Source organism: Pseudomonas sp. TAA207 (genome assembly GCF_001529285.1).
In the GTDB taxonomy this organism is placed as follows: Bacteria; Pseudomonadota; Gammaproteobacteria; order Pseudomonadales; family Pseudomonadaceae; genus Aquipseudomonas; species Aquipseudomonas weihenstephanensis.
Genome location: NZ_LLWJ01000057.1, coordinates 1 through 115,343, shown reverse-complemented (window position 1 = coordinate 115,343; position 115,343 = coordinate 1). Strand labels below are relative to the sequence as shown.

The window sequence follows — 115,343 nt, the reverse complement described above, 5'->3', positions numbered from 1 at the left end:
CGGACAGCTGCATCTGTTGCAATCATTGCGCCGCTCGGCAGGCGCATCCCCTGCGGCGCTGGTCAGCGTGCCGAGTGCCAGCGGCTATGGCCTGATCGGCCAAAGCCCGGTCATGCGTCAGGCTTATTCGTTAATCAGCAAAGTGCTGCACAGCCCGTACACCGTGCTGCTATTGGGGGAAACCGGCAGCGGCAAGGAAGTCTTTGCCCGTGCCATTCATGACTATGGCCCGCGTCGTTCACGGGCCTTTATTGTGCAGAACTGCGCGGCGTTCCCGGAAAACCTGCTGGAAAGCGAGCTGTTTGGCTACCGCAAGGGCGCCTTCACCGGGGCGGATTGCGACCGCCCCGGCCTGTTCGATGCGGCCAACGGCGGTACTTTGTTACTGGATGAAATTGGTGACATGCCGCTGTCGCTGCAAGCCAAGCTGCTGCGCGTGTTGCAAGAAGGCGAGATCCGGCCGCTGGGGTCTAACGACACGCACAAAATTGATGTGCGCATCATTGCCGCGACGCATCGCGACCTCGCAGTACTGGTCAGTGAAGGCAAATTCCGTGAGGACTTGTATTACCGACTGGCGCAATTTCCCATTGAATTACCCCCGCTGCGCCAGCGCGAAGGCGACATTTTGGAGCTGGCCCGGCACTTCGCCGACAAGGCCTGCACCTTCTTGCAGCGCGACGCCGTGCATTGGTCGCAGGCGGCGCTGGACCATCTGCTGGCTTACACCTTTCCGGGTAACGTGCGTGAACTCAAAGGCCTGGTCGAACGTGCCGTGCTGCTGTGCGAGGGCGGGGAGTTACTGGCCGAGCATTTCTCGTTACGCCCCGACCTGGCACTGGAAGACAGCCCCCTGAGCCTGCGAGAGCGACTGGAGCAGGTCGAACGCAGCTGGTTGCTCGACAGCCTGCGCAAAAACGATGGCAACCAGACCCTGGCCGCCCGCGAATTGGGACTGCCGCGCCGCACCTTGCTGTACCGCATGGAGCGCCTGAATGTTCAGGTGGGTGAACGCGATGGTTAGTTAACGCCCTTGCGTGCATCTCATTCGATTGCGGCAGGCCGCGCGTCCAGCGCCTGCCTGTGAATTTTGTCTACCCAGGAGACCCTCCGATGCCTGTTCGTCACTGGCAAACCGTGCTGTTGGCCCTCGTTGTTGTCTGCGGCCTTGGCGGCTGTAACGGCAATTACAAATTTAATGACAACACCTATCGCCCATTGGGTGATCCGCAGGCGGTCAATCGCGGCAAGTGACCGCAAGGAGCAAGATCATGGAACTGGTTTTCGAAATGCTGAACACCAAGCAATTCGTGCCTACAGAGCTGTGCCAGAAAACCTTCACCCCCAGCGGTGGCGTGATCGGGCGCGGTGAGGATTGCGATTGGGTCATTCCTGACCGCAAGCGTCACTTGTCCAACCGCCACGCGTTGATCAGTTACCGCGACGGTGTGTTTTACCTGACCGACACCAGCAGCAACGGTATTCAGGACCGTGACACCGGTGCGCGCCTGCCCAAGGGTGAAGCGCTGCGCATCGAGAGTGGGACGGCCTATGTGCTGGGCGACTTTGAAATCCGCGCCCGGCTGATTCGTGACCCGGCCAGCCTTGACGTTGAAATCGGCCTGCCGCAAGCCGCGGGCAGCATCATTCCGGATGATGCGTTTTATGATCTTGACCCGCTCAATGCGCTCGGTCAGCACGAGCACGACGACGCGCACATTAATGAACTGATCAGCCCTAAAACCGCGGCCGAACCGCCGCGCCAGCGGGCTGATTACGCGCAGGTGGATCGCGAGCGCCTGATCGTACCGCAACTGATCAAAGCCCCTGTGGCAGAGCCTGCGGCGCCACCACCTGCGGTCGAGCGTCAAACTGAAGGGTTTTGGCAGCACTTTGGCGCAGCGCTCGGCGTTGACCTCAACGAGCTTGATCACGATGCCCGAGAAGCCTTGGCCTTGAAGGCTGCGCGGTTGCTTAAACAGAGTGTGGGAGGGTTGCAGCAGAGCCTGCGCACCCGCAGCGAGCTGAAAAACGAGTTGCGTCTGGCGCAAACCACTGTTCAAAGCACGCAAAAGAACCCGCTGAAAGTGGCCATCGACGCCAGCGAAGCGCTGGGCATCCTGCTTGCGCCGGGCCGCCCTGGACAGTTGTCGGCCGAGCAGTCTGTTGTGCGAGCCTTTCGTGATGTGCAGGCGCATCAGGTGGCATTGCTGAGCGCCAGCCGGGCGGCGTTGCGTAGCACCCTGGAGCACTTTTCGCCCGAGCGCCTGACCCTGCGATTTGAGCGTGACAACAAGCCTTTGTTGGCCACCTCCGGCAGCCGCTGGAGAGCGTTCGGTCGCTATCACCAGGCGTTGCAGCAGGACGATGACTGGAGCGAACGCCTGTTGGCCCGTGACTTCGCGCAAGCCTACGAAGAACAGGTGCGCTTGATTTCTTCCCTTCACAACGACTACCAAGGATGAAGCGCATGTCTTGCTGCTTGCCCCGTTTTTTTAACACGCTGCTGGCCTGCGCCGCCCTGGTGCTGATGGCGGGATGCTCAACCCTGTCACCGTATTCGACGCTGACCAAGGTCAATCTCAAGCTTCAAGCCAGTGATCAATTGAATCCTGACCTTAACGGGCGTCCTTCGCCTGTGGTGGTGAGCCTGTTTGAACTCAAGCACCCGGTGGCGTTTGAGAATGCGGACTTTTTCAGCCTGTACGAGCATGCCAAAGAGGCACTCAGCCCGGACATGGTCGCCAGCGAACAGCTTGAGTTGCGCCCAGGTGAAACCCTGGAATTGAAACTCAGCGTAGAGGAGGGCAGCCGTTATATCGGCATCCTCGCGGCGTACCGCGACCTGCCTGACAGTAAGTGGCGCTATACGGTTGAAGTCACCCCGCAAGAGACAACGGACGTGGCGTTGATCCTTGATCAAAGCGGCATTCTCAACGCTCAAAAAATGCTCGCCAAGGCGGATGACTGATCATGAATGCGCACAAAGTCATTTGGCAGGAAGGCATGCTGCTGCGTCCGCAGCATTTTCAACATAACGATCGTTATTACGATCATCAGATGAAAACCCGCACGCAGTTGCTGGGCAGTTACATCTGGGGGTTTCTGGGGCTGGAAATCGACTTGCAGTTCCTCAGCATGGGCAAGCTGGTGGTCAGCCAGGCGTCGGGGATCTTGCCGGACGGCAGCCTGTTTGAATTGGGTGGCAACACTGAACCGCTGGCCCTCGATGTGCCACCCAACACCGGCAATACGCCGATTTACCTGGCGTTGCCGCTGGTCACCGGCAACCACATTGAAGCCCGCCGCCCGGAGCAATCCGATGTGTTGGCGCGTTACACCGCCTACGAGTCCGAAGTCACTGACTCTAATGCAGGCGATGACTCGGCCAGCCAGGTGAGTTGCGCGCGGCCGGATTTTCGTTTGCTGCTGGGTGAGCAGCAGAGCGATCAGGCGTACGTCAAGCTCAAGCTGTGTGAGGTGCTCGACACCACGCCCGATGGGGTGATCAGCCTCAACCCGGACTTTGTGCCGACGTTTATCCAGGCGCACTCTTCGAGCTATTTGCTGTCGTGCCTCAAAGAAATCATCAGCATGCTCGGGCACCGTGGCGACACCATTGCCGAGCGTATTCGCTCCAACGGCAAGGTCGGCGGTGCTGAAGTCGGCGATTTCATGATGCTGCAACTGATCAACCGTACCGAGCTGTTGCTGCGCCACTACCTGGGACTTGAGCAGGTCCACCCCGAAGAGCTGTACCGCACGCTGCTGACCATGCTGGGCGAGCTGGCGACGTTTTCCAGCGACACCAAACGCCCGCGCCTGGACAGCCGTTATCAGCACAGCGATCAGGGCGCCAGCTTTCGCAAGTTAATGGACGCGATTCGCCAAGTGCTGTCGATGGTGCTGGAGCAGCATGCCATTGAGCTGGTGCTGCAAGCGCGTCAATACGGGATTCTGGTGTCGCCGTTGCACGACCACAAACTGCTGGCCTCGGCCTCGTTTGTGTTGGCCGCCAGCGCCAACTGCGACAGCGAAGAGCTGCGCCATCGCCTGCCTGCGCACCTGAAGGTCGGCCCCGTGGAGCAGATCCGCCAGTTGGTCAACCTGCACCTGCCCGGGATCAAGGTTAAACCGCTGCCGGTTGCGCCGCGCCAGATCGCTTTTCATTCCAATAAAACCTATTTCATTCTCGAACTCAGTCCTGATGACGTGGCACAGCTGGAGCGCTCCGGTGGGTTTGCATTCCATGTATCCGGGGAATTTGCCGAGCTTGAACTGAAATTCTGGGCCATCAGGAACTGACCGACATGATCAAGGACATGGAACATAGCCAGGACGAAAAAACCGTGCTGCTTGACCGCAAAGGCCAAGGGCCCGGCGCGGGTCCGCTGACTGACTTTGCCTCGCCGCCGCGCTTTGAACAGCTCGAAGAGCGGATGATTTACGCCGCTCGCCTGCGCCCGACGCAAACCTTCAGCATCAGCCTCAATTCATTGGTCGCTGCCGCTTCGCAGCTGTTAAGTGAGGTGGTTCGGCTCAAGCACAGCGAAAGTCGTGAGGATCTGCTCCCGCTCAACGAGCGGCTGACGGCGGCGCTCAAAGTGTTTGAGGTGCGCGCGTTGCACAACGGCGCGGAAAGCAGCCAAGTCATGGCGGCCCGCTACGTCCTGTGCACAGTCGTCGATGAAGCGGTGGTGACGACGACCTGGGGCAATGAAAGCGAATGGTCGCAGATGAGCCTGTTGAGCAGTTTTCACAACGAGACGTTCGGTGGCGAAAAGGTTTTTCAGTTGCTCGACCGACTGTCAAAAAACCCGGTCAAGCACCTGCCGATGCTGGAGTTGATGTACCTGTGCCTGTCGCTGGGCTTTGAGGGCAAATACCGGGTCCAGCCACGCGGCATGCTGGAACTGGAAGGTATCCGCGATGCGTTGTATCGCCAGATCCGCCAACTGCGCGGCGATGTTCCCCGCGAGCTGTCACCGCAGTGGGAAGGTTTGAACCAGCAGCGCCGCCATCTGGTGCGCATCGTACCGGCCTGGATGGTGGTGCTGTTTACCGCCGTGTGTCTGGTGGTGATGTATTGCGGTTTTGCCTGGGTGTTGGGTGAACAGCGCGAAACGGTATTGCAACCTTATCAGCAGCTTGATCCGGCGTTGGTTCAGCCTGATGCCGCTGCCGTTAACAAGGACGTGTGATGAAACAGTTTTTCAAAAAAATCGGCGCATTCTTGTGCAAGACCTGGGTCTGGACCCTGTTACTGCTGCTGTGCGTGGCGCTGCTGGTGTGGTTTGTCGGGCCGCTGTTAGCGGTCAATGACTACAAGTTCTGGGAAGGTTCGACTTCGCGGCTGTTGACCATCAGCGCACTGATATTGATGTGGGGCCTGTTTATGGTCTACGTCAATTGGCGCGCTGGAGTGCGCAAGCAAGTGTTGCTGGACAGCGAAGACGGGCAGGCCCGTTTGCAGCGCGAAGAGCAAATCGAGAGTGAACGCAAAGCGCTCAAAACGCGCTTCAAGGATGCCCTCAACACCCTCAAGACCTCCAGCGTGTATCGCGGTCGCAGCGAGCGCTGGCGCAATGATTTGCCGTGGTACTTGCTGATTGGCCCACAGGGCAGCGGCAAAACCAGTTTGCTGGACTTCTCGGGGCTGGAGTTCCCGATCAACAAGCTGGACCGCAAGTTGACCCGCGATACCCAGGGCACGGCTTATTGCGATTGGTACTTCGCCGATCATGGGGTGTTGATCGACACCGCGGGTCGCTACCTGACCCAACCGGATGCCGAAGTCGATGGCAGCGGCTGGCACACCTTGCTGAGTTTGCTGCGTCAACGGCGGCGCAACCGCCCCTTGAATGGCGTGCTGGTGACCATTCCCGTGGAAACCTTGCTGGACGGCACTGACGGGGAACTGGAAGCGCTGGCGCGTCAAGTCCGCGCGCGCTTGCAAGATGTGCATCAAAAGCTGCACGTCGATGTGCCGGTGTACCTGGTGCTGAGCAAGGCAGACCGTTTACTGGGGTTCGATGAGTTCTTTGAACAATTAAGCCGCGAAGAAAGCGATCAGGTATTGGGTACCACGTTGCGCAAGGAGCAAAGTGGCACCGATGTCGCGGTTTTACGGGCTGAGTTTGAAGAGCTGCTGCGCAGGCTTAATAGCCAGGTGATCATGCGCATGCATCAGGAACGTGACACTCAGCGCCGTGCGCGAATCCTCGATTTCCCGCATCAGTTGGGCCAGATTGGTGAGCGCATGTGCCTGTTTGTGGACATGGCCTTTACCGGCAATCGCTACCAGCGTGTCAGCCAGTTACGTGGTTTTTACCTGACCAGCGCGCCGCATGTGTCACACGTAACGGACAACAGCGAGGAGGGGGATGACCTCAACAGCCTGAGTGCTGGCGCCTTGCCTAACCTGCACCGGGGCCGTGCGTGTTTTATCCATCATTTGTTCAGCCGGGTGATTTTTCCCGAGGCTGATCTGGCAGGGCTGGACAAGCGCGAGCGCAGCCGTATCCATTGGGGCCAACGGGCCTTGTATGTGGGCGCGCTGGCCGCCTTGGCGCTGTTTGGCGTGTTGTGGGCCGGTGGCTTTTCGGCTAACTATGAACGCCTCGAAAACCTGCGCACATTGGCTCAGGACTGGGTGCAGCAGCGCGCGGCGTTGACCGCTCGTGACGACGCCCGTGCAGTGCTAAAACCGCTGGATACGTTGTATGCGGCGACGCAAGTGTTTCCCAAAACGGGGGATGTGTCGTACCTGGAACGTGGTGGTCTTTATCAGGGTGAGGCGGTCAATCCCGTGGTCACGCAAGCGTATGACCAAGCGCTTGAAGCCCAACTGTTGCCTCAAGTCGCGACCCTGCTTGAGGGGCAGATTCGTACCAACCTCAAGAATCGCGAGCGCCTGCTTAACAGTTTGCGTGCCTACTTGATGCTCAACCTCAAAGACCGGCGTGATGCGGCTTGGCTCAAAGACTGGGTTGCCACCGACTGGTCGGTGCGTTACGCCGGTAACACCGAGGTGCAAAACGGCTTGAATGCGCACTTTGAACGTTTGCTCAAGCAACCGTTCGTGTACCCGCTAAACGAACCGTTGGTGGCACAGGCGCGTCAGGTATTGCGCAGTGAGTCGTTGGCCAACGTGGTTTATCGGATGTTGCGTGAACAGGCGCGCAGCTTGCCGGAATACCGGTTGAGCCAGCACCTGGGGCCGCAGGGCGGATTGTTTATCGGCACCGACTATGTGATTCCGGGGTTCTATACCCAGAGCGGCTATCAGCAGTATTTCTCGGTGCAGAGCACCACGCTGGTCACCGATATCCTGCAAGACAACTGGGTGCTGGGCGAAGGCCCGGGCATGAGCGGGATGGATTTGCGCCGCCTGATGGTGGAGCTGGAGCAGTTGTATTTCCGCGACTACGCCAACTATTGGGGCGAAGCCGTGGGCCGAGTGGCGCTGCAACCGATCAATGATGCCGGTGAAGGTGCCGAGCAATTGGCGGGCTTGACCTCATCCAATTCGCCCGTGCTGCAACTGCTGGTTGAAGTGCGGGAAAACACGCGCTTCCAGGCCATCGCCGACAGCGTCGAAGAAGCCGGTGAGGCCACTGAAGCATTGGGCAAAAAGGCCGAAAAAGCAGGCAAGGCGGTTAAAGCGGTGGCAGGCAAGGCATCGCAAGTGTTGACCGCCAAACTGCCAGACACCGCCAAAAAGTCGTTGCAGCGCCGATTTGAACCCTTGCACCGTTTGCTGGATGACAACAACGGCCCGGCCGCTGATTTGACCCCGGCGCTGCAAGCGCTCAATGACTTGCAGTTGCAACTGACCAGCCTGGCCCGTGCCAGTGCGCCAGAGCAGGCGGCCTATGAAATGACCAAGGTGCGCATGAGCGGTCAGCGCGATGCGTTGAGCAGTCTGCGCAATGCCTCGGCGCGGTTGCCGCGCCCGGTGGGCACCTGGTTCAACGTATTGGCCGAAGACACCTGGCGTTTGCTGCTTGACGATACTTATCAGTATTTGAACCAGCGCTATCAGAGCGAGTTGTACAGCTACTACGGCAAAGCGATCAGCAAGCGCTATCCGTTCTATGCCCACAGCACCAGCGACGTCGCCATCAGCGACTTCCGCGAGTTCTTCAAGGCACAGGGCATTGCGGACAAGTTCTTCGACACCTACATGCGCGCCTTCGTCAGCGGTGATCCGGGTAACTACCGGTTGCGCAGCATTGATGGGCACAGCTTGCCCATCTCCAAGGCATACCTGGACCAGATGGGGTCGGCGCAGGTGATCCGTCAGAGTTTCTTTGCAGAGAATCCGGCCGAGCCGCAGGTGCAGTTCAAGCTTGAGCCGTACACGCTGGACGCGGCGGTCAGTCGGTCGCAGTTCACCTTCGGCGACAAGGTCATTGAATACCGCCACGGGCCGATTGTGCCGGTGGCGTTCAAATGGCCCACGGAGGCCGCGGACGGTCGAACCAGCCTGGTACTGGACAAAATGGTCGGGCGCCCGGTGGGCATCGAGAAAAATACCGGGCCGTGGTCACTGTTCCGTTTGTTCGACCTGATGCAAACCGAGTCGCTGACCGGCCGTGACGTGTTGGTGCTAAAAGCCGATCTGGGCGGCCTGCGCGCTAACTATTTGTTGACCAGCCCGCGCACACCGAACCCGTTTGACATGAGTGTGATCCGCACTTTCCGTATGCCGGTGCAACTCTGATGCCGGTGAGCGGTGCCTGGCGCAGCGCGGCGCGTACCGATGCGGGCAAGGTGCGGGCGCGCAACGAAGATGCCTTTCTGGAGTGCCCGCAACAGGGGTTGTGGGTGGTCGCGGACGGTATGGGCGGTCATCAGGGCGGTGATATTGCCAGCCAGTTGATCGTCGCGAGCCTGGCCGACTTGCCGCTGCAGGTGGATTTTGACGAGCGCCTCAAGGGCGTTCGTCAGTGCCTGCACTGGCTGAACCGGCGGTTGGGCCAAGAGCTGACGGTCACCGCCGGGCGCCACGACAGCATCATGGGCAGCACGGTGGTGGCGGTGCTGATGGAAGGCAACCGTGCGGCCTGTATCTGGGCCGGTGACAGTCGCTGTTATCTGTGGCGTGGGCAGCGTTTGTACCAGCTGTCCAAGGACCACTCCTTGCAACAACAACTGATTGATGAACAGCAGATGAGCGTCGAACAGGCCAAGGCGCACCCGTCAGCTCATGCTTTGACCCGTGCCGTGGGGGCCAGTGAGCAATTGACCCTCGATGTTCTGGAGTTGGAGACGTTACCCGGTGATGCTTTTTTGTTGTGCAGTGATGGTTTGTACCAAGGCTTGAGTACGGACGCGCTGGGTCATGCGTTGAACTTGCCCGCGCCTCAGTTGGCACTGGAGCGGCTGTTTAGCGGGGCGTTACGCGGCGCCGCACGGGATAACCTGACAGCGGTGGTCATACGCCAATGAGCCTGCCCGACACTTCGATCGACGATTTGCTGCTCAGCGCGGAGCACGCCAGTAACCTGACTTACTTTGCCTTTGCCAAGGAGGTGTGCGACACGCCAGCTGGCCCGCCCACCCGGGCCAGTGTCGGGCAATTACCGCAAGTGCTGGCGGCCCGTTACCAGCTCGAAGGCTTGCTGGGTGCGGGGGGGATGGGCGCGGTGTACCGTGCGCGGGACTTGCTGCATGAGCAGTACGGCGATCCGTCACCGTACATCGCCATCAAAGTGCTCAGCGAAGCCTTCGCACAAGCCCCTGATTGCAGCGCATTGCTGTACAGCGAATTCGCCCTCACGCGGCATGTGCGTCACGACAACGTATTGCGTCTGCATACGTTTGAGGTCGACCCCGACAGTCAGCAAGCCTTTATCACCATGGAGCTGATGCGCGGGTTAACGCTGGACAAGCTGCTGTGTGAGCGGCCCCAGGGCCTGGCGTGGGACGAATTGCGCGAGATCGCCTTGCCGTTAATGGATGCGCTGGCTTATGCCCACGGACGCGGGGTGCTGCACGGTGATCTCAAGCCCAGCAATGTGATGGTGAGCGAAGACGGTGTGCGCCTGTTTGATTTTGGCCTGGGGCAGGCCGAGGAGGGCGTCCTCAGTGGCCTGCCGCAGTTAAGTCGCAGCCGTTTTAATGCCTGGACGCCCGGCTATGCGGCCCCTGAACTGCTGGAAGGGCAACCGTTGTCGGCCCGTGCGGATATTTTTGCCCTGGCGTGCGTGCTGTATGAATTGGCCGAGGGTAAACATCCGTTTCAGCGGCTGCCCTCAAACACCGCACGTGAGCAGGGTTTGCACCTGCAACTGCGTGCGCCGCGCAACGTGCCCAGGCAGTGTTGGCCGGCGTTGCGGGCGGCGCTGAGTGTTGATCCGGCAGAGCGCACCATCACCGTGCAGCAACTGCGTGACGCCTGGGCCAGCACGTGGCGTGGCTGGCTGTGGGGGTTACCCGGTGTGCGCCGTATCAGGCGCATCAGGTTTTAAATCGACCGCTGTTGATGTGCCAGCCGCCATCCGCCTCGTTCTTGTCCTCCCAGATCATGGTTTGCACCCTGATCTGGGGATGGCGGGCCAAAGGCTCCGACTCATCGATGAACGCGAAGCCCTGCCATTGCGTTAATCGTATGTTCATGATCGTCCTGAAAGTGAACTCAACGGTGGGGCGTCGCGCTAAATGTCTTGGGCGCTTTTAACCGGGAAAGAGACAAAGGGTTTGATTTCTTTCAACACGAACATGCTCTGCATCTCTTTGATACCCGGCAGTCGCCTGACGACTGACATGGCGAAATCGGCAAAAGAGTCCAGGTCGCGAGCGACCACTTGCAGCAAGAAGTCGGCGTCGCCGCCGATGCTGTAGCAGGCGACAACGTCTTCGAGCAGCATGACTTGCTCCTCGAACTTCTTGGCTTCTGCTTCGCTGTGGTGACCAATGCTGATACGCACAAACACCATGACCCCTAAACCGATCTTGCGTCGGTCCAGTACCGCGCGGTACCCCTGAATGTAGCGGTGCTCTTCGAGTTGGCGCACGCGGCGCCAGCAGGGGGACGCAGACATGCCGATCTGATCGGCCAAGGTCTGGTTGGTGATGCGGCCGTCCTGTTGCAAAGCCGTAAGAATGCGCACATCTGTAGTGGTTAGCACCGGCGTGGTCATAAATTCCAACTCCCTGTCATCAGGCGCAAGATTCTACCTAAATCGATTCGCGCGGCAATCAAAATAGAAATAATTATTCTGCTCAAAGGTTTAGTATTTTTTAACGCTTTAATCATCAACCTGCACGCACGCCTTGAATAACTTTCGTGGTGAGGGTTAATCCTTGCTTATATAAAAATAACAGTAACGTGTGCCTTGAGGTGCATGTTCAGGGGACTGCATGATTCTTCATTTGGTGTTTTTCAAGTTTATTGAACCGTATCAATGGGGTGATGAAGAAGTGATGGACGCCGAAATAATCACCCGCCAACACCCTTTAAATATTGATGAGATTCGGGGTTGGGCCTGTGGGCGCAATATAAGTGAGCGCGCACAGGCGATGGATTTTGTGGTCATGGGCTTGTTTGAAGATCACGCAAAGTTGTCTGCCTACTTGATACACCAGGATCATATGCGTGGCGTGGAGAAGTGGCAGCGTATTGCGACGTGGTCGGTGGTGGATATTGAAGTGGACAGCCAAACCTCCAGTTTTGCCGGGTTGTTGGCCGGGGGCGTGGGTGGCCAGATAAAACAGTGGGATATTTTGAAAAGCCGGCAAGTCCAGGGAGAGACACATGAAGTTTGATGCGGCCATTCACAAGTGCGTCATTGTTGTCGACAAGGCTCTGGGGCTGGGGCATGCAGCCAATGCCATCAGTGTGATCGGGGTCAGTTTCGGGGGGGCGATCGAAGGCTTGGTAGGTCCGGATCTGCACAGCCGTGATGGTATTAACTACCCCGGTGTCATTTACGCACCGTTGCCTATTCTGGTGTCTGACAATGCGTTGTTGCACAGCCTGCAAGAAAAGGCCTTGGCGGAAGAAGGCGTGCATGTGATGCCGTTTAGTGCGTTGGCGCAGTCCTGCAAAACCTATGAAGAATATGAGTCGCGTATTGCCGAGGCTGACAGCCCGGCCATTGAGTTAGTCGCCATTGGTCTGGTGGGGCCGAAAAAGTTAATCAATAAGTTGACCGGCAATCTCGCACTCTTCAAATAACAAGGAGGTTATGTGTACGCATTATTCAAACCTGAACTTTTAGACCTGGCGCGCGCGGTGTATCAACAGCAGGCGGCTTTTGAGGCGGGTGATATTGACGAGTCTGCCCTGAAGGAACTGCAACTTGATCGTCTTAAAGAGGTGGTGCGCTATGTTAAAGCGGGCTCAGCTTTTTATAAGATTCATTTGTCCAGCGTGCCGGATAACAGCATTGATTCGCTGAGTTGGGAACATTTCAGCCGCCTGCCTTTTACCAGTAAAAATGACCTGCGCGAGGCCGGGCACGATTTGGCCGCAGCACCGCTCAATAAGGCCTGGGTCTATTACGAGACCACCGGCACCACCGGCGCCGCCACGCCATGCCCGCGCAATGAGCATGATTCGATTTTCAATAACACCCCACTGATCCAGCGCTACGGTGAGCTGTTTCGCGCGCACGGTGAGCGTCACATTGTGGGGGTGATGGGCCCGACTGAATTGCATTCAACCGGTGACACCTTTGAAGACGTGTGCCGCAGCCTTGGGCACACCGTGGTGAAAATGTGGCCGCGCTCGCCTGTGGTCGGGCTGGACCGTGCTGTGGCATTGATCCGCGAGTTGAAAATCACAGCACTGGTGTGTACGCCGGGCGTGGCGATCAGCCTGGCCAGGCATTTGATCAAGAAAGGCCAGCAGCCCGCTAACCTGGGGGTCAAGCTGATGCTGACACTGGGCGAGCTGACCACGCCCGCGTTGTTGCGCAATATCGGTGAAGTGTGGAATTGCACGCTGTACAACTGCATGTACGCCTCTCAGGAGTCGTCGATTCTGGCGGCGTGTGATGCCCGCGGCAACCTGTGTACGGTGCCGCTGAACGTGATCTATGAGGTGATCAACCCGGCGACGGGCCAGGTGCTGTCACCGGAACATCAGCGCATGACCGGCGAGTTGGTGATCACCCATTTGTATCAAGGGCAAAAACCGCTGATTCGCTATCGCACCGGCGACATGGTCAGGGTTCATGCCGTGGAGAACGGCAAGTGGCACCTCGTGCCGATTGGCCGTGTGCGCGACACGTTGGTCCTCAACGGCCACAACCATTGTGCCTACGACGTTGAAGCGGCGTTGTTCGAGCACTTGAAGGGCTGCCTTGATTACCACATTCAGGTGGAGTCGGTGGATGGCGTTGACCAGTTGCAGGTCACGCTGGAGGTGTATCCGGGCGCGGCCACGCAAAACGATCTGGTGGCCATCGCGGCCTTCATGCAGACGCGCCTGGGAGCGCTGACCCGCATTGCTGTCGGCCCGACCGATGCGGTCACCGGCACCGCTGCCATGGTCAGCTGGAAAGCCGCGCGCTTGCACGACAAGCGTCAGGGCAGCGATAACCGCGAACGCGATACCGCGTTGACCCTTGCTGCGCGGAGAGCCTGATCATGGCGCATACCCCCAATCAAGCGCCGGCTCTCCCACGCAAGCCGCACCTGCACGTTTACTTTGAAGGGCAGGTGGTGGAAGCCGCTCAAGCGCTGATCCCGGTGACGACGCAGGCGTTTAACTACGGCACCGCGGTGTTCGAAGGCATTCGTGCGTATGTGAGTGACGCTGGCGCGCTGAATGTGTTCCGCCTGGAGGATCACCTCAAGCGGCTGGAGAACTCCGCCAGGTTGTTGCAGTTGGATAACTTGCCTGACCGCGCCGAAATGAAAGCCATTATTGTTGACTTGCTAGGTCGCAACCTAGCCAGCACGGACAGCTACATCCGCCCTTTAGCCTATAAAAAGGCGCTGCTACCGGGCGTCGGGTTTGGGGTGAAACTGTCAGGTGTCAGCACCGGGCTGGTGATCAATACCCTGCCAATGGGCGCCTACATGCCCGCCACGGGTGTGCGTTGTGCGATTTCGACCTGGCGCCGTATCCCCGATGTGTCATTGCCTGCCCGCGCCAAGATCACTGGCAGTTACGCCAACTCCGCGCTGGCGATGGAGTCGGCGCAACGTCAGGGCTTTGATGATGCGCTGATGTTGAATGTGCACGGCAATCTCGCTGAGTCGACCACCTCCAATGTGTTTGTGGTCAAAGACGGTTGCCTGATTACCCCGCCGTTGAGTGCTCATATTCTTGAAGGGATTACCCGTGACACGGTGATGACGCTGGCCCGGGATGAGCTGGGACTTAAGGTCATTGAGCGCGATATTTCGTTTTCAGAACTGTTCAGCGTCGACGAATGCTTCCTTGCCGGTACGGGGGTAGAAATCGTGCCCGTGACCCAGATTGATCACTACTCGACCCAGGCGGGTCAGGTGGGGAGCATCACGGCGAAGGTCAGGGACCTTTATCTGAAAACCGTGAGGGGCCAGGTCCCGCAATACGCCCACTGGTTAAGCCCGGTCACTCATTGAGCACTTGGAGCGTCATGAACATGGACAGAAATTTCATGAATTTGGGTGTGGTTGATTGGCGTCAATTGGTGATCAACACGCTAGGGCCCAACGGGACCAGCAGCGAAGCCGCCGCCCATTTCTTCAGTCAGTGGTTTGGGCGCCAATACCCGGGGGCTCAGGTCCAGGTCAACCTGTGCGACTCGTATGAACAGGCGCGTTCAAGCCTGGTGGAACAGGTACCGGCGGTCATGATCGTGGCCAATGCCTATCAGCAGATCAATCATTTCTACATGGACCCCCGGTTGGCGCTGGTGGCGACGTTTGTCTTCGATACGCCACTTTATGGCTTGGCCAGCAAAGGGCCGTTGACGACCAAAAAACTGACAGTGGCCACTCACCCCGCGCCAATGATGCTGATTGAAGAACTGTTGCCAGAGGGACTTGAGGTGGACTCCGTGATTCTTGCGCTGTCCACCAGTGCCGCCGCTGGCGCCGCGGCCCGAGGTGAAGTGGACGTGGCGCTGACCACTGAAGTTGCCGCCGCCTTGCACGGTTTGAACTTTGTCTCCAGCACACGCCCCATCCGCATGCTGTGGTCAGTGTTCGCTTACACCCAGTGGAGCGCGTTGGGCATGGAAGGCAACGTGCATTGCAATTGAGCGCTGCGCTCACTCCCAAGAATAAAAGTAGAGGTTGTCATGACTGTATTGAAACGCCACACGCTTGATTCGACGCCGTATAAGAGCAAACCGTTGCTGCAAAGCTCTATCGATAACTTCGGCTGGATTCCTAATCAGAGCGCTTACATGTCTGAATCGCCGTCCTTACTCGCGGCTTATCAGAGCGCCCATGACCTGTTTATCGACAGCTCCTTGAGTGAGGAGCAAAAAGCGCTGGTGTGGATGACCACCGGGATTGAAAACAGCTGTGAGTACACAGTGCAGGCGCATGCATTCATCGCACTGTCCAACGGGGTTGACGCGGCAGTCGTGGATGCCATCGCCCATGACCCGAGCCGTTTGAGCCCGCAATTGAGCGCTCTGCGCCGCTTTACGCTTGAGGTGATTCATGCACGCGGGCATTTGGGCCAAGCCGCCATAGATGCGGTGTTGCGTGCCGGTTTCAGCCAGCAAAACATGCTGGATGTGGTGCTCGGGGTGTCACAGAAAAACATGTCGACGATTGTAAATGCCATTGCCGGCACCGAAATCGACACCGCGTTCCAATGGGCGGGGTTTAAAGGTTTCAAACAGGCGAGCGGAGGTTGATTGATGCTGTACCTGGACAGCCACTCGGTCACACAGCTGCTCAATGATGCGCTGAGCCTCAAACTGAGCGAAATCGCTTTCAAACTGCATGCGACAGGGCAGGTTGATCAGCCTTTGCGCACGATTGTCAGGGGCGCTGAACAGCAATTGATGGGCGTCATGCCTGCGTACATCAAGTCCGGTCCCTATCAGGGCTTCGGCCTGAAGTCCGTGGTGGTCAAGTTGGGCGAGGCTGCCAAAGGCCCGTCGCACAGTGGCAGTGTGTTGATCTATGACGAACCCGGTGCGCCACCCGTGGTGGCCGTGGATGCCGGTGCAATCACGCAGATTCGTACTGCGTCGGCTTCAGCCTATGCGACCGAGATGCTGGCACATCGCCAGGCTTCACGTCTCGCCATTCTCGGCACCGGGTTGCAAGCGCGTGCTCACGTGTTGGCCATGCAAAGCGTAAGGCCCATCAAGCACGTTTCAATTTGGGGCCGTAACCCGCGAGCCACCCGTGAATTGGGCCAATGGATTCAGAGCACCTGCGATCTGCCGGTGAGCGTATGTGCCAGCGCCGCAGAGGCGGTCCATGATCGCGATATTGTGTGCCTGACCACGGCCGCCAGGTCACCGATCATCAGGCGCAGTGATTTACCCAGGCACTGCCACGTCAACGCAATCGGCTCATCGGCGCTGGGGTTTCAGGAGCTGCATGAAGATGTGTACCAAGACAGCCTTCTGTTCACCGATTGCAATCAGTCGGTGTTGGCCGCCAGTGAGTGCGTGATCAAAGCGGTCAATCAAGGCGTTTTGAACCCGCAGGGCGTGGGCACTGAAATCGGTGCTGTGCCGACTGATCGACGTTGGCGGGAGGAAGGGGGCGTCACGCTCTTCAAGTCCGTAGGGTTGGCGGTGCAGGACCTGGTGTTTTCCCGTGAGGTAATCCGCCAGTGGCTCGCCTCATCGGTCTGACGACACAGACCGGTTTGAGCCCTGGCCCTACGTAAAATTTAAGTCCCGAGGGGGAACGCTATGCTCGATTTGACACAGGTACTCACCTACAGCGCGGCATTAGGTATTGCCGCAGCCATTCCGGGGCCAGGCATGGCTGCACTGGTGGCCAGAAGTGTCAGTGGCGGAGCACTGACCGGGTTTTGTTTGTTGTTTGGTTTGATTCTGGGGGATTTGACGTACCTGTCATTTGCCGTGTTTGGCCTGGCGATGATCGCTGAGCACTTTAACGAGCTGTTCCAATTGGTGCGTTGGGGGGCTGCGCTGTATCTGTTCTATCTGGCCTGGCAATTTTGGTTTGCCGATCATCAGGCGATTGAAGTCGGTAAGCCTGTGAAGCGTAAAGAACTGCTGTCAGCGGCGGTCTCAGGTTTGACCATCACCTTGGGCAATCCTAAAACCATTGCGTTTTACCTGGCCTTGCTGCCGTTGGTGATCAACCTTGAAACCGTATCACTGGCGACGTGGGGGTTGATGCTGGTGCCGTTAACGGTGCTGGTGCTACTGAGTGTCGGGGCACTGTTTGTTTTTGGTGCGGTGCGTATTCGTCACCTGCTGTCGAGCCTGCGCGCGCAACAGCGATTGTTTCGCGGTGCCGCCGCGATCATGGTGGCAGCCGGTGCGGCCATGCTGGTTCGCTGAGGGGTGTCACGCGTTACTGACTGGCCTGCTCATACGCTCGGCGCATGGTGTGCCACGTGTGCGGGTCAGCCGGTATCAGGTGCTCGATGCGCAAGGAGTTCACCGTGACATCCTGCGGCATGCCAAATGTTGTGAAGGTAGACAGGAAGTTCAGCTCGCCCTGTTGAGAGTTGACCCGCGTCATCACCAGCGGTGGCAGCTCATCGCTCAACACCTCCGGCATGGCGGGGGCGGGCAGTTGCTCCAGCAGGTGCGCCAATTCGCGATTGTCCAAGGCTTCACGCGCAGCCCTTTGCCAGGCAACACGCCTGATTTCACAGGCGTTGATCAGGTGGTCACCCAAGCCACCCGGTTGCAGCAGGGTCACAAGCAGGTTCAATCCTTGAGCGTTATCAGGCGTTAATCCCACCAGGTCAAACAACACTTGAGTGCTGGCGTTGGCGGCCAGGACCTGCCACTGACTGTCCAAAACAATAGCGGGGGCGGGATTGTTGGCGTGCAGCACATGCTGGATGGCTTCATGGATGGCCTGCATTGAAGGCGAAGCGAGCGGGGTTGCTTGGTAGCGTGGCGCGTATCCTGCGGCCAAAAAGACGTTGTTGCATTGCTCCAGTGGGGCCTGAAGCGCCATTAGCAGGTTGTGCAGCGTCCCCGTCCCCGGTGTGGCACGGCCCGTTTCTATACAACTCAGGTGACGCTGTGAAATGCCACTGATCAGGGCAAGGTCCAGTTGGCTCAGTCCAGCCTGTCGGCGAATCAGGCGCAGTTGTGTACCGGCGCTATCAGATGGCACTGCTCGTGGGAACGGTTGGCTGTTCATGGATGAACTCTTGTGGGCACAAGGCAAACGTCTATGACCTGACAGGTCATTGCTTGGCCGGTGACGTTATCACTAACGTAACGGCAGCTGACACCCCCTTTGCTCAAGGATGGCCATCATGAAAAAACCTTACCTCGCGCTCATCGCACTGCTGCTGTTCTCCTCGTATACGGCGTTCACCTTGTGGCAGGCCGACCAATCCCTGATTGATTTCGGCCTGCAACTTATGTCCAAGCCCGATACGGCCCAGGTGGTGATTGACTTGTATGTGTTGGGTGGCATGGCCTGTGTCTGGATGTATCGCGATGCTCGCTCGAAGGGGCGTCCGATCGTTACTGTATGGCCTTATTTTCTGCTGACGGCGGTGTTCGTCTCGATAGGTCCGCTGCTGTATATCGTGGTCAACGGCTTTCGGCATCCGCAATCAGGAAAGTAGCGGCAAGTTGTAGCAGACAGGTCAGTTTGGTATTGTCCGCGCGCTTTCTGAGCCCTCATGCGTGAAGAACTCAGCAAGACAGTACCTGGTCAGCCTTAAGCCTTGCGCCATATCCGTTTGTGCGCCCCTCTTAAAATGCCCCGATGTTCATTTGGCGCGCCGCGCGTTACACGCCCGCAATGGCCTGTGCCTGACGTGGGCAATCGTCGGCGAGATGGCAGCGTTCGGCAGTGCGAAATACCAGGTACCCCGTTTTCCTTAAAGGAGTATCCAGTGAAAACACTGTTCAAAACCCTGCTGACAAGCACCGCCGTGGTTGGCTTTTTTGCGCTGGCCGGTTGTGCCACTGAAAGCTCGCGCGCATTACCCATTGAGAAAGTCGCCAGTGCCAGCGTTGCGTACCACGGTGTGCGCGTGCCAATTGCGGTGGGCAAGTTCGATAACCGCTCCAGTTACATGCGCGGGATTTTTTCTGATGGTGTCGACCGCCTCGGCGGACAAGCCAAGACCATCTTGATCACCCACTTGCAGCAGACCAACCGCTTCAGCGTGCTGGACCGCGACAATATGGGCGAAATCGCCCAGGAAGCTGCGATCAAAGGCCAGGCCCAAAAGCTCAAAGGCGCGGATTACGTCGTGACAGGCGATGTGACCGAGTTCGGTCGCAAGGAAACCGGCGACCGTCAATTATTCGGTTTGCTGGGTCGTGGTAAAACGCAGGTGGCTTACGCCAAGGTCAACCTGAACATCGTCAACATCAGCACCTCAGAAGTGGTCTATTCGACTCAGGGTGCAGGTGAATATGCCTTGTCCAATCGTGAAATCGTGGGTTTTGGCGGCACTGCCAGCTATGACTCCACACTCAACGGCAAGGTGCTGGACCTGGCCATGCGTGAAGCGATCAATCATTTGGTAGACGGTATCAACGCTGGCGCCTGGAACCCGCGTTCAAACTGATCAGTGATGCATCAAGGAGCAGTACAAGGATGAGCAAGGCAGTCAAGTTGTCGCTGATGCTGGCAGGATTCATGATAGTGGCCGGTTGCCAAACCGCGCCCAAACCGCTGTATCAGTGGGAAAGCTATCAGCCGCAGGTGTACGAATACTTCAAGGGTGAACCCAAGGAGCAGCAGGTCGAGGCACTGGAGCGCGATCTACAAAAGATCAATGCCAGCGGTCGTTCAGCTCCGCCCGGTTATCACGCGCATTTGGGCATGTTGTACCTGTCGATGGGCAAGGATGATCAGATGGTGCAGCAGTTTCGCACTGAAAAAGCCTTGTTTCCCGAGTCCGGGCCTTACATGGACTTCTTGCTCAAGAACGCCAAGGCCGGAGATACCAAATGAGTGCGCGTTATTTAGCGGTGTTGTTGAGCCTGGCCTTGCTGGGCGGCTGCGCAGCCCCCAAAACCATCGACTACGCGGCGTTTAAACAAAGCCGTCCGAAAAGCATCCTGGTACTGCCACCGATCAACGAGTCTCCCGAAATTCAGGCCTCCTACAGCCTGGTGTCGCAGGTCACGTACCCGTTGGCCGAGGCGGGTTACTACGTGCTGCCGATTGCGTTGGTGGATGAAACTTTCCGCCAGAACGGGCTGACCACGGCCAATGATATTCAGGCTGTATCACCGGCCAAGTTGCAGGAAATCTTTGGCGCAGACGCTGGGCTTTACATCACCGTCACTGAGTACGGCACGCGCTACATGCTGATCGCCAGTGACACCGCTGTCACGGCCACGGCAAAACTGGTGGACCTGAAAACGGGCACCACGTTGTGGACCGGTGTGGCTCGGGCTTCCAGCGAAGAGGGCAACGGCAACGGGGGAGGCATTATCGGTATGTTGATCACGGCTGCCGTCAAGCAGGTGATTAACAGCTCCACCGATGCTGCACACCCTATTGCGGGTGTAGCCAGTGCCCGATTGCTGTCGGCTGGCCAGCGCACCGGGATCCTGTATGGGCCTCGATCGCCCAAATACGGTTCGGACTGATTGCGGCAGTGTCAGTGGCGCCCGCACCGGCCACTGACACACCGTGTCGGGTAAATTTTTTAAATGGACGTCCTTCAGAGCAGGCACGTTGAGTACTGAAATATGAATCGTCGCAAAAAAATAACGCAACTCTTGAAGGCTCACGCTAAAAAAGCCAGTGCCAAATTGGCACCGAAAAACAAGGTGAAGTACATCAGCAAAGCTGACCGCATGAAACTCGCGGCTGAACCCGAACCCGTTCGCGGCGAAGAAATGCCCGCTGAGGAGTGACGTGTTCCGGTCAGGTTCCAGGAGCAATCGTATGTTGAGTTTTGGTAAGTGGCAGGACGCCAGGGATGGGGCGAAAAGGATAATTGCGGAACTAAAAACAAAGGGCCTGCATGAAGAATCTCATGCAAGCCCTTGATTTGTTTGGTGCCCGAAGCCGGAATCGAACCGGCACGTCCTTTCGAACGGGGGATTTTAAGTCCCATGCGTCTACCAATTTCGCCATTCGGGCGGTAGCGCTGTGCAGCGCGTCAGGGAGGATGGGACTTTAATTGCTTAAAGTGCTCAAGAGCCTGCGTGACAGGTGGACGAATATATAGAGGCTTGTGCAATGAGGCAAGTTCGATAACGTCCATTTATGTACATTTTTTTACCCGAGTGCCTCATAAAAACGTCGAAAAATCATGAAGCTATGAACGCCCACTGTTGGTGGGCAAGGCGTTGGCTGTCTTAAGGCAGGCATCGGCCTGGTTTATCCGCCGCCTCCCCAAGCTGGTTTAGGCTAGGGTATTTGCAGGTTTGCAACTGTAGTAAGCGAAATGAATACGAGTGTGATTTATGCGCTGGTGGCTGCTGCGCTGTTTGGTGCAAGTACTCCGCTGGCCAAGCTGTTGGGCACCGATATTTCCCCTGTGTTGTTGGCCGGGTTGTTGTATGTGGGCAGTGGCGCGGGGGTGTTGCTGGTGCGTTGTGTCAGAGACCGTGGCTGGAAATCGTCAGGGTTAAGTGCTTGCCAATGGCCGTGGTTGCTGGGTGCCATTGCATTTGGTGGGGTCATGGGCCCCGTGGCGTTGATGTTTGGTTTGACGCGCACATCCGGCGCCACAGCGTCTTTGATGTTGAATCTGGAGCCTGTGTTGACGGCGTTGCTGGCGTGGGTGGTGTTTAAAGAAAACGCCGACCGCCGAATTGTCTTGGGTATGTTGGCGATTATTGCGGGCGGGGTTGTGTTGGCCTGGCCGTCAGTTGGGGTGGGCGTTGGGGGGCAGTCCCTGTCAGGGCCGTTAGCCGTGGCGTTTGCCTGCCTGTGTTGGGCCGTGGACAACAACTTGACCCGCAAGGTCTCGGCTTCTGATGCGCTGTATATCGCGGGCGCCAAAGGTGTGTTTGCCGGTGGCGTCAATTGCGCAATAGCCCTGTCGCTTGGCGCCCAGTTGCCCGCATTGGCGGTATTAACGCCGACTTTGCTGATCGGTTTTCTCGGCTATGGTGTGAGCCTGGTGCTGTTTGTGCTGGCACTGCGCGGCCTGGGGGCTGCACGCACCGGTGCGTATTTTTCCACAGCGCCTTTTTTAGGCGCTGCGCTCGCGATCCTGGTGTTGGGTGAGTCGGTGTCGCTCCCGTTCTGGTTGGCTGCTGCATTCATGTCTATGGGGGTGTGGTTGCATTTGACTGAGTTGCACACGCACGAGCATCACCATTGGTTGATAGAGCACGCCCACCGTCACCATCATGATGAACATCATCAACACGAACATGTCGAAGAGGTGGCGAGGGATAAGCCCCATAGCCATATGCATGTACATCTGCCGATCAATCATAGCCACCCGCACTTTCCGGATATTCATCATCGGCATCGGCACTGAGGTGCAAAATCGCTACCGTTTAACCCCTCAATGGAGTCATTGAACGCGCATGTTTGAACACTTGGATTTCAATTACCTGCTGGCAACCTATGGTTATCTGGTCATTTTTATTGGCTGTTTGCTGGAAGGCGAGACCATTCTGATTTTGGGCGGTATGGCGGCCCATCAGCATGTACTCAAGCTGCTGCCGGTGATTGGTTATGCCAGTTTGGCCGGGATGCTGGGTGATCAGTTGCTGTTTTGGACCGGCCGCTACTTTGGGGAACGCCTGTTACCCAGGCTGCACAAGCAACAGGCGGCCATAGACAAGGTGACGCACCTGGTGAATCAACACCCCACGGTGTCGATTTTTACCGTGAGGTTTCTCTACGGCATGCGTTTGATGGGGCCGATGGTGATTGGCGCGTGCAAGGTGTCGCCCCTCAAGTTTGCGTGTATCAATCTGTTAGGCGCGCTGGTATGGGCCACGCTGTTTGCCAGTGCCGGATATTGGGCCGGGGATTTCCTGCAACAGGTATTGGGCGATCTGAAACCGTACCGTTGGCCTATCATTTTGGGGGTGATGGCCTTGGTGGTGGTTGTGGCGCTTGTGCGGCATGTCAGGGCTAAGCGCAAAGCTGCGCAAGAGGGGTAAAGCGACTCGCACCTGTATGTAGTTGCAATGAATAAACCCCAAAGGCAAAGTTCGGGAGCGCTGGTGGCGTGATAAATCCCTTGGCCTAGACTCTTGGCAGGCAGACCGGGGAGAAGGTCTTCAACGTCTGCTCACGCCCCGGTTCGATGATGAAAAAGGAGGTCTGGATGCTTATTCGCGTGATGATTCTTGCTGGCGTATTGTTGTCTGGCGCCGCACAGGCTGCTGACATTGATAGCCCCTTGAAACAGGACATTGGAAAGTATCGCCCGCTGGTTATTTTTGCTCGTACGTCTGCTGACCCCACATTGAAAACGTTGAAAGAAAACCTCGAAGAACAGACCACGCAGCAACGGCTCAAAGACCGCAAGATGGTGTTGTATACGGTTGAAGGTTTGAGCGGTAAACGCGACGGCAAAAACCTGGAACAACCAGAAACCATGGCGCTGATTCGGGGGCTCAGTGTAGGTGTCATCAACAGCACCCAAGTCCTTGTTTTTGGCAAAGACGGCCAGCCTGTGCCATTACCTGCCGACACACACGACCTCAATATCATCTTCAGCGCAATTGATAACTTGCCTGCTCAAGAGAAAGAGTACTCAAGGCCTGAGGATCTGGTGACCCCACCCGATAGAGCTAAAAAAGGCAAAGGCGAGACCGCTGTAAAAGCGTCCCGGCCAGCGAAAGCCCCACAGCCTCTGGATGATTGAGGTTGAACAATCTGCGAGCAAAAAAAGGCCCGCTGGGGGAAGCGGGCCAAGAGGGATTCACTAAAGGAGTGGGTTCAATTTAGGCTCTGGAATGTGAACGGCGCGTGAAAAACATGTGCTCAAAACAGAAAACGCTGGCCAATGTGTGCGGTACAAATACGCCTCAGCTGTAACGCAAGTCTTGCCCGGTGATCCGTTAGGGTGTGTTCAACCACCCTTTAAACACCGGACGTAAACATGCCGTTCTCCCTCGAATTAATCTCAGCGTTTGTGTTGTTTGCGTTCGTCTCCTCCATCACCCCTGGTCCCAACAACACCATGTTGCTGGCCTCGGGCGTTAACTTTGGGTTTCGCCGAACTCTTCCTCACGCATTGGGTATCAGTTTTGGCTTTATGTTTTTGGTATTGGCGGTGGGATTGGGTCTGGGCGGGGTGTTCAAGGCCGTGCCGGTGGCTTACACCGTATTGCGCTACCTGGGCGCCGCCTACTTGTTGTATCTGGCATGGAAGGTCGCCACCAGCGGGCCAGTTTCAACTACGCAAAATGTACATGGCGCACCGTTGAGCTTTTGGGGTGCAGCCGCTTTTCAGTGGGTCAACCCCAAGGCCTGGGTGATGGCGGTCGGTGCAATTACCACGTACACCCCCTCGCAGGGATACATCGTCAATGTGTTCATCATTGCGCTGGTGTTCGCGGTGATCAATTTGCCCAGCGTCTGCGTGTGGGCAGGCTTTGGCAGTGCTTTGCGCTCCGTGCTGACCAAGCCCAAGTGGTTATTGGCATTCAATCTGAGCATGGCGCTGCTGTTGGTGCTGTCGTTGTACCCGATCCTGTTTGATCACTGAGCACCGCACTCGGCATCATTGAGCCACTCCTGACTCAGGGTGTCAGTGTCGCCGAGGTACTCCAGCAACCAGCTCATGGCCGGGGAATGGTTGTTTTGTACCCAGGCGATGCAGGAGGGGCTGGCGGGGAAGGGACGTTGCAGGTGCAGGGCCACCAACTGCCCTTGTGCGATCAGAGGTTGAGCCAGATGCGCAGGCACCATGCCAACACACAAGCCTTCGCACAGGCAGGCCAACGCCGTCGCCCAGTCAGGGACCATCATTCGGCGTTGGTTGTCGAGCGTCCAGGTGTCGCGTTTGGGCAGGTTGCGTGATGTGTCATCCATGCACAACGAGGGGTAGGGCCGCAGTTGTTCATCACTGAGCAAGCCTTGGCAGGAGGCCAGCGCATGATCAGGGCTGGCAACGCATAACCAGTGTAGAAACCCCATGTCGCGAAAGGCAAAACTGCCCGCTACCGGGATGGCACGCGTCGCGCCGATGACGATGTCGGTGCGGCCATCGACCAGGGCGTCCCACACGCCGTTGTACACCTCGTAGCGAATAATCAGTTCCACGTCGGGGAAGTGTCGGTAAAAGTCGATGGCCATTTGCTGGCAGCGCGGTTGCTTGGTGATGGAGTCCACCGCGACCCGTAACTGGCCGCTCCAGCCATTGGCCACTTGCTGGCACAGGCGACGCGTGCCGAGCATTTTTTTCAGCACGTCACGGGCTTCTTTGACAAATAGCTGACCGGCCGGGGTCAGCTCCACATCCCGGTGACGGCGCACAAACAACGGCACCGCCAACCACACTTCCAGTTGACGCACCGTATAACTGATGGCCGATGGCACCCGATGCAGCTCTTGGGCTGCGCCGCTGAAGCTGCCATGCCGGGCTACGGCATCAATGACATCCAGAGAATATTCAGACCACACAGTTTTGCCTTCGAAATAATTGATGCCAAAGTGAAATTATTATCGCTTCACAAGCGAATGCTCAGCCGGATAATGCACGCCAGTCAACAAATTGTTTGATGGGAAGCTTTTAGGTGCACATGAAGAACTCGTTTGGTTTCACCTGTTACCTCGCCGGCCTCAGCATGCTGGGCTATTTGGCGATGGATATGTATTTACCGGCATTTGGCACATTGCGCAGTGAGTTACAGCTGTCAGCCGGTGCGGTGGGGGCCAGTTTAAGCATCTTTCTGGCCGGTTTTGCGTTTGGCCAATTGCTCTGGGGACCGCTGTCGGATCGGCTTGGACGCAAGCCTGTGCTCTTGACGGGTTTGTCGATGTTTGCGTTGGGCTGCCTGGGCATGCTCTGGGTCGACAACGCGGTGTGGCTGTTGAGCCTGCGCTTTGTTCAGGCCATCGGCATTTGCGCCGCAGCGGTGACGTGGCAAGCCCTGGTGATTGACCGTTACCCGGCCGACAAAGCCAATCGGGTGTTTGCAGGCATTATGCCGCTGATGGGCTTATCGCCAGCCCTGGCGCCCCTGTTGGGGGCCGTGGTGCTCAACCATTTGGGGTGGCAGGCAATCTTCACGGTGTTGCTGGGGATTTCTCTGATGCTGTTGGTGCCCACGTTGCTGCTTAAAGACAAGCCGCGCGTACGTATTCAGACCGACCCTGCGCGCGTGAGTTACTTCCAGTTGCTGAGTTCGGCGACGTTCAGCGGCAATGTGATGATTTTTGCAGCGTGCTCAGCCAGTTTTTTCGCTTGGCTGACGGCTTCACCCTTCATCCTCGGCGACATGGGTTACAGCCCGAATGATATTGGCTTGAGCTATGCGTTTCCGACGCTGGCATTTTTGATTGGCGGCTACAGCTGCCGCAGTGCCTTGCAGCGCATCAAAGGCCGTACGTTATTGCCCTGGTTGTTGTTGGCTTATTGCGCAAGCATGGTGGGACTCTATGTCGTGGCCACACAGACTGAACCCACGCTGATCACTTTGTTGATTCCGTTTTGCCTGATGGCGTTGGTCAACGGTGCGAGTTACCCGATCGTGGTCGCCAACGCCTTGCTGCCATTTTCCAAAAACTCAGGCAAAGCTGCTGCACTGCAAAATACCCTACAGCTTGGTTTGTGCTTTCTGGGCAGTCTGCTGGTATCGGCCTACATCAGTAAGCCGCTAGAAATCACCGTCGAAGTCATGTTGGCTTCAGCACCTGTAGCACTGTTGGGGTACATGATTCAGCGGCGCAAAGTAGTGGCCGAAGGTCTGGCAACGCGCTGAACTTTGTCGTCATTGTGGGCATCAAAGCGTTTTCGAGTCACTGCGTGAGCGCTTTGGATGACCCAAATCATTACCCCGGACACCCCGCCACACGTTCACACCGAACATGACGCAAAAATGTTTGGTTCACCCAAGGACCGTCTGGACTTTTATCGCCGCGAAATCCAGTACGAAACCAGCATCTTGTCCCACCGCACGGACGCCTATCTGGCAGCCCAGTCTTTTTTGGTGATCGCATTTGCGTCGAGCATGGCCAACCTCAACCCGGAGTGGGGCAAGTTCTTCACGTTGACCGTGCCACCGATGTTGGCGGTGTTGGGGCTGATGATTTCGTTGAATGCCTGGCCGGGTATTCGGGCTGCGTACGACATCATCGATCATTGGCACTTCAAGCAGAGTGAGTTGCTAAGCAGCGAGCCACAGATGGGGCTTGCTTATGACGAGTCGCCGCTGTTTTGTGAGATGGAGTCGACGCACAAAGGCTACAAAAAATCGTTGATGTTCTCGGTACGGTCGCCTTGGCTGTTCGCCTGCTTCTGGTTGGTACTGGGTGCGTTTTCGCTGTACATCCAGATCGATAACCCAATGACTTAAGGGTGTTTCAAACCGTGAAAAAGCCGAGCCTCATTACAGGCCCGGCTTTTTCATTGGGCGTCATGCCACGTCGACCAGTACGATTTCGCTGTCCTCCAGTGCCTGTACGCGCAGCACGCTTTCATCAGCAATGGCCACCCCGTCACGGGCATTGGCTCGCAGGCCGTTGACCTCAATCACACCGGTCGCAGGCACCAGATACGCACGTCTGCCTTTATCCAAGACGTATTCGGCTGTCTCGCCCGCCTTCAGGTTGGCGGCCACCAGGCGAGCGTCGGCGCGGATACGCAGGCTCTCTTGATCACCATCCTTGCCGCTGGCCAATGTCACAAAGCCTTCACGCTGACCTTTAGGGAACGGTTTGGCGCCCCACGCAGGTGCATCACCGGCCTGATTGGGCAGGATCCAGATCTGGAAAATCTTGGTCGCGGTCGATTCCAGGTTGAACTCGCTGTGCGCAATGCCAGTGCCGGCACTCATGACTTGCACATCGCCTGCTTCAGTGCGGCCTTTGTTGCCCAGGTTATCTTCATGAGTGATGGCGCCTTCTCGCACATAGGTGATGATTTCCATGTCACGGTGCGGATGTTTTGGGAAACCGGTGCCGGGAGCGATGACGTCGTCGTTCCACACGCGCAGGTTGCCCCAGTTCATGCGTTGCGGGTCGTGGTACTCGGCGAACGAAAAGTGATGATGCGCGTCCAACCAGCCGTGATTCGCGCCGCCCAGTGTGTTGAAAGGTCTGAGTTCAAGCATGATGCTGCTCCTGTTCGGGTCAGTCGGGCGAAGGATGCTGCTACCCGATCGATGATGGGAGTGAGTGTCCAATAATGATTAATCGATAAAAAGCGTAAAAAATGCTTTAAACCAATCTACTTATTCGATGCTTATCCGTGGCAACAGATAATCCTTTGCCTTCAAAGCACAAGCTAAACTGCTGACATTCAAGCAATTAGCTAGAACTCTTCGCGCAATGGGGCGACCATAGTGCCCCCGGACAGCCTCACACCCTGGAGTCAGCGTGCCGCAACACAAATCCGATCAGCCTGATGAACTCGCTCCTATCACTCAACTGCCTTTGCTCAAGCGCCTGGCTGCACGGTTGTTTGGCAGCGGTTTAACCCGTTTGCGGGCTCAACACGCAGCATCGTGGTTGCATGGCCAGGCGGACGGGTTTCGCAGCGGGCACAGCGCGGGGGTGGATTACGGCTACAAAGAGGGCCACGCAGAGGGATTTGAAGACGGGCGTCAGGTGCTGCACATCAATGACACGCGATCCCGGGAACTGCGCGGGCCGGGGGTCGACGATGACTTGTTCGATGACTGGCGCCTGCCCCTGACGGCTGAGTTGAAAAAGCAGGTCAAGGCTGATGTGGCGGCGATGTTGCCGGCGCATGCGCAACCCAGTGCGGCGCAATGGAAGATGATCTTCAGTGACACCCCTTCAACCTCGGTAGTCGCGGGTGCAGGGGCAGGGAAATCGACCTCGCTGGTGTTGCGTATTTTGCTACTCAGCCACTACTTGGGTTTTGAGCTGAGTTCGATGACCGTCGTCACCTTTACCCGAGAGTCGCGTAAGGACTTTATTGCCAAGCTGCAAGAAGTGTTCGGTTTGTGGGGGCAAGCCCTGAGTTTCAAGCAGGCGCAGGACGTTGTACGCACCTTTCATTCGCGTATTTTGCCGATGGTGCGCAGCCTGCCGGGTTACGCCAAGTTAGAAGCCTTTGAAAACCTCAGTGCGCGCAGTGCCCAGGCGGATGAAGAGGTTGAGAGCAATCCTTTTGATTTGCGCATCAACGACACCCAGCGCCAACAACTGAATGCCTGTTATCACGCGCTGTACACCCGTGACGAACGCTTCAAGACGCTTATAGCGCCGCTGTGTCGGCATGCTCTACAGCTCAGGGCGCTGGAACGTGATCATCCTGATGTGCAAAAGCGCATGGCGGTGACTGAATTAGCCGCCAAGCGCGATGAAGAACTCTGCGACACCCTCGAAGATTTATGGTTTGGCGCGGGCGCGTGGCCTATCCAGGGCATTGAGCTGAGCCGTGAAACCTTCCAGATCAATGGCTCCACCTTCCATTGCCACGGTTATATCCCGCAGCTCGACGCGTGGGTGGTGTTGGGGTTTGATCCAGGAGAAAGCCCGCAGATCAGCCGTCCCAATGCCAAGCTGACCGTGCGCGCTGAGTGCGCAGTCAAGAAGACCCTGTTTCGAGCTTTCTGCGATAAGCCATTGATATGGATAGATAGTTATAGTGCGTCAAAGCGTGTTCTATCCGCGCTGGCGGATGAGGCGAGCGCGGGGCCGGGCATTGACTACAAGCTCAAGGGGGAGCTGAGTTCAGCGCCGCTGCTGGACTGTTTTGTCAGCGCCGCCAGCTTTATCGAGAACCTTGGGCTGGATGTTGCGATGGCTGTCGGTGACATGCGCTTTGCCAAGGACGACCCCGACCGGTTTTTCTTCGAGGCGTTGAGCCTGTATTGGCGTGCCCTGGAAGATCACTTGCTGGCGCAAACCCCGCCAGTCATGACCTATAACCGCATGTTCGCGCTGTTTGGCGAGAACAGCCCCGAAAATTTCAAGCTGCTCAACCATGAGCAATTGCGTCCGCTTTCGCACTTGATGATCGATGAATTTCAGGACGTTTCGCCACAGATCGTCTCCTGGTTGCGTGCCAGTTTGCGCGAGATCCGCAGCCGCGGCCCCGCCATGCACATCGGCCGGGGCGCACAACGTTCGTCGTTGCTGTGTGTTGGCGATGATTGGCAGTCGATTTACGGCTGGCGGGGCAGTTCGCCCAAATACTTTATGGATTTCAATAAAGAGTTTGTTTCACCGGCCACTACGCGGGTGATGCTCAGTGACAATTTCCGTAGCCACCAGCACATTATTGATGCCGCCGAACACATCGTGCGTGCAGCGCCCGGTATTCCCGGCAAGCGTGCCAAAGCGAGTGGAGAACCAAAAACCTTGGTGCCGGTTGCTGTATTGAATCGTGACGATCAGGCACTGGCCGCACAACTGATCGAGCATTACAACGCAGGTAACAGCGTCTTAATGTTGTATCGAAAAAGCAGCGATAAGTTATTGATAGAAAAAGAAATACAGCCTGTAGTTAATGCGGATTCTAGATTGCCGCCAGAGGCACGCAGGCTTAAACAGTTGACCTATCACAGTTCCAAAGGGCTGCAAGCGGATGCGGTTTTCCTGCTGGGAGACTGTCAGCATCTGACGTCATCGCCCTACAAAAATCAGGTGTATCGCATGGCTGGGCTAGGTAAGGCGGGTGACCCCGAGCCGTATGATTCGGCGCAGAAGGACGAGGTGCTGCGTCTGGCCTATGTCGGTATCACGCGTGCGATCAAGCATTGTTATTGGTACGTAGAAAGCCAGGACGCTCAAGGGCCGAACATCCCCAAGGCTTCTGATCGGGTACCTAAAGACAAAGCCTTCTTCGAAGACATGCGTGGCGTCACTGCCCAGACGCAGCGCTAGAAGAGCGAGCCTTCGCACTTGAGTCTTAAGGCGAAGGCGCAAGGTCAGCCGCGCGCCCCCCCGTCGCTCAAGACGGGTGCGGCGTCACACGGTAGACGCACCGGCGATCGCCGGTGATCAAATGCTCAATGCGTTCAACGTCAGCGTCTTGCCCTAACGCCGCCTGAAACACTTGCAGCTCCGAGCGACAGAAGCCCTGACATTTCTGCGCGGCAATGCAAATCGGACAATGGCTTTCTATCAGCAGCCAGCTTTCACCGTCGGCCTGCATGCTGGCCATATAACCGGCCGCGTCACGAATCCTTACCAGAACCATGACTTTTTCTTCGAGACTGGTGGCCTGCGCGCACGCGTTGACGTAGTCGTGGGTATTGGCTTGTTCAATGCTGCTGACCACTTTATCGATGCCATCGTTGCCGTAGATCAACTTGATCGAATCAATCAGCTGCAAGGTGAGCTGTGCGTGCGTGTCGGGAAACCGCGCCTGCGCCGCAGGGGTCAGCGCCCACTTCTGCGAGGGGCGGCCAGCGCCTGCCGAAGGCACGACTTGACCGACAATCAGCTCGGCCTCCAGCAGTTTTTGAATTTGCTGGCGTGTGGCCTCAAGGGTGATTTTTAGCAGCGGTCCCAGGTCGGCAGTTTTAAGCGGGCCATGGGATTTGAGCAAAAACAGAATCCGTTCAGCAGTGGCGCCGGTGTTGCGCGAGGCAGTGGCGGAGTCGGTCGGGGTTGCGCACATAGGGCAGTTGTCGTCTCAAGAGGGATGGGTGAAGCCGGGCGTGATCATACCCACAACTTCAAAAAATAATTATCAAAGCTTTACCTTTTGTAATAGGCTCGATGCAACGGAATGTAACTCAGGACAGGGATATGACAACGGCAACAGGATGGGCGGCATTATTGCTGGGCAAAAACGGACTCAGGTCCTTGGCGCTGGCGGGTGGAGTCGCGTTGCATGCGATCAACGTGTACTTGGTCACCACCATTTTGCCGTCTGTGGTCAAGGACATCGGCGGGCTTGATTACTACGCCTGGAACACCACGTTGTTTGTCGTGGCTTCGATTATCGGCTCAGTGCTGTCGGCCAAGTGCCTGACAGGCCTTGGGCCAAAACTCGCTTATGCAGTAGCGGGTGTGATTTTTGCCATCGGCTGTGGCATTTGCAGCCTGGCGCCGGACATGGGCGTGTTGATTCTTGGGCGCACAGTGCAAGGGTTGGGGGGCGGATTATTGTTCGCCTTGCCGTACTCGATGATCCGCCTGGTGTTCGATGAAGGCTTGTGGCCGCGCGCAATGGCCCTGATTTCGGGCATGTGGGGCGCTGCGACGTTGATCGGACCTGCGGTGGGCGGTGTATTTGCGCAATATGACGCCTGGCGTGCGGCGTTCTGGGTGCTGATCCCCGTCACACTGGTATTCATGTTGCTGGCTACGCTGATGCTGCCAAAGAAAAGCACCGAGCCGCGTGCCAAGGTCTCGGTGCCGATGGTGCAACTGGCGCTATTGACCGCAGTGGTGCTGGCCATCTCCCTGGGCAGCATCAAACCCTCGCCCTTGTTCAATGGCTTGGGGTTACTGGTCGGGTTGGTGCTGTTGTATGCGGTGTACCGGGTGGAAGGCAGCGACAAACATCGCATGTTGCCCAAAAACAGCCTGAGTTCCCACGGCGCATTGTTGCCGATCTATCTGTCCATGAGCTTGATGGTCATTGGCATGACCAGTGAAGTCTTCGTGCCGTACTTCTTGCAAGTGCTACACCTGCAAACGCCGTTGGTAGCGGGGTATATCGCGGCTTTAATGGCGGCTGGCTGGACGTTGGGAGCGCTCTACAGTTCGAGCCTGGCCCGTGAGTCGGCCAATCGGGCAACGCTGTATGGCCCGGTGTTTGTCGTCGTGGGGTTGGCGCTGGCGTGCTTTTTTGTCCCGCAAACCACCGGTTCTTTACTGAGTTTGTGCGGGGTCTCGGTGGGCATGGTCTGCGTGGGTACAGGTATAGGTCTGGCGTGGCCACACCTGCTGACGCGGGTATTGGCCAATGTGCCGGATGCTGAGAAAGACATTGCCGGGGCCTCCATTACCACAGTGCAGTTGATTGCCACGGCCATTGGCGCGGCGTTGGCGGGCATGATTGCTAACCTGGCCGGATTTACCACACCGGGCGGCGTGGAGGGTGCCTCGAGCGCTGCGGCGTGGTTGTTTGGTCTGTATGCATTGCTGTCGGGGCTGCTGTTTATCACTGTGCGCCAGGTGATCCGGCGCGATACGGTTGAGGGGCACGTTGATAGAGACGTGCTACTGGCCACTGAAAAGCCGGAGTTGCCATGACTCTGTCCAGCGCATTGAACAGCGGTGAGAGTGAGGTAATGGCAGATGCCGATGTCCTGGGGCAAACCCGGGCGCTTGATATCCGCCTGCTCGGTGGGCGGCCTATCGGTTTGTGTGAAAACCACTTCATCGACTTGACGAGCGCCATTGCCGGGCCGGGCAGTGCGCCGCGCAATGGGGAGGGGCGAGATATTCGGCGCGAAAACCTGTGCCGGTTGGTCTACACCCTGGGCGGTCATGGCGAAATCAGGCAAGCCGAGGTGGACTTTCAGCGCGTACCGTTAACGTTGCCGGATTTGCCACCTGCAACTGCTGCACCTGCTGATGCAGCGGCGCAGGCGGTGCGTATTGATGCGCACAGTCAATTTGGCTATCTGCCGTTGGACATGACGGGTGAAGTGGCCAACATCTCGCTGGACTCAACCCACAATGAGCAGACGCGTTTGACGCTGTCTCATTGGCCTGCCAACCGTACCCCGCAGCCGTACAAAGCCAACCTGTCGACGCAAAGTGCTTTGCGCTACATGGCGCAGGCCACTGCCTGGCCGCAGGCGAGCATCGTCACCAGCGATCATTTCGACCTCGACGGCTTGGCCTCTATCTATGCGTTTCTGGCACCCGAGCACGCGCAGCGTCATGCAGACGTGCTGATCGATGTGGCCCGGTTGGGGGACTACGCTCGCGGTACCTGCAGCCATGCTTTGCAGGTGGCTTTTACCCTAAACCATTTGGCCGAGCGCACCCGCACCTCACGTGCACCCAACGAAAGTCGGCAGTTACTTAAAACCTTTGGCACGTTGCTGCCACTGCTCAACGATGTGATTGAGCGCACGCACACCTACAGCCCAGCCTGGCGCGAGCAATGGCAGCTGCTTGAGCACACCGAAACGCTGTTGTCAGACCCACAGATGCAGCTTGAGGAGCATGCTGATATTGATTTGGCCGTATTTCGCCTGCCCGCGGAGGCGAGCGTTGGAATCAACCCGGGCCAACCCTACTTCGGACTTTCCAATATTGCGTTTCATAACCGCACCCAATGCGGCGTGTTGGCGATCATAAAGGGTCCTTTCATCGAGATTCGCCAACGCTACGAAAGCTGGGTGGAGCGTGTCAGTGGTGTGAGGCGAGACCGCCGCGACCTGGCGATTTTCCAGCGTGCGTTGCAGGATCGCGAGCGGGGTAATGCACAGTGGGGTTACGACGGTGTGCAATGGATCATGCCGGCACTCAAACTGCGTGCCGGCGGCCTGAGTGATCTTTGGCCGCAGACAATACTGGAAGAGCTCAAGCAATTCCTGCGTGTGGCCCCGGTTGCATGGAGCAATGCCTGAGCTGCTGACGTTGCCGGACAACCCGCCGTGCGACCTGCATCGTTAGTATTTACTCAATATCGAGGCCGTTGGCCCGCAATTGATTTCTCAGTTGCGGGCGGTAGTTATGGGAGTAACGCTGGCCCACACTGCTCGACCAACTCTGCGGCTGTGGGCGTTGCTGACGTTGCCAGTGTGCGAGCATCGCCTGGTCGTGCTCGCCTATCGCCGGGGCAATCGCATGGGGGTCATAGCGCTCGTCATGGCGAAAGCTGCTTATCGGCAAGCGCGGTTTTTGCGCGGCCGGATGCAGCACATAGCCAAGCGCCATTCCGCACAGGGCGAAGGTTTTTTCAGGCAATTGCAGCAGTTCAATCATGGCACTGGCATTGGCACGGATGCCGCTAACCGGCACCACGCCCAGGCCCAGTGAGCGGGCTGCCGTCATCATGGTGCTGAGAATGATCCCGGCATCGGTGGCAGCAGCCAGCATGCCTTCAAGGCATCGGTGAATATGTTGCTCGGCCCCGGCCCGGGCAACCCCTTGCGCTGTTTTGTGAAAGTCCACGATCAGCGTGATGAACACGGGTGCGGTCGCAATCCAGGGCTGACCGCCTGCCAGTTCTGCAATACGTTGGCGGGTTTCGGGGGCACGTACCACAACCGAGGAAATGTGCTGCGCATTGAAGGCAGAGGGCGCTTTGTGGCCAGTTTGAATAATGGCGCTTAGCAACTCCTCATCCACAGAGCGTGTTTGGAAGCTGCGCTCGCTACGATGGCGAGTGAGTAAATGAATCGTGTCGTTCATAAAACGCCTCATTCCTTAAGGACTTATTAAACGTTGATCTTTAATCGGTATTTCACGCGGGGCGGGAGGTGTAAACGCGTCTTTTTAGCAAAGAATATCTGGCCATACAAGTTATATAGATTCGTGTTTAGATAATTAAAAAATATAAAAGACATTCCTTGTTTTTATGGAAATCGCGTCTACGCTCCTGCCGTGCCAAGCGGGGCACTCATGTTTGAGTGCCCGAGTGGTGTCTTTTTTTCTGCCCGGTCACTGGCAGAGCCGCAGTGGGTGCAGTGCCAAGTGCCAGGCATGGACGCAAATAACTAATAAGGAAGACAGTGGTATGAACGCGCAAAAACCGACAACCCTTTATGAACGCGCTAACGAAGTGGCGGGTTTAAACAGTGTTGTGGACTTGGTTAAGTTGTCTGATCAATATCGCCAATCGGCTATTTTGCACTTTGCTGTTGACCAGCAGGTGTTTGATCATACCCAGCACCCCGTGTCGGCCGAAGACGTAGCAACGCGTTTAGGATGGACCTCAAATAAAGGCAAAATTTTCCTCAATGGCCTGGTGGCCTTGGGGTTACTCAATAAACACGAGGACCGGTTTAGCAATCAGGTCTTGAGTGATCGTTTTTTAGTCAGCAGCAGCCCTGAATTCATTGGCCCCATCATTGCTCACCAGCGCTTGCAGTGGCAGAACTGGCCGCGGCTGGGCGAGATCCTGGCCACTGGCCAATCCATGGATTTCCAGCAGGAAAACCGTTTCAAGCACGACCAGGCCGCACGTGACGCTTTTAACGATGCGATGGTGCGCTTTAGCCAGCCAATGGTCGATGTGGTGCGTGAACTGTCGATCTTCGATAACGCACGCACGGTAATCGATCTGGCAGGCGGGCATGGCACCTATATCGCCGAAATAGCCCAACGTCACCCCACACTCAAGGGTGAAATCTGGGACTTGGCAGCTACACGCGACGCCGCCCAACACACGCTGGACACCTACAATCTGCACGACCGCTTAACGTTCAAAGAGCGCAACCTGCTCGACTTGGCCAACTACCAGGGCGAAACCGCTGATGTGGTGATGCTTAACGATTGCCTGCACTACTTCACCCGCGAGCAGACCCGCGCCCTGATTGCCTCGGCCAGCCAACTGGTAGCCAAGGGCGGGGCATTGATGATTTTGAGCATGTCGCTGGATGCTAATGAAATCACGCCGGCTCTTTCCGCTGATTTCTCGTTGCACATGATGGTCAATACCGTGAATGGCGAGTTGCACCCCACGCCATGGCTTGTTCAGCAGATGAGTGATCAGGGGTTCGACGTCATGGAAGAAAAACTGGGGCGTTACAGTTTGTTGGTAGGGCGTCGCAAGGGGGAGGTTGCTGACCGTGCTTAAGCTTCTTGCGCTTCAGTCCCCTGCTTGCGCCGCCCGGCATCGTGCCTGGGCCAATGATTTGAGCGCAATTGCCAGCATGGCCGGGTTTGAGTTCCACCTTGAAGGTGAATGGCCTGCGCAGATCGATGGCCTCATTTTGTTGTGCGCCTCAGCGAGTGATGAACAGTTCTTTGCCGAGCATTTGCTTAAGTCACCTGAGCACGCCAAAAACAAGGCTGCGGTGGTGATTGCACTGGATGATTATCCGCAGCATGGCTCGCTCGCATTGCTGAACAGTGCACACGCATTTGTTTATCCTCGCGGCCTGAAGGTGACGAGCCATCAGCCATCAGTGGCAGTCAGCGACTGGTTGGCCGGTTTTTCGAAATTTGCCGCCGCCGTCAAAATGTGGCGTTCGCTGGAGGGCACAACGATTGCCTGCGCCAGGGAAGCCGGGTTGGCGCCTCAGGTCAGCCATATCAATATCCTGACCCGCGACCTCGGCGTTTCACAGGCTTTCTATGAGCAGGTGCTGTCGGCCAGATATTGCTACAACCTTGGCCCGCGCAAGATCGTGATGGAACTCAATGGTTTTGATTTCTTCATTGAGTTAAACCCCACGTTCAGCTACCCGCCGGGCTACCACATCGGTTTGCGTGCATTGCCACACGACGTACAGCGCATTGCCGACAAGGTAGCCACCTGGCCCGGGATCAACGTAGTCAAGGGCAATGGCCCAGCTCCAGGCTTTCATCATGGGCCTGACAACGTGCGCACGGCGGTGTATTTCGAAGACCCTGACGGGTTGGTGATTGAGGTGTATTCCTCTGAAATCGAGATGATTGAAACCAACCCGCGCCTGGTCCTCGACCACCTCTAATCGTTGGACAAACGCGCTGATCGGGTAGCCCCTCGCGTCCCGTTCAGCCTGTCTGTGGCTGACAGAGTGAGTGTATGAAAACTAATAAAGCAGGGCACTGGCCTCGATTTTCGAGCCCGCTGCCCAAAGAGGTGACTGACCGTTTTTTGATGGGCTATGCGCCGCATTTTGTGGAGCATCCCATCAGCCGTCAGGTGCAAGGCGCATTGATCGATATGCTGGCGCTGCCGGTCAGTCAATTGCTCAGCATCATCAGCCAGGTTGAGCAGCCTTTGGCGACGCGCATTGCGGCCGGCGAAGTGCTGGGACTCAAAGGCGATCCGCGTATCGACCCCTTCAACCCGCACATGTTGACGGTGCCCGGCGGTACCGTTCAGATCGGGTTGGCACCTGAGCGTGTGGACCCCGTGATGAGCGCGTTCGAAGGTCTGGGGCTTGATCGCAGCTGGATCGAGAAAGAAACCCCCTGCCATCGGGTCGCACTCGATGAGTACCGGATTGCACGTTATCCGGTGACCAACAGCGAGTATCGGCATTTTTTGCTTGAAACACAGCACCCGGCACTTGCGAGCAGTTGGGCATTCGGCGCTTACCCGCATCATATGGCCAACCATCCGGTGTACAGCGTCGATGCCAGCGATGCGGATGCCTACGCGTGCTGGTTGAGCAAGCGCACCGGGCGTCTGTTCGCCTTGCCCTCTGAAGCACAGTGGGAGCATGCAGCGGCCGGGAGTCAGCGCTTGCAGTTCCCCTGGGGTGAGCACTTTGATGCCACTTTTGCCAACACTGCGGAACTGGGCTTGATGCAAACCACGCCAGTGGGGGTATTCATTGAAGGGGCTTCACCGTACGGGGTGATGGACATGGCCGGTAACGTTGAAGAGTACGTAGCGCAGGCTTACCACCCTTACCCTGGCGGACCACAGATCCGTGATGACCTGGTGCTGGATGTCGGTGAGCATCGCGTCGCGCGGGGTGGAAGCTTCACCCGTTTCCGAGACCTGGCCCGCACCGCGCGTCGTCATGGCCGTTACCCCCGACCGCTCTATGTCATGGGTTTTCGCTTAGTTGAAAACCTGCGCTGATTGTCTGTCATCTGAACTTTTAATTGGGATACCTCATGCACACGCCAGTATCGCGTCATACCAAAGTGCCTATTTCTATTTTGGGCGGCACCATTAATGCGCACTTTTATGGTTTTAAAGGTTTTGATAAGAACAATGAACATTTTGCCGTGGGGGTTAATACCGACACCGCGGACATCCCACTTGTTCGCGTGCACTCGGAGTGCATCACCGGTGATGTGTTCGGTTCACAACGCTGCGACTGTGGCCCGCAACTGCAAGAAGCCCTTGAAACGTTGAATGCACAAGGGGGGTATTTGATTTATCTGCGTCAGGAAGGGCGCGGCATTGGTTTGTATTCCAAGTTTGAAACCTACTTATTGCAAGACACCGGGCTGGATACCTATGAGGCCAACTTGCACCTCAATCATCCCGCGGATTCGCGCACGTTTACCCCGGCGGTGGACATGCTCAAAGCCCTTAATGTGACGCAATGCCGCTTGTTGACCAATAACCCTGAGAAAGTCCAGCAGTTGCGCGATGGCGGGATTGATGTGGTGAGTGCAGTGCCTACGGGGGTGTTCCTGACCCAACATAACCGTGGCTATTTGCAATCGAAGGTCACTAAATCCAGTCACTCCATCAAGTTGTAAGGCTTGCTTTCGAAAAGGATTTCACCATGAAACATATAGGTCCTATCAGCGGTATTTCCGCGCATGCCAGTGAGTTCATTGCGACGGCCGGCTATGACAATCAAGTGATTCTGTGGGACGCCAAAACCGGGCGTTCGATTCACCGTGTTACCCACGACCATCTGGCTAACCAATGTGCCTTCAGCGCTGATGGCAAGTACTTGGTCAGCGCCAGCAGTGATTACACCGCACGTATTTGGGAGGTGCCCAGCTTGCGTTTGAAGTCTGTGCTGTCCGGGCATGGCGATGATGTTGAAATGGCGGTTTTTTCACCCGACGGTACGCGTGTCGCCACCTGTTCGCGCGATCACGTACTGCGTATTTTCGACCTGGACGGTACGTTGCTGGGTGAACTGAAGGGGCATGACGCCGACGTGATTTCAGTGGTTTGGTCGCCAGACGGACTGCGCCTGATTTCCAGCAGCGATGACGGCACCGTGCGCCAGTGGGACACGGCCAGCCTGGCGCAGTGTGGCCTGGTAGACATTGGCGGCGTTGAAACCGACACCATCGCAATCACCCGTCAGGGCCTGGTTTTTGCGGGTGACGATGACGGCCGTATTTCATTGATCAGCAATGAGCACGTACGCACGATTCCTGCCCATGAAGCCGGGATCAAGCGCATCGTATGGAACGACGATAAACAGTTGTTGGTGACGCTTAGTTACGACCGTTCGGCGATTGTCTGGGAACTGGACGCCCAGCAAAATCTGATCAAACGCCGTACCACCGCCTTGCCAAGCATTGTCTGGCCGCGTAGCTGCGCCTTTGTCGGCGAAGACAAATTGGTGTTTGCCACCTTTGGCTCGCGCTACGCGACCTGGAATTACGCCGAGGATCAATGGCACGTCGACGGCATCGCCCCGGCCGTGAGTATCAACGCGGTGGTCAACGATGAAGGACAGCAATACAGCATCGGCGACGCAGGGATGCTGTTCAAAGATAACCAGCCGGTCATGGGCGTGGGCAGCCTGTGCAACTTTCTGCTGCCCTTTGGACCATTGCTATTGTCAGGTGGGCAAATGGGGCAAGTCTTTGATGCGCTGACCGGGCGGCTTCTGTATCAACATCGATCGCCGCTTAACTGTGCCACTGCGTTTCACAAGGACGGTGTGTTGCACGCCCTTATTGGCACTTACACCGGCGAAGGCCTGGTGTTTGCTCTGGACACGGCACATGGCTTGACGCTGATCGCGTCTATCCCGATGCACGACAACGCAATCAAGGGGGTGGCGGCCAACGACCGACACTTGTTCAGCGTTTGCGCCTCGGCCGCCGTGGCGTTGCACAACATTGACGATTTCAGCAGCGCGCGGCATGTCGAGCAGGCGCACACTCGGATCTCCAATGGTTGCTGCACCGTAGACGGCGGTTTTGCCAGTATCGGTCGCGACCTTAAACTGCGCCTGTGGCTGGGCTCAGGCGATGAGGTCTACGACACGCCACACGTAAACTCGATCAAGTGCATTTGTGCTTCGGCAGATGGTCGTGTCATTGCGACCGCCAACTACAGCGGCACTGTAGCGTTGTTCGATTTGCCAAGCCGCACCTGGATGGATGTCGAACGTCCGACCGCCAGTGGCATCTCGTGTTTGAGCCAGGACAAGGACAGTAATGGCTTCATTGCCAGCTCCTATGACGGCAACATTTACACCATCGCCTATCGCCAAGCCTCTTAACGTCACCAGGAGCGGACAATAATGAATAAGCAGACGCAATTTCTGGATGTGCCCACGTATAGAAACGTACTCAACACTTCATTTGTTCATCGTTACGGCAACGGTGAGGACGAGTGGTCATGGGACATAGGCATGGCCAAGGCCGCGCGGGTGTTTCTTGAGCATTTGGGGGATAGAAGCGATCAACTGATTCTTGATGTCGGGGTTGGGCGGGGGCGTGATGCGTCCGAGTTGATACAGGCAGGTCATCGCGTTACCGGTCTGGATATCGTCGAAAACTCCAGTTGGCCTTTGCTGCGCAAACGCTGGGGCGAGCGACTTGAACTGGTGCCTTGCGCACTGCAAGACTGGCAGCCGACCTTATTACGTCAATTCGATGCGGCGCTGGATAACGGCTGCTTTCACCATCAGCACCCGGATGAGTGGCAAAGCTATCTGGGTGACATGCGCCGCCATGTTCGCCCAGGCGGTCTGATTGCGATCAACGTATTTGGCGTCGACGCCAGCAACCTCACACCGGGTTGGCGTGAAATGGACAACCGCCGTCAAGGCTACTTTTTTACCGAGCAAGGGATTCGCGACACGCTGGAAGGTTTCGGATTGACGTGGGAGCGGCTCATAACCATCGAACGCCAACATGGCGATGCGGTGTATCTGCTGGCGCTGGTGCGCACTTGATAACGCGACCGACAGTCACACACGTATGCGTTTGAGGGCCTGCCGGGCCTGAATAAGGCCGGAACCCGCACAGGGTTCCGGCTTTTTAATGACGAACGTAACGTGCTCCGAAGGGCTGAGAGTGGTAAATTCTGCGCCCATGAAACTCGTCTCCCTCTTAACGAACACCCGCTTCAAAGCCAAAACGCTGAATGTCGCCGGTTCGTGGGTTGAACTGGGGATGAGTCGTGCGCCAAAGGAACCTTCACATGAATGAATTACTGACTCGCCGCCATGTTGTTCAAGGCCTGGGCTTGCTCAGTCTGGGGTTGCTCGCTGGGTGCGATCCCGGCAGTGGGTTGTCGTACAAGTACGGTAAAGATTTGAGCAACGAGATCCTGGGGCGCAAGTTCAAGCTGCACGACACTCAGGGCAATGACGTCATGCTGGGCAGCTTTCGCGGCATGATGCCCATGATTTTCTTCGGCTTCACCCAATGCCCGGCCGTGTGCCCAACGGCGCTGGCGCGCGCCGCGCAAGTGAAAAAAATGATGGGCCCGGATGGCGACCGGTTGCAGGTGGTGTTCATCACGCTCGATCCTGAGCGCGACACGCCTGCGGTGCTGGATGCCTACGTCAAAGCCTTCGATCCGACCTTTATGGCGCTGTCTGGCACGCTGGAAGAAACCGCTGCCACGGCCAAAGAGTTCAAGGTGTTTTACGAGAAAATCCCGAGTGGCTCGACTTATACGCTTTCGCACACGGCCACCAGCTTCGTATTTGATACCCGCGGCGTGCTGCGTCTTGGCTTGTCACCTTCGTTGTCTCCCAAGCAGTGCACCGAAGACTTGCTGACGGTGATGTCGGTCTGCTGATTTAACGCCCCTTTGAAAGAGCCAACCTTATGAAACCTGTTAAGTATCTGATGTTGTCGTTGCTGGGCTTGAGCCTGCACGTTTCGGCGCAAACCACCGTGGATGACGCGTGGGTACGTGCCACTGTGGCTGGCCAGCAAGCCAGTGGTGCCTTCATGCACATCACTTCGACCACGGACAGCAAGCTGGTGGAGGTCAAATCTGCAGTGGCCAAGACCGTACAGATCCACGAGATGAAAATGGTCAACGATGTGATGAGCATGGGACCTGTGCCTTTCGTTGCTTTGCCGGCGGGTAAAACCGTCGACATTGAGCCAGAGGGCTATCACGTCATGCTGATGGACCTGGTCGGGCAAATCAAAGAAGGCGACAGCGTGCCACTGACGCTGGTCATTGAGGATGCCAAAGGCGTTCAGCAATCGATTGAGGTCAAGGCCCCGGCCCGTGCGCTCAACGCCGTGTCCAAGCCTGATCATGGGGCCATGCATAGGTCAGATCACGGCAACATGCACTGATCGTTTTGCGGGGCGAGTGATGTCTGCGCCATGTATCGAACGCGTTTTAACGGGCGATATCGCTGAAGTTGTGAGCTTCGTGACCGAGGCGCGGGCGCAGATGTTTTCTACCCGCGCGGCAGGCGGCATGCCGGCCGATCTGGCGGCGTTTGAAGCGGTTTATTTGCAAGGCGATGGCTGTTTTTTAGTGGCGCGGGACAACGGGCGCCTGGTTGCATCGATTGGCTATACGCCCTACGACCATCGCTTTCCTCAACTCGACTACCGCGGGCTTAAAGCGGTGGAAGTCGCGCGCCTGTTCGTCATGCCCGACTATCGACGCGGCGGGCTGGCCAGCAGGCTATATGGTGCGCTGGAGGGAAGGGCGCGAGCGGCTCAGGTAGCGTTGATGTACTTGCATACGCATCCATTTTTGCCCGGCGCCGTCGATTTTTGGCGTCGGCAAGGGTTTACGCTGACGGACATCGAACACGACCCGGTGTGGCATACGACCCATATGGAACGACGGCTTTTACGCGCCACCTGAAAGATGGCCGTTGAAGGTAAAAAAAGCGGCTGTTCATGGATTTAACTGTTTGCCGGGAAGGCGGGTTTATAGATGTCGAAACCGTTGTTGTATGAGGATTTTCATATGGGGTTAACCAAAAAAGAGAGCCGTACAGCAGACGTTTTAGGGCTGCTGGTCATTGCCCTAACGGGGGGCTTCGCTGTCTATGCCTGTTTGGTGTTCACAGATTGGTGGCAGAGCTATCTGGCGCTGATGTTCTTTTATGCATGCTTTAATATCGCGCTCTTTTCTGGGATAAAACCTGCGCCCTGGGAAGGCAGTATTGTCTTTGTTTTTTTTCTGGCCGTGGCGCTGATTTACATCTTTCTGTTTGCGGTTCTTTATCAGAGACATTGCCTGTTGGACACCCAGACTACGTGCGCAACCTACTCAGTGCTGCAAAGTCCCTTCAACGGGGACTATCTCTATGCTTCCACTGTCGTGTTCACAACCCTGGGTTTTGGCGACATTGTGCCCAAGGCCGGGGCGGGACGTATTGTTGTGGCGACCCAGGCCCTGATCGGGATGACGTACAGCGCGACCGCGATATTGATCATTTTGGGACGCTCGGGCTGGTATTCAGCCAGGGGCGAGTCAGCGGCACAGCCAATCCTTATTGACCGCGAACATGCGCAGGTTCAGACGGACAGGTTTGCCCACACGTCGAAAGCGCTGGAAGACATGTCGACGTTGCTGAGTGCTCTGAGTACTAAAGTGGACACCGTTAACAATCAGTTGGTCAGCCTCAAGCGATACGCACTGTGGGCAAGCTTTGCCTTGATTGTGTTGTCATTTTTTGCAGGCATGGCCCTGGGTCATAAGTTTTAAGGGGGGGGGCGAGGAAACATCGATCCCCTCGCCTTGAATGATTCAGAGCCTGCCACTGAGCGGGTATTCAATGGCAAGCCGTATCTGGTCCGTGTCCAGTTCGGCCTGTGCGGCGTTGCCCCGGTGGACGTTGTGGCGCAGTGACAGCAGGGTGCCCTTGGCCGCGCCGCTCTGTATGACATAACGCGCCTCCAGGTCCCGCTCCCAATGCTTGCCATGTTTGCCATAGCCCAAGTAGGCATAGCCGCCGCGCGGGTCCACATGGCTGCCGTCGATATCACTGCCACGCACATAGGCTGCGCTGAGCATCAGCCCGGGCAGGCCCCAGGGCGACATGTCCAGATCGTAGCGGGCTTGCCATGACTGTTCGTTGGGTGCGTTGAAGTCAGACAACTGAACGGCGTTGGTAATGAAAATGGCACCTCGGGTCACGTAGTCGAACGGTGTGCTGCCGTGTACTTTCTGGTAACCGAGGCTGACACTGTGCGGCCCTTGGGCGTAGGTAGAGAGTGCGCTCCAGGTGGTGTTGTCGATGCTGCCTGACAGCGCTTTGCCTTCATCGGTTGTGCGATAAAGGTTGAAGTTGAATGTCAACGCACGTTTAGCATCAATCGCCTGGCTAAAGATCGCACCCAGATAGTGCTGGTTCCAAGTGTTCTCATAGCGCGAGGTGTAGAGGCTGGCGCTGAAGTTTTTGCGCGGGGTGTAAACCACGCCTGCCAAGTCAAAGGCATCGCCTTTGAGCGCATTGGAGTAGTTCACCACAAAGCCTTGATTGTGGCTGCTGGCGTTACGGTCGGTGCTTTCAGTGAAATGCCCGCCGACCATTTTAAGGTCTGCAAACTCATGGCTGACGGCGAAGACCCCGGTGGCTGTCTCGGGGAGCAAACGGCTGTCGGAAGAACTGAAGACTGGCGTTTTGACCCGCTGTTCGCCGTAGGACACCACGGTATTGGACATGCGCAGCTTAAGTGCTGCACCGCCTCGGCTAAAGTTGTCCTTGGGGTAGCCTTCGTTGTCCAGCCCCAGCAAGCGCGCCTTGCCAGCCCGTCCGCCACCGCTGTCAAGTTTGACGCCTTGGTAAGCGTGCGCATCGACCCCCACGCCAATCAACCCTTGTGTGAAACCTGATTGCAGGGTGGCCATCAAACCGTAGGCCCATTCTTCTGCATAGCCATTACGCTCGGCCTTTGGTTTGTAGGCGTTACGCGCGCCGCTGTTGCGAGCGCCATGCTGATAGTCTCGGCGGTCGTACACTGTGCGGTTAATCACGTTCCAGGTGCTGTCTTCGATCAAACCCCGGCTTTGGGATTGAATGGCGTCAGCCAGGGTGATCGGGCTGACCAACACCATCAGCATCACGGCCCGAGTGTGCAGGACCGTCATTGCGCGACCTGTTGTTCAAGCGCGCCACTCAGGCGATCGAGCGCCCGCTTTGGCAGTGTGGGAGCAATCTGTAAGTAACTCGGTTCATACAGCATGCTTGCCGTGGCGCCACAGGTGAGCATTTTCACTTCATGGGTCTGGGCTGCAACCGACGCGCACAGCAATGCACTGGTCGGAAACAGGGGCAGGGAGCAACGTCGCATGTTCATTCATCCATAAACAGTTCAACAAGTTCGACAGCGCAGGGTCTGTGCGCCCTCCACGGGTATCCCTTCAAAAATACTTGAGCCAGGTGATGTCACGTCGACGGCTTTTTAACCCGGCAAACCAGCTCACCGGCCAATACAGTGCAGTGACCAGCGCAATGGCGGTGAGCCAGACAGCGCCAATGCCGTCAAACCCAAAGTAGGTGCCGTGATTCAGTCCAAACACTGCAACGCAGAGCACATACAGCACTTTGAGCACATACAGGTGCAACAGATAGAAGAACATCGGTGCGCCACCCAACACCGCGAGTGTGCTGAGCCATTTGTGTTGCTGGACACGTTCAAACGCCAACAGCAGCAAGAGGCCGACGCCCAGCGTAAGTGTCAGGAACAGCAACGATGGCGGGTATTTGGTGATGTTGAAAAAGCTCATCAGCGTGTGGGTGATATTCCCGTAGTTCGTCCATTGCGCCTCGCCGTAACCGTTGAGCCAACGTAACGCGACAAAACCCAGCAGTAGACCTGTACCCGTCAACAACAAGTAACGCTGACGGACGTGGGCTGAAACCGAGCGTGTAAACCACGGGCCTACGCAATAACCGAGCGCGATGACACCGATCCACGGCAGCACAGGGTAGGAGGTGCGCAGTCGCAAGGTATCCGAGAACTCGATCCAGCCCCGGTCATGCAAAATTGCCCACGGCACGTGCAGGTCAGAACCCACCGCAAAGTGCACTGTGTCGAGCAGGTTATGCCCGGCCACGATGACGAGGCCCACAACAAACAACGCGGGACGGGGTAACCAGACCAAGGCTGAGAGCGCAATCATGCTGATACCAATGGCCCATATGACTTGCAGGTAAATCACGCTGGGCGGGAACTGGAAGGTCCAGGCGAAGTTGACCAGCGTGAACTCCAGCACCACCAGAAACAGGCCGCGCTTAAACAGAAAAGCGGAGACATCGCGCTTGCCCTGATATTTCTCGCCGTAGAGATACGCGGACAACCCCGTGAGCAGAACAAACACCGGGGCACACAAGTGGGCGAGGGTACGGCTGACAAACAGGGCAGGTTCGGTGCTGTCAATACTCATGGGGTCGGCGACCTGTCGGTGCAGCAAGAAGGTCTCGCGCACGTGGTCCAGCAGCATGAGCACTATCACCAGACCGCGCAGGGCGTCGATGGACAGCAGGCGTTGGTGAATGGGAGGTGCAGCAGTGGGAGCGTTAGTCATTGAAGGATCGCAAGCAAGGATTGTGGGAATGAACGTGCAAGGGCGAACATGAATTAATAGTTATCTTATAACGTTTCTAATTCGATTGACCATCGTTCATTCCATCGAGCCGGGACCCTGCTCATCAATGCCTCAGCACAGGAGTTTGTGCTGAGGTTGTGATGGGCTGATTCGGCGACCACCGAGGCAAGGCACACGAACCGCAGGCTGCAATGGGTTGGCACGTCTGCCCGAGCACGCGGTCAATGGCTGTAACGGCCAATTTTCTTCAGGATCGCTGCCATGCCCGAGATACCGTTCCCTGATGTGTTGCCCCACGACCTGCATTATGTCGACGACACGCAGCCTGGAATCACCCGCAAAAGGTCGCGTGGGAAATTTCGTTATTTCGATCCCGAAGGCCGACGCATTGTTGATCCGGGCGAAATCAAACGTATCAATGCCCTTGCGGTGCCGCCCGCGTATATCGAGGTATGGATCTGCGCCGATCCACGCGGGCATCTTCAAGCCACGGGGCGTGATGCCCGAGGGCGCAAGCAATACCGCTATCACACGCGCTGGCGTGAAGTGCGCGATGCCAGTAAATACTCGCGTCTGCACGAATTCGGGCGGGCCCTGCCCAAGCTGCGCAAGCAATTGGAAGCGCGCCTCGCCACACCGGGCTTCAGTCGGGACAAGGTGATGGCCACGGTCATCACTTTGCTCGACGCGACCCTCATCCGCGTCGGTAATACCCAATACGCCAAAGACAATCGCTCTTATGGGCTGACGACCTTGCGCAGCCGCCATGTTGAGGTCAGTGGCAGCACGATTAAATTTCAGTTTCGCGGCAAAAGCGGAGTCGAGCATCAAATCTCAGTCAAGGACCGCAGGCTGGCGGGGATCATCAAACGTTGCCTGGAGATTCCAGGGCAAAACCTGTTTCAGTATCTGGACGAAGAAGGGGTACGCCACAGCATCACGTCCTCTGACGTTAACGCCTATCTGCACACCTTGACCGGCGCTGATTTCACCGCCAAGGACTTTCGCACCTGGGCCGGCAGCGCATTAGCGCTATCAGTCTTGCGAGGTTTGCAATGGGAGCCTGAGGCAGACGCCAAACGATACGTGGTTGATATGGTGAAAAACGTCGCTAAACACTTGGGAAACACCCCGGCGGTGTGTCGCAAGTGCTATATCCACCCGGCCGTGCTGGAGGGGTTTATATCAGGCGCACTGGCGGATCTGCCCACGCCAAGGGTACGCAAAGGGCTAAAAGTGCAGGAAGTGGGACTGGCAATGTTCCTCGATACTCTGTTGCATACCCAAGCCAAAGGCGGGGATGCCTGACCATTAATGAAAGTTCGGCACTCTGGCGCGCTGTAAGGGTCTACCCCTCAAGCCTGACGCTCATTGCAGCAGCACAGGCATGAATACGGTCCATTGCGTCCTAAAGAGGTTAACCATGCGAAATACCCTTTGTGCATCACTCATTGCCGGCTTTTTATGCGCAGCACCTTTTGTTGTGCAGGCCGCAGATGACACCGCCAGCGATTGCAAGAAAGGCTCCATATTGGCCACATCCATGGATCACCACACGTGCTACACCAGCGGTGACAAGGCGCCTGATCAATACACCCGCGAGGAAAATGCGCTTAAAAACTGGAAAGCCAAAGGCTTGCCAGAACCTGACGTAGGCGCCCAATGGGTCGAGTTCAGCCGCCATTATGTGCTGGTCAACCGCGCTAACGCAGTGATTAAGCAAATACGCGCACTGGATGGCACGGTGGTAAGCCAGTAAGTCAACAGGAAAGGGCCGCTGAGCACAGCGGCTCTGCCGTGACGGTGGGCCGTAGCACTTTTTTTATGGTTGATTGTAAAATGCCATTATTCGCATGTGTCTGGCATGCCAAGGATTGATGGCTGAGGAAGGGAGGGCAAGACGCCGTCTTTTGCCTTACTTACAATGGATACGGCAATGATTTTGGTCCATATTTTTGTAGCGGAACATAAGGCGTTAAAGAACCTTAATATTCCTATTAATGGCAGTTTTAACTGCACTTACAGTCTGGGTTGTTTAAAGCTATTTAAAAAAGAAGAGACGACGTGGTTTTACAGTGATCATCATTGTACGGCCGTGATTGGGCCTAATGGCGCGGGCAAGAGCAGCTCACTGGAAGTGCTGGAGTTGCTCAGTGGTGAGAGTGACTCCAGAGCGCTGGTGGTGTTTTTTGATCGTGTTGAGGCCCGCTATCACTTATGCAAGATCAACATGACAATTGACGAGCTGGGGTGGGTCGAGTCAGATGCCGAGATTTTTCATGTGCCAGACAATCAGTTGTTTCTGTTCGATAACAACTTGCATGTTGTAAAAATCAATACGCTTTCCGGTGAATACGGTGGATTGAATTTCTCCAAAACCAAGACCCCGAAATTCATTCATGATTTAAGTATTCGGGAGAATGTGAAAAGTACGCCCCGTAAAAAGCGTTACTTTGAGAAGCTGTTAAGTTATTTCAATAATGCCTCTGATCGTGATGAGTTCATGGAACGGGTCAGTTTCGAATTCACGTTTTCATCGTCTTCCTTGAGTATTGTTGAGCGTGTTGTTCGGCGAGACCCAGCAACGACTAAACACAGTGATGAACTGCTTTCCAAATGGGAACATATCGATTATTCACCCGTATTGAGTGAATTGAGTATCGGCGTACCTAGCGTGTTCCAACGCCTGTTGGGTATGAACGTACTCTCGATCCTCAGTGCACTCAGTAAAGTGTCGGGCGCACAAGACGATGTTTTGTCTCGCTTGCTTCATCAGTACAGTGTTGTGATAAGGGATAACGCTGACCGCTTGAGCGTCTCTAATTGTTTGAGGCGAGCGCTGCAGCAGATGGCCTATTCAGAGTGGGTACGCTTTTCCAAAAATGGACTTCGCGTCGAACACATGAATAAGGTGCTGGAAGGCTATCTCAATATATTTGAACGGATAGCCACCCTTATAATTGACCATTGTTATGACGGAGAATATCTGAACTTGCGCAGGGTCAAGATAGATGACTATGCGACCATCGAAGAGTTGACCGAGGTCATCCAGCGATTGCCTGCAAATATCGCTGCAAATATAAAGTGGGGTTGGCGGGGTATCAGCAGTGGTGAGTTGGCACGTGCGCATGTATTTTCCGAGAGCTATCACTATTTAAAGACGGCCTCACCCCAAGCCAATCATATTTTTCTGCTGGACGAGGCCGACCTCTATTTACACCCCGAATGGCAACGGACGTTTTTGCATGAGTTTTTATCACACCTCGGGTACCTGGAGCAGAGCCGAGGTGTCAGAAAGCCTCAGGTTATTATCTGCACCCATTCGCCGATCATGATCAGTGACTTTTTGCCTGACGATATTGTGTCGCTCGCCAAAAATGAAGACGGCGATATTGAAGTGATCCCGTCCTCTGGATTTGGTAATAGCATTGCCGATATTTATATGAATGGCATGCACCTGACATCGACCTTTGGTGAGCACGCACAGCGAAAAATCGCGCACTTGTTGCAGGCAGCCAAACAAGGGCAATTAACTTCCCAAGACCGCGCGCTGATTGAAAAACTGCCGGGCACGCCTATCAAGAACTATTTTCTCTATCATGATCAAAATCAATAAAGTCTACGCGGATGCATTCATCCAGGCGTACGTTGAGTACGCTTTGGAAGATGTGCTGTATCCCAAAATAGTTAACCTGCTCAACAAGGTCCCTCTCGACGAGCAGGCCAAGGTGCGAGGGGTGTTCACTAAAGACTACTTGAGGGGGCTGTTGATTGCTCCACCCGCGCTGTTTGAAACCAAAATTGAAGAACTGTTTGCCTTGTTCCCGATGCTTGCCGAACGGTATTGTTACGCCTATCTGCTGAGGGAATCGGACCTGGTGTTCGATGCCGTTAACCTCGATATCCAGTCGCCGGCTGGCAAAGCTACTTTTGATCTGGCTGTGAATAAAGCCATTGCCGAACTGCGGATTTTAACCACACGCTACACGCTGTGTTTAACGCCTCATATTCTGGAACAGTTGGAGTCCGGCCTGGCGCGGCATAAAAAAAAGCGCTACCTGTGTCGGTTAGAAAACGCCAAGCGCGGTCACTCGCAAGTTACCGACGCCGATAAAGAGCGCTTTCCAACCTGGATACAGGTGTTCAAAGATTGTTTTGATTACGAAGCTGTCTCAGAGCGATTTGGTATGGCGATTACTGGCCAACTCGCCCTGACGGTCTGCCCCTATTGCGCGTTGGAGGAGATCCAGACGTACTCCGCTATTGCGGTACGCCCTGACCTTGATCATTTCTATCCCAAGACGCGCTTCCCGTTCCTGGCGATTTCTTTGTTCAATTTGATCCCGGCGGGATCGATCTGTAATCAAAAACACAAAAGAAACAGCTCCATGCTCGGCCACATGAATCCTTATATCGACAGCCTTGAGGGCGCGAGTGTGTTCAGGGTCGGGTTTGTGCCTGACGGTAACGAGGCTCAAACGCTTACCTTTGATGTGGTGCCACAAAATGACCCCTTCAAGGATAAAAACATCGAGCTTTTCAAAATCAAGGGCCTGTACAACGGAAATGAAAATTTGCGCGCCTGGTATCTCGCTACCTATAAGTTGCGAGAGTTTTTGAAGGGGCAGGGAGTAGAACTCAGCACGGTGAACTTCAACTCGCCCCTCCATGCCGCCGTGCTGGATCTGGGCCGTCCCATTACTAAAGTCTCAGCGCAAAAATTTAAAGTCGAGGCCATCAACGACCTGTTTGAACAAGCATTGCAAGTGGTTAGCCAGCCTGAAAATTAAGGGCTACGCGCGTTGCCTCTTCGCGCTGTAAGACCCTACAACCCATCAGCTGTGAATGATCTGAATATGTTGTAACTGCCCGTTTTTCATAACAAAACGCGTACCGAATAGGGCATGACGCTGAAGCTTGATATCTACACTTTTTAATCATTGTGCAGTTCAGGAGTCCGATCATGCCCCACCATTTGCATCACCATACCCCTTCGCTCAGCGCTTGCGATCCGCGCGGTTTAGAAGTGCGTTGCGTGGCATACCACCGTCGTTCAACAGCGCAACCTCCTGAGGCACGTATAAGCCGGCAGTCTTACACTGCTTCAGGCTTTCTATGTGAACAATGGGACGCGCGCTTGGGTGCATTGCACGACAAAGACCCGAGTATCCAACCCAATCAACTGACTGTTTTCTCACTCTCGGGCAGCGTGTTGTGCTGCCGTAATGTGGACCAAGGGCCGCGTATTGTCTGGGTAGGGTCGAGTCATCAGGTGCTGGATCGCTGGGATGGTGCTGGCACCCGACACCGCTATGAATACGATGCGCTTGTGCGTCTGACGGCGGTATTTGAACAACCCGCCAATGCGCCGCAGCCAAGGTGCACAGAGCGCTTGAGCTATGCCCAAGCAACCGCTGAAAAGGAGGCGGGCAACGGCTGTGGCCGTTTGCGCCGTCATGATGATCCCGCGGGGACGTTACTGTATGAGCACTACGATCTGTGGGGAAACACCACGGCGCAGTCGCGACGATTTTGCCGGGATTTAGCTGGGGAAGTGGACTGGCCCTTGTCGCCAGCGCTACGAGATCTGACGCTTGAAGACCACACTTATGCCACTCAATGGCAATACGGCGCCTTGGGGCAATTAATGGTTCAGACAGATGCCAAGGGCTATCGACAAGAGCCACGTTATGGGGTGGATGGTTTGTTGGCATCGCTGACGGTCACGTTGAACAGGGGAGTGAGGCGCACGGTGCTGCAGCAGCGTCATTACAGCGCCAGCGGGAACGTTGAGAGGGAGTATGCGGGGAATGGCATGCGCAGTGTGCTGGCTTACGATGTGGCTACGGATCAACTGCTAAGGTGTACAACTTACCGTAATGGCCAGCTTGATTTGGCCTTGCAGGACCTGAGTTATACCTACGACCCCATTGGGCAAGTACTGAGCATTCGTGATGCAGCACAACAGACGCAGTGGCTGGACAACACGCAAATCGAGTCGTCCTGTACCTATTCATACGACACGCTCTATCAATTGATAACGGCGACCGGACGTGAGAATGCCCATCAAGGCCACGGTCCGGGCTTGCCGGGGCGAGTGGATTTCGGTGCGAGTATTGCCCAGCGTTGCCGGCACTATCGCCAAAACTACACCTACGATGCAGGCGGCAATCTTGTTTCTCTGCGTCATGTGCCCACGCAAGGTAGCGGCTATACGCGGCGCATGAGCGTCTCAAACACGAGCAACCACAGCTTGGCCCAGGACGCGGATTTTTCCTCGTCACCACGGTTAGGTAGCGGGTTTGATCTCAATGGTAACCAGCAATTTCTTCAACAAGGTCAAGCCTTGCACTGGACGTTGCGCGACCAATTACAGCGTGTGACTCAAGTGGTTCGCGAGGATGGGGCAAACGATGACGAAGTCTATCGCTACGATGCAAGCGGCCAGCGAATACTCAAAGCACGCGTGTATAACGCTCATCGAAAGGTTCACCTTTGTGAGATCCGCTACTTGCCGGGGCTGGAGATCAGGCGCAACAGCGCCACAGGCGAATGGTTGAATGTTGTGACGGTAGAGGGCGACCTTGGCAGCGTTCGAGTTCTATTGTGGGAGCAAGGCATGCCTTCAGGTATGCAGGAGGGCCAGATGCGTTACAGCCTTTCGACGCATTTGGGCAGTCGCACATTGGAGCTGGATCAAGACGCGCGTCTGCTTAGCCAGGAGGACTACTACCCGTATGGCGGCACCTCATGGCTGGCTTCTAAAAACGCCATTGAAGCCACGTATAAAACGTTGCGCTTTTCGGGCAAGGAGCGCGATGCCAGTGGCTTGTACTACTTTGGTTATCGTTATTACGCGCCCTGGCTATTTCGCTGGATCAGCGCTGACCCGGCCGGTGACGTTGACGGTTTGAATTTGTATTGCATGGCGAACGGTAACCCGGTCAGTCGCAGTGACGCCCAAGGCTTGCAAAGCAATGATGTGGCGGCCCCCAAAAGCCGCACAGTGTCCTTGCGCAGCTTTACTGCACAGGTGTCGAGTGTGGTTCGGTCTCGGGTGCAAATCGCAAGCTCGGCGGCCATTCGTGACGCCCTGTCGACCTACATCAGCAACGCCTTGAGTACAGGCCTGGATGTTGCTCTTTTTGAGGGGGTACAGCCCACTGCGGCACTTAACAACGCCTTGAGAAGCACGGTGGCTTTACTTGATGCCCTCGCCATGTTGCATATGACGAGTGGCTTATTGGGGAATGTAGTGCGCTGGAGCCCATTCATTGGTTTTGCAGTCGCAGCTTCCTCCGATCTAGGGTTTGAGCATCGCGCGGACGTTGAGGCGGGGGACACAGCCCTCGTGTGGGACCCGGTGGCGCGACAACGACTTGGTGGCCATCTGCGTGCTTTTTCACGCGAAATAATGCAGCAGGCGCTGCGTGGCCTGGGTGATAGCGCGTCCTGGGGGCAAACACCGGTTGGCGCAAGGGTGCCAAGAACATTGCTGGCCTCTGCGGCCTATGGTTTGGCAACGGTGCCCAACGCCATTTTTTCTGGCGCTATACCTGCTCCGCTGATCCCTAATATTGGCCCCCTGATAGAAGCTTATGATGCCGCAGCAGGCTCCATTATCCGCAGTGGCCATGCCTCGGTGCGGCTTGAACGGCATCAACAAACCCTTCAACTCCCTCCTGCGATCGACACGCTGCACGGCGGACTGAGTCGAATGTTCAATCAAACATGGACGTATTGGGCGGGTGTGGGGATTGAGGCGGTTGCCGCCTATGCCACAGGCTCACCTCCAGATGCGCAGAGCGCTCGCACGCGCACTTGGGTGGGGGTTGCGCGTGGCATCGTATCGGCAATCACTGAGGTGCGGGGGATACTCTTGCAAACTGCCAGAGCGGGCTTCAGCAATATTTCACGATTGTGGCGCCCCACTCGAGCGTGAAATACCCCTTCCCATAAGAAGGGCCAACGAAAACTACAATATGACCACCTTTGACCGTGACCGCAGTAATAGCCTTTTTCTTCTATTGCGTAAAACAGGTCTGACGTCATGTCATCTTTACATCACCACACGCCGTCACTGACGGCGATTGACCCCCGAGGTTTGAGCGTTCGTAGTGTGGGCTACTACCGCAAAGCGTCGCAGGAGGTCCCTCAGTCCCGTATTCATCAATCACTGTATGGCGCGAATGGCTTTTTGAGCCAGCAGTGGGACCCGCGTTTAGGCAGCCTGCGTGGCACGGCGCGCCGCGCATCGCCGCCTAATCAGCGGGTTATCTCAAGTCTTTCTGGCCAGCCGTTGCGTATCGACAGTGTGGACAGCGGTTGGCGGATTGCGCTGTTTGGGTCGGCATTACAGCCGCTTGACCTCTGGAACGCACGGGGTGCTCACCAGCATTTCGAATACGACACACAGTCCAGGCCCAAGGTCATACATGAACAGCGCAGTGATGAGCCGCTGGCGCGTTGCATTGAGCGTTTTGTGTATGCCCACACCGACGACGATGACGCCAAAGGCAATCGCTGTGGCCGGCTTATTCGCCATGACGACCCTTCAGGCAGTGTTCTCCATGAGGAATACGCGTTATCGGGCGTGGTGACGCTTCAATCTCGACGTTTTTGCCTTACGCCTGAGAAGGTTGACTGGCCTGAGGAGTCCAGCCTTCGCGACCAGCAACTGGAACCTGAGCGTTACTCAACAACTTGGCACTACAACGCGTTGGGAGATGTAATCGAGCAGTTGGATGCGCAAGGTAACAAGCAGCAAATCGATTACGGCGTAGCGGGTCAGCAAGCCAGTGTTTATCTACGTCTTAAAAGTGGCAAACGGACGTTATTGGTTGATCAGTTGACTTACAACGCCGCAGGCCAAGTGACGGCTGAACACGCAGGTAATGGTGTTGTGACAGAGGCCACCTATTCTGAGAGTGACGGCCAATTGCAACGTTTGGCGGCGTATCGCAAGGGCACGCGCCGAGCCATGCTCCAGGATCTGGTCTATAGCTATGACCGGGTCGGCAACGTACTGAGTATTCTTGATAATGCTCAGCCCACTACGTGGGCAAACAACTCAACCATTGAGGCGTTAAATACATTCACCTACGACACCCTTTATCAATTGATCAAAGCCACGGGCCGAGAAAATGCGCACCACGCAGGTGGCAGGACGCTACCTGCGGCTTTGCTGCCGGGTTCGGCTGACCCAACGTTGCTGCGTAATTACTCGCGCCACTATCACTATGACGCAGGTGCAAACCTGGTGCAGATGCAGCACGTCCCCTCATCGGGTCAAGGCTACACACAGCGCCTGTCTGTGGCGCAAAACAGTAATCGCGCACAGTGGGTAGTGGACCCTGCATCGCCAGCGTCACACAGCGACTTTGATCCCTGTGGAAATCTTCTGGCGCTAACCCGCGGCCAGGCCATGGACTGGAATGTACGCAATCAGTTGCAGCGGGTAACGAACGTGCAACGTGATGAGGGCGAGGACGACGACGAAACTTACTACTACGACGGCCAAGGGCTGCGTACGATCAAGCGTCGAGTCAGTCGCGCCAAGGCGCTTAAGCATGTGAGCGAAGTACGTTATTTGCCAGGGCTTGAGCTGCAACGCAATCAAGTAACGGGGGAGCAGTTAAGCGTGTCAACGCTGCAAGCGGGGCGTAGCAGCGTCAGAGCACTGAAGTGGGCGCAGGGATTACCCCAAGGCGTTGAAGATGAGCAATTGCGTTTTAGCGTGTCCGACCACTTAGGCAGCGCTGTACTTGAGTTGGATGAGCAGGCGGCACTGCTCAGCCATGAATGTTTCTATCCGTTTGGAGCAACGGCGTGGCGAGCAGCTAACAGTGTGTTTGAGGCTACGCTCAAAACCCGGCGCTATTCAGGCAAAGAGCGGGATGCCACAGGCTTGTACTACTACGGGTTTCGTTACTATGCGCCCTGGCTGCACCGCTGGGTCAGTGCTGACCCGGCCGGAGATGTCGACGGATTGAACAGGTATGCCATGGTCGGCAACAACCCGATGAGCCGGGTTGACCGTAGCGGCCTGCAAGACGAGATTCCCCAAGGCTACCGAGTGATTGCAGGCTTGTCCCTGATCGTCTTGTTTGCCCTGCTGGGTTTTGTTTTGGGGGCATTTTTTGATGCGGCGGTCTCGGGAGCCAGTGTGGGAGCGTTGTCGATGTCCGTCCTGTTTGTCTTGAACCGCTTACAAGAGTTCATAGCACCGGAGCAACAGCCACTGTTGAGTCAGAGTGAGGCGCAAGCAGAGGAAGTTGAGTTTGCCTCGGATGTGACTAACGACGCCTTGAAGCTCGCCCAGCAAGGCGGCTTGAGTAATGCGGAGACCGTCAAATTGGTGAACTTTTTCTACAACAGACGAAGTTCTGCCGACCTGGGGTTAACCATGGCGATTCATCCCACGGCCTCCGGTGATATTTACGGGTATGTCGGACCTATCGCCACCAAAAACAGTTTGCTCACGGCGGTGTCGACAGGCAGGCCACCCAGCCAAAAACTAAGACAGCTGGGTGTACACAGCGTTTTGCTTCGTGCGCGCAACGTGTCCCAGGCCCCCAGTACCTCGGCCCTCGGTGGCAGTGGCGCGCACGAAGTCGTTCCGTTGACGAAACTGTCGCGTCAGCGCCTGCAAAAGCAAGCTGCGCATCTGCCAAGTTCAGAGCCTCAGACCTCTGCCCAAGCGCTAACCGAAGAGCCTGCGGCAATAAGTGTTGACGATTCGGCTGTCGCTCACCTGCTTGTAGGGGCAGAAGGACGCAGTATTGCTTTGGCCATCAGTCATGTTCGTCAAGGGCGTTTCCGCGCAGTCAACTGGCATCAACATGCGGATGCTCTGTGGTCTGCTGATCTACACGGATACAGGCGCACGCGTGGGCGTGGGGCGTATCGATTGATGTTTGAGCGCCTGGGCGGTAATCGCTACCGGGTGGCCGGCATCCGCAACCCGCACTGATGACCAGCGAAATCGGTTTAGCCGGCAACCGCCATGAGCATCTTTGACGGTTGCCGGGTTGGGCCATGTTGGCTAGTCGCTCGGGAGATTCTGCTCCAGGCCGTAGGTGTCGTTTTCGTCTTCTGAAATGGTGTACCACGTGCAATAGGTTTGCCGGCTCAAATCGCCGCGCGCATTGAGGGTGTGCGTTGGACGACCCAACGCATCGTAGAACACTTGATCGCTGTAACCGCTCTTGCGCAGTGACTCATCCTTGATGTAGCGATGCTGGTCGGCGAAGTAAGGGCGATAGTTGCGAATGGCCAGACCTTTGTTGTTGTATTCGACCCTGCTACTCACCCGCCAGCGCCGTTCACTCTGCTCAAGCGCAGGCCTGCCCGCTGAGTCCACTTCAAGTGCTCCGTCGGTATTGACCTTGTACGCAATGCCGCCAGGGGCTAGCTGCTTGGTTTGCAGGAGTCGGCCAAACCCATCGCTACAGCTCAGGTTGATGCGGATAAGGGGCGCTGGCTCATCGGCGTTGGCGGGGTATCGATCTGCCTGCAACACGACTGAATGCACCGGCTCACGCTGAGTTTTTTGTAGCTGATCATAAAACTGCTTATCGCTGGGGTTACCCATGTCCAGTGTCAGGTTGCGTGCATGCTCGCGAACGTATCCGTTGGGCAGCAAGTAGCCTTGAGTGATCCAGTGCAGACGTTGGGCAGAGGGAGGTACATACCCCATCCAGCTGAACGGGTTGTAGAAGCTGGCGGTGGCAGCGTTCAATAGCGCGCTTTCAGGGTTTTTGATTGCGTTGTCCGGGCTGTCGTCTTCAGGGGGGCGGTAGTCTGACAAGGGCTTGAAGCCTGCGGGCTGACCGCGTTCCTGACCGAAAAAACTGGTGGCGCGTAATTGGCCAAACGCGTCATACCGTGCTTGTTGCTGAGTGCCTTGCGGGTCGGTGATGTTTACAGGCAGTAACAGTCGATAGTCGTATTGGACTTTCGTCATGCAGCCATCCGCGGTTTTGACAGAGGCGATCTGACAGTAGTAGCGATCGTGCTGGAAATGGGTTACGCCATGACTTTGGGTTGGGCGAACACCGTATGCCCGGTAAAAACCTTGTGCGGCGTTGTAACGGGTAAAGTTTTTTTTGATAGACCAAATGGGTGTCGCGGTCGCGGGTTCAGGTAAAAACAGTGACATCCGATGATAGTGCGCTTGCGTCAGAGCGCTCTCCAGGTCGAAAGGTTCGGCGCCAGGCAGCTGCGGGATGTCTTCGTAGGCTTTAAGCGAATGCTCATCAAGTTCCGCTGTTTCAGTGTGATCGGCCAAGGCCTGAAAACTGGCTTGCCCGGAAGGGAGCGCTTTAGAGGCTTGAACACCTCGGTAATATTGTGTAGACAAACTTACCAATGTGCGTTGCGCTTGAACTCCCAGAGGCGCGTCAGCGTGCTCATCAATGAAGTGCTCATAACTGATTCGCTGGGGGGTCAATGCTTGGGGGGTGTTGCCTTTGGCAAGTACCAGAGCGTTGGTTCGCTGCCGGTAGGGCAAGTGCAAACGCCAACGCTGAGGATTGTCCAGATGAATCGACTGGCTTCTGGTCTCTGTCAGGTAATACGACTGTTGCGCTGAGTCATGAGTGTCCTGCCACCACTGTGCCTGATAGGTATCTGTGAATGGAGAGGCATCGAGAGGTGTTTTACGGCGTGCGTAATGTACCGTGACGCTGTGAGTCAAATCGCCATAAGCATCCCAGCGCAAATTGATCGTGTGCTGGCAGGCGGGATCAGCGGCCTCACGTTCGTAGCGGTAACTGATGGTCTCAAGGTTCAGTGCCAGCATGGAGGCGTGATTGTTGACCTGGCGTATCAGGTAGCGCTGCTGGCTGACTGAGTAGGGGACGGCTGTAGAGCGCGGGTCTTTGGCGGCATATACCTCTTGGCGTAATACCAAGCCAGCCAGTGCATGATTGATCTCCTGCACAACGTCCGCGATACCAGAGGCTTTAATGAGTGTGTCGTGTGATTGATCGCCGGACAGACGGCTGAATGCTGTGTACCCCAGTGGATGAGCGTTTGCATCCAGGCTGAAGTAATCACTGCGCAGCAGGTCCGTCGCCTTGCCGGTGTGGAACCAGGTTTTGCTCATGAGAGGTTCAGTGTGCTGAGCAGTTGTGGTGAGAGTGGCGGATAGCTGCGTATCTGTATCGGTCTCTAGCAGCAAGCCGAAGCCCTGGAACTTGCGTTCGTGCCCATTGTAATAACCTTCGCGGTATTGGAATCGCCGGGTTAAGCGGTTGCCGCTTATGGCATCGTGTTGTTGCTGTTGGGTCACCAGATGCAATGGGAAGGGGACACCACAAATTGAAGGTTTTTTTGCTTGTGAGCGCTCTTGTTTTTCGTCCAGCCACTCTTGGGCACTGCTGCGGTAAGTCAATGTGCCACTGGCGCCCATATTGTTATCGCTGGCAGTAAGTAAATATGGCTTGCTGCTGACAAAGTCGTAACGCCAATGTGCAGGCGTGGCATGGGGGATCGACACAATCAGGCTCGAACATCCCAACCCTTGAAGGTCTGCGGTGCTGACCCGGCAGCTGCTGTCATAACGCGCGCCTTGAGGCCATGGCAAATGCAGGGGGGAGGCTTCAAGGCCATTGCCAAACAGGTTCATGAAAATCAACGCGTGTTCGGGCTCAAGGTAAATCAAATCCACGGCGCCTGAGCCATCCAGATCAGCCATTACAACCCGTGAAGCATCGAACTGCGCGTAACTGAAAGGCAGGCGGGCAAACACAAAGCCCTTGCCGAAACGCCCGCGACCCAGGTTTGGCCAACACTTTACTTCGTTGTGGCGAATACGAATCAAGTGTTGTTGCCCGCTGCCCAGAATGTCGCTGAAGGCCACCAGTTCTGAGGGTGAATGACCGATTACTGGCAGCGCATCATCATCCACTGGGTGAGGGACTTCACGCCCAGGCGTAAACCCCTGATCCCCTTGATTGATGTAGAGCCGGACACTGCGGGTACCAATAAGGGCAAGGTCGTGAATACCATTGCCCATCAGGTCGGCCAGTTGCCCCTGAGGGTGAAAGAACTCCACGGGAAGCGCCGCGAACGTCGCGAAATCCGACCAGCGCCTGCGCGAGTTCAAAGTGAAAAAACCACTCATGTCGGGTTGGGCGAGGATCCAGTCCAACTGCCCATCACCATTGAGGTCGGCCAACCGCTGGCGCAAGGATTCACGGCTATCGCTGACAGGCATCGTGGGCAGCGTTTGCAGCGGGCCATACACCACCGCATCGGTGTGAGTCCCATGAGTGTCTCTGACGGGTTCACGGTATTGCCACAGTCTGTCGTGACCATAAAGCACACCCGGCAAGCCGTCACTGTACAAGTCGACCATTTGATAGCGTTGCCCATCGCCTGGCCCTTGCAGGGCTTGAAAAGGCTGATACCGCGCCGGGTCAGCCGTTAGCTCGAATGAGCTGTAGGTCAGCTCCAGCGGCGGCCAGTACTTGGTAACACCCGCCGCATCGAAGGCTTGGCTATGGAACGCGCTCAGAAAGCTGGCCCCCAGCCCGCTGGTTTTATATTCAAGGAGCATGCGCTTTACCAGCACAGGTTCTGGCCCCAGCGCTGTTTCCAGGGGGAAATAATGGAACGTGAGAATTTGTTTGCACAGGCGACGGCTTCCCAGCTCAAAGCCGTACACGTAGCTAAAAAACGGATCGGGGCGTAACTGCCACGTTTGTTGCTCGGTGTAGCCCGGTACTTGGCTCAAGCTGGTTGAGCGTTCCCCGTAGTCAAACCACATTTCAAAATGCCATTGTTTGTCGGCGAGCACATCAGATGACCACAACTGTAGGTCAGACGTTGCCTGGAGGTTGCCGTAACAAATCCGTTTCAGATAGCACTGGCTGCGGAAGTCACGAGGCAGCTCAGCCTCTGCGCTCGGAACCTCACGTTTATAGTCGTAGTAAATCTGTTCACCGAGAGGGGACAGACTTTCTTCAAGTAACCACTCCGCGACATGTTGCACTGCACTGTGGTCAAAGCACCGCGCGCTGCGGGTTTTGCCATAAAAGTGCAGGGTTCCATCGGCACTTTGTACCAGCCAGAACCCCCCGGGATCGGCGCTGGACGACCAGTGTTCAACGCGCGAAAAGGTTGTTTCAACGCGTGGAAAATAACGTGTAACGGTAAAAGAGGTGTTCAGTTGCAGGGTATTGAATTGTGTCGTTGATGTGGTTTTGACGGTCCCTGCCTCAGTTTTCTCCGGACTCAGTTCGCCACCCCCGGGGCCTACATACGCCTTGTCTGCATCATAATCAGGTGCGCCGCGATCGGTGTTGCGCCTGATACTGCCGGGTGATGCTGTCCAGCCAAGGCCAAAAGGTCCGTTACCCAGTGCACTGCTGTAATTGAGACTCAGGGTTGGGGCGAACCCCCGCCCTGAAGAAATGGGCAAAGGCACGCTGAATGAGGCTCCACCGGTCGCTCCTATGGCACCCCAACCCGTACCGATGCTCTGGATGGCACCTCCGCCCTTGGGCAGCGACGGCATGAAAGTCTCAACGCTGGCGTGTTGTTGTGTCATACGCGCTCTCCTGCGCTTTTGGCGGTATAGCGCACATGAACGATGACGTCACTGAGGGAGTCGAGCATCGACTGCTGGGCGGCAGGGTTAGGGAACGACAAGATCCAGCGTGAGACTGCCCCGGTGTACTCGAACGGCAAATATCGATCGTCACCTTCAAAGTTGAGCGTGAACAACCCGTTGTCATTTAATCCGGTCGATAAAGCGATTTGCTCTCTGACACGCAGGTTGGGATAAGCAAAGTCAGCGTTCTGCGAGGTCTGAATCGTGCTGTAGGTTTGAGTCAAGGTGGCGCGAATATCTTCATAAGGACTTAGCGTTGCGGGGAGTGAGACGCTGATGCTTTTAATTCGTCGCAGGTAATGACCCGGATAATCGGCGTCAAACATGGCTTGGGTTATTTCAAATGCAACGGTTCCCCTGGTTTTCAACGACGCGCTGATTTCTGGCCACGACATGTTCAACGTGGCGGAAGTATCTTTTGCCTGCAAATGACGCAATGAAACCGTTTTTGTGATCTCCAGCGCGCGTTGATTGTGTTGAAGGTAGGCGGTGTGCATGGTGATAAGGCTGAGTTTTAGCGTTTCCCCTGCGGTGAACCCGCGGTGATGGTTATTCCAATTGGCTGTGTGAATGAATGTTCGACTCGACTCTGCCCGCTCGTACTGCCAGCACGCTTGAGCGTCCAGGCACAGCGCAAGTGCCGCGTCATAGGCCTGTAAATAAAATGTCGACAGCTGGGCGCTGAGCCATTGATACATTTGAGGCGCAGTGAATCGCTTATTAAGCAAGTCGTAGGCGATCTTGGCTTGACTGAGTGCGGTGGCTGTCGATTGCAATTGCAAACGGGTGCTATTGGATTGTTCGGCATACGCTTGAACCTGCGCCTTCACTTGTGACAACTCAAGACGTGACTGATCCAGCGCATGCTCCCACTCCTGCGCACGGCGGTTGAACAGTTCATTACGGTCCAGATGATTAGCATTGGCGCGCTTTTCATTGGCCAGAAGTTGCACGCCGGCCTGGACGGCATAGAAGCCACCTTCAAGCCGCCATCCGCCATTGGAGGTGCCAAAAATATTGGGAGGGATTATGGCCAGCCCTGCTGCGGCTTGCAGTCCAAAAGCCACGCTTTCTAACGATGCGCTGGTTTGCAGTTCCTGAGTCGCCACGTGTTCGGCAGAACTGATGCGCTCTTTAAGCAGTCGCTCAAAGTGGGTGATACGCGCTTCGACTATTCGTTGACCGGCTAATAACGCCAGTTGGTTTTGTTCGTCCACCCGAACACTGTGCGCGTGATGTTCGAGTGCATGTGCAGCAAGCTGCCAAACATGCTGGTGTTGCAGCTCTACTTGCGCGGCCTGTTCCTGACGCTCAATCATTGACAGCAGACTGTTGCCAAACAGGATCAGGTTGTCGACAGCGGCCATTGCCTGTGCGTAGATCACGTGAAAGCGATAATGCCCCACATGGACAGGCTGGCGCGTGCGGCTCGAGGTGCTCCCCGTCATGTGTCCCTGGCTATAAAGAGCAAGCAGGCCACGGGGTGCCAGAGGCGCGACATACAGCGGTATATGTAACGGTTTACCGGTTATGTCCAGATGCTGGCGCAGGTTGTGCAACCGCGCGTCAATTTTCTTCCAGCGCATCAAGAGGTCGTTATTTATAGGGGCGCACAAGTCCGGTGTGTCCAGAGGCATGTAGTGCTGCGCGCCCAGTGTTTCTCGCGCGAGAGGCGGCAGGCCAGAATCAGGTTGCAATGCCATGCGCTCCGTCTCACGCAGGGCGCTATCAGGTCGGCTAGCCAATGTCGCCAGCGTAATAGTTGACCACGGCTCAATCTTGCTGATCTCTGGCAAGGGTCCAAGCAAACGCTTGGCGCGTACATACCAGAGCTTGGCTTCAGATAGGCTCTCTGCGGTCATCTGTCGATAAGCCGCATCTCCCCGATTGAGCAAAATATCGATGTACAACAAAAATAATGCCTGACGAAAGTAGACCGGTGCGCTGAGTGCAATTTGATTTGGGTCCAGAGGGTTGTCGCGAGCATAACTGGGTTCTGAGTACGCGGGCGTCAGTGCTGTTAGCCCCCAATAGGCCTGGGTATGCGGCGCAGTTGGCTGATTACGGCTGGGGTCGAATAAGTATTTAAGCCATGACTCGGCCTCGGCATAGCGATGCTCGGTGTGTAAACGATGAGTAATGAGCCAAGGTAAATAAAGAAATAACTCCCATAAGTACTTACCGTAAGCGCCATGAAAGTCGGCAGGTTTATGGGGGCCGCCAGGGGGGAGTGACGGGTCCATCAGAGGGAGGTTTGATAAGGAAAATACACTCGCCATATCAACATTCGCTGCGCGGGTTAACTTATCAGCAAGGCCGGTGTTGAGGCGTATGAAGGGCAGATTGAGGCTATTTGACGGGTCGGACTTTGGAATGGAAGAGGTGCTGAAATCCAAAAACTCTGCTGTGCCGTTGTCGGTCGATGCAAGGCGGCTGATTTTAGGCCCCATAGGTATATCGCTTCGGGCGCGGGCATTGAGCGTCACCTCAAATGCTTTGAGCGCATACCCCAAAATGATTGAGTCGGAATCGTCGATATTTTGTTCTCGAATCAAGACGCCATGGAATATATGAATGTTCAGGGTGTCGGTTTGCATCAGCATATAAGGGTCTATGCTCAGCTGCGCTGTATGGATTTGGCCTGCTGTTAACGATGTCAATCCGCCTTCCAGGTTTCGGCGCATTCCATTGGGGCCTCCCACAAGGTGCGTATTGGTGATGTGCACGTGTCTTGGGTAGTGACTCGATGATTCCACTTGATGGGGTGTCAGTATTATTTGTCTGTAAGTCCGGTTAGAGCGTTTGATCCTAAGGGCCTTAAAGTGGATCGGCTGATGAGTTTGATCGCTACTAAAGGAAAGGTTGGCCGAGTAAGTGGTATCTTCCGTGGCAAATAAATGGTTGAAAAAAATCGCCGGGATTGTCAGGTCTTCAAGGTCAAACGCTTCGAAGACATTATCGTTATATGACAGCTTTGAAACTCTTTCAGTAATGGATGATGATTCTTTTTTTTGCAGGTGGGTGATGATGTCGGGAAAGGCAATTTTTGTTTTATTGCATGTGATTGAAAGCGTTAAGCGTTCATTGAAGACGGGATTTGAACCTGGGTGGCGTAAAGATAAAGAGGCGTTCTTATATAAGGCAATGCGGCTTGCTCCCCCATTTTGTGGTACCTCGACAGCCAACGTGATGGTGAGGCTTGACGCTGCTTCTTCGGCGTGCAATGTGACGGTTTTGATAGAGGGAAAGGATGTGTCCAGCGAGGAGCTGATTTCCAGCGTTGATGTAGTTTTGTTAAATGTCAAACCAATACGCTCGGGCGTATTGTTGATATGGTCCTGTGTGCCGTTATAGTTCCATCTGTCTGCTTTGACATGGGGGGAAGTCAGGTTATGGGCTTTGAAACTTACAATGTCACTCGCGGGGGCATGGAACTGTAAGTTTTCTTCGTTATGTTTCGCAAATGTGATCAGGTAGCGATTGGCGTCCACCGCCAGGTAGCTTGGAAAAAACCGGACTAAGCTGCTAAGCGATCCCGATGAGACCAGTGGAGAAATATTAAACTGGCTGTCCATCTGTACGGCATGAGAAAAGTTAAAGTTTGCGCCATTGGTACGGTGATTGGCGTGCAGCGGTTGGTTTTGGGCATCGAAATGGCTTGCCAAACCTAAGAATAAGGTCGCGGGCGTCGTTTTTGAGTTCAAGACGGCGACCGTTCGGATCGAAGACATTAAATCTTGCGGCGTTAAAGCATTCAGTGACTTGCTGGTGCAATTTTCATCAATGCACACTTGGGGGCAACTCCAACTCCCATCCAGTTTTTTATACGAATAATGCAGGCGTAATCGGGTGTAGTACCGGCCAAAACGCAAAAGTCTGTCAGGGTTCTTGTAGTCGATTTCACCGATGAGGGCGGGCAGTTCCTGGTGGCTGAATTGAGGCTTTGTACATTGGGCCCAAATGACGAACAAACGATTGTTAAAGCACACAGGGCGAATACTTTGTAGCGGGATATCCTCCGAAGCAGGGAGGGGGACATCCATCCAGTCTGACCATGCGCCTGGGGCCGGGTAGTTTAATGAGTCCTGCGCGGCTCGTTCAGTGGTTGTTGAATAGGTGGGTGAACGCATGTTCAAGGAGCGGTAATAATAGGTGTTGCTGCCTTTGGACTTTGCAATTAAATAGTAGGTGCTGTCTGCCATGTTCTCGGCAGTGCCATCGATATACCCATTGATCGTGTGTAGGTTAATGATTTCCTCAAGACGCCCCAGGTAGCGTTGTACCGCGGTGTCGATATGGCTTTGCTGTAGGCGGGATTGATTTATATCATTTTCCAATTGTTGAAAAATGTCTGATTTATTCTGGCGGAGCGTGGGGCTTAGATAGTTAGAAGGAAAGTGCCGCAGTTGCTGGCTTGCGTGCCACACAGAATAACTGTACAGGCTGTTTTCCCAGGTATGAATCTGTTTTGGTGTCATGCCCTGAATGTCGTAGCCTGGCTCAACACCAATAGAAATACTATTGATGTACTGTTGTAAACTCTCTGTCGCGCACGCCACTCGGCTGGTGGGAACGGACTGGCTGATTTGCACATCCAATAGCCAGTGCGCATATAACTCATCGGCTGTTCTTCCAGGCAGGAGTGTGTTGTCTGTTGGCGGTTTCTCACCCGCAGGATCGACTTCATGTAGATAGAAGGACAGCTGAGCGTCCCGTAGCCTTTCATTGAGTTGCTGTTTGAGACCATGCGACATGTTCATTCTTGAACCCTTCTAGATATTAGGAAGTTAAACAGCCGTCGCCATGACAGCTTCGCCGACGCGTACCCACTCATCGCCTGGGGCATCCACGTCCAAGTTTGTCGCGGTCAATAATATTTCCGCTGACAGCCCTGTGGTATTGGAAGTGTGTTGGCATCGAACGATCCACTCCAGTTGTGCGACAGATTGAACCCGTGTCCAGTTAACTTCGCGCAGGAGGGATTGGATTTCACTGACGGCCCAGCCCAGTAATCGACTTAAGCGCAGACTGGTGTCGGTCTCTGTCGTGCCGTCCAGCCCATTGGCGAATTGTAAGTAATTTATTAGATCACTCTCTGTGATGGGGTAGGTTTGAGTCATCTGTTTGAGTTGTTGAAAAAGGTACAGTGTCGTGAATGTCAGTTTTAATTGAGCCTCTTTGTTATTCGCTTTATCCAACCAGTGCGGGTTTAGCAAAAAAACCTGTAGAGCCGCAGTACTGAGCGGCAATGCCAGGGCAGTAACGGCGCCAGGCATCGCCAGCAAGCTGTGTTTTAACTGCTTGCGCGTGTCAGAGTTGCCCAATGCATTGGCCATGTTGTACGTTGCGTGTTTGTAAACTGTAGTAAATAGTTCGCTCGTTTCGGGCGTGGTGGTGTCTTGGAATACCTTCCAGAGATGGCCTTTCCAGGGCAGCAGACGTTGATAGGCTTGCGATAAAAAGGGTTTCAGTGTGCTTACAATAGCCACTATTACTGCTTCTTTGGCTTGAGGCTCTTTAATGCCGTCAGCCAACTTCTCTGCCGCCGACTCTAGTCCCTGGAGTGATTTATCCGGATCAAGGTACTCGGGTAAAGACGGGAAGTTTTTAAGCAAGCACTTGGCAAGTATTTGGCCTTGGCTAAACTTGATGTTTGCTGATGCGAGTGTTGATTTTAAACTACTTCCAGGTATTTCTTCGTCGGCCAACAGGCAGCGTTCTAACTCAATAAAGGCGGCGTCCAGCTGCTGGGCATATTCATTTATGGCAGAGGGCGACTGTGACGTTTCAAGTCTTAATTGATGACGAACTTTTTGAATGCTGGTATCGGCCTGTTTAAACCACTGGGTGGCCCAGTCCATTTGCATAAGCACGTCGAGCAGGTCGGGAGCGGAAGGCGTCAAGGTACTTCGCAGCGTCGGGACGGTCAGTTGTTTGCTGTGGCTGACACCGCCCAATAATTCAGCCAGTTGCACGCTTTCTTTGACTGATAAATTGAAGAGCATGGCTATCCGTGCCTGACGATAAAAGCTCGACAGGGTGAGCAAGTCTTTTTTGGGGGAGGGTATATACTTCTGAACCTGATTAGACAGTACGCCCAGTGAGTCTGGCGTAGGGCTGAGCGCAAGGCTCGCGCCGATTTTAGACAAACAGCTCAATGAATCGGGGTCAGGGCTGACAAGGTTTAAAGGGCTGTCGTCCAGTAGAAGTGAGGCATTGAACAGTTGATCGTTATTGAACACACGGTCATACAACGAAGCCGATTGTGCCTTGGCATGAATGGGCAGACGGTGCAGCAAGGCGCAAAATTCATCGACGTTCAGGGTATAGCGCTGACTTAAGTAACGGTAAACCCCTAATGCCCGTACGCTGTGCTCATTGAGGGTGAAAGGCGCAGAGAGTGATTGGGCTCGCACGGTACTGTGCAACAATAATTTTAAATCGCTGATGGACATGTTAGTCCAGCGGTGCAGCCGAATGACACGCTGCAAACGGTCAAGCTGTGTCACGTCAAGTCCAATCAGTTGCTGGGTATTGTGTGTTTTATCAAGGCGTATGCCCATCGTTAAAAAGTGGCTGTAATGTTCGGTGTCGTGTGGTGCTGATGTCGTTACATTCACTGATTTTATGGGGGTGAACGTTTCGACAGACAGTACTTCGTGAAGCGCTTCGGTATTGAGTTCGGTTCTTTCCATGAAGTGCGAAAGCGTGCTCAGGTGTTCAAGCGTTGAGTTGAAGTTTTGCTGAATAAATAGGTCTTTTGTACGCTCGTCAGCTTCGGCTTCTATGAGTATTTTGTATTGCTGCGGGCTGAGTGTGGACAGTAATTTTTGAGCTTCCAGGCTGTTTTTTTGTACTTTTCCATAACCGGTGGCGGCCTGCTGATTTATGGGTAACGTCGTGCTGATTTTGTAGTTTATTTCTCCCAACATTGGCCTGTAGCCTGTTAAACCCAATACGCATTGTTCGCGAGGAAGATAGAAGGGGAGCGTGAAGGGAAATCGCTTTTCTGCCAGCACCTCCTCGACGCTCCTGGTGCCATATACCGGTGTGTTATTCGCCAGATGCAATTGGATGTGTGTTTGTAAAGTCTCGTTCACCAGCGTTAGCATCGGGAGCCGGTGGTTCACCGCATCCAAGTCGATGACCATGTCTTTCAACGTCGGGCGACGTGCATCAAGGGTGTTTTTCGGGTGCAGCCCTTTTCCTGTTTTCTCGATGTCCAGTGCAAATAAATACAAAGCCCGCACATACGCAGCCGGAGAATCAAGTGCTGCAAGGGAATCCCCGGAGCACACTTCGCTGCCGGTATCTTCGAACAACGTGGTATAGGAGGCTCCGTATTGTTCTGTGGCTGAAGTCTTGCGTTTACTGCGATTTTTATCCGTGGTTGAGTGACGTTGTTCGCGGTGATGAAACTCAATTTGCGCGGCATAACTGACAGCGGTCTCGTAGACCTGGCCGGCATCTTCATCACAATATTGAGAGACGCTTTCGATGAATTCAGACTTAGACAGGCGGACTACATCAAATATTGAATAGAGGCGCATGTGCTGCATGGCCGCTTCAAAGTTGAGTCTGTCAGGTGCGGGAGGACCTGCATTGCTGGCCAGTGACAATAGCAGTGCGGAAGGGCTGTGCATGTTCATGAACTCCAGTGAGCCAAGCGGGGTATCCACGAGGGCACTTGAAACTAACACTGGGTTACACGTGGGTCGGGTCAGATCGTGCCGTTAAGTTATTAGGAGATATCGTTTATAGTTTGAAGTATTTTGGGTGTGCGGTTCTGTTCTGTCAGCGCAGGGTGAAGGACAGGTTGTAATAAAGGCAGGGCATGGCTTAATGAAAGTTGGTTGTTGGGTCGTCGCTTATATTTCAATAAGTCATTTGTGTTCTGCGTCGTAACGCCGCCTACTGGCCTGCCGGTTGTTATTTGAATATGGCTTCGTTGCCTTTGTGCGTAACTGTCACGCTGCGTTTCAGGCTGTCCTCAAGACTCGACTGCATATCCTTGACGCTGATGCCAAGAAGCTGGGACGACTCGATGTTTGACCCTCGGGTAAAAAATATGACCTCCTGGCCATGTTCTAACTGCGTGTGGATCTGACGCTTGGAGACCGGTGAAGGCGATCGTGAGCGATTTTTCGAGGATGACGCCTGGACCCCACTGTCAAAGCGGCCCTTTATCGAGCGATTGCGGCCGCTATGCCCAGCGCGCAAATTCTCGCTGGCACTGTTCATGTCGCGTAGCAGGGTGTGGGTGAGATCCGGGCTCATTGAGCTGCTCGCGTACTGAGTAATACTCGTGCCCAGTGAAGGTGCGATCGATGACATGACGGCGACAAATGATTTTTTGCTCAGCGCTTTATTTTTGTACCTTTCAGTGTAATTACGGATGGTCTCCCACGAACTACGGTGAGAAAGATCAGTCCCCTTCACCTTAATTTTGTTGGCGCTTGAGGTGAAACTGGGGCGCTTGAGCTTCATACCGCTCTTGTGGGCGCTGACTTTCCTGGGGTTGTGTTTTTTTCTATATTTCCACCTCTGGCTTACAGCCAGCCCACCTATGTCGATATGGGAGGCGGGGTTTCCGCCGACGAAGGCATAACGGTTGGGACCATCAATGTCGCCCGCCGGGTCGGGACTGAGCCAACGACCCGTCCACGGTTCCAGATATCGCGCACCGTAAAAATATAAACCGCTGGTTTGATCGCGCTCCTCGCCGGAGTAACGAAAGCGCTTAAGTTGAGCTTGAGCCGTGCTTTGCCCTGTAGCGAACAGGGTTGCACCGTTGGCTGCATAGTGTTCATAGGTGAGCAGGTTTCCCTCCCCGTCAACTTCCATGACCGCCGACCCCAGCATGTCGGCCAACTGGTAGCGTTCCTGTGCGGTGGGCAGGCCTGTGTCGGGAGCCGCATTGCTCCACTCCAGACGCTCAAACGTGAGGTGGTTGCCGTGCTTTTGGCGTGTACGCCGTAATTGGACCGAGCATTGGCCCTCAACGGTTAAGCAACTGACCTGCAAACTGCCAAAATCGAACTGGTCCTCAACCTGCGTGTTGCCTGCTGTGCCTGACACCGATGTTTTGCGTCGCCGATAGGCGGCGCCAGAGTAGGAGAAGTAGTCGGCGCCTGCTCGCGCGTTGTCGACTGTTTCGCCCACGTTGATTGATGCGATCTGGTTATGCCAATTCCATTGGATTGGACGGTCATCAGGCGTTTTTACCTGATTACCGTTGTCGTCGAACCAGGTGTGTACCGCCGTGGCAGATTCGCCGGTTTTCAGTACGGCACCCCGGTTGGAGTCTGGTGCAACAGTCAGCTCAGCACACCACGCATTCGCCCCGGCGCTGAATCGCGTGGTGCAGAGGTTACCGCCATTGTCGAAGGTATAGCCCAGCGTGTAATTGGCAGCAGCTGTCGATGCAAAAAATGGATTGAAAACACCGCCCATGGCGTCGGCAAGGCTGAGGCTTTGCAGCGCAATACCGGTCGATTGAGTAAGCCGGTACAACGCATCGTAGGTGTAATCCTGATCAAGCGACACCCCCTCAGGCAGGGAGGGCACTGCGCCCTGCGCCTTGTTTTCAATATGGGTGACATTGCCGACAGGGTCGTACCAATACACAAGGTTTTGAAGGTCTTGCCCGTCTTTGGCGCGGGTTGTTCTGATACCAGTCATCTGCTGTGTATCGGGATCGTAAGCGAGAGCGACCGTTATGAACGGTGTATTTGCCGCGTTCACGCAGGAGCCGCCAATCTGCTGGCCGTGGATGTCATAGGCCAGCCCGGTCATCACCACGCGTTCGACTTCACCAGCGGCGGTGAACCAGGTGCCGTCTGGTAAGCCCGCCACGTTGTAGGCCACTCGCTGGACGTTTACGTGAGGATCAACCGTCGTTACCGTTTGCCCTAAGGCGTTGTAAGTGAATCGTGTCACTGATTCCGGTGATTTATCAGGCGCACCGGCCAGGTCGTCAGTGGCCATTTGACGCTCAAGATCGGAAAAAAGCCCAGGCCAATTGTTGGCCGAACTACGCCAGTCGGCGGTGTCCTGGTAGCGTGCACGCACCCGCACGGATGAGTCCATCGGCTGTCCGAGCAAGGTGTATGCGTTGTTTTGTTGGCGTCCCGCCCCGTCATAGACGATGAACGGCCGGTCGAACAGGTTGCGCTCAACGACCTGCTCGATGGGCGAATGTGCAGCGCTGTCGAGGCTGTCACCGTAGATCATGCGTTCGGCTACCAGCGGCCCGCAAGTGAGCGTTCGGTTAGCATCGGGTCCCGGCCAGACTGACGTTGCCGTAACTCGGTGTCGACTGTCGAAACTTGGAATCATCACGCATGCGCGGCCGTCGTACTGGTAGCACAGCGCGCCGTTAATATCATGCAAGGTGCAGTAGGTCCCTGCGTCCGCATTGAAGGTTTTCAGAGCGTTGCCTGACATGCTGTAAACGGTGCGCGAGTTGACCCTTTCCTCATCGGATAGCCGTGGGTCAGCAACCGACAGCGCAAATCCCTGCACACTGAACGTGCGGTGGGTGGTGAGCATTAAGGGGGCATCGGGCGCTGTGCGCTCGACGCTGCGTACCGGATGGTCAAGGGTATCGAAGTGCACGGTTGAGGGGGTGGTATCAAAAGCGGCGGCTTTCAAGAGTGCATCGACCGCCCACGACGGCAACGTCAATTGTCCCGACAGGTAGTTCTGATAGTAGGGCGAATCTTTGATCGTATCGTTTTCGTCATAGGTGGTTTCTGACCATGGGCCGTAGTCCTTGCGTGAGTAAAACGCATCGCGTAAGGCACCGAAAGGTCGCGCCGCTCGCAACAGTCTGCCCAGTGCATCATGAATATAGGTTTCTGGCGGCCCTATGGAGTCGAACGCAGCAGGATCGGGTGGGTACAGGCACGTGGTGGCGAAGTAAGGCTTGTAGATCTCGAAAGCCTGGCCTTTATTGTTGCGGCGCACCCGGCCCGTACAGCGCCAGCGTGCGGCGGCGTGGCCAATGCTGGGTAAGCCACCACTCAGGATTGGCGCCCCGGTGGCGTCGCAAAGAATGGCGTCGCCGGGTTCTGCAAGGGTCCTGGTGTGTACGGCTCGGCCCATGCCGTCTTGATACGTGATGGCCATGCGCAACCCACTTGCAGGTGTGTCGGGTGTGGCCGCATCGGGATATCGTTCGGCATCAAGGCTGATGGAGCCAACCGGGCCGCGGCCACTGACGTAGGCATGGTCGTCTGCGAAATAATAGTGAGCCGCTCCGCGTAAATAGCTGCCGGGGTCTGCTGTCAGGATTTCAAGGCTGGCTGGCTCGGGCCAGTCATACCAGGCAGTGTCGCTGATGGGCGAAAATCCTGTAGGGCAAACGACACCGTTGCGCCATTCGTTGCCATGGTAGGACACCGCAACCACCTGGCCGAGCGGGTCTCGCGCCGTTTCGGTGGTCAGTCCATTCACCGTCATGCGGCGCGGTTCGGGGCCAGCGTAGTCGACGGCATCGACCGTTGTCAGGTGTGGCATAACATCGCTGTCGCGGCCACTGTGCTTGATACGCGTGACGAAGAGCCAATCTGGGTCGTAGGTGAATGCAGTAATGGTTCCCGAGCGAGCCGTGTCATTTTGGGCGAAGGCGTCGCGTGTTTCGAGTGGGCGATAGAATTGGCTGCTGTTGCCGTAATGGATGCTGTCGTGCGGCGCCCACCATAAACCTTCGAGCGGTGCTAAACGGTAGCCCGCTTGGTCGCTCAGAAAGCCTGTCAATCCACCCGGCATCGGTAATTCGGCGAAAAGGGCGGTGATGGCGGTATCGGCAAACGCCGCCGTTTCAGTGCGTACCATCAGAGCCTGCATGGCTGGCAATGGCGAGGTTGTGTGCGCGCCACTGTCCTCCAGATAAAACGTACGCTGCCAGGACAGTAACTGCGCCGTTGATCCTGGGGCAGGGCTAGTCCCGTAGAGCGAAACAGGCCCGGCAAGCGCCTTGATACACGCAGCTGCGATGGTGTCGAACGCGTAGTAGCGAGCTGCGAGCGTGGGGGCATCGAGGGCACCCGATTCGATGTGGTAACTGCGCTGGTCAGTCGCCAAACCGATCAGCAAGTTGTGTGCCGTGTCGCGCGCAGGCATAAAATCGGTCGTTTCGCACATTACGTATTGCAAGGTTTGTTCGTCGATTTGCTGGGCACAGTAACGTCGCGCATAAGCGATGGTGCAATGGCGGGTGACGTTGCCGTAGTTGTCCAGGTCAAGGGTGAGCGTGTGATTGATACGCGGATCGTGTGCGAGGCCATCGTACTCACTGTCGACTGTTTCGCGTTCATGGCTAAAGAACACGCCATAGGGCACGAAGTCTGGGGCTTGAAGGTGTTGTGGCGGCGTATCGGAGGGGGCTTGCAGCAACGTGACCGTACACGCCGACTGCTGCACGCGGAACGGTACGCGCTCATTGAGCACGGGGTCGAGCGCGAATAATTCGCGCCGTATACACGTGCCTGCGGCAATGATCCTGGCCTGACGCTGTGCTTGTGCGTTGGTATTTTCGTGGATGCCAAGTACGTAGCGTGTCTGTAACTGCGGGAAAGCCTGGCTGTCCAGGGCGAAAAATTCGCGCGCACGAGCGGCTTGCAGATCCTCCTCAAGTTCCCAAACACCGAGTTCATACCACTCTCGTGTCAACGTCGGTGCGCCAATCTCACCGCCATCGGCTGCGCGCACCGACTCTTGCAGCGCCGCAGTGCGCCCGCGACCTATCGGCAGTGCCACGTCTGTGTGCTCAATCATGCCGAATCCACGGAACTCACGTTCGGCGGTGTCGTAGTAGCCGTGATGGTAGTTAAAGGTGGTGATCAGTTGAGTGTCCGAGATCGGATCGATGATTTCTTGTTGGGCGACCAGTTGCAGCGGGAAGGGTAAGCGGGTGACCCAAGGGTGGCCCGCGGCTTTGTCCTCAAGATAGAAACGGGTTGAGCTGACATAGCGCATCACTGTGGTGCTGCCCATGGGATCAGCAATGGTGCCTAGCAGGTACGGTTTGCCGGCACTGCAAAAATCATAAACCCATTGCACGGCGGCGGGCAGTTCCTGACGCACCAGCAGACACTCGCTGACGCCGTAGACATTGGCGAATGAGACTTGGTCCGGTGTGGCAATGCACATGGGCAGTGCGATTACCCGCGGTACGGCGGCGAAGCCATTACCGCCAAGGCTGTCATAAATCTCAACGCGGTCATTGTGCACATAGATCAGCGCGGGGCAGCCGCTGCCATCCAGGTCGGCCCATTGCAACCGGGCCGGGTCCCAGTTCGGGCCGAGCCGGGGAGCGCCGGCCAAAACCACGCACGCTGCGAATGCTCCCCAACCCAGGCTCGGCCACAGCTCGATACTCGCATCACGAATTCTGAAGCGTTGCGGCGTCCCGGCGCCCATAAAGTCGGCGAAGCCCGTGAGTTCGGCTAACTGAGGGCCGCCTGAAATGGCAAGACCCTCAGGTTTGACAAGGGTGCGCGGCGGCAAAAAACCGTTGGTCCCAAGGGATTCGCAATACACCAGGTGCGTAGGATCGATCCGTACCCGGTCGTTCCGGCCGGTGCCTGACAGGTCGGCCAGTTCAGTTTGCGCACCGAGATCGTGAAGAATTCCGCGAGGCAGCGCCACAAAGCCCTCCCAATGCGGATCGGGCATTGATGCCATGCGCCAGTAGCCGGTCGCGTCGCCAGCAGCGCACACCAGTGCGCCACGCCCATCGCTGTTGAGGTCAAGCCACTGGCCAAGGTCTGAGCGTAACGGTGCGGCTCGGGGCGGTTCAGGCGCATAAGCCACCACAGGAGCGGTGGGTGCTTCTTCGGTCTGGACGGGCGACCAGAACCGGGTCGCGGCCTCATCGCGGTAGAGGATGCCAGGCAGTCCCTCGCCATACAGGTCAGTCAGCACAGTGAAAGGCGGGGCGTTTGCGCCGGGCATGGGATCGCCGGTGATTTGGCGCATTAAGTGAAAAGAGCCACTGTCGGGTGCATAGGCTGTGTACCCGAGCACAAGTTCGGGTAACCCTTTAACCCGATAAGGTTGGCCTGGCCGGTGTCGCCAGCCTTCGCAATGCACGCCGACCAGAGCGCTGCCGGCAGGGTCTTCGGCGTACCGTAATGCGGTGACGTGAACCAAGACCGGCGTGCTCCCCCACACCTCATCAAAACGGTGGAACATGGCGATGTTGCGGCAAAGGCGATGAGTGCGGCGTTCAAAACCGGCGTTATAGGTGGAAAACGGATCAGGCCGGGCTGCCCAGCTGCGCACTGGCGTATGGGGCACGAGGTTGTCGGGGGTAAAGTCGTACTCGCCGTAATCGAAGACGATCTCGTAATGCCATTGCACCTTGTCGACGTCAGGCAGGTTGCCATCGGTTATCACGAGCGGGGCGCTGTTGCCGTAACAAATACGTTCGGGGTGGCGTAAGGCGCTGCGTAGACGTCCCTGTTCGTAAATGGCGCAGGTGATATTGGCGGCATCTTCTTGCTTGTAGCTGAAGCTTTGTGCTTCGCCCTTGGTGTCTATCGCGAGCTGTTCGCACCACGAAAAAATACGACACGGATCAGAGGGATCGCTAATGCGGCAAGCGCCGTCCAGGCCGAAATAACGCAAGGTGCCGTCGTGCTCGACGATGCGCCAGAAGGGTGCCCTGGCGCCATCGAGTAGGGTCCAGCGTTCGATTCGCAGTCCGTGATCCTCCTGGCGCGGTCGAAAGCGAAGCACATCATAGTCTGCACTGCCAAGGCTCAGGCGTGTCGCCCCGCCAACATCGGCGACCAACACGTTGTCGTCCAGCACAAACACGTCAGTGTCATCGTACTTGGGCACGCCGTGCGTGGTGCGCCGAGAGATGGCCGAACTTGACAGGGCGAAGCCCATACCTGCAATGCCTTGCCCACCCGTGGAGCTGTAGTCCAGCGACAGGTTTGCGCTAAGTGAGCGCGATTGGGTGCTAGGCACTGGAATATGCAGCGCACCCGTGCCCGTGAAACCGTTCGCCTGGAAGCGTTCGCCCATACCGCGCAATGCGCCGCCGCCCGATGGCAACTGAATACCGGCCCCAAGCCCCTCAACCCGGGGTGTGCCACTTACATTCGCAGTATCGTGCCCAGTACCGGGCCTGGCGTGGCCCTTGTTGTTCTGTGCCATCGCGTTCTTCCTTGTGCCGCGAGCGGGGTTATTGGCTAATCAGTTCGCCCCACCTATTAAGGCCGGGGCGTTGCGGGTCGCTAGCCGGGCACGTTTCATGCGGTAACTTGGCTTTTTTGGCCACTACGCAACCGCAATCAGCGCAGATTTTGTCGTTTAGACTCACTAGCGCATAGGCAGCCTTTTCGGGGTGGGTCATCAGCTTCGGGCAGGCAGTACAAGACGCCAGACGTGCGGCGTAGACCTCGTCAGTGACTGTTTGGAAACCCGATTTTGTCCAGGCCCAGAATGACTTTGATGCTTTGCTCACGAGTTCGAGGGTTGAGTGTTCTGGCGCTGAGGTCTGTTGTGGCGCAATGGCGACGGCCTTTGGCTGAGGGGGATTGTTTAGCAGAAAGTGAAGCATGGACGGCGTTTCACGGCACACAAACAGATTGCGGGCATATTCGGGATCTTGCAGAGCGCCGACCAAGACAGCTTCCGGGGCTGGGGCGCCGAGGCGCAACTCGCGGCCCAGACGCGCGCAGTCTTCGCTAAGTGAATGGGGTTGCTGGATCATCATGGCCTCACTGGCCATCGCGCTGGATGGCTCAAGGTTGAATAGTTCAAAATGCCGGTTTTGGGCGCAGCCGCGTCAGGCGGCTGCACCCAAGGGGTTGCTTTACGCGACGGTCAGTGAAGTTTTGCTCGCGCTCGGGTCGAGCGATGCACCATCCGCAGCGCGCACATTGACGACCGCGATGTCATAAGTGCCCGCTGCCAGATCAACGGACAGCACCACCTGCGCCGGATTGCCTGGGGCGAGCACCGCCGCGGTGGCGTGGGTGGCCGGTGTAATGCGGTAGTTTTTCAGGTTGGTCGCACTAAAAGCGCTCAGAGGGGCACTGAAGGTGAGAGTGAGATGCTGGCAGTCCTCGTCATAGCTGGCTGATGCAACCTTGAGGCTTCCCATCACCGGTCCACCGGCACAAGGCGGCAGTTCATCGCCGCTGACTGCTGCATTCATTACGCTGAGCAAACAAGTGAGCGATGCGCTTTCGTCACCTGCGTCGCCCTTGGCGATCAACGCCCTGAAAACTTCGCCCAATTGCTCGTTGGCCTTGAGTGTGGTGTCAGCCCATGCGGAGCCACCCTTGAGTACATTGCGCGAGAGTTCGCCCATGCCGACATACAACGCGCGGCCGCGGGTTAGATCGCCGTCTGGGTTGGCCACCAGGTTTGCCACGCCGAATGAGATCGCGGTGCATATCGCTGCATCATAGAGCGACCCAAGGCGTAATAACTCACCGCCGATCACGACGGTTTTCTGACCAAAGTTAGTGAACGCGAAGATATTGGCTCGCGTGCTGGTCCAGTCCAGGTAGCACCGTACATCCGGGTAAAAAGAGGAGAACAGCTGCGAGTAATACGCGGTCATGTCCTTGTTAGTGCTGTCAGACAGGGCGCGTTTAGGAATGTCGGGATCGAGAAGTTGTGCTTCCTGTTGTGGGGTGAACAGCATGGCGGCATCGTTGGGGACTGTGGTTGCCGACTCGGCGTGTGCAGCGAAGTTAAGACTGCTGGCAGCCGCGGTGGCGGTGATGGCGCTGGCTGAGCGGGCGCTGAAGACCGAAGCATGGGCCGCAGGGTACAAGGCTTTATAAGCGGGGGTTCCTACAACCGGGTCCGTAGCGGGCACCAGGTTGGGCTTCATCTTGTCCGTGTCCTGAAAGAGTTGCAGCAGGTAGTCGCCCGAGATAATGCCGTTGACGTTGATCAGGTGATTATCCAGGCTGCCGGTGAAGTCCTCGTATGAGGGAACATCCGTGGCAATGTGGTGTACGGCGCCAGTGAAATTGCCACTGTCTACGCGGTGAATGGCCACGTCTGAACCGCTCTCGTTGACCAGTTGGTCGACGCCGGGCACCAGTTGATCGGCGCGCTTGAGTTTGCCGCTGCCACTCAGTAAGAACAGTTGATTGGGCGAGGCAACCACGGATTTACCGTCGTCATAAGTGATCAGGAACATCAGGTTCCCGGTGCCGGTCGCGCTGGGCGGTGAGCCAGAGCTGAAGTGGACGATCTGCTCTGACCAGGACCAGCCGTTATTGTTTTTGGCTGCGGCCAGAACGGGATCGCCAATGTTGATGTCACCGATAGCCCGCATACCGGAGGGGATTGCGACCGGTGTCTTGGCTGAGAAACAGGAACAACAGCAATAGCAGATCTTCCACTGGAAACCTTGTGCGTAGCAGTCATCATTGCTCAGTGGCAGGTAGTTACCGCTGCGGTCCAGGCACTGTCCGGTCTGAACCGGGTACAGGTTGTCTTTGGGATTGCAATTGGGAATGGGTTTGCCTTCCCAGTCGGTGCAGTTACAGATGGCATGGAAACCGGAGGTTTGTTGGAATCCGTCGCAATGGTTTGAATTGCACAGGATGCGCTCGGACGGGGCGAGACGGTCGACACAGCTTGTCATGTTGAATTTCCTCTCTGGAAACGTCTTGCGGCCCCGGTGCCGCCGAGTTAGCCGGGTGTTGCGGCCTATCTGCCGCTGTCCTGACTAATTACCCAGCACGTCGGCGCTGTACGACAGGATGATTTCGAGATTGAGAAAGCCCTGCGGGTTAAGTTTTTTGTCTTTGATGAGAATCTGCGGGTCCGGCACGTTGGCCAGCGTGACGTGCAGCAGCCACGGCACCAGAAAATCGGCGTCGGTCAGCCCCAAGGTGGCCGTGCCCGCAGGCGGAACTGGCGCGATGCCATTGGCTCCAAACACCAGCTCATAACGGTTACTGCCTATGACTAGCGCGATAAAGCTGGGGCCACTCAGTGTGACGCCTGCTGCTGTGGTGAGCCTGATAGCTGCCGTATTGGCCGTCATCGACTTGAAATACGGGAACATGGTGCGGGTCAGCCCAAGGCTTAGCGTCTGGGTAACGGGTGGTCCTTGAGGCGTCATGAATGCCTGCCAGTCACTGGCAAACATCTGTCGGGCATTAAGATAGAGCTTGCTGGCGAACTGGACGTTGTACTTGCGCAGCAAGTCGTTGACTTTATTTTTGCCGACACCGTCGAGCGCCGTGTATTTCAACTCGATGATCACGTCGCTCAGTTGGTCAAGATTGATGCGGTTATTTTCAGGCGGAATAGAGAGTGTCCAGTCGCTAACGGCGCCTGTGCCCTCAAAGGGCATGTAACGTTCCGCCGTAAAGTTAAGCTCGAACATCCCGTTGTCATTCATGGCACGTGAGATCGCGATGCTTTGAGAGGCCAGCCATCCGACTCGCAGTTGTGACGCGTCGGGCTGTTTGGGCGGTGATGTACCGACAGGGTGCTCAACGGCAAGCAAGTATTCGACCACCGCAGGATCGCTGCTGATGGCCACCTGATTCTTGGTCTGGGTCAGGGTTGCATTGAGGTTCTGGTAGGGACCGGCGACGGCGGGGATCGAGATCGCGACCGAGGCGATTTGGCGCGCGTAATGCCCCGGAAAATCGAAATCGAACATCGTCTCGGTGAGGCTGAACGTAGCCTCCTTGCCCTGGCGCAGGTTGAGGATCTGCTCTGGATCGAGTTGCAACAGAGAAATTGTTTTGCTGATTTCCAGGCGCCGTACATTTCCGGCCATGTAGGCTTGCTTGAGCTGTTGCAGCGAAAATTGCAACGCCTCGCCAGCCAGCAGGCCTTTCTTGAGGCTGTCCCAATAGCCCAGGTTAATAAAAGTGTCGTTTTGCGTAGTCACGTACTGGTAAGCAATCTCAGCCGCTTTAGCCGCATCAACCGCCATGCGATAAGCCTGAAAGTAGACCCCCGCCAGTCGGCCAGCCATCCATTGATAGAGATCGGTGCTGGTAAAGCGGCTGCGCAGAAAAGTGCCGACGGTATTGGCTTGCTCGATGGACTTTTTGTGGGTGATCAGGTCCTGGCGCGCCATGGTGATTTGTACATGGGTCGCCTCGATCTGCTGTTGCAAGATATCGGCTTCCTGGGTGTTCAGATTGGCTTGGTGCAGCCATTCGTCACTGCGCCGCTGTTGTTCGCCCGTCGTTGCCGTCAGTTGTGCGGCCAGTTGCAGTGATTGCGAAACGGCACTGCTGATCTCGGCACCGGTTGCGATGGCATCGCCCCATTTCATTCCGCCATCGGCCAGTCCGAAGATCGAAGGCGACAGGTAGCCGGCGATTGAAATCCCGCGAATGGGCACGGTCAGTGACTGAAACAGTATCGCTTCGGCCAGGCAAACCCGGCTTGCAACCTCTTGCGACGACAACCCGGATGCATCCAGCCCGGTGAAATAGGATGTCTCCTGCTGCGCCCTTTGCTGAGACTTCACTAACGCGTCCAGAGTCGATTGAAGCTGCTCGATCTGCTTTTCCTTGATTGAGGTGCTCAGGTCAAGGATTGCCAGTTCCTGCGTCTGCCGCAGGGCCTCGAGCTGTTCGGCATCGTTGCGCTCAAGGGCTGATTGCAACGCGCTGCCCAATTGCATGACCACAGAGGTGAGTTGCTGAGCTTGTTCGAACAGCAGGCCAAAGCGGTACTGTGAGCTGATGGATTGACCCCCGGATGCCAGTACGCCAAGCATGCCGCTCCCCGAAGCCGCCAGTTTAACCAGTGCCATTGGGTCGATGGGCGGGTCGAACAGGGTGAGCGGCACTGCAACGCCATCAATGTTAAGTCCGTTGCGAATCTTGTCGAGGCGGTCCGTTACTCGATCCCAATAGGTGGTTAACATCGCGTTTTCTGGCACACAGAAATAGGCGTCGAGTGCGTTGAAGGCGTCCCCTGTTGCTCGCACGGCGGGCAAAGTATCGAGCTCAGGTGACAACCAGTTCTCCAGATCAAGGAGAAATTGCGGAATATTGCCGTTTGCGTAGTGCGCTTTGATCTCATTGAACGACATCGGTGTGACGGCAGGGCACGGGCCCAGGTTCACCGGTTTGTCACCGAGGATGCTATTGGCGTACATGTACAGCAACGTGGCGCTGTTGATTGACTCCCAGGTGTACTGGGAGAACTGCATGTCGCCCCAGGCAATGAGATTGTCGATGTACTTCATTACGATCGCTTTCTCATAGGCGCCTATGCGCAGTCGTGCGATGGCGTGCGGGTCAAAGGGATCGTTGTTATAGGTCGCGATTTGAGCCGTATCGGTCAAGATCGCCTTGAGCGATTGCAGTGTGTGGTTACGAAAAGGGCGGAACTGCCAGAAATGGCTGGCAGGTTGAGCCAGTTGGAAGTTCCCCAGCACATTAGCGACTTCGCGCAGCATCAGTGCACGTAACGAGGAGTCCTGGATGTCGACGAACAGGGTCCTCAGGTCGGCGTTCGCCGTGAATGCTGCGGTGACACGAGCACAGCCAGGTGTCACTTCTTTCAGAAACCCCAGTGTCAGGAGGTCGGTGTAAGCCGCTTGTGCATGGGCCGGATCGATGTCGGCGCTGGCCAACTCGCCTGGCTCGACGAATTGCTCCTGCGCCGTAGGGTTGAGAATGTATTCCAGCCAGCGTTTGGCATCGGCGTATTGCTGGTCTAAGGCCAGCGCATCCGCGACCAGCATGGGGGCGTGGAAAAACAGCTCCCAGTAGTACTCGCCATAAGGGCCATTGAAGTCAATCTGCGCTCCATCATATTGAGCCGGTGGCGTGACCGCGCTCAGTGGCGATAAACGATCGAACGGTACTTTTGGAATGACCGGTGCATTCTGGGTCTCAAGCGCCAGTAACTCTTCGACACCACCGACGAACATACGCGCCGCCAGTTCACGTGCGCTGGCGCGAGCACTGATACGCGCAACGTCGAAACCCAGCGCATGCGTATCGATTTGGTAGGTCGAATGGTAGAAGCGCAGCAGTACCGCACGTACCTCCTCGGTCAGGGCCGTCTTCTTGGGTTCAGGCATGTCGGTAAACAGGAACGACAGGCTGCTCGACGCTGTGAAGCTCACAGCCAACATCCCTTGCGTATCGATAATGTGATTGGCAATCAGGGCCGCAAACACCGTTTGCGAGGTGGCTGCATCAATTGTGTTCGAGACGAATGAGGTGACCTGGACCAATTTAGGCAGTGTTAACAGTACAGCGCGTACCTGCGCGGTCATTTGATCTTTCAGGGGTTGCGAGGCACCGGAAAACAGAAAGTCGAGCGGTGTCTGTTCGTTAAAGCTGGCCGTGACCAGGCCGTTGGTGTCGATGATGTTATTGGCCTTCAGATCAGTGAAAGCCTGCTGCGACGCGCTGGTGTTGATGTCGTTAGAGACGAAGGAAGAGGGCGTCACGACATGCCTGATTTTGTTGCCTGCATAGCGCAATTTGGTGAGCGACGGCAAGTTCAGCAAAATATGCCGCACTTGGGTAATCATGGTCGCCTTGGCATTGGGTTGGGCCCCGGCGAAGAGGAACGAAAGATCAGAGTCTGCAGTGAAATTGGCCGATAGCCAGCCATAAGTGCCGCTCACATTCTCTATGACGTGATTGCTGGCCAGGTCTGCGTAAATTTGGCTGTAGGCTTTTTGATTGGGATCGACAGGTGCAAAGTAGACGTCATACACAATTGGCGAGGAGCGCATAGCCGCGACTTCGGTACTGGCGGACAGCGGCGCATAGTCTGCACCTTGTGGGGTCAGTAAGTAGCTCTCGTCGCCGGTGTCGAGCATGAAGCTGCCTGGCTGGTTCTTTACCGAGACCAAGCGCGCAGTGGGTACGGGTAACGTCGCGAACAGCGTGGGGTCGCCCATCATTAAGAACAGGCTCTTGCGTATGTCGAAGGTCAGCCGGTCCTTGACGTCAGCCGGTGCCCCGGCGAACAGGAACGACAAGTCAGTGGCTGGCCCAAACCTCGGTGAGACCAGGCCATTGGCGTCGACCACATAGTTGGCCTGAAGGTCGACAAAGCATTGACGCGAGGCTTGCGCATTGATTGTGCTGGAGATGAACGACTGCTCTGTCACGGTACTGACCATGCGCGCCGTACTGTAGGGCGGCGTAAAATCGGTCAAGTAGTTAGCCTCGTAAGCGCTGGCGGTGGCTACCAGTTTGAGCGTTCCGAAGTTGGTGTCGATTTCCGGTTTAAACAACGGTGGTGCGCTCTCGCCCGACTCTTTCTCCAGCACGATGACTTCGTTGGGGCGTGCCAGAAAGGAGGGATTCAAGTCGCGGTCCAGCAGCGCGGTGTTCATCATGGGCAGGTGACCCAGCACGCTGGATTTAAAGAACTGATTGTAGGTGGCGGCAATGTCAAACACGGTTTGTTTGAAACTGAGCTGGCTGGATGTGTCGTTGATCAAGGGGGCGGGCACGGCGGGCAACTGGAGTGCAGTCGCCGTCAGGCCTTTGTCGAGAAAAGGGCCATACATCACGCACAGCTTGTCGGTCTGGCCTGTGTTGCCCGGCACGATATTCACCGCGACTTTGTTCCAGAAGATATCTGTCATGTGGAACAGTTCAGGTGCAGAGGCCAGCGGCCCAAGGGCACCTTGCTGATCCGATTCACTCGGCATGAAGTAGACCACTTCGTCGCTGATCAACGCCTGAGGCTGAATCCAGGAGCTATCAAACCGTGTGAACGAGTATTTGATGCTGGCGCTATAGGCGACACCCCGTTGCCCGCTGGCGCCGTCGCTGGTTGCAGGTCTTGAGGTTTTGAGTTCTACCCAGAACAGGAACAGATGATTGAAGACATAGACAGGGGTGACCAGGGCTGCCGGTATGGTGATGTCTATCGGCTTCCATTCTGACCACACCTGGGTGTCATAACTGATGTAGGAGTAGTTATAGGGTTCGGTGGCCGTGCGGGCAAACAAAAATGTGGTATCGATGGCGCCTCGTTGGGGATCGTGCACCGTTCCTTGATAGGCATCCACGTAAACCAGTTGAGCCAGCTTGCACAGGTTATCGAGGTACTCACGGTAGGTCGCGTCGACGCTTTGATCGGTAATGGCATTTTGCTGAAGCTGATTGCGCAGGTCGGTAAACAGACGGGTCTGAGACTGGCGCAGGGTAGGATCGATATAGTTTTCCGGGTACAGAAAGATCTGCCGATTGGCCTCCCACATCCGGTAATTCATCATCCACGCCCACCAGGCTTGGGGAATGTCCAGTTCGTCGACGCCATTTTCCAGCCGCAAGCGGCAGCGTTGCAGGTAGAGCAGGGCGGCGTTGAGTGCTTCGCGGATATATGAGATCTGGCGTACCCCACTGACTTCGACGTCGATCAGCAGATATTCGGAGAGTTCGCGCAAAGAGTTGAGATCGGCAAGCCTTGAAAGCACAAAGGGGGCAAGGAACCCACGCATCTGCTCGGCGACTGCACCGTCGAGGTGCAGGGCAATGTCGCACCATTGTGTATCCGGGATCACGCCCTTGATCTTGGCCAGCACCAGGTCTGCCTGCTGTGTGTAATCAGCCCAGGACGCAGTGGGGCTGGTGGTGACGCTGAGCATATGCTGCATGAAATGGCTGTCGGCGCCGAGTTGGTGTAACAGGTCGAATTGACGTTGCAGCTCAGCCACTGCCGCCGTGCGATTCTTCGTTGCAACACTTGGGAGTAAAGCCTCTAGCTGAACGCAGTCCCACTGCGTCACCTGTGAGAGTTGGATGATGCAATCGTCAGGCGATGCGCTACTCGCCGTGAGTTCTACATAGTGAATCAGGCCGCTGTTGACGTCCTGAAAGGTGTCCATTTGCTGCACGAAAGTGGACAGTGTAATCACGTCTGCAAACACGAGCGCAGTGAGCGAGGGGTCGGTCATGCCAAACGCCGTCGCGTTGGCAGGGCTGGCGCTCAAACTATTGAGGAGTGCTTGCGGGGCATCGAGCGCATTGGCGATGACTAGCCATCGTGAGAGACCGTCCAGCACACCGGAAACATAGGGGCTGGGGCCTGATGTCTGGTCGGCGCACGCAATGAAGGCATCTTGCCAGGTGGTGGAGGGCGCAGGCAGGGGTATTTTGTTGATCACCAGCTTAATCAGTGTTGCGAGCATGTCGGTTGCGATGCCGAAAAACGTGGCCAACAGACTCTCCAGTTTTTCGTGTCGAGCTGTCAGTGGCCCTAACCCCTGGGTGGATTGCCCTACTAAATCCAGCCATTCGCCAACTGAGCTGATGCGGTACAGAGGATTGACAAAGGGGCTGACCGTTGCTCCGGTTTGCCCGTTCAGGAAGTAGTCGATCTGATAGACATTGGTCCCTGAGTGTTCAAGCCAGGCACGTTGTACCAGCAGATTACGCAGCTCAACAGCCGACAGAGAAGGCTTGCTCCATTGCCCCAGGGCCATGAACAGCATGTGCTGGTCTGCTGGCAGCCCCGTCACACGCAACAACACGGCATGGCGGTAGAGCGTCGACAGGTTGTCAATGGAGAGAGGCACTGTGGTGGAGCCGGGAAAAAGCATCCCCGCCAAGCGGTGCAGGGTATCGGCAGATACGCTCAGTGCACCGCACAGACGTGCAGACAGAACGAGATCATCGGTAGCTACCCCCGCGACTGTCCACGATACAACCTGTGAGGTAAACAGCGGATTGAGTGCGTTTGGGGCGGGCCTGTAGGGTGTTTTTTGGCCTAATACGCGGGGATCGTTAAACAACTCATCGAACGGTACGCTCGACACACTGTCGTTGCCAGCGCCATAGGTCTTCACGGGCCCGAGCAAGTTGCAGAGCGCCGCTAGATCGAGCTGGCACATGTCGGCGAGCTCAATCATCTCGGCCAGCAGTGTCAGCGTAGCGCTGCTTATCTGCGGCGCGCTTCCCGCGCTGGCAACGCGCAGTGCCCAGTCGAGCAGGGCGTAATCCCAACTAAGATGCCTGGCCAAGCGCACGAACCGACTGATCCTGTCGAGCGCATCGGGGTTTAAGTTTGCAATGCTCGCGGGGGTCCCGGTTTTATCGTCGCCCGCAACAAAATAAAGCGTTTTACCGTCCAGGCCACTGTTAATGAAGAAGTTCGCCGCGACGCCCTTTTCTAGCTCGGCGTCGCTGAGGTTCTGCGTTAAAAGGTGCTGTAAGTCAGTGGGCGACATGCCTGTGGAGGCCAGTAGAGTGGTTACGTCCGACAGCGTGCCGAGAGCAGATTGCGCAACGCCATAGGATGCCGAAAGTTGCGCAGCGTCATCTGCGAGCGAATGCGTGAGGAATGTGTAAGCCGTACCCGAAAGATTAAGTCGGGCGCAGCCTACGTCTATAGCGCTAGCACCAAATGCGCCGTAGAGGTCGGCGACGGTCATATTGATTTGCGCGAGGCTGACGCTGATTTTCACCATTGGCAGGTGCAACGCGAGTGTGAACGGGTACGTGAGTGTCGAAACCACCTCAAACAGGTCTTGATCGGCAGTAAGGTTCAGCACATCGCGTGCTTTTTTGCCCAGTCTCTCGTTGACGATGTTCAACAGTGGAAAGGTGGTGTTGGTATTGGCACATGTGAGGGGGATCTGCCCCAGATCATCGCGTCGGGCATCCAGTTTCAGGTGATCCGGGATCGTGTTGGGGGCGGTGACATAGGTGTCAATGATGCGCAGCAAATCGACGAGATAAGCTGCGGCGCCGAAGATAGACTGGCACTCCTCGCAGGCGTAGTAGTCCACGGGGCCGAAGAACTCGGCATAGCTGGGCAACAGCTCGAATTGTTCAGCGATGTCACCGCCAATATTGGTGATGGAGAGTGCCTTGTAGTGCGGTGATCGTACGATGGACTTTACGTTTGACCAGGCATGTAGCACCGCTGAGCGTATTTGTGTTGCACGGGCATGCACTTGGCGTGCTGTGTCTTTACCGCCTGCCAGATGGGGGGTCATCAAGCGCACGAAGTGCGAAGGCGCCATGTCGGCAATCTGCACTGCGCTATGGAAGTTCTTGGCGATCAGGGCATCCGCTACCCGGTGATCAGAATGAAGCTTAAGCAGGCGCGACCGCGCATCCATACTGGTCGTCAGCATTTCTTAACATCCTTGTAAGAATTCGCGGGAGGTTGCGTCAGCGTTTATTGCATCTGCTGGGACTATCACCTGTATCAGGTGCCTCTTCAGATAGACCCGTGACTTGTATGGGTATAGCTCACTGCCAGCATTGCAAAAACTTTTTGGACTGGCGGCCACACTGTACTTCTGGCTGGCAAGCGCTTGAGTTTTGACGGGGTGGAAAATGCACGTTGCAAAGAACTGTTTTGGTTGAACACGTTGATGTTTGCGATGAGCTGAGTCAGGCATGATTTAAATAATGACGTCCGACTTTTAAGCTGAACGGTCACGATGGCCACAGCCAGCACATGACTTTGCTGTTTGCCAAATGGCAGAACGAGATCTTGCTCAGGTAAAGATTCGTTGGCGGGAGCAGGGTGGCGTCGTAAGGTCGGGGCCAACCTCGGCAGAATGTGAAGAATGAATCGTCAGCTGTTTATTTCTCTAGATGGTGCCAAAGGAACTGGCAAGACCACGCTGTTGGAAGCTATTACCCAAGCACTGAGGGCCGACAGCCAAAAAGTCATCCGGCTGAGTGAGCAAAAAAGCGATCCTTTTAGGGGGGAAATCATGGCCCTCGTTAACGAACTCGTCAGAAGTCCCACTCGGGATCTGGAGTTTCAGGTGTGTGAGCGTTTTGCTGATAGCCGCAGGTGGATTTCCCAAAACGTGCTGGCCAAACAACCCCATGACAGCATCATATTGATCGATCGCTGGTATCCCTCTGACGCTGCGTTTCGCCGGATAGTCCCGTTTGCTGAAATTCTGCAGTTGAACATCGATCGTAAAGTGCGAGTACCGGATCTGCATGTCGCAGTTGTCACCAGCCCTGAGATTTCATGGGCCAGAGCTATGGCACGACGGCGTGGGCTGAGCAGTACAGTGATCCATAAGTTTGAGGAACATGTTGCCTGCACCCAAGCGTTCGAGCGAGCCACTGCACAGCATGGCTGGATGTTATGCCGCAATGAGGGAACGATCGAAGACGCCACAAAGCAGGTGATTACTGAAATCCATAGAGTCCTGAAGGGCGAGGATGCTCGCGATTAAATCACTGACTGGCGTGATGAAGCGTTATGAACACATTAGCCAAATACATGATTTAACATAATATACATTATGCGAACCTTGGTATTGGGGTGTCAGGGTCAGTGGAGGCTGCTTTTTAACATCGGCTCAGCCTGATAAGCCGAAGACTTTGTCGCGCTTACCGTCTCATCGACCTGGACGGATGTGCTGCAAGTTCCTCAATACCTATTTGGGCTTGTGCAACAATGTCCGGCCGTTCAACACGTGATCGTTAATGTCAGTGCTACCGGCATGACGTTGACTACTAAGGGGCTGACGCCACCAGTTTTTCACTGTGCTCAGCACGTAAACCACAATGGAATGACAAATGATTAGGCCATTTGAATATCGCGACATGGAATGCCTTCTAAGTATTTGGCTGAGTGCTTCGATCAAGGCGCATGACTTTATCGATGCGTCTTATTGGCAATCGCATACAAAGATGATGCGCAACGTTTATATTCCAGCATCTGTAACCTATGTCATTGAGGGTTCATCCGGGGTTCAAGGCTTTTACTCGTTGATGAGTGATCAATTGGCAGCCTTGTTTGTTGATCCCGCCCATCAAGGCAAGGGTTTGGGCAAACAGTTGATCGGCCATGCCAAATTGCTGCGCAACGAGTTGAAGCTGGCGGTTTACAAGGCAAACACACCCAGTGTCGCCTTTTACCAGTCCCAGGGCTTTAAGTGGGTTAAGGAGCAATCTGATCCCCAAACGGGTTGCGTCGAGTACCTGATGACATGGAGGCGGCGAATTCCTATCCCCTTTAAGAATTGAATATATCCAAAATTCATAACTCAACTAAATGTCTGTTTAGTTGAGTTATATATAGATCGGAGTATTCAGCCTGCCACTCTGCCCTGCTTCGCGCGGTGCGGCACGCCGGATAAAGCCGTTAAAGAATGAAACGGTCGGTGGCGTTGCGGCGTTCGTTGTCATCGCGCATGTCATAACTCACGGTCGTGGCAATGTTGGCGTGGTGCGCCAGTTTTTGTGCAATGGAGACGTCGTACTCTTCGATCACGCGGGTAATGAATGAGCGACGAAAGTCGTGGGGCATGATGTTGACGCCCACCTGCTTGCCGCGCTGTTTGGCGATGTAGTAAATCGCGTGTTTGGTAATGCGCTCTCGGGTGATGTGGTTGCCTCGGCGAATGCGATTGAACAAAAACTCATCGTCACTGACCCCCTCGGGTAAGTTCGCCCGACGAAATTGCAGCCAGGCGTCGAGTTTTTCAAAGGCCCAGGCCGGGGCGAATTTGATCAGTTCTTTGTTGCCCTTGCCCAATACCTGCAAGCTGCGCTCTGTCACGTTGACCTGGCTAAGTTCCATGTTCACCGACTCAGACTTGCGCATCCCCGAGCCGTACAGAATCGCGATGATCGCGGCATCACGTAACCCTTGCGGGCGCGGGTCGGCTGCGCACACCTCCATCAACTCACGAATCAAGCTGCGCCGCAGGTTGCGGCCTTTGCTTAGCCGTGTGCCGCCGCCTGCTTTTACAGCACGGATTTTCAGTAAATGATCCTGGGTGATCAGGCTTTGCTGCCAGGCTTGATTCATCACGCCGCGAATGGCGTTTACGTATAACGACGACGTATTGGGTGCATAGCCGTCGGTACGCAATGCGGCCACCAGAGCCGTGATATGCCCCGGCTGCAAGTGATGCCACGGGAATTCGTCGATGGTGACGTCTTCAACGCCCAGTCGATCGGCCGCGTCTTGCAACACATAACGCATGGTTTGCTTGCTCGATGGCGCAAGCCGCTCTAGATAGAGCATCACAGGCGCCTGCACGGCATTTAAAGGGCTGATGGCGGCCAGCGGTGTTGCGGGGTCAGAAGTCGACAAAACCAATCTCGATACGGCTCAAAACAGGCCTGCAATATACCGCATCAATCTGATTTGTTTACCGCAGTGTTGAGTCGCCAGCGCCGTCTTTAAAAACCGCGCGCCAGTAACGCAGCCACGCACAGCAGCATGACGGCAGTGGCCCTTTGCAGCAGTCTCTGGCGTTTGGGGCTTTGCAGCACATGGCGAATGCGTTGGCCGAAATAGCAATACAAGCAGCCACTGGCAAATTGCAGCAGCAAGAAGGCCAGCCCCAGCGCTGCCAAATCCAGCATTCGGGTGTCGCCGCCCTGCCCTGCAAACTGCGGGAACACGGCGCTGAACATGACAATCGTTTTGGGGTTTGAGAATCCGGTCAACAGACCTTTTCCGAAGCGTCCTTTAAAGCCGCTGGCCATTGGCGTGTCAGGGGTTTGCAAGCAAAGCCCCTGACGGGTCCATTGCTGGTAAGCCAGGTACAGCAAATAGGCGACGCCAATGTATTGAATCCCACGGCTGATCAATACATTGCCTTTCACCAGTTCGGCAAAGCCGACAGCAAAAATCAGAATCGACACCAGATACGCCGCACTGGCGCCCAACTGCACGGGCATGGAGCGTTTCAAGCCTTCCTGCATGCCAAACCCCATCAACAGCAAGGTCATGGGGCCAGGGCTGAAAGTCATCGTGGCGCAGAACATCAAAAAGTAAGCAAAGGACGCAAAAGTCAATTGAGTAGCCATAAAGCGCATTACATCCCTGATCTCATCACTCGAACGGGTACGAGCGGTGGGCCATGTTAGACAAAGTGCGCTCCATGCAGCAGATAAAGCCCGGCCTAACTTTACCGATCTTTACTGGTAGGATGACCGGCAAAGTACGAGGCCGTCATGCACATTCCAACCCTTGAATTTCAGCCCGGAACGCCCAAGGTTCAGCAAATCGTTGATGCGCTAAGCGCAGCAATTGATCAGGGATTACTCAGCCCCGGCAGTAAATTGCCCTCCGCACGGCAAATGACCGAAGCATTAGGGGTCAGCAAATTCACTCTAATCGAGGCACTCGATCGCCTGCGCGGGCAAAACCGTATTACCTCCAGTCAGGGCCTCGGCTATTTTGTGGCCCTGGCGCCGACACAGTCGCGCGCCGCTGGCGTCGACCTGCTGCCACAGGATTTGACCAGCGTACTGCGTCGCTCCTTGATCGGTGCCAGCCTTGCCATGCGCCCCGGCGCGGGTCACTTGCCCGAACACTGGCTGCAACCCAGCACCCTGCGCGCCAGCCTGCGGCAAATCAGTCGTTCAGCCCAGTTGCGGTTGACCGGTTATGGCGACCCGGCAGGTTATCTGCCGCTGCGCCAGGCATTACAGCAAAAGCTGGCGAGCCAGGGCCTCGATGTGCCTGTTGAACAGATCATCACCAGCAGCAACACGATCCAGGCTTTGGACATGCTGCTGCGTCTACGCCTTCGGCCGGGTGACACCGTGCTGCTGGATGCGCCCTGCTATTTCAATTTTCACGCCAACCTGGCGTTGCACGGCGCGCAGGTTGTAACGCTTGAACGCACGGCTCAAGGTCTGGATTTGCAGGCGCTGGAAACGCTGTTGATTGAACAGCGCCCCAGCGTTTACTTGACCACCAGCGTGCTGCATAACCCCACCGGGCATTCCTTTTCGCCCAGTCAGGCCTATGGAATTTTAGAGCTGGCCAAGCGCTACGGTTGCCACATCATCGAAGACGATTTGTATGGTGACCTGCACCCTGACCCGCCGCTGCGACTGTCCACCTTGGCGGGGCCTGAGCACGTCACCTACCTGAGCGGCTTTTCCAAAACCCTCAGCGCCAATTTTCGGGTCAGCTATGTGGTGACGACCGCGCAGCAAGCAGCCAGCCTGACGCACATGAAGCTGATGTGCGGCGGTATTACCTGCGAGATGCTTGAGCAACTGGTGTGCTCAACCCTCAACGACGGCAGTTATCACAAACACCGTAAGCGTGTGCTGCGCGACCTGTTGAGCAGCGGTGCGCGGGTGGCGGCATGGTTGCACGGGCTAGGCATGACCTTGAGCCAGCCCTACGAGGGTGGACTGTTTATCTGGGCCACATTGCCAGCCGGTCTGGATGCTGACGCCTTGGCCCACACGGCGTTGCAACAGGGCATGGTGCTCGCGCCGGGGACGTTGTTCGGTTATGCCCCTTCACGCCAGCGCCAGCTTCGGTTCAATGTCGCCCACACCGATGATCCTCAGGTGATGGTAGCCGTTGAAGCGCTGTTGATTAGCGCAGGTTGAGCGGATCAACCAGCCCGGCAGCAATGGCCATGCCCACCAGATCAGGCAAATGCTGCGCTTGCATGCGCTTCATGACCCGGGAGCGGTACAGATCAATGGTCTTGACGCTAACGGCCAGTCGCTCGGCTATCTGGCGGGTGGTGCAGCCCTTGACCAGTGGCAGCAACACATCGCGCTCGCGAGGCGTCAGGCTATCGAGGCGTTCTTGCACATCGCGCAGCGCCTGACTCGTCACGCGCTGCGCCACGCTGGCACTCAATGCTTGCTGCACACTGTCGAGCAACAACTGCTGGTTATAGGGCTTCTCGATAAAATCATGGGCGCCGGCCTTGAACGCGCGCACCACGATGGGCACATCGGCATGCCCGCTGACAAAAATCACCGGCAGGTTAATACCGCGCTCTATAAGTGCCTGCTGCACATGCAGGCCGCCCATTGATGGCATGCGCACGTCGAGGATCACGCAGGCGTTTAGCCTGGCGTCGCAGGCCTGCAAAAAAGCCTGTCCGCTGGTAAACGCCAGCGCGCTCAGGCCCACGGACTCCAGCAGCCACACCGTTGAGTCGAGCATGCCCTGGTCGTCATCGACCACATACACCTTGGGTTGCACTGCAATCGTCATGCTTTAATTACTCTCTTGTTTTTGCTGGGTGATTGACCCGTTCAACGGCAGGATGCAGCACACCAATAAGCCTTCAGGTTGCGGTTGCGCATACAATTCGCCGCCAAAACCTTCAATGATGCTGCGGCTCATCGACAAGCCCAGGCCGAGACCGTCGGCCTTGCTGGTGTAAAACGGCGTAAACAGCTGCTCCAGTTGCTCATCACTGACCCCCGGTCCTTGATCGTGCACGCTGATTTGCAGGCGCCCGTCGCTCAAGGGGTGTGCGCGCAACAGCAGGCGCGAAGGGCCGCCGGGATGTTGCTCGTGGTTGGCATCAATGGCATTGCGCAACAGGTTAAGCAGTACCTGCTCCAACAGGACCCGGTCGGCATACACCCGCGGCACTGAGGCCGCCAGTTGCTGGTCGATGCTGATCTGGCGTGCGCTCGCCTCCCAGGCACATAAACTCACGGCTTGGCGTATCACCTCCCCCACGTCCAGCGCTTGCACATTGCGCCGGCCCTTACGCAAAAAACCGCGCAAGCGTTTGATCACCTCAGAAGCATGGTTGGCATGCAGGGTGATGCGTTCCAGACCTTCGGCAACCCGCTCGACCGCTTGCGGGTTGTTGGCCAGGTTTTGCAGGTAGCGTTGGCTGGCGTGGGCATAATTGACCACGGCGGCCAGCGGCTGATTGATCTCGTGGGCAATCCCCGAGGCCAGCTCCCCCAAGGTGACCAGTCGCGCCGTGTGTGCCATTTCATCTTGATGCTGACGCTTTTGGGCCTCCACCACGTCTGCCAATCGGCGCCTGTTCTCCTCGGCCTGAACGCGCGGCGTGATGTCCCGTGACACGCTGACCACTTCCACCACATCCCCGGTATAGGTTTCACGAATGGCACGGCTGGCGGTTTCAAACCACAGGTAATGCCCAGCTTGATGGCGAATGCGGTAGGTCATGGTGTGATAGCCCTCGACGTGCAGCGCATCACGCGCTTCAAGCATCACCCCGGCCAGGTCCTGAGGATGGAACAAGCGCTGCGCTTGCGTGCCGCGCAGGGCTTCGGGCCAATAACCGAGCAAGGTCCAGGAAGCGGGCGAGGCATCCAGAAAACGCCCGTCCGGGGTGTGCCGTGAAATCAGGTCGGTGGTGTTTTCGGTAATCAGACGGTACAGGCGCCTGGCTTTCGCGGCTTCGCGCCCTGCCACTAGCTCCTCGCTGGCTTCCCGGCCACGGGCCACCACGCATTGGCTGGCGACATCAGGGATCAGTGTCCAGAGCCACAGTTGTGCCGTGCACTGGGCCTCTACTTGTTCAATCGCGCGAGCCTGTTGCAGGCATGAACGCACCAGTTCAGGCGTGTTATGCGGCAGCCATGCGCGTGCTTGACCCAGCGGCGCACCGGCCAGCAACGTGGTCATCGCGCGATTGGCCGTGAGTGGCAAGCCCTCTGCGTCGAGCACTACAGTGGGTTGCGGGTCATGCAGCAAGAGAGAAACAGGCATTTAAGGTCCTGAGGCTAGAGGCTATAGAACAACTACTATAGTGCTTAGGTATTACTTCCATATCAAATACAGAGTGGGATATAACTCGGGCCGGACATCAAACTGACCCGCGCGCCACTGGCAGAACGGGCAGCCATAGAGCTAACAATCAGCCACCGGAATGACCACTATGTCGATTTTTGAGCAAGGCCTCGGGTCTGCTGCTGTCAATCACACCGCCCTCACCCCGCTGGGCTTCATCGAACGCACCGCCAGCGTCTACCCTCACTACCCCGCCGTCATTCATGGCTCGATTCGTCGAACCTGGGCTCAAACCTACAGCCGTTGCAGACGGCTTGCCTGCGCGCTGGCCGGGCGCGGCATCGGCAAAAACGACACTGTGGCGGTCATGCTGCCCAACATTCCGGCGATGCTGGAAGCGCACTTTGCCGTGCCAATGATCGGCGCCGTGATCAATGCCCTCAATGTGCGCCTTGATGCGCAAGCGATTGCCTTCATGCTGGCCCACGGCGAAGCCAAAGTGCTGATCGCGGACCGCGAGTTCCATGACGTGGTGCACGCGGCCGTCGCCATGCTCGATCACCCGCCACTGATTATCGACGTCGATGACCCGGAGTACGGCGAAGGCCAGCCGCTCAGTGCGCTGGATTACGAAGCCCTGCTGGCCGAGGGTGATCCGCAGTACCAATGGCAATGGCCCGCCAATGAGTGGGACGCCATCGCGCTGAACTACACATCCGGCACCACCGGCAACCCTAAAGGCGTGGTGTATCACCATCGTGGCGCGTACTTGAGTTCGTTGGGCAATCAGATGGTCTGGGCTATGGGTAACCACCCGGTGTACCTGTGGACCTTGCCGATGTTTCATTGCAATGGCTGGTGTTACCCGTGGGTCATTACTGCGCTGGCGGGCGTGCATGTGTTTTTGCGCCGGGTCGACCCGCAAAAAATCCTCACACTGATTCGCGAGCATCAGGTCACCCACCTCAGTGGCGCGCCCATCGTGCTCAACGCGCTGGTCAACATGCCAGCCTCTGCCAAAGCCGCCATCGACCATCCGGTGCATGCGCTGGTGGCCGGTGCGGCACCTGCGGCCAAAGTGATTGGCGCCGTGGAAGAAATGGGCATCAAGGTCACCCATGTCTATGGTTTGACCGAGGTCTATGGCCCGGTGACGATTTGCGCCTGGCACGATGCGTGGGATGAGCAGCCGCTGGCAGAGCGCGCTCAGATCAAATCCCGTCAGGGCGTACGCTACCCCACGCTGGAAGGGTTGATGGTCGCCGATCCCAAAACCCTGCAACCTACGCCCAGAGATGGCGAAACCATGGGTGAGATATTCATGCGCGGTAACACGGTGATGAAGGGTTACCTGAAAAACCCCAGCGCCACGGCAGAAGCCTTCGAGGGCGGCTGGTTTCATACGGGCGACCTGGCGGTGTGCCATCCCGATGGCTATGTTGAAATTCGGGACCGTCTCAAAGACATCATCATTTCCGGCGGCGAAAACATTTCTACCATCGAAGTGGAAGGCGTGTTGTACCGCCATCCCGGTGTCATGGAGGCCGCCGTTGTCGCGCGCCCGGACGAAAAATGGGGTGAAACCCCTTGCGCGTTTGTCACCCTCAAAGCAGACCATGGGCATGTGCGTGAGGCTGAAATCATCAGCTTTTGCCGCGAATATCTTGCCGGGTTCAAGGTGCCGCGCACCGTGGTGTTTACCCTGTTACCCAAAACGTCTACGGGCAAAGTTCAGAAATACGTCTTGCGCGACATGGCCAAGGCCCTTTGAGCCGGTGCGCGCCCCCTATTCGCTGTGCCACAACGAGGTTTTGTGATGCCTGAATTCAATGCGCCGCTGCGTGATATGCGGTTTGTCTTGCACGAAGTGTTTGCAGCGCCAGCCCTGTGGGCGCGCTTGCCTGCGCTGGCCGATCATGTCGACGCCGACACCGCCGATGCCATTCTTGAAGAGGCCGCCAAAGTCACCGGCCAGTTGATTGCTCCGCTTAACCGGGCGGGCGATGAAGAAGGCGCGCACTGGCTGGCGGGCCAGGTCACCACCCCGGCCGGGTTCAAGTCTGCTTACGCCACCTACATTGAAGGTGGCTGGGTCGGGGTGTCGGGAAATCCTGAATTTGGCGGTATGGGCATGCCCAAAATGCTCGCGGTGCAGTTTGAAGAAATGCTCTACGCCGCCAACTCAAGCTTTGCCCTGTATTCAGCGCTCAGCAGTGGCGCGTGCCTGGCAATCGATGCCCACGCCAGCCAGGCGCTCAAAGCGACCTACTTGCCCCCCCTGTATGAAGGGCGCTGGGCCGGTTCCATGTGTTTGACCGAGGCCCATGCAGGCACCGACCTGGGGCTTATTCGCACGCGCGCAGAACCCTTGAGCGATGGCAGCTACAGCGTCTCTGGCAGCAAAATGTTCATCACCGGCGGCGACCAGGACCTGACCGAGAACATCATTCACCTGGTGTTGGCCAGGCTGCCCGATGCGCCTGCGGGGCCTAAAGGGATCTCGCTGTTTTTGGTGCCAAAAATCCAGGTCAATGATGACGGCTCCTTGGGCGAGCCTAACGCGGTGACCTGTGGCTCCATCGAACACAAAATGGGTATCAAGGCCTCGGCGACCTGTGTGATGAACTTTGACGGTGCCCGCGGCTGGTTGATCGGGCAAGCCAACAAAGGCTTGGCGGCGATGTTCACCATGATGAATTACGAGCGCTTGTCGATCGGTATACAGGGCATTGGATGCGCTGAAACCTCTTACCAGAACGCGCGCACCTATGCCCGTGAACGCCTGCAAAGCCGTGCCCCCACTGGCACAGTGGCGCCGGACAAAATCGCCGATCCGATCATCGTGCACCCGGATGTGCGGCGCATGTTGCTCAGCATCAAAGCCCTGACCGAGGGCGGCCGTGCGTTTGCCAGCTACGTCGGCCAGCAACTGGACCTGGCCAAGTACTCGGCCGATGCGCAAGAACAACAACAGGCCAGCGCCCTTGTGGCACTGCTCACCCCGGTGGCCAAAGCGTTCTTCACCGATACCGGCTTTGACAGCTGCGTGCTGGGCCAGCAAGTGTTCGGCGGCCACGGCTATATCCGTGAATGGGGTCAGGAGCAGTTGGTGCGGGATGTGCGCATTGCGCAAATCTACGAAGGCACCAATGGGATTCAGGCGCTGGACCTGCTGGGGCGCAAAGTGATTGCCAATGAAGGTGTCACGTTGCAATTGTTTACCCGCCAGATCCGTGACTTCGCCGCCCTGCCCGGCACGCCTTATGCAAACCCGCTGCTCGAAGCCGTGCAGCGCCTTGAAGACGTCAGTGACTGGCTGCGGGCACAAGCCACCCTCAATCCCAACGAAATTGGCGCGGCCTCGGTTGAATACCTGCACCTGTTTGGTTACGTGGCGTACGCCTGGCTGTGGGCGCGCATGGCGGATGTGGCGCAACGTGCACGGGAGGCAGAGCCTGCGTTCTATGACGCCAAGCTGGCCACCGCATCGTTTTACTTCAATCGCGTGCTGCCGCGCACGCTCAGCCTGGAGCAAACCATTCGCGCTGGCAGCAACTCTCTGTTCGAACTGGACGCTGCCAGCTTTTAAGTCCCTATAAAAATGGCGGCCTGATGAGGGCCGCCAACCATCATGCAGCGTCCATCAGCGGCGCGCAGCAGGCTCACTCACTTCATCGAGCTGTAGCACCTCACGCGTGTCGACCAGATCTGCGGCCGCTTTACCCATCGTCAGATAATGCGCGGTGGTTTTGTGGTGCTCGATGGCCGCCATGTCCTTCCAGCCTTCAATGAACACAAAACGCTCCGCGTCGCTGCGGTCTACATGTAAGTCATAAAACAAGCAGCCGGGTTCGGCCCGCGAGCCTTCTACACACGCCAGCAATACCTGTTTAAGGTGCTGGCCTTTGCCCGGCTTTGCGCGCAGCGTGGCGACAATTTTGATGATGTTAGACATTACTGCTCCTGCGCTGTTTGGCTCTTTTGTGAGGCTTTCAACGCCTCGACAATTTGATCTTTCAAGGCTAAACGGCTGGACTTTAGCTCAGTCAGCACCGCATCGGGCGTGGCGACGGCATCGCCTTTTTCGGCATCGAGCACCTTTTTATCGGCCTGCGCATACTTCTGTATCAGCGCTGTCAGGTGAGGGTTGTGAGCCTTGAGCGTGTTCAAGGTCTCAGGGGTAATGCCCAAGTCCTCAGGCAAGTCATGTTTAACCGGCATATCTGCACCTCATGTTCGTTGCGGTGAAGGGGGCAGGCTCACTCAGTGAACCCAAACAGACACGTTTGGCTGCTCGCCCAACGCCTGTTAAGCAATAGCACGCTATGGCGCACTCAGAAAGCCGCAGGTGCTCTTTAGTGCCCTGGATCAAAAATTTGTCAATTTAATGACTTGAGCACTACTTGCAGCATTTTTTTGACGAAACTTGTTTTAAATCATGAGCGATCCCCTTTTTGCAGTGATAGGATGCGCACTTTCTGGCATGCGCCAAGGCTATGTCCTACGTATGTACGGACTGATTTAACAGGGACGTGTACGAATAATCGTCTACGCTTAACAGGTTAAAAAATTAGCGCCATTTGTTTGACGTCATTAAGCGTTATGCAATCTGCGCAACCTGCGATGTGTGTGATCGTTGTACCCGACTGCATTCGCGCTATTTATTCGTACGCTTCCATGGGGGGACGTTTCGCTTGGCTCTTACCACTTTGGCCATCCGCGGGTTGCTGGATCAACAGATCGCTTTACGCACGGGAGGTTTGTACTGGGTTACCGTCGATCAACCGACTGACGCAAAAGTTGTGGCCCGCCAGTTCATTGAAGCACTGGCGCCGCAAATACCGTCGACCTTGATTTCCTGCGCCAATACCCCGCACAGCATCCTCAGTGACCTGGCACCCGATCGCGGCCCCGCCAAGCTCAAACTGTTCGAGATCCCCGTGCGCGAGATCAAACCGGGCCTGGCCACGCTGACCCGAGACATGAGCCGCGCCGGCATTGGTCCTGCGAGCCAGGTTGTATTGGTGGCACCTGCCAGCAGTTGGGGCGACAAAGTGGGGTCGCAGCGTTTACAGCGTTGGTGTGAACGGGTGCGCGCCTGGTTACAAGAGCGCCAGGCCACATTGCTGGTGATCGCTCACGGCGACGCTCAGTCATTGCACAGCGAACTGTTGCAGCTCAATGAGACGTTGTCCGGATTGAGCCGCTTGTACCGGCACAACGGCGATATTCGTTACCAACTGCACTTCTGGCATAACCGACTGGGCGTCAGCGCTGGCCAGGAATTCAAGCTGTCGATTGATAAACAGTGCTTCACCCTGATCCCCCAATCAGGGGTCGATACCCAGCCGCGCGTAGCGGACGACCAGCACGTGTATCTGGTCGAGCGCGCCGTGCTTGAAGGCTCGCCTTCATTGTCCAGGCATTGGTACCTGTTTGAAGACCGTCAAGCGCTGTTGCAAGAAGCCCAATCGGCACGGGCTGCCACGGTCATTGTGAGCATCGACAACAGCCATCAACTGCTTGAACTGGCGCAGCAGCTGCATGACCTGCGGGAAAAATGCGGCCCTGAACTGAAAATCGTGGTGCGGGAAATGGAACCGGCCGTGCGTTATCGCGATGAGCGCTTGTTGCTGGCGTGCGGTGCCAACCTGATTGTTCCCGAGGGCACTGTGTTGTCGCGCTTTTTGAGCATGATCGAAAGCGTGCAGGGCCAGCGCTGGCAATACAGCCAAAACAGCGATTTCGAAACCTTGCTGGAGCGCCAGCGGCCACCGCAAATTCGCGGTCTGGTCAGCCCGCGCGTGTTTTATGACACCGTGGAGCAAATCGTCGCAGACAGCTCGGGGGGTGTGACCCATCAACTGCTCAAGTTCCAACCGGTGCCGGGTCTTGAACCGCAGTTGTTCCTCAATCAAATGTGTTTGCGCCGTTTTGGTGACATCGCGTGCTTGCTCAATGGCGAGCTGTACCTGTTTTTGTTCGCTTGCCGTGCCGATGGCCTGGACCCTGCTTTGGGCAATATCTGCCGCCTGCCGTGGCGAGACCTGTTCAACCATCGCCAGGTGCTGAACGGCATGGCTGACCTGCCTGAAGACGCCTTCATGCAGGCGCCGGTGACTGACCTGGGGCTGTATATCCCGATTGAACACAGCGTGACGGCACCCCTGACACCGCTCAATCACCCGCCGTTAATCGCGCAAAGAATCACTTTGCCCCTCAGTGAGCCTGCGCCATGACGTTCCTTGAATTGCTCGATGTGATTGTCCTGACCAGTGCCGTGACGGTGGTGCTGACCTTGCTGTCACGGCGCATTCGCCTGCGCTTGAAAGTCTCCCTGGAGCAGTACTTGCGCCCCCGCTACCTGAAATCTCGCGGCGTACGTCGTCGCGCTTCTGCCAGTTCGTCTTCGAGAACGCCTGATGAGTCTGTTTAAGTCGTCTTCCCCCCCCGCCAGGATCGCCGGAAAGTGGAAAGGCCTGGGCGGCTGGAACCTGTATTTCCTCGCCAAGTTCCTGCTGGCCTGGACCGGGCACCTGAATTTTCAAGTGCTGCCCAACCTGATCTTCGCACTGGTGTTGCTGATCCCCCTCGCCCACCCGCTGCTGCGTCGTGTGCGCAGCGTGATTGCGATCCCGGTGGCCGTGGCGTTGCTGTATCAGGACACCTGGTTCCCGCCTTTTAGCCGTCTGCTCGCCCAGCCCGGCGTGCTCGACTTCTCGGTGGATTACATCGTCGAACTGCTGGGCCGCTTTATCGACTGGCAAGTGTGCGCCATGCTCCTGGTGTTGATCATCGGCTACGCATTTCTCAATCAGTGGTTGCGCCTGACCACCTTCACCCTGTTGGGTTTGTGCTGGCTGGGCATGGGCAACCTGCAACAGATGATCCCGCAAGTCGCCCAGCCGTCGGTGGCGAACGTGCAACCCGGCGCCGGCGCCCCTGTCGCCAGTACCGGTGAGCCGGATGACACAACGCTCAATGCGTATCTCGACACGTTCTATAAAAGCGAAGCTGAGCGCAAAGTCGAGTTCAAGGAGCCGGCCGTCAAGCCGCCGCCGTTTGACTTGCTGGTGATTAACATCTGCTCGATGGCCTGGGATGACCTGGACGAAGTGGGCTTGCGTGACAACGCGCTGTTCAGCCAGATGGACGTGATTTTCGACAACTTCAACTCGGCCACTGCCTACAGCGGCCCGGCGGCGATTCGCCTGTTGCGCGCCAGCTGTGGTCAAACCTCCCACGCGCAGCTGTACAAAACACCGGCAGACCAATGCCTGTTGTTTGATGACCTGCGCAAGCTCGGGTTCGCGGACGAACTGATGCTCAACCATACCGGCGAGTTCGACGGCTTCCTGCAAGAAGTGCGCGAGCAGGGTCAACTGCCGCCGCCCGCGCTGGGCACTGCACCGGGCGTGCCACGGGCGTATGTCAGCTTCGACGGCTCGCCGATCTGGCGCGACCGTGATGTGCTGAGCAAGTGGTGGCAACACCGTTTGGCTGAAGACCAACCCAACATGGCGCTGTTCTACAACACCACCACCCTGCATGACGGCAATCGTCAAGTCACAGCGGACGGTGGCACCAAACGCGCTGACTACAGCAGCCGCGCGCAGGTGCTGCTGGATGACCTGAACGCGTTCCTTAAAGAGCTGCAAAAGAGCGGTCGCCGGGTGGTCGTGGCCATCGTCCCTGAGCATGGCGCGGCGCTGCACGGTGACCGTATGCAAATCTCCGGGATGCGTGAGATCCCCAGCGATTCAATCACTCACGTTCCGGTCGGCATCAAGTTGATCAACATGGGCCAAACCCCACACACGGCCCCTGTGCATGTCACTCAACCCAGCAGCTATTTGGCCATTGCTGAAATCATTGCTCGCCTGTACGCCGATCCGGCCTTGAGCAACGGGCAAAACCTGGACTGGTCGCAGTTACTGAGCAACCTGCCGCAAACGGCCAAAGTGTCTGAAAACTCGGGAACGGTGGTGCTGGATTACAACGGCAAGCCCTATGTGCGAATCAAGGAGAACGGCGGATGGCTGCCCTACCCACAGCGTTTCAAATAAGCGCCGACATCCTCTCGCGCACTGAGCGGGCGGACGACATCGCGCGCCTCAAGTCGATGATGGACCTGCCCACGCTGGGTTATGTTGACGTGTCCGCGCAAATGGAACTGATGCAGGCGCTGGAGCGTTGGCCCTTGCTGGCTCATCTTGAAGCCCAGCGCCTGGCCCTGCCTGCGGACAACCCGGCGCTGACGCTGCAAAAGCATCCGGAGACAACCCGATGATCGCCATCAGCCTGCGGGGTATTCGCGGTGGCGTGGGCACCAGCTCAACCCTCGCCGCACTGGCGTATGCATTGCACGCGCTGGGTCAGCGCGTGTTGGTCGTGGACATGTGCCCGGAAAACACCCTGGGCCTGCACTTCAACCTGGACCTGGCGCCGCGCGATGGCTGGGCGCGCGCCACATTGGACCAACAACCCTGGCAGCAACAGGCCTGGACGGTGACGCCCGGCCTTTGCGTGCTGCCTTACGGCCAACTTGAGGGCGCAGAACTCACCCGGCTTGATGCCATGTTGCTGGACAGCCCGCAGTTGTGGAGCAAGCGCCAGGCTTCACTGGATCAGGCGTTTGACTGGGTGCTGTTCGACCTGCCGCAGCGCTTGCCGGGGCATGCGGGTAATCCTCAGTGTGCTTTTTCCTTCACTGTGCTCAACGCCGATGCCGCCTGCCATGTGCTGTTGCAGACCCAAGCGCGGCAAGACACCGTATTTGTGGTTAACCGGTATGACGCGGGCAGCCAATTGCAGCGCGATCTGGCCCTGATTTGGCACCATCGCTACGCCGCTTCGGTGGTGCCGATTAACCTGCACGCCGACGAAGCAATGGGCGAAGCCTTGGCCAGTCGCGAACCCGTGGGCCGCTACGCGCCCGGCAGTCTGATCGCCCAAGACATCATCAGCCTGGCCAGTTGGTGCCTGCTGCGTGGACGGAGGCAGGCATGATCGCCGACCGGTTCCCCTATACACGCTTGCGCCGCGATCAAAACTGCACGCGTTTTACCGCGTTCATCCTGGCGCTGATCCAGGCGCTGGGCTGGGTCTTTCTGCGTCTGGAGTCGCCTAACTGGCAGGCTCTGCGCGAACAGCACCGGCGCTGGTATCCGCATTTGGCCACTAAGCGCCCGACCATTGGCGACCCGTTGCGTTACGCCATTCAAACCGTGTGGCTGCTCATCGTGCGCCCCGTTGACGAAAACCACCTGCGCCGCCAGCGTGCCCGTCGCCAGTTTCGTGCTCGTCTGTATTCGTGGCTGCTGGTGCTGCAACGGCCGTGGAATGCGCTGTCCAATGCATTTGAACGCTTGCCGTCGACCCTCAGTCCGCAGGTGCACAAAGGCTCGCACTGGTGGAACGCGATTCGCTGGAAAACCCGCAAGGTGCTGTACATCGCCATCGGCGTGGTTGCGCTGGTGCTGATCCTGATTTGCGTCACCGAGCCATTCGACTATCTAGCGCAGTTGGTATTCGTGGTGCTGTTGTGGGCCATAGCCATGCTGGTGCGGCGCATGCCGGGGCGGTTTCCGACGCTGCTGCTGATTTCGCTGTCGATCATTGTCTCGTGCCGTTACCTGTGGTGGCGCTACACCTCCACCCTGAACTGGAACGACTGGCTGGACTTGACCTGCGGCTTGATCCTGCTGGCCGCCGAAACGTATTCCTGGCTGATTCTGATCTTGGGGTACATCCAGACGTCCTGGCCGCTGAACCGCAAACCGGCGCAACTGCCGGCCGATACCGGGCAATGGCCGGTGGTTGACCTGTTGATCCCTACCTACAACGAGGAGTTGTCGGTGACCCGCGGCACGGTGTATGCCGCCTTGGGCATTGACTGGCCCAAAGACAAATTGCGCATCCACTTGCTGGATGATGGCAATCGCCCAAGCTTCAAGGCATTCGCCCAAGAGGTGGGCATCAACTACATCGCGCGCACCGACAACCGCCATGCCAAGGCCGGTAACCTCAACCATGCGCTGACGCAAATCGACGGCGAACTGGTGGCGATTTTTGACTGCGACCACATGCCCGCCCGCTCCTTCCTGCAATTGACCGTGGGCTGGTTCTTGCGGGACCCGAAACTGGCGCTGGTACAAACCCCGCACCATTTCCTGTCCCCGGACCCGTTTGAGCGCAACCTGGGCACCTTCCGCAATCGGCCCAATGAAGGCGAGTTGTTCTACGGGCTGGTGCAAGACGGTAACGACATGTGGAACGCCGCGTTCTTCTGCGGTTCTTGCGCCATCTTGCGCCGCACTGCAATTGACGACATTGGCGGCTTTGCCGTCGAGACCGTGACCGAAGACGCCCACACCGCGTTGCGCCTGCACCGCAAAGGCTGGAACTCGGCGTACTTGCGCATCCCGCAAGCGGCAGGTCTGGCCACCGAAAGCCTGTCGGCACACATCGGTCAGCGCATTCGCTGGGCCAGGGGCATGGTGCAGATCTTTCGCACCGACAACCCCCTGCTGGGCAAAGGCTTGAGCTTCTTCCAGCGCATTTGCTATGCCAACGCCATGCTGCACTTTCTGGTGGGGTTGCCGCGCTTGATCTTCCTCACCGCGCCGCTGGCGTTCCTGTTGCTGCACGCCTACATCATCTATGCCCCGGCAGTGATGATCCTGCTCTACGTATTACCGCACATGATCCACGCCAGCCTGACCAACTCCCGAATGCAGGGCGCGTATCGTCAGACGTTCTGGGGCGAGGTGTATGAAACCGTATTGGCGTGGTACATCGCCCGCCCCACCACTGTGGCCCTGTTCAGCCCCTCGCGGGGCAAGTTCAACGTCACCGCCAAGGGCGGGATGATGGAAGAAAACCAGTTTGACTGGCAGACCGCGCGCCCGTATCTGGTGCTGTCACTGCTCAACCTGCTGGGCCTGGGCTTTGCGGTGTGGCGCCTGTTCACCGGGCCTAAGGATGAAATCATCACCATCCTGGTCAGTGTGTTGTGGGTGGTTTACAACCTGCTGATCATTGGTGCGGCGGTGGCCGTGGCCGCTGAAGTGCGTCAAGTGCGTCAAACCCACCGTGTGCAAACGCGCTTGCCGGGCGCCATCAAACTGCTCGACGGCCACAGCTACCCGTGCGAACTGGTGGATTACTCCGACGGCGGTGTGGGCCTGCAACTGGGTCAGGCATTGCAATTGCCGGTGGGCACCCCGGTGTCATTGATTCTGCAGCGGGGCACCCGCGAATTTGTATTCCCCGGCTACCTGACCCGCTCCAACGAGCTGTTCATGGGGTTGAACTTCGCCAAGCTGACGCCTGCGCAAAAAATCGAGTTCGTGCAGTGCACCTTCGGCCGCGCCGATGCCTGGCTCGACCACAACAGCGAGTTTGAAGCCGACAAGCCGATCCAGAGCCTCAGCGAAATTCTCGCCCTGGGCGTCAAAGGCTATTACCGCCTTTATGAATACCTGCCTGCCTGGGTGCGGCACATCGCCCGCCCGTTCATGCGAATCCTTCAGTGGCTGGGCAGCTTTTTGCCGCGCATGCCCGTCTCTCCCCCTATTACCTCCCGGCCAGTGAGCGAATCATGAGTCGTTTTTCTAAAAAAGCTTTCTTTGCCAGCCTTGCGCTGATGACCTTCGCCTCACAGTTGATGGCGGCGCCATTACCGTTGCCGGGCAGCTCACCGGCGCCATTGCCCAAGCCTGCGCTGGAGGACACCCAGCAACCGTTGCCGAGCTGGACCGTCACGCGCACCTTTGAGCAGCTGGGCCGCGCGACAGACACGTTGTTGCTGGGTATCAACAGTGCCGAACAGGTGGAATTCAGCGTGCGCCGCGACCGGATTGCCAGCGATGCGCGCTTGCAACTGGAATACACCGCCTCCCCCTCGCTGATCCCGACCATTTCCCATCTGCGGGTGTACCTCAACGATGTGTTGATGGGCGTCTTACCTATCGAGAAAGACCAGCTGGGGCGCAAGACCACTCAGCAAATGGCACTGGACCCGCGCCTGATTGCAGACTTCAACCGCGTGCGCCTTGAGTTTATTGGCCATTACACCGACATCTGCGAAGACCCGGCCAATAACACGCTGTGGGTCAACATCAGCCGTGCCAGCAGCATCACCTTGCAAGAGCAGGCCCTGAGCCTGAAAAACGACCTCGCGTTTTTCCCGTTGCCGTTTTTTGACCCGCGCAACACCGGCAAACTGGAACTGCCGTTCGTGTTTGCCGCCAACCCGACCCTGGGCGAACAACAAGCCGCCGCGATACTGGCGTCCTATTTTGGCAGCCAGTCCAACTGGCGCGGCGCTGACTTCCCGGTGCTGTTTGACACCTTGCCCAGCGTGCAAAGCAAAGAAGCCACACAGCCCTCAATCGTATTCGCCACCAACGATCACCGTCCGGCGTTCATGAGCGATCTGGAAAAATTCCCGGCGGTCACCGCCCCGGTGGTGCAACTGATCGATCACCCCGATGCGCCGTACAGCAAGATCCTGCTGGTCATGGGCCGCAACGAAGATGACCTGGCCACCGCCGCCAAAGCGCTGGCCCTGGGCGGCAACCTGCTGCGGGGTCAGAAGGCTACCATCGACAAAGTCGAGGCGCTGCAACCGCGTAAACCCTATGACGCGCCCGCATGGATGCGCACCGACCGGCCTGTGCGTTTTGCCGAACTGATTACCTACCCGCAGCAGTTGCAAGTCAGTGGCCTGCAACCGCGCCCCATCACCCTGGACATCAACCTGCCGCCCGACCTGTTCGTGTGGCGCAACCAGGGTATTCCGCTGCGCACTCAGTACCGTTACACGGCGCCGTCGGCCAATGATGATTCGCGCTTGAACATCAGCCTCAATGATCAGTTCATCACCAGCCTGGCGTTGCAGCGCAAAAACACCAGCAACCTCGAAGAGCTGCGTTTGGCGGTGCTGTCCAACGACTCGGCCAACGCCAACGACAAGCTGATCGTCCCGTCGCTGAAAATCGGTGACCGTAACCGCCTGCGCTTCGACTTCAACTTCGCCAGCACCGTAGGCAGTGCACAGCGTGACCGTTGCCAGACCATTCTGCCGGCCAACACCCAGGCGATCATCGATGAAGACTCCACCATCGACCTGTCGGGCTATCACCACTACATCAGCATGCCGGACCTTAAAGCGTTCGCCCGCAGTGGTTTCCCGTTCAGCCGCATGGCCGACATGTCCGAATCAATCGTGGTAGTACCGGGCAGCTCGACGCCGACGCAAGTCAGCACCCTGCTCGAAGCGGTGGCAGGCATTAGCGCCCGCACCGGTTACCCGGCCTTTGGCCTGCGCCTGAGCAATGATGTGGACAGCGCCGTTAAACAAGACGCAGACGTGCTGCTGTTGGGGCAAATGCCTGAGGATATGCGTGACAACCCGGACTTGAGCCTGTTGTTGCAACGCCAACGCGACATGTTGGTACAGCCTTACAGCAACGCCGGTATTGAGCAAAGCGCCCGCCGCGGCCCGTCAGTGGATGAACACAGCCAGCCAGCCACCCGGGTCGAAGTCAGCGCACAAGCACCGATTGCCGCGATCATGGGCATGCAGTCGCCGCACCATAACCAGCGCAGCATCGTGGCGCTGTTAGGCAATGACGATGCCGATTACGCCTTGTTGCGTGAAACCCTGGCCGACACCGGCAAGCTCAATGCCGTAGCAGGTTCGGTTGCATTGATCCGCAGCAGCGGCGTGTACAGCCAACTGGTCGGCGATAACTACTTTGTCGGCAACCTGCCGTGGTGGCTGCTGCTCTGGTATCAGCTGTCCGAGCACCCGGTGCTGCTGGCCGTGATTGCTGTGATCAGTGTCTTGCTCAGCGCCTTCTTGCTGTGGCGTGCCCTGAGCTGGGCGGCCAATCGTCGTTTGAAGGATGACTAAACCATGAAGCCCTTTGCCGCGCTCGCCCTGACCTTGACCCTCGGTTTGCCTGCACTGGCGAGCGCGGCCAGCTGTGACTGGCCAGCCTGGGACAGCTACAAAAAAGCCATGATGAGCAGCGACGGGCGCATCATCGACCGCTCTTCCGAGCAGTTGATCACCACGTCGGAGGGCCAGAGTTACGGCTTGTTTTTCGCCTTGCTGGCCAACGATCAGGCCAGCTTCGCGAAGATCTTGAAGTGGACCCGTAACAACCTGGCCGATGGCAGCCTTGAAGCGCACTTACCGGCCTGGTTGTGGGGACGCTCCAAGGCGGGCAAATGGCAAGTGCTCGACAGCAACAACGCCACCGATGCCGACCTGTGGATTGCCTACAGCCTGCTGGAAGCCGGGCGCCTGTGGCAGGTGCCCGAGTACAGCGCAATGGGGCAAAACATGCTGTGGCGCAGCGCCGCACAAAGCCTGCGCAAACTGCCCAAGCTGGGGTTGATGTTGTTGCCAGGCGACTTGGGTTTTGACAACCCAGAGGGCTGGCGGCTCAACCCCAGCTACTTGCCGCCGCAGTTACTGGCGCGGTTCAGCCAACTGTCGCCGGTCTGGAGCGAGTTGGCGGCCAATCAGCAGCGTGTGCTGATCGAAGGCTCGCCCAAGGGATTTGCCCCGGACTGGCTGCTGTGGAAAGCCGGTAGCGGCTGGGCCCCTGACAGCAAGGACGGCAGCGCGGGCGACTACGATGCGATCCGCGTGTACCTGTGGATCGGCATGCTGGCCCAGGACGCTCCCCGGCGCAAAGTCTTGCAAGAGCATTTTGCGCCGATGGTCAGCCTCACCCAAACCTTGGGCTACCCCCCGGAAAGTGTGAATGCACTGAGCGGTCAATACACCGGCAAAGGCCCTGCCGGGTTCTCGGCGGCACTGTTGCCGCTGTTGGCGGGCAGCGACTCGCCTGCCTACGCGGTGCAAAAGTTGCGTTTGCAGCAAGACCCGCCCGCCGCCGACGCCTACTACAACCAGTCATTGGTGTTGTTTGGCCAGGGCTTTGATGAACAACGCTATCGCTTTGACAAGGATGGACAGCTGCTACCGGCCTGGATTGACACATGCAAAAACTAAAAACATGGGCGTTTTTGCTCACGGGATTGTCAACCACGGCCCTCGCTCAGCCCGCCACGGTGCAAGAACAACAACAATGGTTGCTGGAGCAAGTGCGAGTCGGTGAGGCCATGTACCGCGAAGACCTGGTGCGCGATTCTTTGGCGCGACTGGAACTCATCGCCCCCAACAATCCCCAAGCGCTGGTGGCGTCTATTCGTCAGGCGCTGCTGGAAAAAAAACCTGATCTGGCCCGCGAGCGCCTCGACCATTTGCAGCAAGTAGCCCCCGGTTCTGGCGCGTTACGTCAGGCCCAAAGCCTGATGAAGCTGCAAGACCCGCAGAGTCAAAAAGCCCTGCAACAGGCGCGATTGTTCGCCGCTGCGGGGCGCCCGGAAGAGTCGACAGCCATTTTTGAACAGCTGTTTGGCGACGCCCCGCCTGACTTTGCCACGGCGCTGGAGTACCTGCGTATTCGCAGCAACATTCCCGGCCAACGGCCCAAGGTGATTGAGCAACTGCGCACCCTCGACGGCCAGTACCCCGGCAACGCCGGTTTGCGACAAACCCTGGTCGATTTGCTGTTCAGAGAAAAGCGCGCGCCCGAGGCGCTGGCCGTGCTGGAGCAGTTGGCCACCGATCCGCAGGCGAGCAATGCGGCGGCAGATCGAGAGTATGAATACCTCAACACCTTGCCCGTCGACCGCAAAACCGTGCAGGCATGGCAGGCGTTTATCAAACGCTACCCCGCCTCCCCGACGGTGCTTGAGGCCAACAAAACCTTGCACACCCAACAGCGCCTGCTGGCGGACCCGGCCTGGCTGGCGGGTGCGCAGGGCAAGCAAATGATCGAGCAGCAACGCACCCCGGTGGTGGCCGAAGGTCTGCTGCGCCGTGCGATCAAAAGCTACCCCGACGATCCAAGCCTTTACGGCGCACTGGGTTTGGCGCTGCTGCGTCAAAGTCGTTATGAAGACGCCAACGCCACATTCATCAAAGCGCGCAACAAAGAGCAAGACACCTCGTTCATGAGCCAATGGCAAGACCTGATGGACGCCAGTCATTACTTGATGCTGCTCAGTCAGGGCGACAAAGCACTGGATCGCAAAGACTACGCCACGGCGCGCAGAGCCTTCGAACAAGCGCGCAAAGCCAAACCCGGCGATGCCGATGCCTTGATTGGCCTGGCCGGTGTCGCTCGGGGCGAACTCAACGACATTCAAGCCGAAGCCTTGTTGCTGCAAGCCCGCAAACTGGAACCGGGTAACGCCAGCGCAGTACGCGCGCTGGTGCGTTTGTACAGCGCGCAATCGCCAGAAAAAGCCAAAGCCTTTCTTAACAGCTTGCCCGCCGCCAGCCAGAAAGAATTCGCCAGCCTGCGTCAGGGTTTTGAGCTGGATGAACTCAACCAGCAGGCCGATACCGCGACCGCCCGCAAGGACTGGCCGCAGGTGGTCGCGCTACTCAGCAAAATCCGCAACCTGACCCCGGACGAGCCGTGGTTGACCTATCGCCTGGCCAACGCGCAGCGTGAAATCAACCAGCCGGGCGCCGCCGATGACAGTTTCAAGCAACTGATACGCCGTCAGGGGCACAACCCTGAAGCGCTGTATGCCTACGCGCTGTACCTGTCGGGCACTGAGCGCGACGCCAGCGCGTTAAGCGCGCTGGAACAACTGCCGCGCCCGCAGTGGACTGAGGCCATGCGCGAGCTGGGCGCGCGCTTGCACCGTAATGTGCTGGTGGCGCGTGCGCAAAGTTTGCGCGAGGCGGGTCAGGAGCCACAAGCCATCGCGTTGCTGATGCAAGCGCCCAACAACGATGACCTGATGACGGTCGCGGGTTGGGCGCAGGAACGGGGGGACTACGATCAAGCGCAGCGCCTCTATAGTCAGGTGTTGCAAAAGCAGCCGGACAATACCGAAGCGCATCTGGGCCAGATTGAGAACCTGATTGCCAACCAGCAATTGGCGCCAGCGCGTCAACAGTTGGCGCAGTTCAAACCCTCAGCGGGAGCTGTATTGAGCGCATCGCAGCAACGTCGCCTGGCCAATGCCTGGTCTGAGGTTGGTGAACCCGACAAAGCCAGCGTGTTGTTCGCCGAACTGCTCAAAACCCCGCAGGCTGATCCGGTGGTGTACCGCGATGCCGCGCGGTTGATCGCGGCCAAACAGCCACGACAGGCACTGGACTATTACGCCAAGGGCATGGCCGGTGCCGGGTTGATGACCCCTGCACAAGCCGAACCGCGGGATAACCGCGCCATGACCTTGGCCAGCCGTGCCAAAGACAATGACGAGTGGTTGGCCAGCAGCTTGCGCAGTGATGTGGACAGCCTCTATCAACGGCAAAACCCGACGGTGCACCTGTACACCGATTACGGCTGGCGTTCGGACGATGCCTCCAAAGGCACCTCGGACACCGACACCACAACCACCATTTTGCAGTTGGACCTGCCCATTGCCGATGGCACAGGCTGGGTGCGCGCAGAACAGCTGGACATGGACGCCGGTAAATTCGACACCGACGCCGACGGCCGGGTGCGCGAGCAATACGGCACCTGTGGCGTCGGCGTACGTCAAAAAGACTCGAACCGTCTGCTGTATCCGGGGTGCGACAACCACTCGCAATCGGCGCGTGGCACCACGATGGCCACCGGCTGGAAAAATGACACCTGGGACATCGACATCGGCCGCACCCCAGATACCTTTGATGTGCCCAACTGGCTGGGGGGTGTGGCCTACAGTGACAAAATCGGTTCGCTGGGCTGGACCCTGACCGGGTCGCGTCGCCCATTGAGTAACTCGATCCTGTCTTATGCTGGCGCCAAGGACCGCACCACCGGGATCACGTGGGGCGGTGTGACCTCCAATGGCCTCACATTGGGGCTGAGTCACGACGAAGGTGGCGTGGATGGCGTATGGGCCAGCCTGGGTCAACACTGGTTGCGCGGTAAAAACGTCGAGAACAACCACAAAACCACCGCAATGGGCGGTTACTACTACCGTTTGATGGAGCGCGCGGATGAACGCATGCGCACCGGCCTGACCCTTATGTATTGGGGGTACGACAAGGACCTGAGCGAATACACCTTGGGCCAGGGCGGTTATTACAGCCCGCAGGAGTACTACTCGATTGGCGTGCCGTTGAACTATGCCTTCAGGACGGCTAACTGGTCGGTGTCACTCGAAAGCTCGCTGAGCTGGTCCCATGCGCACAGCAGCTCAAGCGATTTGTACCCATTGAGTGGTTTGAATTCGAAAATTTCAGACGCTGTGATTGATCTGGGTTTTGACGGTGTCGCCATGGGAGGTGAAACCAAGGGTGGCAGCAGCAGCGGCTTTGGTTACCGCTTGCAGGGCCTGGTTGAGCGCAGGTTGACCGACAATCTGGTGTTGGGCGGTGGCGTGCTCTACCAACACAGCGACGACTACGCACCCAGCCGTGCGTTGATGTACCTGCGGTATACGTTTGACACCTGGCAAGGCAATTTGCCGTTGCCGGTAGAACCGTTGATACCGTACGCCGACTTCCGGTAATGGCCAACGCCACACGTGTAATCGCTGTCGAGGTACGAAGCCCTCGTAAACCTGGTGATTGCGGTGTGTCTGAAACACCAAGGTGAATGGCTTTACGACGGTTTCACCGCCGGACGTAGCTTCGCATTACTCGTCAACGACTACCCTGTAGTCGCTGTCGAGGCGCGAAGCGCTCGTAAACCCGGCGAATGCAGTGTGTCTGCAACACCAAGGTGAATGGCTTTACGACGGCTTCCCCGCCGGACGTAGCCTCGCATTACTCGTCAACGACTACCCTGTAGTCGCTGTCGAGGC

General features: G+C 56.7%; 83 protein-coding genes and 1 tRNA gene (1 of these 84 running past the window's edge). 61 read left to right on the top strand and 23 right to left on the bottom strand.

Annotation, left to right across the window (positions count from 1 at the left end; all coding sequences use genetic code 11):
• The 9 genes from AP059_RS05660 to AP059_RS05620 form a co-directional block, all read left to right on the top strand.
• On the top strand, positions 1–1,024 hold the 3' portion of the coding sequence (locus tag AP059_RS05660; RefSeq protein ID WP_059762369.1) for a sigma-54 interaction domain-containing protein. 491 nt of this gene lie to the left of the window's left edge; the window shows 1,024 of its 1,515 coding nt (coding positions 492–1,515); its start codon lies off the left edge, out of view; its stop codon occupies positions 1,022–1,024.
• 89 nt (positions 1,025–1,113) lie between these two features.
• Positions 1,114–1,254 (top strand): hypothetical protein, encoded by a 141-nt coding sequence (locus AP059_RS05655; RefSeq protein WP_048365890.1) that lies wholly within the window; start codon positions 1,114–1,116, stop codon positions 1,252–1,254.
• Positions 1,255–1,271: 17 nt separating this feature from the next.
• Positions 1,272–2,465 carry a type VI secretion system-associated FHA domain protein TagH gene (gene tagH, locus AP059_RS05650; RefSeq protein WP_059762368.1) on the top strand — a complete coding sequence of 398 codons (1,194 nt, stop codon included), beginning with the start codon at positions 1,272–1,274 and terminating at the stop codon, positions 2,463–2,465.
• A 5-nt stretch (positions 2,466–2,470) separates the two neighbouring features.
• The gene (tssJ, locus tag AP059_RS05645) at positions 2,471–2,971 is read left to right on the top strand and encodes a type VI secretion system lipoprotein TssJ (protein WP_059762367.1); all 501 of its coding nucleotides are present in this window, start codon (positions 2,471–2,473) and stop codon (positions 2,969–2,971) included.
• Between the two features lie 2 nt (positions 2,972–2,973).
• Positions 2,974–4,305 carry a type VI secretion system baseplate subunit TssK gene (gene tssK, locus AP059_RS05640; RefSeq protein WP_059762366.1) on the top strand — a complete coding sequence of 444 codons (1,332 nt, stop codon included), beginning with the start codon at positions 2,974–2,976 and terminating at the stop codon, positions 4,303–4,305.
• Between the two features lie 5 nt (positions 4,306–4,310).
• Complete coding sequence (gene icmH / locus AP059_RS05635) at positions 4,311–5,201, top strand: type IVB secretion system protein IcmH/DotU (RefSeq protein WP_059762365.1); 891 nt, start codon at positions 4,311–4,313, stop codon at positions 5,199–5,201.
• Positions 5,201–8,725 (top strand): type VI secretion system membrane subunit TssM, encoded by a 3,525-nt coding sequence (gene tssM, locus AP059_RS05630; protein WP_059762364.1) that lies wholly within the window; start codon positions 5,201–5,203, stop codon positions 8,723–8,725. The genes icmH and tssM overlap by 1 nt, the downstream gene beginning before the upstream one ends.
• A complete protein-coding gene (locus AP059_RS05625) occupies positions 8,725–9,453 on the top strand; it encodes a PP2C family protein-serine/threonine phosphatase (RefSeq protein WP_059762363.1) in 729 nt (242 codons plus the stop codon). Before tssM ends, AP059_RS05625 begins: the two co-directional genes overlap by 1 nt.
• Positions 9,450–10,475 (top strand): serine/threonine-protein kinase, encoded by a 1,026-nt coding sequence (locus tag AP059_RS05620; RefSeq protein WP_059762362.1) that lies wholly within the window; start codon positions 9,450–9,452, stop codon positions 10,473–10,475. Before AP059_RS05625 ends, AP059_RS05620 begins: the two co-directional genes overlap by 4 nt.
• Here AP059_RS05620 and AP059_RS22420 read toward each other — a convergent pair.
• The gene (locus tag AP059_RS22420; protein WP_156425775.1) at positions 10,465–10,623 is read right to left on the bottom strand and encodes a hypothetical protein; all 159 of its coding nucleotides are present in this window, start codon (positions 10,621–10,623) and stop codon (positions 10,465–10,467) included. The two genes, AP059_RS05620 and AP059_RS22420, sit on opposite strands and share 11 nt — an antisense overlap.
• 38 nt (positions 10,624–10,661) lie before the next feature.
• Positions 10,662–11,147: an Lrp/AsnC family transcriptional regulator gene (locus tag AP059_RS05615; RefSeq protein ID WP_048365881.1), complete on the bottom strand. Its 486-nt coding sequence runs from the start codon at positions 11,145–11,147 to the stop codon at positions 10,662–10,664.
• Positions 11,148–11,367: 220 nt separating this feature from the next.
• Here AP059_RS05615 and AP059_RS05610 point away from each other — a divergent pair, with 220 nt between their 5' ends.
• The 8 genes from AP059_RS05610 to AP059_RS05575 are packed head-to-tail and all read left to right on the top strand — an operon-like array spanning position 11,368 to position 17,453.
• Entirely contained in the window at positions 11,368–11,772 is a 405-nt protein-coding gene (locus AP059_RS05610; protein ID WP_059762361.1) for a Dabb family protein, read from the top strand.
• Positions 11,762–12,184 carry a DUF2000 domain-containing protein gene (locus AP059_RS05605; RefSeq protein ID WP_059762360.1) on the top strand — a complete coding sequence of 141 codons (423 nt, stop codon included), beginning with the start codon at positions 11,762–11,764 and terminating at the stop codon, positions 12,182–12,184. The genes AP059_RS05610 and AP059_RS05605 overlap by 11 nt, the downstream gene beginning before the upstream one ends.
• 12 nt (positions 12,185–12,196) lie before the next feature.
• A complete protein-coding gene (locus tag AP059_RS05600; protein ID WP_059762359.1) occupies positions 12,197–13,597 on the top strand; it encodes a phenylacetate--CoA ligase family protein in 1,401 nt (466 codons plus the stop codon).
• A 2-nt stretch (positions 13,598–13,599) separates the two neighbouring features.
• Complete coding sequence (locus tag AP059_RS05595; protein WP_059762358.1) at positions 13,600–14,565, top strand: branched-chain amino acid transaminase; 966 nt, start codon at positions 13,600–13,602, stop codon at positions 14,563–14,565.
• A gap of 20 nt (positions 14,566–14,585) precedes the next feature.
• Positions 14,586–15,206, top strand: a complete 621-nt coding sequence (locus AP059_RS05590; protein ID WP_059762378.1) for a bacilysin biosynthesis protein BacA — start codon at positions 14,586–14,588, stop codon at positions 15,204–15,206.
• Between the two features lie 39 nt (positions 15,207–15,245).
• A complete protein-coding gene (locus tag AP059_RS05585) occupies positions 15,246–15,815 on the top strand; it encodes a carboxymuconolactone decarboxylase family protein (protein ID WP_059762357.1) in 570 nt (189 codons plus the stop codon).
• A 3-nt stretch (positions 15,816–15,818) separates the two neighbouring features.
• Positions 15,819–16,772, top strand: coding sequence for an ornithine cyclodeaminase family protein (locus AP059_RS05580; RefSeq protein ID WP_059762356.1), 954 nt, complete (start codon positions 15,819–15,821; stop codon positions 16,770–16,772).
• A gap of 60 nt (positions 16,773–16,832) precedes the next feature.
• Positions 16,833–17,453 carry a LysE family translocator gene (locus AP059_RS05575; protein ID WP_048365875.1) on the top strand — a complete coding sequence of 207 codons (621 nt, stop codon included), beginning with the start codon at positions 16,833–16,835 and terminating at the stop codon, positions 17,451–17,453.
• 13 nt (positions 17,454–17,466) lie between these two features.
• Here the strand turns inward: AP059_RS05575 and AP059_RS05570 are convergent, their stop codons facing one another.
• A complete protein-coding gene (locus tag AP059_RS05570; RefSeq protein WP_059762355.1) occupies positions 17,467–18,273 on the bottom strand; it encodes an MmyB family transcriptional regulator in 807 nt (268 codons plus the stop codon).
• A 118-nt stretch (positions 18,274–18,391) separates the two neighbouring features.
• Between AP059_RS05570 and AP059_RS05565 the strand changes: the two genes are divergently transcribed.
• The 5 genes from AP059_RS05565 (at position 18,392) to AP059_RS21935 (ending at position 20,969) form a co-directional block, all read left to right on the top strand.
• The gene (locus AP059_RS05565) at positions 18,392–18,709 is read left to right on the top strand and encodes a hypothetical protein (protein WP_059762354.1); all 318 of its coding nucleotides are present in this window, start codon (positions 18,392–18,394) and stop codon (positions 18,707–18,709) included.
• Positions 18,710–18,982: 273 nt separating this feature from the next.
• A complete protein-coding gene (locus AP059_RS05560; protein WP_048365873.1) occupies positions 18,983–19,666 on the top strand; it encodes a CsgG/HfaB family protein in 684 nt (227 codons plus the stop codon).
• A 29-nt stretch (positions 19,667–19,695) separates the two neighbouring features.
• Positions 19,696–20,055, top strand: a complete 360-nt coding sequence (locus tag AP059_RS05555; RefSeq protein ID WP_048365872.1) for a DUF4810 domain-containing protein — start codon at positions 19,696–19,698, stop codon at positions 20,053–20,055.
• Entirely contained in the window at positions 20,052–20,699 is a 648-nt protein-coding gene (locus AP059_RS05550; RefSeq protein WP_048365871.1) for a DUF799 domain-containing protein, read from the top strand. The genes AP059_RS05555 and AP059_RS05550 overlap by 4 nt, the downstream gene beginning before the upstream one ends.
• 102 nt (positions 20,700–20,801) lie before the next feature.
• Entirely contained in the window at positions 20,802–20,969 is a 168-nt protein-coding gene (locus AP059_RS21935) for a DUF2986 domain-containing protein (RefSeq protein ID WP_082706760.1), read from the top strand.
• 142 nt (positions 20,970–21,111) lie between these two features.
• Here AP059_RS21935 and AP059_RS05545 read toward each other — a convergent pair.
• Positions 21,112–21,198 (bottom strand) — tRNA-Leu (locus tag AP059_RS05545).
• Positions 21,199–21,505: 307 nt separating this feature from the next.
• Here AP059_RS05545 and AP059_RS05540 point away from each other — a divergent pair.
• From AP059_RS05540 to AP059_RS05525, 4 genes are all read left to right on the top strand, one after another.
• Entirely contained in the window at positions 21,506–22,552 is a 1,047-nt protein-coding gene (locus tag AP059_RS05540) for a DMT family transporter (RefSeq protein ID WP_059762353.1), read from the top strand.
• A gap of 49 nt (positions 22,553–22,601) precedes the next feature.
• Positions 22,602–23,186, top strand: a complete 585-nt coding sequence (locus tag AP059_RS05535) for a DedA family protein (protein ID WP_059762352.1) — start codon at positions 22,602–22,604, stop codon at positions 23,184–23,186.
• A gap of 167 nt (positions 23,187–23,353) precedes the next feature.
• Entirely contained in the window at positions 23,354–23,896 is a 543-nt protein-coding gene (locus AP059_RS05530; protein ID WP_059762351.1) for a DUF4174 domain-containing protein, read from the top strand.
• 237 nt (positions 23,897–24,133) lie between these two features.
• Positions 24,134–24,742 (top strand): LysE family translocator, encoded by a 609-nt coding sequence (locus AP059_RS05525; protein WP_059762350.1) that lies wholly within the window; start codon positions 24,134–24,136, stop codon positions 24,740–24,742.
• On the opposite strand, the gene punR is transcribed toward AP059_RS05525, so the two are convergent.
• Positions 24,736–25,659 carry a DNA-binding transcriptional activator PunR gene (gene punR / locus AP059_RS05520; RefSeq protein ID WP_059762349.1) on the bottom strand — a complete coding sequence of 308 codons (924 nt, stop codon included), beginning with the start codon at positions 25,657–25,659 and terminating at the stop codon, positions 24,736–24,738. The two genes, AP059_RS05525 and punR, sit on opposite strands and share 7 nt — an antisense overlap.
• 119 nt (positions 25,660–25,778) lie before the next feature.
• Here punR and punC point away from each other — a divergent pair, with 119 nt between their 5' ends.
• Together punC and AP059_RS05510 are read left to right on the top strand one after the other, a co-directional pair.
• The gene (gene punC / locus AP059_RS05515; RefSeq protein WP_059762348.1) at positions 25,779–26,960 is read left to right on the top strand and encodes a purine nucleoside transporter PunC; all 1,182 of its coding nucleotides are present in this window, start codon (positions 25,779–25,781) and stop codon (positions 26,958–26,960) included.
• Positions 26,961–27,017: 57 nt separating this feature from the next.
• The gene (locus AP059_RS05510) at positions 27,018–27,554 is read left to right on the top strand and encodes a hypothetical protein (protein ID WP_059762347.1); all 537 of its coding nucleotides are present in this window, start codon (positions 27,018–27,020) and stop codon (positions 27,552–27,554) included.
• A 60-nt stretch (positions 27,555–27,614) separates the two neighbouring features.
• Here the strand turns inward: AP059_RS05510 and AP059_RS05505 are convergent, their stop codons facing one another.
• The gene (locus tag AP059_RS05505; RefSeq protein ID WP_059762346.1) at positions 27,615–28,310 is read right to left on the bottom strand and encodes a pirin family protein; all 696 of its coding nucleotides are present in this window, start codon (positions 28,308–28,310) and stop codon (positions 27,615–27,617) included.
• A 265-nt stretch (positions 28,311–28,575) separates the two neighbouring features.
• Between AP059_RS05505 and AP059_RS05500 the strand changes: the two genes are divergently transcribed.
• Complete coding sequence (locus AP059_RS05500; RefSeq protein ID WP_059762345.1) at positions 28,576–31,056, top strand: UvrD-helicase domain-containing protein; 2,481 nt, start codon at positions 28,576–28,578, stop codon at positions 31,054–31,056.
• A gap of 67 nt (positions 31,057–31,123) precedes the next feature.
• Here the strand turns inward: AP059_RS05500 and AP059_RS05495 are convergent, their stop codons facing one another.
• On the bottom strand, positions 31,124–31,795 hold the full coding sequence (locus AP059_RS05495) for a helix-turn-helix transcriptional regulator (RefSeq protein WP_059762344.1): 672 nt from the start codon (positions 31,793–31,795) through the stop codon (positions 31,124–31,126).
• Between the two features lie 131 nt (positions 31,796–31,926).
• On the opposite strand from AP059_RS05495, the gene AP059_RS05490 reads away from it, so the two are divergent.
• Together AP059_RS05490 and AP059_RS05485 are read left to right on the top strand one after the other, a co-directional pair.
• Complete coding sequence (locus AP059_RS05490) at positions 31,927–33,381, top strand: MFS transporter (RefSeq protein WP_059762343.1); 1,455 nt, start codon at positions 31,927–31,929, stop codon at positions 33,379–33,381.
• A complete protein-coding gene (locus AP059_RS05485; protein WP_059762342.1) occupies positions 33,378–34,712 on the top strand; it encodes a DUF6687 family protein in 1,335 nt (444 codons plus the stop codon). Before AP059_RS05490 ends, AP059_RS05485 begins: the two co-directional genes overlap by 4 nt.
• A gap of 49 nt (positions 34,713–34,761) precedes the next feature.
• On the opposite strand, the gene AP059_RS05480 is transcribed toward AP059_RS05485, so the two are convergent.
• Positions 34,762–35,499 (bottom strand): nitroreductase family protein, encoded by a 738-nt coding sequence (locus AP059_RS05480; protein WP_059762341.1) that lies wholly within the window; start codon positions 35,497–35,499, stop codon positions 34,762–34,764.
• A gap of 325 nt (positions 35,500–35,824) precedes the next feature.
• Between AP059_RS05480 and AP059_RS05475 the strand changes: the two genes are divergently transcribed.
• From AP059_RS05475 to AP059_RS05430, 10 genes are all read left to right on the top strand, one after another.
• Entirely contained in the window at positions 35,825–36,886 is a 1,062-nt protein-coding gene (locus tag AP059_RS05475; protein WP_059762340.1) for a methyltransferase, read from the top strand.
• Complete coding sequence (locus AP059_RS05470) at positions 36,879–37,745, top strand: VOC family protein (RefSeq protein ID WP_059762377.1); 867 nt, start codon at positions 36,879–36,881, stop codon at positions 37,743–37,745. Before AP059_RS05475 ends, AP059_RS05470 begins: the two co-directional genes overlap by 8 nt.
• A 74-nt stretch (positions 37,746–37,819) precedes the next feature.
• The gene (locus AP059_RS05465; protein WP_059762339.1) at positions 37,820–38,830 is read left to right on the top strand and encodes a formylglycine-generating enzyme family protein; all 1,011 of its coding nucleotides are present in this window, start codon (positions 37,820–37,822) and stop codon (positions 38,828–38,830) included.
• 35 nt (positions 38,831–38,865) lie between these two features.
• A complete protein-coding gene (locus AP059_RS05460) occupies positions 38,866–39,462 on the top strand; it encodes a GTP cyclohydrolase II (RefSeq protein ID WP_059762338.1) in 597 nt (198 codons plus the stop codon).
• 26 nt (positions 39,463–39,488) lie between these two features.
• Entirely contained in the window at positions 39,489–41,180 is a 1,692-nt protein-coding gene (locus tag AP059_RS05455; protein WP_059762337.1) for a WD40 repeat domain-containing protein, read from the top strand.
• A gap of 21 nt (positions 41,181–41,201) precedes the next feature.
• On the top strand, positions 41,202–41,858 hold the full coding sequence (locus AP059_RS05450) for a class I SAM-dependent methyltransferase (RefSeq protein ID WP_059762336.1): 657 nt from the start codon (positions 41,202–41,204) through the stop codon (positions 41,856–41,858).
• A gap of 248 nt (positions 41,859–42,106) precedes the next feature.
• Entirely contained in the window at positions 42,107–42,712 is a 606-nt protein-coding gene (locus AP059_RS05445; protein WP_059762335.1) for an SCO family protein, read from the top strand.
• Between the two features lie 29 nt (positions 42,713–42,741).
• Entirely contained in the window at positions 42,742–43,227 is a 486-nt protein-coding gene (locus AP059_RS05440; protein WP_059762334.1) for a copper chaperone PCu(A)C, read from the top strand.
• Positions 43,228–43,246: 19 nt separating this feature from the next.
• The gene (locus AP059_RS05435) at positions 43,247–43,753 is read left to right on the top strand and encodes a GNAT family N-acetyltransferase (protein WP_059762333.1); all 507 of its coding nucleotides are present in this window, start codon (positions 43,247–43,249) and stop codon (positions 43,751–43,753) included.
• Positions 43,754–43,825: 72 nt separating this feature from the next.
• Positions 43,826–44,602 (top strand): potassium channel family protein, encoded by a 777-nt coding sequence (locus AP059_RS05430; RefSeq protein ID WP_059762332.1) that lies wholly within the window; start codon positions 43,826–43,828, stop codon positions 44,600–44,602.
• Positions 44,603–44,644: 42 nt separating this feature from the next.
• Here AP059_RS05430 and AP059_RS05425 read toward each other — a convergent pair whose 3' ends face one another.
• The 3 genes from AP059_RS05425 to AP059_RS05415 form a co-directional block, all read right to left on the bottom strand.
• Positions 44,645–45,988 carry an OprD family porin gene (locus AP059_RS05425; RefSeq protein WP_059762331.1) on the bottom strand — a complete coding sequence of 448 codons (1,344 nt, stop codon included), beginning with the start codon at positions 45,986–45,988 and terminating at the stop codon, positions 44,645–44,647.
• Positions 45,985–46,191 (bottom strand): hypothetical protein, encoded by a 207-nt coding sequence (locus AP059_RS05420; protein ID WP_059762330.1) that lies wholly within the window; start codon positions 46,189–46,191, stop codon positions 45,985–45,987. Before AP059_RS05420 ends, AP059_RS05425 begins: the two co-directional genes overlap by 4 nt.
• Before the next feature lie 70 nt (positions 46,192–46,261).
• Entirely contained in the window at positions 46,262–47,428 is a 1,167-nt protein-coding gene (locus AP059_RS05415) for a DUF1624 domain-containing protein (protein WP_059762329.1), read from the bottom strand.
• Positions 47,429–47,710: 282 nt separating this feature from the next.
• Between AP059_RS05415 and AP059_RS05410 the strand changes: the two genes are divergently transcribed.
• From AP059_RS05410 to AP059_RS05385, 6 genes are all read left to right on the top strand, one after another.
• Positions 47,711–48,757: a DNA topoisomerase IB gene (locus AP059_RS05410; RefSeq protein WP_059762328.1), complete on the top strand. Its 1,047-nt coding sequence runs from the start codon at positions 47,711–47,713 to the stop codon at positions 48,755–48,757.
• Positions 48,758–48,872: 115 nt separating this feature from the next.
• Positions 48,873–49,208, top strand: a complete 336-nt coding sequence (locus AP059_RS22670) for an RcnB family protein (protein ID WP_059762327.1) — start codon at positions 48,873–48,875, stop codon at positions 49,206–49,208.
• Between the two features lie 177 nt (positions 49,209–49,385).
• Complete coding sequence (locus AP059_RS05400) at positions 49,386–51,065, top strand: AAA family ATPase (protein WP_059762326.1); 1,680 nt, start codon at positions 49,386–49,388, stop codon at positions 51,063–51,065.
• Positions 51,049–52,239, top strand: a complete 1,191-nt coding sequence (locus AP059_RS05395; protein ID WP_059762325.1) for a hypothetical protein — start codon at positions 51,049–51,051, stop codon at positions 52,237–52,239. The genes AP059_RS05400 and AP059_RS05395 overlap by 17 nt, the downstream gene beginning before the upstream one ends.
• A gap of 347 nt (positions 52,240–52,586) precedes the next feature.
• The gene (locus AP059_RS05390; protein ID WP_256209721.1) at positions 52,587–55,391 is read left to right on the top strand and encodes an RHS repeat-associated core domain-containing protein; all 2,805 of its coding nucleotides are present in this window, start codon (positions 52,587–52,589) and stop codon (positions 55,389–55,391) included.
• 108 nt (positions 55,392–55,499) lie between these two features.
• On the top strand, positions 55,500–58,421 hold the full coding sequence (locus AP059_RS05385) for an RHS repeat-associated core domain-containing protein (RefSeq protein ID WP_082706758.1): 2,922 nt from the start codon (positions 55,500–55,502) through the stop codon (positions 58,419–58,421).
• Between the two features lie 72 nt (positions 58,422–58,493).
• Here the strand turns inward: AP059_RS05385 and AP059_RS05380 are convergent, their stop codons facing one another.
• From AP059_RS05380 to AP059_RS05350, 6 genes are all read right to left on the bottom strand, one after another.
• The gene (locus tag AP059_RS05380) at positions 58,494–63,005 is read right to left on the bottom strand and encodes a SpvB/TcaC N-terminal domain-containing protein (protein WP_059762323.1); all 4,512 of its coding nucleotides are present in this window, start codon (positions 63,003–63,005) and stop codon (positions 58,494–58,496) included.
• Positions 63,002–67,828, bottom strand: coding sequence for a neuraminidase-like domain-containing protein (locus AP059_RS05375; protein WP_059762322.1), 4,827 nt, complete (start codon positions 67,826–67,828; stop codon positions 63,002–63,004). Before AP059_RS05375 ends, AP059_RS05380 begins: the two co-directional genes overlap by 4 nt.
• Positions 67,829–67,855: 27 nt before the next feature.
• Entirely contained in the window at positions 67,856–70,711 is a 2,856-nt protein-coding gene (locus AP059_RS05370; protein WP_059762321.1) for a Tc toxin subunit A, read from the bottom strand.
• 286 nt (positions 70,712–70,997) lie between these two features.
• On the bottom strand, positions 70,998–78,239 hold the full coding sequence (locus AP059_RS05365) for a SpvB/TcaC N-terminal domain-containing protein (RefSeq protein ID WP_059762320.1): 7,242 nt from the start codon (positions 78,237–78,239) through the stop codon (positions 70,998–71,000).
• A gap of 661 nt (positions 78,240–78,900) precedes the next feature.
• A complete protein-coding gene (locus AP059_RS05355) occupies positions 78,901–80,697 on the bottom strand; it encodes a Hint domain-containing protein (RefSeq protein ID WP_059762318.1) in 1,797 nt (598 codons plus the stop codon).
• A gap of 84 nt (positions 80,698–80,781) precedes the next feature.
• Entirely contained in the window at positions 80,782–89,154 is an 8,373-nt protein-coding gene (locus AP059_RS05350) for a neuraminidase-like domain-containing protein (protein ID WP_059762317.1), read from the bottom strand.
• Positions 89,155–89,595: 441 nt separating this feature from the next.
• Between AP059_RS05350 and AP059_RS05345 the strand changes: the two genes are divergently transcribed.
• Entirely contained in the window at positions 89,596–90,225 is a 630-nt protein-coding gene (locus AP059_RS05345) for a dTMP kinase (RefSeq protein ID WP_059762316.1), read from the top strand.
• A gap of 346 nt (positions 90,226–90,571) precedes the next feature.
• Complete coding sequence (locus AP059_RS05340) at positions 90,572–91,021, top strand: N-acetyltransferase (RefSeq protein ID WP_059762315.1); 450 nt, start codon at positions 90,572–90,574, stop codon at positions 91,019–91,021.
• 118 nt (positions 91,022–91,139) lie between these two features.
• Here AP059_RS05340 and AP059_RS05335 read toward each other — a convergent pair whose 3' ends face one another.
• A complete protein-coding gene (locus tag AP059_RS05335; RefSeq protein WP_059762314.1) occupies positions 91,140–92,027 on the bottom strand; it encodes a site-specific integrase in 888 nt (295 codons plus the stop codon).
• A gap of 158 nt (positions 92,028–92,185) precedes the next feature.
• Positions 92,186–92,818: a LysE family translocator gene (locus tag AP059_RS05330; protein ID WP_059762375.1), complete on the bottom strand. Its 633-nt coding sequence runs from the start codon at positions 92,816–92,818 to the stop codon at positions 92,186–92,188.
• A 147-nt stretch (positions 92,819–92,965) separates the two neighbouring features.
• On the opposite strand from AP059_RS05330, the gene AP059_RS05325 reads away from it, so the two are divergent.
• Entirely contained in the window at positions 92,966–94,366 is a 1,401-nt protein-coding gene (locus AP059_RS05325) for an aminotransferase-like domain-containing protein (protein WP_059762313.1), read from the top strand.
• Here the strand turns inward: AP059_RS05325 and AP059_RS05320 are convergent.
• Together AP059_RS05320 and AP059_RS05315 are read right to left on the bottom strand one after the other, a co-directional pair.
• On the bottom strand, positions 94,353–94,988 hold the full coding sequence (locus AP059_RS05320) for a response regulator transcription factor (protein WP_059762312.1): 636 nt from the start codon (positions 94,986–94,988) through the stop codon (positions 94,353–94,355). The two genes, AP059_RS05325 and AP059_RS05320, sit on opposite strands and share 14 nt — an antisense overlap.
• Positions 94,989–94,991: 3 nt before the next feature.
• On the bottom strand, positions 94,992–96,476 hold the full coding sequence (locus AP059_RS05315) for a PAS domain-containing sensor histidine kinase (protein ID WP_059762311.1): 1,485 nt from the start codon (positions 96,474–96,476) through the stop codon (positions 94,992–94,994).
• Positions 96,477–96,645: 169 nt separating this feature from the next.
• Between AP059_RS05315 and AP059_RS05310 the strand changes: the two genes are divergently transcribed.
• Together AP059_RS05310 and AP059_RS05305 are read left to right on the top strand one after the other, a co-directional pair.
• Positions 96,646–98,268 (top strand): acyl-CoA synthetase, encoded by a 1,623-nt coding sequence (locus tag AP059_RS05310; RefSeq protein ID WP_059762310.1) that lies wholly within the window; start codon positions 96,646–96,648, stop codon positions 98,266–98,268.
• A 45-nt stretch (positions 98,269–98,313) separates the two neighbouring features.
• Positions 98,314–100,086, top strand: a complete 1,773-nt coding sequence (locus AP059_RS05305) for an acyl-CoA dehydrogenase C-terminal domain-containing protein (RefSeq protein ID WP_059762309.1) — start codon at positions 98,314–98,316, stop codon at positions 100,084–100,086.
• 54 nt (positions 100,087–100,140) lie between these two features.
• Here the strand turns inward: AP059_RS05305 and AP059_RS05300 are convergent, their stop codons facing one another.
• Both AP059_RS05300 and AP059_RS05295 read right to left on the bottom strand, forming a co-directional pair.
• The gene (locus AP059_RS05300; protein ID WP_059762308.1) at positions 100,141–100,452 is read right to left on the bottom strand and encodes a putative quinol monooxygenase; all 312 of its coding nucleotides are present in this window, start codon (positions 100,450–100,452) and stop codon (positions 100,141–100,143) included.
• Positions 100,452–100,718 carry a YdcH family protein gene (locus AP059_RS05295; protein WP_059762307.1) on the bottom strand — a complete coding sequence of 89 codons (267 nt, stop codon included), beginning with the start codon at positions 100,716–100,718 and terminating at the stop codon, positions 100,452–100,454. Before AP059_RS05295 ends, AP059_RS05300 begins: the two co-directional genes overlap by 1 nt.
• A 473-nt stretch (positions 100,719–101,191) precedes the next feature.
• Here AP059_RS05295 and bcsE point away from each other — a divergent pair, with 473 nt between their 5' ends.
• From bcsE to bcsC, 9 genes are read left to right on the top strand one after another with little or no spacing between them, the layout of a single operon-like run.
• Entirely contained in the window at positions 101,192–102,736 is a 1,545-nt protein-coding gene (gene bcsE, locus AP059_RS05290) for a cellulose biosynthesis protein BcsE (RefSeq protein ID WP_059762306.1), read from the top strand.
• A complete protein-coding gene (gene bcsF, locus AP059_RS05285) occupies positions 102,733–102,933 on the top strand; it encodes a cellulose biosynthesis protein BcsF (RefSeq protein ID WP_059762305.1) in 201 nt (66 codons plus the stop codon). The genes bcsE and bcsF overlap by 4 nt, the downstream gene beginning before the upstream one ends.
• A complete protein-coding gene (bcsG, locus tag AP059_RS05280; protein ID WP_059762304.1) occupies positions 102,920–104,563 on the top strand; it encodes a cellulose biosynthesis protein BcsG in 1,644 nt (547 codons plus the stop codon). The genes bcsF and bcsG overlap by 14 nt, the downstream gene beginning before the upstream one ends.
• On the top strand, positions 104,533–104,787 hold the full coding sequence (gene bcsR / locus AP059_RS05275; protein WP_059762303.1) for a cellulose biosynthesis protein BcsR: 255 nt from the start codon (positions 104,533–104,535) through the stop codon (positions 104,785–104,787). Before bcsG ends, bcsR begins: the two co-directional genes overlap by 31 nt.
• Positions 104,784–105,506: a cellulose biosynthesis protein BcsQ gene (bcsQ, locus tag AP059_RS05270; protein ID WP_059762302.1), complete on the top strand. Its 723-nt coding sequence runs from the start codon at positions 104,784–104,786 to the stop codon at positions 105,504–105,506. Before bcsR ends, bcsQ begins: the two co-directional genes overlap by 4 nt.
• Entirely contained in the window at positions 105,503–108,103 is a 2,601-nt protein-coding gene (gene bcsA / locus AP059_RS05265) for a UDP-forming cellulose synthase catalytic subunit (protein ID WP_059762301.1), read from the top strand. Before bcsQ ends, bcsA begins: the two co-directional genes overlap by 4 nt.
• Complete coding sequence (gene bcsB / locus AP059_RS05260) at positions 108,100–110,418, top strand: cellulose biosynthesis cyclic di-GMP-binding regulatory protein BcsB (RefSeq protein ID WP_059762300.1); 2,319 nt, start codon at positions 108,100–108,102, stop codon at positions 110,416–110,418. Before bcsA ends, bcsB begins: the two co-directional genes overlap by 4 nt.
• Positions 110,419–110,421: 3 nt before the next feature.
• Complete coding sequence (gene bcsZ / locus AP059_RS05255; protein WP_059762299.1) at positions 110,422–111,531, top strand: cellulose synthase complex periplasmic endoglucanase BcsZ; 1,110 nt, start codon at positions 110,422–110,424, stop codon at positions 111,529–111,531.
• Positions 111,519–115,049 carry a cellulose synthase complex outer membrane protein BcsC gene (gene bcsC / locus AP059_RS05250; RefSeq protein ID WP_059762298.1) on the top strand — a complete coding sequence of 1,177 codons (3,531 nt, stop codon included), beginning with the start codon at positions 111,519–111,521 and terminating at the stop codon, positions 115,047–115,049. The genes bcsZ and bcsC overlap by 13 nt, the downstream gene beginning before the upstream one ends.
• Positions 115,050–115,343: the final 294 nt, after the last annotated feature.

Excerpts from the sequence above, each read along its gene's own strand:
- AP059_RS05655 (WP_048365890.1), top strand. The coding sequence starts at position 1,114 with ATGCCTGTTCGTCACTGGCAAACCGTGCTGTTGGCCCTCGTTGTTGTC.
- tagH (WP_059762368.1), top strand. The coding sequence starts at position 1,272 with ATGGAACTGGTTTTCGAAATGCTGAACACCAAGCAATTCGTGCCTACA.
- tssJ (WP_059762367.1), top strand. The coding sequence starts at position 2,471 with ATGTCTTGCTGCTTGCCCCGTTTTTTTAACACGCTGCTGGCCTGCGCC.
- tssK (WP_059762366.1), top strand. The coding sequence starts at position 2,974 with ATGAATGCGCACAAAGTCATTTGGCAGGAAGGCATGCTGCTGCGTCCG.
- icmH (WP_059762365.1), top strand. The coding sequence starts at position 4,311 with ATGATCAAGGACATGGAACATAGCCAGGACGAAAAAACCGTGCTGCTT.
- tssM (WP_059762364.1), top strand. The coding sequence starts at position 5,201 with ATGAAACAGTTTTTCAAAAAAATCGGCGCATTCTTGTGCAAGACCTGG.
- AP059_RS05625 (WP_059762363.1), top strand. The coding sequence starts at position 8,725 with ATGCCGGTGAGCGGTGCCTGGCGCAGCGCGGCGCGTACCGATGCGGGC.
- AP059_RS05620 (WP_059762362.1), top strand. The coding sequence starts at position 9,450 with ATGAGCCTGCCCGACACTTCGATCGACGATTTGCTGCTCAGCGCGGAG.
- AP059_RS22420 (WP_156425775.1), bottom strand. The coding sequence starts at position 10,623 with ATGAACATACGATTAACGCAATGGCAGGGCTTCGCGTTCATCGATGAG.
- AP059_RS05615 (WP_048365881.1), bottom strand. The coding sequence starts at position 11,147 with ATGACCACGCCGGTGCTAACCACTACAGATGTGCGCATTCTTACGGCT.
- AP059_RS05610 (WP_059762361.1), top strand. The coding sequence starts at position 11,368 with ATGATTCTTCATTTGGTGTTTTTCAAGTTTATTGAACCGTATCAATGG.
- AP059_RS05605 (WP_059762360.1), top strand. The coding sequence starts at position 11,762 with ATGAAGTTTGATGCGGCCATTCACAAGTGCGTCATTGTTGTCGACAAG.
- AP059_RS05595 (WP_059762358.1), top strand. The coding sequence starts at position 13,600 with ATGGCGCATACCCCCAATCAAGCGCCGGCTCTCCCACGCAAGCCGCAC.
- AP059_RS05590 (WP_059762378.1), top strand. The coding sequence starts at position 14,586 with ATGGACAGAAATTTCATGAATTTGGGTGTGGTTGATTGGCGTCAATTG.
- AP059_RS05585 (WP_059762357.1), top strand. The coding sequence starts at position 15,246 with ATGACTGTATTGAAACGCCACACGCTTGATTCGACGCCGTATAAGAGC.
- AP059_RS05580 (WP_059762356.1), top strand. The coding sequence starts at position 15,819 with ATGCTGTACCTGGACAGCCACTCGGTCACACAGCTGCTCAATGATGCG.
- AP059_RS05575 (WP_048365875.1), top strand. The coding sequence starts at position 16,833 with ATGCTCGATTTGACACAGGTACTCACCTACAGCGCGGCATTAGGTATT.
- AP059_RS05570 (WP_059762355.1), bottom strand. The coding sequence starts at position 18,273 with ATGAACAGCCAACCGTTCCCACGAGCAGTGCCATCTGATAGCGCCGGT.
- AP059_RS05565 (WP_059762354.1), top strand. The coding sequence starts at position 18,392 with ATGAAAAAACCTTACCTCGCGCTCATCGCACTGCTGCTGTTCTCCTCG.
- AP059_RS05555 (WP_048365872.1), top strand. The coding sequence starts at position 19,696 with ATGAGCAAGGCAGTCAAGTTGTCGCTGATGCTGGCAGGATTCATGATA.
- AP059_RS05550 (WP_048365871.1), top strand. The coding sequence starts at position 20,052 with ATGAGTGCGCGTTATTTAGCGGTGTTGTTGAGCCTGGCCTTGCTGGGC.
- AP059_RS21935 (WP_082706760.1), top strand. The coding sequence starts at position 20,802 with ATGAATCGTCGCAAAAAAATAACGCAACTCTTGAAGGCTCACGCTAAA.
- AP059_RS05540 (WP_059762353.1), top strand. The coding sequence starts at position 21,506 with ATGAATACGAGTGTGATTTATGCGCTGGTGGCTGCTGCGCTGTTTGGT.
- AP059_RS05535 (WP_059762352.1), top strand. The coding sequence starts at position 22,602 with ATGTTTGAACACTTGGATTTCAATTACCTGCTGGCAACCTATGGTTAT.
- AP059_RS05530 (WP_059762351.1), top strand. The coding sequence starts at position 23,354 with ATGCTTATTCGCGTGATGATTCTTGCTGGCGTATTGTTGTCTGGCGCC.
- AP059_RS05525 (WP_059762350.1), top strand. The coding sequence starts at position 24,134 with ATGCCGTTCTCCCTCGAATTAATCTCAGCGTTTGTGTTGTTTGCGTTC.
- punC (WP_059762348.1), top strand. The coding sequence starts at position 25,779 with ATGAAGAACTCGTTTGGTTTCACCTGTTACCTCGCCGGCCTCAGCATG.
- AP059_RS05510 (WP_059762347.1), top strand. The coding sequence starts at position 27,018 with ATGACCCAAATCATTACCCCGGACACCCCGCCACACGTTCACACCGAA.
- AP059_RS05505 (WP_059762346.1), bottom strand. The coding sequence starts at position 28,310 with ATGCTTGAACTCAGACCTTTCAACACACTGGGCGGCGCGAATCACGGC.
- AP059_RS05495 (WP_059762344.1), bottom strand. The coding sequence starts at position 31,795 with ATGTGCGCAACCCCGACCGACTCCGCCACTGCCTCGCGCAACACCGGC.
- AP059_RS05490 (WP_059762343.1), top strand. The coding sequence starts at position 31,927 with ATGACAACGGCAACAGGATGGGCGGCATTATTGCTGGGCAAAAACGGA.
- AP059_RS05485 (WP_059762342.1), top strand. The coding sequence starts at position 33,378 with ATGACTCTGTCCAGCGCATTGAACAGCGGTGAGAGTGAGGTAATGGCA.
- AP059_RS05480 (WP_059762341.1), bottom strand. The coding sequence starts at position 35,499 with ATGAACGACACGATTCATTTACTCACTCGCCATCGTAGCGAGCGCAGC.
- AP059_RS05475 (WP_059762340.1), top strand. The coding sequence starts at position 35,825 with ATGAACGCGCAAAAACCGACAACCCTTTATGAACGCGCTAACGAAGTG.
- AP059_RS05465 (WP_059762339.1), top strand. The coding sequence starts at position 37,820 with ATGAAAACTAATAAAGCAGGGCACTGGCCTCGATTTTCGAGCCCGCTG.
- AP059_RS05460 (WP_059762338.1), top strand. The coding sequence starts at position 38,866 with ATGCACACGCCAGTATCGCGTCATACCAAAGTGCCTATTTCTATTTTG.
- AP059_RS05455 (WP_059762337.1), top strand. The coding sequence starts at position 39,489 with ATGAAACATATAGGTCCTATCAGCGGTATTTCCGCGCATGCCAGTGAG.
- AP059_RS05450 (WP_059762336.1), top strand. The coding sequence starts at position 41,202 with ATGAATAAGCAGACGCAATTTCTGGATGTGCCCACGTATAGAAACGTA.
- AP059_RS05445 (WP_059762335.1), top strand. The coding sequence starts at position 42,107 with ATGAATGAATTACTGACTCGCCGCCATGTTGTTCAAGGCCTGGGCTTG.
- AP059_RS05440 (WP_059762334.1), top strand. The coding sequence starts at position 42,742 with ATGAAACCTGTTAAGTATCTGATGTTGTCGTTGCTGGGCTTGAGCCTG.
- AP059_RS05435 (WP_059762333.1), top strand. The coding sequence starts at position 43,247 with ATGTCTGCGCCATGTATCGAACGCGTTTTAACGGGCGATATCGCTGAA.
- AP059_RS05430 (WP_059762332.1), top strand. The coding sequence starts at position 43,826 with ATGTCGAAACCGTTGTTGTATGAGGATTTTCATATGGGGTTAACCAAA.
- AP059_RS05425 (WP_059762331.1), bottom strand. The coding sequence starts at position 45,988 with ATGACGGTCCTGCACACTCGGGCCGTGATGCTGATGGTGTTGGTCAGC.
- AP059_RS05420 (WP_059762330.1), bottom strand. The coding sequence starts at position 46,191 with ATGCGACGTTGCTCCCTGCCCCTGTTTCCGACCAGTGCATTGCTGTGC.
- AP059_RS05415 (WP_059762329.1), bottom strand. The coding sequence starts at position 47,428 with ATGACTAACGCTCCCACTGCTGCACCTCCCATTCACCAACGCCTGCTG.
- AP059_RS05410 (WP_059762328.1), top strand. The coding sequence starts at position 47,711 with ATGCCCGAGATACCGTTCCCTGATGTGTTGCCCCACGACCTGCATTAT.
- AP059_RS22670 (WP_059762327.1), top strand. The coding sequence starts at position 48,873 with ATGCGAAATACCCTTTGTGCATCACTCATTGCCGGCTTTTTATGCGCA.
- AP059_RS05400 (WP_059762326.1), top strand. The coding sequence starts at position 49,386 with ATGATTTTGGTCCATATTTTTGTAGCGGAACATAAGGCGTTAAAGAAC.
- AP059_RS05395 (WP_059762325.1), top strand. The coding sequence starts at position 51,049 with ATGATCAAAATCAATAAAGTCTACGCGGATGCATTCATCCAGGCGTAC.
- AP059_RS05385 (WP_082706758.1), top strand. The coding sequence starts at position 55,500 with ATGTCATCTTTACATCACCACACGCCGTCACTGACGGCGATTGACCCC.
- AP059_RS05380 (WP_059762323.1), bottom strand. The coding sequence starts at position 63,005 with ATGACACAACAACACGCCAGCGTTGAGACTTTCATGCCGTCGCTGCCC.
- AP059_RS05375 (WP_059762322.1), bottom strand. The coding sequence starts at position 67,828 with ATGAACATGTCGCATGGTCTCAAACAGCAACTCAATGAAAGGCTACGG.
- AP059_RS05370 (WP_059762321.1), bottom strand. The coding sequence starts at position 70,711 with ATGCACAGCCCTTCCGCACTGCTATTGTCACTGGCCAGCAATGCAGGT.
- AP059_RS05365 (WP_059762320.1), bottom strand. The coding sequence starts at position 78,239 with ATGGCACAGAACAACAAGGGCCACGCCAGGCCCGGTACTGGGCACGAT.
- AP059_RS05355 (WP_059762318.1), bottom strand. The coding sequence starts at position 80,697 with ATGACAAGCTGTGTCGACCGTCTCGCCCCGTCCGAGCGCATCCTGTGC.
- AP059_RS05350 (WP_059762317.1), bottom strand. The coding sequence starts at position 89,154 with ATGCTGACGACCAGTATGGATGCGCGGTCGCGCCTGCTTAAGCTTCAT.
- AP059_RS05345 (WP_059762316.1), top strand. The coding sequence starts at position 89,596 with ATGAATCGTCAGCTGTTTATTTCTCTAGATGGTGCCAAAGGAACTGGC.
- AP059_RS05340 (WP_059762315.1), top strand. The coding sequence starts at position 90,572 with ATGATTAGGCCATTTGAATATCGCGACATGGAATGCCTTCTAAGTATT.
- AP059_RS05335 (WP_059762314.1), bottom strand. The coding sequence starts at position 92,027 with ATGCTCTATCTAGAGCGGCTTGCGCCATCGAGCAAGCAAACCATGCGT.
- AP059_RS05330 (WP_059762375.1), bottom strand. The coding sequence starts at position 92,818 with ATGGCTACTCAATTGACTTTTGCGTCCTTTGCTTACTTTTTGATGTTC.
- AP059_RS05325 (WP_059762313.1), top strand. The coding sequence starts at position 92,966 with ATGCACATTCCAACCCTTGAATTTCAGCCCGGAACGCCCAAGGTTCAG.
- AP059_RS05320 (WP_059762312.1), bottom strand. The coding sequence starts at position 94,988 with ATGACGATTGCAGTGCAACCCAAGGTGTATGTGGTCGATGACGACCAG.
- AP059_RS05315 (WP_059762311.1), bottom strand. The coding sequence starts at position 96,476 with ATGCCTGTTTCTCTCTTGCTGCATGACCCGCAACCCACTGTAGTGCTC.
- AP059_RS05310 (WP_059762310.1), top strand. The coding sequence starts at position 96,646 with ATGTCGATTTTTGAGCAAGGCCTCGGGTCTGCTGCTGTCAATCACACC.
- AP059_RS05305 (WP_059762309.1), top strand. The coding sequence starts at position 98,314 with ATGCCTGAATTCAATGCGCCGCTGCGTGATATGCGGTTTGTCTTGCAC.
- AP059_RS05300 (WP_059762308.1), bottom strand. The coding sequence starts at position 100,452 with ATGTCTAACATCATCAAAATTGTCGCCACGCTGCGCGCAAAGCCGGGC.
- AP059_RS05295 (WP_059762307.1), bottom strand. The coding sequence starts at position 100,718 with ATGCCGGTTAAACATGACTTGCCTGAGGACTTGGGCATTACCCCTGAG.
- bcsF (WP_059762305.1), top strand. The coding sequence starts at position 102,733 with ATGACGTTCCTTGAATTGCTCGATGTGATTGTCCTGACCAGTGCCGTG.
- bcsG (WP_059762304.1), top strand. The coding sequence starts at position 102,920 with ATGAGTCTGTTTAAGTCGTCTTCCCCCCCCGCCAGGATCGCCGGAAAG.
- bcsR (WP_059762303.1), top strand. The coding sequence starts at position 104,533 with ATGGCTGCCCTACCCACAGCGTTTCAAATAAGCGCCGACATCCTCTCG.
- bcsQ (WP_059762302.1), top strand. The coding sequence starts at position 104,784 with ATGATCGCCATCAGCCTGCGGGGTATTCGCGGTGGCGTGGGCACCAGC.
- bcsA (WP_059762301.1), top strand. The coding sequence starts at position 105,503 with ATGATCGCCGACCGGTTCCCCTATACACGCTTGCGCCGCGATCAAAAC.
- bcsB (WP_059762300.1), top strand. The coding sequence starts at position 108,100 with ATGAGTCGTTTTTCTAAAAAAGCTTTCTTTGCCAGCCTTGCGCTGATG.
- bcsZ (WP_059762299.1), top strand. The coding sequence starts at position 110,422 with ATGAAGCCCTTTGCCGCGCTCGCCCTGACCTTGACCCTCGGTTTGCCT.
- bcsC (WP_059762298.1), top strand. The coding sequence starts at position 111,519 with ATGCAAAAACTAAAAACATGGGCGTTTTTGCTCACGGGATTGTCAACC.